The following is a 104,008-nucleotide window of genomic DNA, read 5'->3' as shown; positions in this document are numbered from 1 at the left end:
TTTTCACTTTTTTTCTATACTTTAATGGAAATTTATTGAATTTTTTTATGGTCAACCCCAAGTTATGGTGATGAGCCATATGCTAGTAGATATACGAGAAACCCCTTCAATAAGATTCAAATTTTTCTTTTTTTACTAAAGTATGTAAAATAGTTTTGTTTTGCGAATCTATAAGCTAAGATGAAAATAGAACAAAAGCTAGGGGGATATGTATGGGGAATTTATTGTGGACTAACAACCAGCAATATTTGTTACAGAAGAACATAGAACAAGTAACACCTTTTCTACGTCATTTTTCACCGGAACAAGTAAATCGTGTTGGTAAATTTCAGCGTACATATGAGAAATTTGAAAGCACACCACTACGTAGCTTAAATGCTTTTGCATCATTCGTTGGGGTACAAAGTATTGTTGTAAAAGATGAATCTTATCGATTTGGCTTAAATGCATTTAAAGTATTAGGTGGCGTGTATGCAATTGGGCAGTACGTTGCTAAAAAGTTAGATAGAAATATTGAGGAGCTATCGTTTGAGCAGCTTAAATCATCTGAAGTAAAGGAGCAGCTTGGGGACTTAACGTTTATTTCAACGACAGATGGCAATCATGGTCGTGGAGTGGCTTGGGCTGCTAGAGAGCTTGGTTTGAAAGCCCGCATTTATATGCCAGCTGGTAGTGCAGAAGAGCGCCTCCAAAATATTAAAAATGAAGGTGCATATGCTGAAATAACGACAATGAATTATGATGATACAGTTCGTTATACTTCACAACTAGCAATAGAAAATGGATGGGTCGTTATTCAAGATACGATGTGGGAAGGCTATGAGGAAATTCCTTTATGGATTATGCAAGGCTATACAACACTAATAAAAGAAGTCGCCCTGCAGTTGGAAAAAGCACCTACCCATGTATTTTTACAAGCCGGGGTCGGATCTTTTGCAGGTGCAGTTGTAGCTTTCTTACAACAATATTATGAGGAAAAGATTACATTTGTCTTAGTCGAGCCTTTCGTAGCGAATTGCTATTATGAAAGTTTTAAGGCAGGAGCTGAGCAGTTTGTAACGGTTGGTGGAGAGATGCAAACAATTATGGCTGGTCTTGCTTGTGGTGAGCCAAATCCACAAGCTTGGGAACTGTTAAAGACTTATACGAAGGTGAGTATTTGCTGTGATGAAGAAGTTGCAGCAACGGGTATGCGCATTCTAGGAAATCCGCTAGCAACAGATGCACGAATTATTGCTGGAGAATCGGGAGCTGCCCCAGTTGGATGTTTCTATGAATTGATGACGAATGAGCAATATACAGAACTGAAGGAAACAATACAAATAGATGAAAATTCGCGAGTATTGTTTATTAACACTGAAGGTGACACAGATGTAGATAACTACAGAAATATTGTGTGGCATGGGAAATATGCGAAAATTTAATTGAAGGAAAGAGCAAACTAACGGCTAAAATGTTCTAGTTTGCTTTTTTCATTATGAGACAAATTTTTTGATTTTTTTCTTGACCTTAACGTTGCGTAAAGATTTACAGTAGCTTTAGTGGAGGTGAATATTATGGAATATACAATTCAAGAGCTTGCTCAATTATCCGGGGTCAGTACAAGAACACTGCGTTATTACGATGAAATTGGATTACTGAAGCCTGCAAGAACGAATGAGGCGGGCTATCGATTTTACGGACAGTTTGAAGTTGATATGCTCCAGCAAATTTTATTTTATAGAGCATTAGATATGAAGCTAGCAACCATTAAGGAAATTATTCAAGCGCCTAATTTTCAACATACAGAGGCACTCAAAACTCACCGTGCTGCTTTACTGACACGCAAGAAGCAGCTGGAGAAGATATTACAAACAGTGGAAAAAAACATTCAATCTATTGAGGAGGAACAACCAATGACAAATGAAGAGAAATTTAATGGATTTAAAGAGAAGCTAATCGAGGAAAATGAAAAGCAATATGGTCAAGAAATTCGTTCGAAATATGGTAACAAAACTGTGGACGCATCGAATGCTAAGCTCATGAATATGACAGAGGAACAGTATGAAGCAATGCAGCAGCTAGAACAGCAATTATTTGATCGTTTAAAAGAAGCGATGGAAATCGGTGATACAAATAATGATGTGGCAATGGAGGTAGCAGAGCTTCATAAGCGTTGGCTAAGCTTTTCATGGTCACAATACTCTAAAGAGGCACATGCAGGTATAGCTCAGATGTATATAGCGGATGACCGCTTTGCAGCTTATTACGATGAACGTGTTTCTAAAGGAGCAGCACAATTTTTACATGATGCCATCATCAATTTCGCCTTGGCGTAATTGTACTGAATGAAGATAAAATATATAAAATAAGTGATTCCTCCTCATGCTTTCATGTTTTAGAAATATTAATTTAGGAAAAAATGAAGGCATGAGGAGGAGATTTTTTTGAACCCACAAGTAATGGAAAAATTAAAAAAGCAATTAGAGCAGGAATTACAGGAAATAGAACAGCAACTTGAGGAATCAGAGCGTCCACAAGCGACAGAGCTATCTAATTATGATAATCATCCAGCTGACAATGCGAGTGATTTAACAGATCAGCTAACGGAAATGGCGATTGATGAGCACCGGGGTGACGATGCTGAAGAAATAAAGGCTGCACTACAAGCGATGGAGGAAGGTACGTATGGTAAATGTACTGTATGTGGTGAAGAGATTCCTATTGGTCGCTTAGAAGCTATGCCGAAAGCATTGACATGTGTTGAGCATGCAGAGCACAAAGAAGATAATTTAAGGCCAGTAGAGGAAGATGTGTTGTCTTCTACGCCAAAATCGGATGATTTCATAGAGCTTGAGGAGTTTGGCTCTTCTGATACACCTCAAGATAAAAGTTAGTAAGCATTTTCGCTCACAGGCAGTATAATAGCTGTATGGGGTGAGGATATGGACATAATTGATTTACATTGCGATGCTCTATTGAAATTAACAACTTTAGAAGCGGCAAAATTTGAAGATGATGTACGTTTGCAAGCCAATCAACAGAGATTACAATTAGGGCGGGTGAAGGCACAAGTATTTGCTATTTTTATTAATCCTAAAATTCCACAAAGCCTGCAATTTTTAGAGGCTGTGCGGCAAATTGAAGCCTTCCATACACATGTATTACAAACTGAGGGCATGGTGCATATTACGGATTGGTCGCAATTAGATACTTTAGCTCCGCATGAAATTGGTGCAATTTTAAGCTTAGAGGGCTGTGGTCCAATCGGTGAAGATTTAGCAAAGCTTTCAGCAATATTAGATGCAGGTGTAAAGCTTGTTGGCCTAACGTGGAATGAAGAAAATGCTGTCGCTCACGGTGCTGAACAGGATGCAAGCCTTGGTTTAAAATCATTTGGTAAAGAGGTTATCAACTTGCTAAATGAGAGAGATATTATTATCGATGTTTCCCATTTAAATGAACAGAGCTTCTGGGATGTCTTGCCGCTAGCTAAGCATATTATTGCGAGCCATAGTAATGCACGTGCAATTTGTGATCATCCAAGAAATTTAACGGATGCTCAAGCAAAAGCACTTGCCGAGCATGGTGGCCATATTCATGTCGTTTATTATCCGCCTTTTATCCATGACAATGCTACGATGGATGATTTAGTAGCGCATGTGAAGCATCTGGCGAATATAGTAGGGATAGGGCACCTTGGACTAGGTTCAGACTTCGATGGAATAGATGCTACTGTGAAAGGTTTAGCACACGCAGGAGAGGCACAAAATTTGTTAGAAGCATTACGTGAACATTTTTCAATCGAAGAAGTTCGTGGTATTGCGAGTAATAATTTTCGACGCTATGTTAAAAATGCAGCAACCCGTTAAGGCTGCTGCATTTTTAATGATGTATCTTAATAAAAGAAATATTGAATTAATAAACCGATTCCTAAGAGGAAGCCGAAGAATGTATTTGTTTGCGCTGTAAATTTCATTGCAGGCATAACTTCTTTTGCTTCTTTTTTGTCGCGGAAAATTTGAATCGCACGAAGTGGTTTTGGAACGCTTAAGAAAATGATAAGAGCCCAAAAGGTAATACCATCAATTGCTACAAGAGCGATTACCCATAAGTACGAAACGATAAAAAAGCCAGACAGCACAGAAATGGCATTGTCTCGACCTACTAAAATAGCAAGCGTTCTTCGACCACCCTCTGTATCGCCCACGATATCACGGATATTGTTGGACAGCATGATAGCCCCAACTAAAATCATACTTGGTACTGAAAGCATAACAGCATCAAATGTTACTGTAAGCGTTTGAATATAAAAAGCGATTAAGACAATACCCATTCCCATAACAGCGCCAGATACAAGTTCTCCGAATGGTGAATAGGCTATTGGGTAAGGTCCTCCAGTATATAAAAAACCAATAAGCATACAAACAAGCCCAACAGCAGCAAGCCACCAAGATGTAGAAGCACATATGTAAATGCCAAGCAGCATAGCAATTGCATAAAAGCTTAAGGCAATCATCATAATTGTTTTTGGTTGAACACCGTGACGCACAATCGTACCGCCGATACCGACAGAATTTTCATTGTCTAATCCTAATTTGTAATCGTAATATTCATTGAACATATTAGTTGCTGCTTGTATAAGCATACTTGCAATGAGCATAGCAAAAAATAGTCCAAAATCAATTGTTTGTTTTTCAATTGCTAAGGCAATCGCTGTTCCTAAAAATACTGGAACGAATGAAGCGGTTAAAGTATGTGGACGTGTTAAATGCCACCAAACTTTAAAACCCCTATCAGCTTCAATGACTTTGGTCATAAGGTCTTTCTCTCCTTCAAATGTTGTAGACTATTCTTATTTTATACGAAGAATGAGAAAATGGGTAGGTTCACAGCTTATTATATACAGTTCAGATCAATTATGCCTTGGCATAATTGCGTCCGGAATCGGCTTTGTGCTTAGGCCTGCAGATGTTTTTTGTGCGAAAGCGTAGTGCTAACGCAGCGTCAGCAACAGGATGCAGGTCAGTTAGCCGTTATCGCATGGATGCGATGATTTTAGGCTAACATCCTATGTGAACTCCTTTCCGATTACGTGACATCCGCCGGAGGCTTTAGGCCAACACGATGTTGGTCACTCAGTCGTTGCCACAGGACGTGGCGATCTTAGACTGAGTTCCTCTATTTCAGCGGCTGTTTGGACACCCGCTGAAAAGTAGCTTAAATCCGCATTCATTTCACCACCTATAGAGGAGGGAGTCTTCTGCTGAAAGAAGTTAAAAAAAATGATACAATAGAACATGCATTTATGAACTGAAAACAATCATTAAGATAATAGCAACAGTACGAAGAATAGGCTAGCAAATAAAAAATGACGGCTATTTTAACAAAAAAATAAGTACAAACGCTCACTGCATTATGCAAAGTCTTGGCAATTTGTCTTAAAGAAAAGCTAAAGCAGTTGATATTTATGGCTGAAAGTGTAGAACGAGTACAAAAGATACCGTGCGTCATTCATTATGTACATTGCAACAACGGAGGTAATTTTCATGCAACAGAAGTGGTACCAAGCCACAGAGGTAGAAGTGGACTCTTTGGGCCAAAGCCTTCATTTTTATATGGAAACAATTGAAGTTAGTCGCTTATCGGCGCTCGCATTTTATGCAGCGGGCGAGGAGCATTATAAAGGTGAACGATTTTATTGGCAAAATAGAGAAAAAACAATGACATTAGTAGGGCTAGGACATGCCTATACGATTCAAAATAACGCCAAAAATGATCGCTTCGATGCAGTAGAAGCAGAATGGAAAAGTTTAACGAAAAACTGTGTGAAGGGACAAAGCGAGCTACAGCCAATTTTGTTTGGCGGATTTACATTCGATCCACAAAATAATGTAGCTGGGGAGTGGACAGACTTTCCAGAGGCTTATTTTGCGCTTGCAACCTATCAGCTTGTCATACGTGATGACAAAGCGTTTGTAAGTATTCATCTTATTTCAAAAAATGAGCAAGCAGCGTCTCAATTTGAAGCGCTACGAAAAGAGCGAGATCATTTAATTCATGCTGCTCAAGTAAAAGAAGTGAAAACGTATTCAAAGCCTGAAATTACAAGTTATTTTGAGCCATATAAGGAGCCGTATTTAGCTTCGATTGACCAAGTAACAGCATTGATTAAGCAGAAGAAGGCAGATAAAGTCGTTATTGCACGCTCTCTAGCATTGCAATTTAAAGAACAAGTTTCTTCACCACAGGTACTCTCGCAAATTATTCATGAGCAGCCAGAGAGCTATTTATTTGGTTTAGAACGTCAAGAATTATTGTTCTTTGGTGCTTCCCCTGAGCGTCTTGTAAAAGTAGAAAAGGGACGAGCCTTTTCATCTTGTGTTGCAGGATCTATTAAACGTGGTAAGACAGCAGAGGAAGATGAAGCTTATGGACAAAGCTTATTAAATGATTCGAAAAATGGTGGCGAGCATCAATATGTTGTCGATATGATTGCGGAAACATTCCGTGAAAATTGTGTAGAAATGAAAATACCGGATGGCCCTCGCTTACTAAAGATTAGAGATATACAACATTTATATACACCTGTTGAAGGTCAGTTAAATAATGAGGCAACAATATTACAACTGACAAAATCTTTGCATCCAACACCAGCTTTAGGTGGTGTGCCAAGGAAAGAGGCAATGACAGCTATACGTAAGTATGAGCCTATGAATCGTGGACTTTACGCTGCTCCAATTGGTTGGGTAGATGCTGACGGCAATGGGGAATTTGCAGTGGCCATTCGTTCGGCTGCTTTACTTAAGGATAAAGCTTATTTATATGCTGGTGGCGGTATTGTAGCAGATTCAGAGCCACAATCTGAATATGAGGAAACATTAGTGAAATTCCGTCCAATGCTTCGTGCGCTAGGAGGACAATTACATGAGTGAACGGAAAATTTTAACGGACTATGTTTATAAAATGGTAGCATCATTAGTGCAAGCTGGTGTTGAAAACGTTGTTGTCAGCCCTGGCTCACGTTCGACACCTTTAGCCTATGCATTTGCTTCAACGAAACAGCTCCATATGTATCGTCAGGTTGATGAACGATCTGCTGCCTTTTTTGCGCTAGGAATTGCAAAGGCTACAGCAAAACCTGTTGTTCTTTTATGTACATCGGGAACAGCTGCGGCAAACTATTTTCCCGCTATTGTTGAGGCAAGCTATGCCCGGGTACCGTTAATCGTCATCACAGCTGATCGTCCACATGAATTGCGAGAGGTGGGTGCACCACAGGCTATCAATCAGCCGAATTTATATGGTACGCAAGTCAAATGGAGCGTGGATTTCCCGTTGGCAGATGATGCAGCACCAACATTGCCGTTTATCGAGCGACATATTGCACGTGCAGTAGCGGTGGCAATGAGTGCACCATTTGGACCGGTGCATATTAATGTGCCGTTCAGGGAACCTTTGTTGATTGATTTTCGAGAGGAACTTCCAGAAGCGACATTTAAGCACAGTAGTATGGGCCAGTTAGTACCTTCAATGGCGACTCTACAAGAGCTATCGAAGATTTTAAGTGCAACTACAAGAGGTTTTGTTATTATTGGTGAGCTACCGCTCGGCACGGATTTAACTATTATATGGAAGTTTATTCGCCAATTAAAATGGCCGGTCATTGTCGAGAGTTTATCCAATATGCGGTCAACTGTTCCAGAGGATTGTCTACCATATATGATCACGACGTACGATGCAATTATGAAGAGTGAAGATTTTAAAGCATTAGTTGAACCAGATACGGTGCTACGTTTAGGAGCACAGCCAATTTCTAAATTTATTATGCAATTTATTACTAAATCTCAGCCAAATGCTTATATTGTTGTCGATGAAGATCCGATGTTCCGTGATTCTACTAGTGTGTCTACTCATTTTGTTCATGCAAGTATTGGTGAGTGGCTCACGCAATTAGAAATCTCTGAAACAGCCCTAGAAACTGAGTATTTAGCTGAGTGGCAGGATGCTAATGATATTGCACTTGAGTATATTGAACATTATGCTGATGGTGCGATTGATGAGGGAGCAATGGTAAGTCGATTACTAAAAATGATTCCTAATGGCAGTGATATTTTTGTTAGTAGCAGTATGCCAGTGCGTGATATTGATACGTTTTTAATGGCGACACCGAAGGATCTTCGTATTGTTGCGAATCGTGGTACAAATGGTATTGATGGCGTCGTATCAACCGCAATGGGCTTTAGTCAAGGAAATAACCGCGAAACCTACTTGCTTATTGGCGATTTAGCCTTTTTACATGACGTCAACGGTCTCATTGCTTCAAGATACCAGGAATGCAATTTGACAATAATCGTTATGAATAATGATGGCGGTGGTATTTTCTCTTATTTACCACAAGCTACAGTCGAGGCGCATTATGAAGATTTGTTCGGGACACCAACAGCCCTAGAATTTTATGATATTGCCAACATGTACGGAATGGACTATATACGCGTAGACGATATTTCAGAGCTATCAGTAAAGTTTACTACTATGAAGAAACGACCAATGCGCTTAATCGAAATTTTCACGAACCGAGAGGAAAATGTATATGCGCATCGGGCACTGTGGAACCGCATTAATGGGGGGTTAAAAGCATGGCAAAGCTAATGATTCGAGGGCTTGAAACGAACGTGGAAATCTGGAATGAAGAAGCGGAGCAAACGCTCATTGCATTGCATGGTTTTACAGGTAGTACGGCTACATGGCGGAATTTAGCGCAAGCTCTACCTAGTGTACGAGTTATTGCCATTGATTTAATGGGACATGGTCAAACCGCTATACCTCAGCAAATTAGCCGTTTCTCTATGCAAGAGCAAATCCAAGATTTAGAGGAAGTTTTTTGCCAATTAGAGCTTAAGAAATTTACGTTGCTAGGCTATTCAATGGGTGGGAGAGTTGCATTATCGTATGCGATCTCCTACCCTGAACGCATTGAAAAGCTAATTTTAGAAAGTGCTTCGCCAGGTTTACGAACTGCAGGGGAACGTTCTGAACGTTGTGTAAGGGATAACGCTTTAGCTGAAAAAATAATTAATAACGGTTTGTTATCATTTGTTAATGCATGGGAGAACATTCCTTTGTTTGAATCTCAAAAGCGTTTACCGCACAGTGTACAAGAAGCGATTCGGTTAGAGCGACTTTCTCAGAAAGAGGAAGGCTTGGCAGGTAGCTTACGAGGGATTGGTACAGGCAGTCAGCCATCGAATTGGATGTCATTGGATCAGCTTGAATTTCCTGTTCTTTTAATGACAGGCTCACTCGATGAGAAATTTTGTAAAATCGCACTAGAAATGAAAGCGTTATTAAAAAATGCCAAGCATACGACAGTAAATGACGTAGGACATGCAATTCATGTGGAAAATCCCGCTGAGTTTGCTACAATAGTAGAGGAGTATTTAACGTAATGTTATTTTTACGTTATCGCCTCGACTTTGAACGAGGCGAATTTAATTATTAGGAGGCAATTCAATGACACGTCAATGGACTAGTTTACATACTTATGAAGACATTAAGTATGAGTTCTATAACGGTATCGCAAAAATTACGATTAACCGTCCAGAAGTGCGCAACGCATTCCGACCAAAAACGGTAATGGAAATGATCGATGCTTTTTCACGTGCACGTGATGATAAAAATGTAGGGGTTATCATTTTAACTGGTGAAGGTGAGCATGCCTTCTGTTCAGGTGGAGACCAAAAAGTACGCGGTCATGGCGGCTACGTTGGTGAAGATGAGATCCCACGTCTAAACGTTCTTGATTTACAACGTTTAATCCGTGTTATTCCAAAACCTGTAGTAGCGATGGTTGCAGGTTATGCAATCGGTGGAGGACACGTATTACACGTTGTCTGTGACTTAACAATTGCTGCTGACAACGCTCGCTTTGGACAAACTGGACCAAAAGTTGGTTCATTCGATGCTGGTTATGGCTCAGGCTATCTTGCACGTATTATCGGTCATAAAAAGGCGCGTGAAATTTGGTACCTTTGCCGTCAATATGATGCACAACAAGCACTTGATATGGGATTAGTTAACACAGTTGTTCCTTATGAGCAATTAGAAGATGAAACTGTACAATGGTGTGAAGAAATGCTAGAAATGTCTCCAACTGCTCTACGCTTCTTAAAAGCAGCAATGAATGCAGATACAGACGGTTTAGCAGGTCTTCAACAAATGGCTGGCGACGCTACGCTTCTTTATTACACAACAGATGAAGCTAAAGAAGGTCGTGACGCATTCAAAGAAAAACGTCAACCAGATTTCGGTCAATTCCCAAGATTCCCTTGATTATCTGAAACGTTGAACGGCTCGTATCTTACTGAGATACGAGCTTTTTGTATATCTAAAGGAGCGAGAAGGATAGACTTGCTAGAGCGACGGAAAGTTATGGCTTAGCGGCGGAACCTCGTGCGTTAGCGGCGGAACCTCCTGCGTTAGCGGCGGAACATCGTGCTTTAGCGGCGGAAAAGCCTACTTTAGCAGCGGAACACCGTGTCAGAGCACCGAATAGACATGTCAAAGCAACGGATTACCTCGTCAAACTAACAAATAGACGGATGATGCGATAAAACGGTAAGATTAAGGCTGATTGGAGGAATTACGAGATGTATCTAAATTGGATTTTACAGCGAGCGTATTTAACACCTTTACGAAACGGTTTAACATATAATGGGCAGACTTGGACATTTCAAGAATTAAATGATTTATCTTTAAAACGTGCTCGTCAACTTACAGCACTGGATATTAAGCAAGGGGACCGTATTGCCATAATGGGGCCGAGTAAGCCTTCCCTTGTCATTATGATGTACGCGTGTATGCATTTACAATGTGAAATGGTCATGCTAAATCGTAGGCTAACACAAGATGAAATTGCCTATCAGCTAGAGGATTCAGGGGCTGTGGCGGTATTAATTGCAGATGAGGATATAGAAAAATTACCATCACATACATCTTATTTTTTATTTTCTACTATAGAAAAAAATACAGAAGCGGCTATTGATATTACGAAAGAATGGTCTTTAAACCAAACAACATCGATTATGTATACATCTGGTACGACTGGTTTTCCAAAGGGCGTTTGTCAAACTGTTGGAAATCACCAGGCAAGTGCAACGGCCTCCGTTTTAAATATAGGTTTGCATGTGGATGATACTTGGTTATGTGCTGTACCACTTTTTCATATTAGTGGCTTTTCTATTTTAGTGCGCTCACTGTTGTATGGTAATAAAGTGCATTTATATGATCAGTTTGATGCAGCAGCCATTTCCAAAAATATAATGGATGGCGAGGTTACACATATGTCAGTAGTCGCTGTCACATTGGAAAGGATTCTACATACCCTTGAACAGAAAAACGCGCAAGCTTCACCGAAATTTAAAATGATGCTAGCGGGTGGTGGACCCGTGCCAGTAGATTATTTAAAGAGAGCTCATGCATTAAATTTAGCTGTAGCTCAAACGTATGGTATGACTGAAACTTCGTCACAAACTGCAACATTAGCAAATGAAGATGCGATGCGAAAAATTGGTTCTGCGGGAAAACCATTATTTTTTAATCAAATTCGCATTGCTGAGCCGAATGACAAGGGTGAAGGAGAAATTTGCATACGTGGCCCACATGTTACACCGGGGTACATTGGTCGTTTTGCCCAAAAAGGTGCAACGATTGATGGCTGGCTCCATACTGGGGATATTGGTTATATAGATGAAGAAGGTTATTTATTTGTCATTGATCGTCGGGCGGATTTAATTATTTCAGGTGGCGAAAATATTTATCCTGCTGAAATCGAAAATGTACTACTTACACACCCGGCTGTTAAGGAAGCGGGAGTATGCGGCATTGATGATGATGCGTGGGGACAGGTACCAATCGCCTTTGTTGTATTAAAAGAAGAAGCACAGGTAGAGCAAATACAAGCATTTTGTCAAAAGAAGCTTGCGAAATATAAAATACCAAAAGAAATTATTGTTACGGACGAGCTCCCACGAAACGGCGCCAACAAGCTACTTCGTAGAAAATTAATAAAGGAATAACAAAATGATTATGAATGTTTAGGCGCTTAAATGAGAATGATTTCCGTTCCAGGCTACTCGCGTTCCTTTTGCGAGCGTCGAGTAGTCTTCCACTCCAATCAACAATAGTGTAGAACTTTTATAAAGTTGTATGCACTTCAAAACTTTCCATCTTCGAACAGAATTGACTTATATCAGTTGGGTTATTGTGCATCTACTTTTGCTGCTTCGCTTTCGAACAAAAACCTTGTTACTGAAGTTTCGTTTTTTATCACAATATATTAGAGTGATTTACTAAGTGATTTAGTTGATTGGAGTGGAGACTGGGCGACTCCTTGGGGATTAGCAAATAGAGGAACGAAGGCTAAAACCATCACGTCCTGTAATAACGCCTTCGTGACCAACATCGTGTTGGCCCGAGACCCTGCAGCGTAGCGAAGCGGCTCACCCCAGGAAGCTTTGCTCTGTGCGAAAGCGTAGTGCTAACGTAGCGGCAGCAAATGTTTTATCTGTGCGAAAGCGAAGCGACAGTAACAACAAAGCGCCCAGTCGGAACGGAAATCAACCACTTGTTTTGCCGAAGTGCAACACCAATTTCATTGAAATAATAGTTTTTTTCACCACTAGAAAGAAGCCTTCATTATAAGAAGGCTTCTTTTATTCGTTTTAAGAGTCATTTTTAGTAAACTTTTAGGATTAAATTAATCATTCATTAACATAATAAGAAATGACAGGCATAAACTAGTTAGTAAAGGAGAATGACTCATATGAGAAAATATATATATAATGTTGTCATTATATTATTTGTTCTACAAATGAGTCATGTGCAAGTATTCGCAAACTATGAACAAAAGAATATTGCAACGGCCAATTCAATAGAATCACTACAACATCTAATTCAAAAACAAGTCATGCAATTATCTACTGAATTTGACATTCGTTATACTGGTAATACATCCGCAATAAAAGATGAACTATCTGAGCTAATCAAACATGCTATTCAGGATCCATATATTTACGCCAATATTTCTAGTTTTAAATGGAAATATGACGGTTATGCCAATAATATTGTCATTACATTTGAGTTTACCTATCATATTTCACAGGAAGAGGAGGCATTTGTAGAACAAACTTTGGCGAATATTATTGCACCTATGCATGGATTAAGTGAATTGCAGAAAATACAGGCTGCACATGATTTTATCGTTCTATCTACTGAATATTCAAAGGAAACGAAAGGAAGTCAATATTCTCCCTACACATTGCTTACGGAAAACAAGGGAGTTTGTCAGGCATATGCTTTAGTGCTTTATCGAATGCTAGAGATGCTAGGCTTTGAGGTACAATATGTTCCAGGAAAAGTAGAGGAACAGCTACACGCCTGGGTCTTAGTGAAGCTTGATAATGCATGGTATCATATCGATGTTACGTGGGATGATCCATTGCCTGATCGTAAGGGTGAGGTACTTTATAATTATTTTTTAGTTTCTGATCGCCAATTAGCACAGGATCACTCTTGGGACTATACGAGTTTCCCAGCTACTACAAGCGAAGCCTATATTGATTTACAAAAAATGAGTAAGGTTGAAGTTCTTACAAAACCAATAATGGATGGTCGTTTTACCTTTGATGAAGGACTGTCCGTTTTAAGTAAAAATAAACATATAGTTAAACAATTAATAGAACAGCCTAGACTGCTTTTAAAAGGTCATAAAAGCGATAATCCTGTTCAGGTGCATCTAAATGAATGGGAACCAATCATTTTAGTAGGTAATGTAGCTGAAGTAAACGCTAATCGAAAGATAGTACAAAATACTTTGCTTAAGAAAAAAGGGCTAATAAGTGTTTATAGAACGGAAAAAAGAATGCCACAAGAAAAGTACGTCATAATAAAGGAGGTGCCCCATACGATTGTCGGGGCACCTCCTTACTCATTTATTTGTGAGCGTTTAAGGCAGTATTTAAAGTTTTAATATTTTTCTTCATAAGGGTGAAGTAAGTCTCATTATTCTTCACATCATCCGCTGTTAAAACGCTTAAATTGTGCAAGATAAGAGAGTCTGCTCCAACCTCTTTTTGGATAACCTCGGCTAATTTAGAAGAGACATTTTGCTCGAATAAAATGTAGTGAATATGCAAATCTTTTGCTTTATCAACAATCGCCGTAAGTTCTTTTTGAGAAGGCTCATTTTGTGAGTTTAAACCGGCTATTGGAACTTGCTTTAAGCCATATTGCCCTGCGATATAGCCAAATGCTGCATGTGATACGAAGAACGTCTTCTCTTGCGCTTTATCAGCCATTGTTTTAAATTCGCTGTCTAAACCTTGTAGTTCTTTTACCAATGCCTCGTAGTTAGCTGTAAATGTAGCTTCTTGTTCTGGCATTTTTTCAACTAGAGTGTTTTTAATGGAAAGTGCTAAGTCTTGACTGATAGTTGGTGATAGCCAAACATGTGGATCTACATTACCGTGATTATGATCATCGTGTCCGTCTTCATGATCATGATGTGCTTCCTCTTCATCATCATGTGCATGACCTGTGCTAACAGCCAATTTTTCATCTGAGACCTGGTCTGCAGTAGCCACCATTGTTACATTTTCATTAGCTAGAGTTTTTTTAGCATTTTCAACAAAGCCTTCGAGCCCTAAGCCGATATAGAAAAATATATTAGCATCTGCTAATTTCATCATATCCTTTTGTGTTGGCTCAAATGTGTGCTCATTGGCACCAGCAGGATAAATAGAAGAAACCTCTACAAAATCGCCACCAATACGTTGTGCAAAATAACTTAATGGATAAACAGTTGTGTAAATTGTTAATTTATCCTTTGTCTCTGACTGTTTGGATGTTGTTGATTTATTCCCACAGGCAGCAGTAAATAAGGCAAGGACTGCAACTAAAAATAACAAAAGTACTTTTTTCATCTTATAGCATACCTCTTTCAAATAGTAACCATTACGATTTATTTTTTAGAACAGTTCCTATAATAACGCACATCTGAAAAAAGTACAAGAAAAAATGACCCTCGAAAATTAATTCTTTTTCGAAGGCCATTTTTCAGGTACTGGATCAAAGCCACCTGGATGGAATGGTTGGCATTTTGATATACGTTTAATCGTTAAATAGAATCCTTTAATGGCACCGTGTTTTTGAAAAGCTTCAAGTCCATAGGAGGAGCAAGTAGGATGGAAGCGGCAAGATGGCGGAGTCATGGGTGATATAAATTTTCTGTAAAACTTAATGAGCCATATAAAGGGATATTTCATATTTGTTTATCCTTTTGTTGAGCGTTAATTTGCTTAGGCTTAGCATCGATAGTTTGTGTAAAGAAATTGCTTTTTTTCTTCAACAAAACAATGACAGAAACGCCAAACATAAGCATCATCATTGCGATCATAATGATTATTGGTAATGGTACTCCCATTGCGTTCACTCCAAATTCTATTTGATAATAATATTATAAAAGAATCTCTTAAAAAAATGTAGAAATTGAACTAGTCATCATCTTGTTGAAAGCTTTGCTGTGGTTTTTCATCAACTGTATGTTTAAAAGCATACGCACGATTGACACTAATAATAGTCGCGACCGTTACTAAAATAACAATAATCGCTGCTACAATTAAAAGCGTGATTAAACTCATGGCATTCACTCCGTTCCTTATTCATCATTACCTATTATAAATTAGATAATATTACTTAGTTGTGAAGGAAGTTTGACATTCCAGCGAATAAAACAGTACTTTTACCACCATACTATGGTAAAAGGAGTGTTTTGTAGAGATGGATCGTCAGCGTGTATATTTTTCACTTGCCAATAGAACTTATTATACAAATCCATATGCAGGACCGTGGAACTTTGAACTTAATCTAGATCGCCAAGCATTAGATGTTTTTGAAAAGATTTTTCAACAAATGCAGATGTTAGAAATTTCGAATGCATGGCGTGCGCAATTGCCATATATACAATATCATCTTGATAGAGAAAATGATGAAATTGATTTGCGATTAAAAAAAATCTATGCACTTGTTCATGAGTATGGGGATGCGGATACGAAGGCATTTGTGGAACAGCTTCCTTACTTCAATAAACGTGTGTAAAGGTAGGGTCACTGAAAAACATCAGTGACTCTTTTTTTATTGATGAAAGCTAATTTTACAAACTGAACAACTAAGAGCAACTCTTGATGGATTAACCATTGTCATAAAGAAGAGCTCACATTTTGAGCACTAGCAGCTAGCAGTGGAGAAATTCCAATTTGGTGAGCTGTTGCTGTTTGTAATCGAATAAACATAGTATTAGAAGCGGTATCACTTTCTATTAAAAAATCCTTTTTGCACCGATTAATAGGAGTTTAATATTAGTGATTTTATTTGTTGATTGTAGCTATATGATTACACTATAGTGAAATAAAAGATCATCATCGTAACGCTGAAGAACGAAAAAAGGAGTTGAAGAGCATGTTCACATTTACAGATTTAAATGGTTTAAGAGTGGACTTAAGTTTTGTTAGAGGCGAATTGGACACTGAACCTAAGCATGTACTTGTTTTATTAAAGCATGAAAAAAAGTGGTTATGTACAATTCATAAACGCCGTGGTGTAGAAGTTCCAGGTGGAAAGCAAGAACCTGGGGAAACATTAGAGCAGGCAGCAATTAGGGAAGTATTCGAGGAGACTGGTGTTCATGTAAAAAATCTTAAATGGTTTGCAGAATACGCCGTTCATGATGACATCTTATTTTGTAAAGCGGTCTTTACTGCGCAATTTGTGGGGCAGGAGGACATTGAATTTGATTTAGAAACTTCAGGGATGACTTGGCTAACGGATGAAGAATTTGCTCATCATCCAAATTTAAGCTTTCATATGAAGGATGCAGGTATGCAGAAAATGCTGGAGGAGTTGAAGCATTATGACCAATGGTAAGATCGTTGGAAAACGACCTTATCCTTCGCCTAATCCAGCTATTCGTTTAACGGAAATCACGTATATGTCACATGGTTTACGTATAAAGGGTTTACTAGCGGAGCCTAAGGCAGAAGGTACATATGATGGCTTTTTATATTTGCGGGGAGGCATGCAAAGCATTGGCATGGTTAGACCTTCGCGTGTCGCACAGTTTGCAGCTCAAGGCTTTATCGTTTTTGCCCCATATTACCGTGGCAATCGAGGTGGAGAAGGTCGAGATGAGTTTGCAGGAGCTGATCGTTATGATGCTGTATACGCAGTAGACGTACTAAAACAGTTTTGTAATGATAATATTCATGTTTTTGGGTTTTCACGTGGTGGTATTATGGCACTTTGGACGGCAATCTTACGTAGAGATATTACATCCGTTGTGACATGGGCAGGAGTATCTGACGCAACAGCTACATATTGGGAGCGGACAGATATGCGTAGGATGATGAAGCGTGTTATTGGAGGGACGCCTAATCGTGTACCAGAAGCTTATGATGCTCGAACACCACTTTTTGAGGTAGAGCACATTACAGCTCCAGTCCTTATTATTCATGGCTACCTTGATGAAAATGTAGATATTGAACATGCAAGACAGTTAGAATTTTATTTAAAGGATGCTAATAAAACATATGAAACATGGTATGATCTTCGCTATGCTCATCAGTATCCACCTGCCAAAAATAGAGGAACAGTACATGCACTTTGCGAGTGGATGAAACGTCAATAAGGTATTCAAGCATTCAAGCTGTCTTTCCATTCAACGATTCTAATGTAGAAACTCCTTTGGAATCAAAAAAACGTGGGAAGTTAATATTCCTAGAGAAAAGTATCGCTCAGGTCAGTCGGAAAACTGCTCGGGTAGACCAAAAAACCGCTCAGGTGCTTTACGGCAAGCACCTGAACGGCAGAAAAAAGGACATTTACTCTATATATTTTGCTAAAAAGTTATTAATAGTTTTCCAATAAGCGTCTCCAGCAACGTTTTCTGCACCACTATGTCCAGCACCCTCAACTATAAATTTCTCCTTCGGTACATTGGCGGCCTCATATACTTCATTTAGCATATCCGATGGAACAAATGTATCATTACTTCCATGAATGAATAGCATCGGTGTTTTCGATTTTGCTACTTGCTTGACGGTATCAGCTTCACCAAGCGTATAGTCAGCTCTTAACTTCGTGACAATTGAAGAAAAATACATAATAGGAAATTCGGGTAAATTAAAAATTGCTTGCAATTGATAAGAGAATTCATTCCAAACTGAGGAATAACCACAATCCTCAATAATAGCCTTAACATTGCCAGGTAGATCCTCTCCTGAGGCCATCATCACTGTAGCACCTCCCATGGAAACACCATATAAAACAATTTCAGCGTTTTTATCAGAACTGATAACATTGTTAATCCAAGAGACTACATCAAGTCGATCATGCCAACCCATACCAATATAGTCACCCTCACTTTTACCATGAGCCCTTGCATCAGGTACGAGAACATTGTAGCCTTTATCATAAAAATGTTTAGCATACTTTGTCATTTGTGAGCCATCAGATGAATATCCATGGAAAACAATTGCCCATTTATTTGTTTCGTTTGTATTTTTAAGCGTGTAGGCATGTAATTTCAAATCATCGAAAGACTGTAGATAAGAGTCCTTATAATTCTCTTTAAACCACTTCTCACTCTCTTCTTTTTCTTTAGCATCATTAGGACTAACAGCAATAGAATTGTGTGGAGCATTAAACACAGCTGATTTATCAGTATTAGGATTTAAGGCGAAGTTATAAAAATAATTCCCTGCAAAAAATCCAGCCACAACAAACAATACTAATAGAAGACTGACAATGGTAATAATCACTTTATATTTTCTTTTCATATATATCCCCCTAAAACTACTATTATGAATTATACACAAAGTTACTAATATGAAAAGTAGAATTCTATAAAATAGGGGAGATAAAAAAGGGAACGATTCTAATTGTTCCCTTTGCATATTGTTGAAATACATGAAATTAAGGTGTCTTAAAGTATGGCTCTTCGGCAAAACGAGGGAGTTGATTTCCGTTCCGACTGAGCGCTTTGTTGCTGCCGCTTCGCTTTCGCACAGAGCAGAGCTTCCTGGGGGCGTCCGATGAGCCGCTTCACTCGCGCTGCTCGCTCCAGGGTCTCGGGCCAACAGGATGTTGGTCACGAAGGCGTTATCACAGGACGTGATGCTTTTAGCCTTCGTTCCTCTATATCGCTGATCCCCAAGGAGTCGCTCAGTCTCCACTCCAATCAACGCGTCACTCTAATTTATAGTAATAAAACAAAACTTCAGGCAACAGTTTTTTTTTGTGAAAGTGAAGCGTCAGCAACAATGGTTTATCTATGCGAAAGCGGCCAGATGCTTGCTCTCAGGAAAGCGAGTAACATGGAACGGAAATCACCCTCATTTAAAGCTCCAAAACATTCACAAAGATTTGCTTGACCATATTTCTTCAACACAAAAAAGGGAACGACTTTGAAATCGTTCCCTTTGCTTAGTAAATTATTTTAATGGACCGCCAAGTTTAGTGATAGCTTCAGAAACATTTGAGAATTTCTCGAAGTTTTTGTTGAATAAACCAGCAAGTTCAGCAGCTTTTGCATCATAAGCAGCTTTGTCTGTCCATGCATCACGAGGATTAAGTACTTCTGTTGGGACACCTTCAATAGCAGTTGGAATGTTTAATCCGAATACTGAATCTTGAATTGTTTCAACATTAGCTAATTTGCCATCAATTGCAGCACGTACCATTGCACGAGTGTAAGAAAGCTTCATACGGCTACCAGTACCATATTCGCCACCAGTCCAACCAGTGTTCACTAAGTATACTTGTGCACCGTGCTCGTCAATTTTTTGACCTAACATTTCAGCATAAACCGTTGCTGGAAGTGGAAGGAATGGAGAACCGAAGCAAGTTGAGAATACTGGTTCTGGCTCTGTTACACCACGTTCTGTACCAGCAAGCTTAGATGTGAAACCGCTTAGGAAGTGGTACATTGCTTGCTCTTTTGTTAATTTACTGATTGGAGGTAATACACCAAATGCATCAGCTGTTAAGAAGATGATTGTTTTTGGGTGACCTGCAACAGATGGATCAACAATATTTTCAATGTATTGGATTGGATAAGCTACACGTGTATTTTCTGTTAATGAACCATTATCATAGTCACAAACTCGAGTTTCTGGATCAACAGCTACGTTTTCTAGAACAGAACCGAAGCGGATTGCGTTGTAGATTTCTGGTTCTTTTTCAGCAGAAAGGTTAATTGTTTTTGCATAGCAACCGCCCTCAATGTTGAATACACCATTATCAGACCAACCGTGTTCATCGTCACCGATAAGCTTACGGTCAGGATCAGCAGATAAAGTAGTTTTACCAGTACCAGATAAACCGAAGAATAATGCAACATCACCAGCTTCACCAACGTTTGCTGAGCAGTGCATTGAAAGGATGCCTTGTTGTGGTAATAAGTAGTTCATAATACCGAAAATAGATTTTTTAATTTCACCAGCATATTCAGTTCCACCGATTAGGATAATTTTCTTTTCAAGTGATACAATGATGAAAGTTTCAGAAGCTGTGCCATCAACAGCAGGGTCTGCTTTAAAGTTAGGAGCTGAGATAACCGTGAAGTCAGCAACATGAGAAGCTAATTCTTCTTCAGTTGGACGGATGAATAATTGATGAGCGAAAAGATTGTGCCAAGCGTACTCATTGATTACTTGGATGCTTAATTGTGAATCTTTGTCAGCACCAGCAAAGCCTTTGAATACGAATAATTCGTCACGTTCTTTTAAATATTTTACTACTTTTACATATAAGTTATCGAACACTTCAGAAGAAATTGGTTGGTTAACTTTGCCCCAGTCAATTTTATCCTTTGTGCTATCTTCTTCTACCGTATATTTATCTTTAGGTGAACGACCAGTGTATTTGCCAGTTTCTGCACGAACTGCGCCATCTACTGTTAACATAGCTTCACCACGAGAAGTAGCCTTTTCAGCTAATTGTGGTACTGAAAGTTGAACATTAATGTTGCCGCCGCTTAATAATTCCTTCAGTTCGTTTGCAATTTCTACTGAATTCATCGATTAAATACCATCCTTTTTTATAGTATTCCCTAGAGTTCAAGGGAGATTTTCTTAATTTCAAAAATAGTATAACACAATTGCTTAAATAATCTATACTAATTCAGAAATTATTTTTCAGATTTTATTACTTTTCAAGAAAACGACAAAAAGTAAATTGAGTCGTTTTGATAATGCTTTTTACCCTATTTATTAAGTGATCACACAATCACTTTCGCCACAGCAAAATTGCGTTTGGAAGCTCTTGGGTAACATGAGGTTCGCACAGGATGTGAAGTCTTAGCTGGTTTTTTATCAGTTGGAGCTTGTCGTCAACTAAAAAGAGGCTACAATCATATTCATCCACCACATGTTCTGTAGCTACAAAATGTGCTGTAAAGGGGTCACACATATGTTAACACATGATGTGAGGTGGAGAATAGGGATTATTTTGTTTCAAATTACAGCATAATCCAAATTATAAATCCCATACTTTCTTTATAAGAATACAATCAATTATGCCTCGGCATAATTGCGTCCGGTCTTACAGCGGGTGTTTGGACACCCGCTGTAAGAAGTTAAAAACATTTGACATCGTTCGACCTTTTCCGTATTATGAGATATTGAACGGATACTCTTATCCCGAGCTGGTGGAGGGTCAGGCCCTGTGAAACCCGGCAACCTGCATGAACTATTTCACGACATGCGCTGGTGCCAACCTGATGCAAGGGGAAACCCCTTGAACGATAAGAGTGAAAGGTTATGAAGTCATTATTCCTTTCCTCATGTTAAATAAACGTGAGAAAAGGATTTTTTTATTGTTAAAAACGAATGTAAAGGTAAGTATATAGTCCTTTCCTTATTAAAATGACGGATCTTTCGAAATTCTCGTGTTAAGAGCAGCAGCTGTTTTTGTGCGAAAACTTAGTGCAAACGTAGCGACAGCAACAACGGCTTGAGAGTTCAATCCTTAGGAGTGGACTTGACATGGGTAATGAGTACCGTATTAATTCGCAAATATTATTGGTAAAAGTAATAGGAGGAAAACCAAATGACAAACCGTCGATTGTTTACATCAGAGAGTGTAACAGAAGGACATCCAGACAAAATCTGTGATCAAATCTCGGATGCCATTTTAGATGCTATTTTAGCTGAAGATCCAAACGCACGTGTAGCGTGTGAAACAACAGTAACAACAGGCTTAGTTTTAGTAGCAGGAGAAATTACTACTTCTACTTATGTAGATATTAAAGGTATCGTTCGTGATACTGTAGCAGAAATCGGTTATACACGTGGAAAATATGGCTTTGATGCTGAAAACCTAGCAGTACTAGTTGCTATTGGTGAGCAATCACCTGATATTGCTCAAGGTGTTGACCAAGCATTAGAGGCGCGTGAAGGCTCTATGACAGATGCTGACATTGAAGCAATTGGTGCAGGTGACCAAGGCTTAATGTTCGGTTATGCATGTAATGAAACGCCAGAGCTTATGCCATTGCCAATTAGTTTAGCGCATAAATTGGCTCGTCGTTTAACGGAAGTACGTAAATCTGGGGAACTAGCATATTTACGTCCAGACGGAAAAACGCAAGTAACAATTGAATATGATGAAAACAATGTACCAGTTCGCGTGGATACGATTGTCATTTCAACACAGCATGACGAAGAAGCTACACTTGAGCAAATTCAAGCAGACTTAAAAGAATTCGTTATTGCTCCAGTTGTTCCAAGTGAATTACTAGATGCCAATACTAAGTATTTCATCAATCCAACTGGACGATTCGTAATTGGTGGTCCAAAAGGGGATGCTGGTCTAACTGGACGTAAAATCATCGTTGATACATACGGTGGCTATGCACGTCATGGTGGAGGTGCTTTCTCTGGTAAGGACGCAACTAAGGTAGACCGTTCAGCGGCATATGCAGCACGCTATGTGGCAAAAAATATAGTAGCAGCTGGTTTAGCAGAACGAGCTGAAGTACAACTAGCTTATGCGATTGGTGTTGCTCAACCTGTATCTATTGCTGTTGATACTTTTGGGACAGGAAAAGTTACGGAAAGTGAAATTGTAAAATGGGTACGCGAGCTATTTGATCTACGCCCAGCAGGGGTTATTAAAATGCTAAACCTTCGTCGCCCTATTTATAAGCAAACTGCGGCATATGGTCACTTCGGTCGTACAGACTTAAATGTACCTTGGGAACAAATAGACAAAGCTGACGCATTAAAAGAAAAAGCAGGCTTATAAGCTATTCAGCTAAAGTAATAAAGTAGCTGGAAAAATATTTTAAAATACTATTACAGATACTATTACAGAAAGGGGCTCAACATTCTAATGGCCCCTTTCGCTGTTTTTATCGAAAAAGAGAAGCTCCTAATCATTCTTATGGATGGCTTGGTCGTTCAAGCAAACGTGGAGCTGTTAAAATAGCTATTTATTTTCTGCTTGAAGTGTTTTATAGTATTGTCCTTTTTCTACATATTCACGTATGATGCGTTCCATATCTTCTTTATCTTCATCGTTTAATTCTCTTACAACCTTTGCAGGACGACCTAATGCTAAGCTATTTGGAGGAATGACTTTGCCAGGAGGTACAAGACTACCCGCCCCAATGAATGCACCCTCTCCAATCTCGGCTCCGTCTAATACTATAGAGCCCATACCTATTAAGGCTTTTTTACGAATCGTACAGCTATGTAAAGTTACTTGATGTCCGACTGTTACTTCATCTTCAATAATGAGCGGATATTTAGGGCTTTGATGTAAGCAACAGAGGTCTTGAATACTAACACGTTTTCCGATAATTGTTGGTGATACATCCCCTCGAATAACTGTGTTAAACCAAATTGTTGTTTCAGCACCTATTGTAACGTCACCAGTAACGGTTGCATAATCGGCAATAAAAACAGATGGATCGATATTTGGTGTTTTACCTTTAAATGGATAGATCATGAGGATCGCCTCTTTTCTTTCTATGATGTAATATTATCGTATCAAATACGCAACTTGATGGAAATATAAAATTAAAATGAGCTAGATATTCCGATATAATCATTGTGTAATTATTTTTTTAGGAGGACTTTGTGAAATGTGGAAATGGGAAGCTGATGGACAAGCAAAGGCTGTGGTTGCTATTCTTCATGGTGCATATGAAAATCACCGATGGTATGCATGGCTTATAGAAAAACTTAGAATGGAAGGCTTCCACATAGTCATGGGGGATTTACCTAACCATGGAGTAAATGTAGGATTTTCGCGTGTTCACGATGAAGATTTTAAAGAATACAACAAATATACAAGGCATTTAATGGAGAATGCTTTTTCGTATAATTTACCTGTCTTTTTAATAGGACATGGGCTTGGTGCGACACTATTACTACATACCATGCAAAAACGAAAATATGAATGCGCAGGGATTATCTTAACTTCACCTTGGCTTCATTTAAAGCTATTACCAGGTAAACTATCAAATGCTTTAACTAGTTTAAGTGCCCTGACTGCAAATGTGAAGCTGACCCATGAAATTTCTTTAGAATCATTAACGCGCAGTGTAGTAGGTAGAGATGAGATGAAGGATGAGGTTCCTTTTTCGTCAGTCGTTTCAGTGAAATGGTACCGCGAATTACAGCAAATGATGCGCAATTTAGTGTTATTGCCTAAGGCTGAATTCCCTAATATGCCTATGTTAGTTATGACAGCTGAAAAAGATAATATTACTGAAACTAAACAAACACGTAACTGGCTATATCAGATGGAATTTACAGAGTTTCAATTCAAAGAATGGGCAAACTGCTATCATAATCTATTTCATGAAGTAGAGCGTGACGAGATTTTTGTGTATATACGTGATTTTATTAATAATGCTCTTCGAAGAATTGGCTATATAATTGAATAGTGAATTACCTCTCCGATTAACTAGAAAAATTACTAACTTTCTGTTACTTGAATATAATATTGTAATTTTCTGAAAAGTGTAATACTATAATGACTTAAAGTATTATTTTTCACATTGGAGGGGTAAAATGGAAGCAATCGTTGGGAAAATTAATGAGATTTTATGGGGACCGTGGTTTATTTATGGCATTTTGCTAATTGGGCTCTTTTTTTCAATCATTACACGGTTCCTACAAGTAAGGCACATTAAAGATATGTTTGTTTTAATGTTTAAAGGCGAAAAGTCAGAAAAGGGGATTTCGTCTTTCCAAGCGATGTCTATCGCATTATCTGGTCGTGTAGGTACAGGTAATATTGCAGGTACAGCTACAGCAATCGGGATGGGGGGACCTGGTGCTGTTTTTTGGATGTGGGCAATCGCATTTATCGGTGCGGCAACTGCATACGTTGAGTCGACGTTAGCTCAAATTTATAAAGAAGAGAAAGATACAGAATATCGTGGCGGGCCAGCTTTTTACATAGAGAAAGGAATGGGGCAAAAGTGGTTTGCAGTAATTTTTGCTGTTGCCGCATTAGCTGCCATGTTAGTTTTGATGCCGGGTGTTCAGTCGAATGCAATTGCGACAGCGGTTGAAAACGCTTTCGATGTTAAGACTTGGATTACAGGACTTATTATTGTTGTATTATTAGGTACTATTATTATCGGTGGTGTTAAATGGATTGCCAATGCTGCACAGATCATTGTACCGTTTATGGCATTAGCATATATTCTGATGGCCATCATCATTATTGCAATGAATATTAAAGAAGTACCCGCTGTATTTTCATTAATTTTTTCTAGCGCATTTGGTGCGCATGAAATCTTTGGTGGTATTATTGGCTCCGCTATTGCATGGGGGGTTAAACGCGGTATTTATTCAAATGAGGCAGGTCAAGGGACAGGTGCGCATCCAGCAGCAGCAGCAGAAGTATCACACCCTGCTAAACAAGGTATCGTACAAGCAGCTTCCGTATATATTGATACTTTATTAATCTGTACAGCTACAGCATTTATGATTTTATTTACTGGTATGTATAATGTACACGATGAAAAAGCAGCAGATGGCGCTGATTCATATGTTTATGTTGGTGATTTCAATAAAGGCGGATTAACTGGAGAAGAACAAATCACATTTGCGAAAAGTATTAAAGAAGGCGCAGCATACACACAATATGCAGTCGATTCCTCACTACCAGGTTTTGGCGGACCATTCGTAGCAATTGCCTTATTCTTCTTTGCTTTTACGACAATTATGGCATACTACTATATTGCCGAAACAAACGTAGCTTATTTATTCTCAGGAGCTACAGAAAAAGTCGTCATTTGGCTGGCTAAATTTGCAATTTTAATTTCTGCATTTTACGGTACAATCCGCACTTCCGACCTTGCTTGGGCTATGGGGGATGTTGGATTGGGCTTAATGGTTTGGATTAACGTTATAGCAATTTTAATTATTATGAAGCCTGCTATAGTCGCATTAAAGGATTATGAGAAACAGAAAAAAGAAGGAAAAGATCCTGTTTTTGATCCTCGTAAACTAGGAATTAAAGGTGCAGATTTCTGGGTAGATTATAATGAAAAACGTAAAAATAAATAGATAATAACGAGAAAGCTATCTAGTAGATTAAAACATTCTATTAGATAGCTTTTTTGTTTTATAAAAAAGACTCATCGGACGCCCCCCAGGAAAGCGCCCAGTCGTAACGGAAATCAACTCCACGTTATGGTGGAAGAGCCTCAAAAAAAGCCCGAGATTTATCTTATTTCAGGCATAGAAGGATTAGCTAAAGGATAATCTTTCATTTTTTCTAAAGCAATCACAAAGGGTGGATCATTTTGTTGATTTAGAAACTCGTATTTTAATACATGTACATATTTTTGGGGAAGTTGACTGACATATTCTATCACAGCATCTCGTTCTTCCTTACCACCCTGATGACCGTGATAAATGACAAGGACAATAAGACCACCGATTTTGAGCAGCTTTAGCAAATCTTCAATTGCTTGTAACGTAGTATTTGGCTGTGTAATGATGTCGTGATTACTACCAGGCAAATAACCAAGATTAAAAATTGCAGCAGCTACTGGCTTGTGGACATAATTGGCTACTTCTTCATGCCCTCTATGTAAAACAAGTGCACGATGCTCTAAGCCATTATCTAAAAGGCGATGGAGAGTTGCATCAACAGCGCTCTTTTGAACATCAAAGGCGTACACTTGACCTTCATCGCCGACAAGCTCAGCTAGAAATAATGTGTCGTGGCCGTTTCCAGCTGTAGCATCCACTACAGTGTCGCCTTCTTTAACAGTATCTTTTATTAGCTGCTGGGCATATTGTAAAACACGTTGTAGCTTCATTTGGCATCCTCAGCTTTATAAAATTTCCCTTGCCAGCTTCCACGGCGCTCAAGCTCAGCGTCAATTCCATTTAACACTTCCCATTTATTTACACTCCACATTGGGCCAATCATTAAATCAATTGGTCCATCGCCTGTGATACGGTGAATAACCATATCTGGTGGTAGAATTTCAAGCTGATCTGCTACAAGTTTTGTATAAATGTCCTGATCTAAAAATTCTAACATGCCCTTTTCATATTGCTTCACCATTGGTGTACCTTTTAAAAGGTGCAGTAAATGAATTTTAATACCTTGTACATCAAGCTTTGCAACTTCTCGCGCAGTTTCCATCATCATGTCATAGTCTTCAAGAGGAAGGCCATTAATAATGTGTGAGCACACACGAATACCATGTTTTCGCAACTTTTCAACACCTTCCACATAGGTTGCATAATCGTGGGCGCGGTTGATAAGATTTGCTGTTTTTTCATGCACAGTTTGAAGTCCGAGCTCAATCCATAAATAGGTACGCTCGTTTAATTCAGCTAAATATTCAACTACATCATCTGGCAGACAGTCTGGGCGTGTTGCGATGGATAATCCAACAACACCTTCTTGGGCTAAGGCTGCTTCAAATTTTTCTTTTAATACTGGTAGTGGTGCATGTGTATTTGTATACGCTTGGAAGTAGGCCATGTATTTGCCGTCCTTCCATTTTTGATGCATTTTGTCACGAATTTCAGCAAATTGTACCTCGATAGGATCAACTTTATTGCCTGCAAAATCACCTGAACCGGCAGCACTACAAAATGTGCAACCTCCAAAGGCAACGGTACCATCACGATTTGGGCAGTCAAAGCCCGCGTCTAGTGCTACCTTAAAAACTTTATGACCAAATTGCTCACGTAAATAGCGATTCCATGTATAATATCTTTTTCCATCTGAAGGAAAAGGAAAGTTTGTTTCTGTCATTTATTTCACTCCTCTAACACTATATTTTATCACGTGCTAGTGCTTCCGTCATGGGGGAAGAATTTAATATTATGTTGCGAATGATGAGGGAAGCCAAGCGAAAAGTACATCGACCGGAGTAAATCATGAGGAGGAGCGAAAAAAAACTACAAAAAAAAATTTCTAAAGCCTATGTAAAAAGTGTAAATTTATTTTTCTTGTGCTTTTGTATTTTTCAACATAAACTAACTATTTAGAGTACCGAAATAACGGAGGACATTCTATGCCAAAAAGTGTTTGGTTTTTAATTATCGGAATGCTTGTGAATACGACGGGCAACTCATTTTTATGGCCATTAAACGCCATTTATATGCACGATTATTTAGGGAAGTCACTTGCGATGGCTGGCTTTGTGTTGATGTTGAATTCTGCTGCTGGCGTATTAGGAAATCTCTTAGGTGGTTATTTATTTGATAGAATAGGCGGCTATAAATCAACAATGTTAGGCATTCTTTTGACGATTGCCTCTTTAATTGCTTTAACGATTTGGCACGGCTGGCCACATTATGTGTGGATTTTAACGATTCTTGGCTTTAGTGGGGGTATTGTTTTCCCAGGGATGTTTGCTTTAGCTGGAACTGCGTGGCCTGAGGGTGGACGAAAGGCCTTTAACGCAATTTATTTAGCTCAAAATTTAGGAGTAGCAATTGGTCCTGCACTTGCCGGCGTTGTTGCTGATTACAAATTTGACTACGTCTTTAAGGTCAACTTAGCTATGTATATTTTGTTCTTTTTTATAGCGTTGTTTACTTTTAAACGATTAGAAGCGGGGAGCATTGCACCGAAGAATGTCTTGGGTGAAAGTAAGCGAATTATAAATAAAGCGCCGTTTTATGCATTATTAATTATAAGTTCTTCCTCTGTACTATGCTGGTTAGCTTATTCACAATGGAGTGCGACGATTTCTTCCTATACGCAAGATCTAGGATTAGGATTGAAACAGTACAGCTTACTTTGGACGATTAATGGTCTACTTATCGTTTTAGGGCAACCGCTAATTGCACCGCTAGTGAAACGTTGGGAACATAATTTGAAGCGTCAATTAGTATTTGGCGTGATCCTTATCGCAATATCCTTTGCAATCATTGCATTTGCAAGTGATTTTAAAATGTTTGGGGCAGCAATGGTTGTGCTGACTTTTGGTGAAATGTTTTATACGCCTGCTTTGCCTACCATCGCCAATCAGCTTGCACCAAAAGGGCGTCAGGGCTTTTATCAAGGGATTATTAATAGTGCGGCAACAACTGGTCGTATGATTGGTCCTCTATTTGGTGGTATTATGGTCGATCAGTTTGGCATGATTGTACTCGTATTAATTCTAGTAATTATAGTATTGTTTGCGATTATTCCATGTCTTATCTATGATTATCCTTTACGAAAGAATAAAACAGTGATAGATTAATAGGTTAAATTTAACAAAATTTTTCCGGAAACGAGCAAAAACTGTGTAGTAAACACGTTTTTCGCTCGTTTTTTAGTTTTTGATATTGAAAGTTAGCTTATAGTAGCGTACAATCAATCATACATATTCAAATATTTGAATATATGAAAATGAAGTTCCTTGGAGGGATTTATGTGGACGAGAGCTTGCAGCAGTTTAAGGCAGATTTTTTTAAAGCTTTAGCACATCCGTTACGAATCAGAATACTAGAATTATTAGTAGATGGTAAAAAAAACGTCAATGAAATTCAAAGCTGCTTAGAAAAAGAAGGCTCAGCTGTTTCTCAGCAATTAAGTGTATTACGAGGCAAAAATATTGTGCATGGGACGAAAGAGGGGAAAAAAGTTTACTATTCTTTAAGCGATCCGATGATTGGAGAATTACTTGGTGTTGCAAAAGATATTTTCAACAATCATTTGATAAATACAATTTCAAGATTAGAAGAAATGACTATTAATGAAAATAATGAAGAGGATATGTAAATTTTGTAGACTGAGTTCTTATGAAGCATTTACCTTGCTTATTATTTTGAAGGGAAGATTTATAGATGAAGTCGCTGTTTACAGGACGATATGAAGGATATTCTGTTCATCATTTGAAGAAAGATTTAATTTCGGGGATTATTGTCGGGATTGTGGCAATACCGCTGGCAATGTCCTTTGCCATTGCGTCAGGTGTTAAGCCTGAGTATGGAATATATACAGCTTTTATTGCTGGAATACTTATTTCTCTTTTTGGTGGTTCGAAGTATCAAATCGGAGGACCTACAGGTGCATTTGTGCCAATTTTGTTAGGGGTAGTCATATCGTACGGCTATGAAAACTTACTCGTTGCTGGATTAATGGCCGGGATTATTTTGTGTTTAATGGGTATTTTTAAACTTGGCTCATTAATAAAATTTATCCCTCGACCCGTGACGATAGGTTTTACAGCAGGAATTGCAGTTATTATTTTTACAGGCCAAATCGCCAATTTCTTAGGTTTGACTAATATTAAAAGACATGAGTATTTTATTGACAATGTAAAAGAAATCGTTATGCATATTGGTACAACAAACTTTTATAGTATTTTAACGGCAATCATTAGTCTAATCATTATTTTAATAACACCTAAAGTTTTACCCAAAGTTCCAGGGGCGTTAGCAGGCATTGTTGTTTCTACATTAGTTGCAACGTTCTTTTTTTCTGGACAAGTTGCCACAATAGCAACAGCCTATGGTCAAATTCCGAATACATTACCGAATTTCGCGATTCCAGATATCACATGGGAGCGAATTCAGCTACTTATTGGACCAGCCTTTGTGATTGCTATGCTAGGCGGAATTGAATCACTTCTATCTGCAGTAGTAGCAGATGGAATGACAAATACAAAACATAATAGTAATCGCGAACTTGTTGGTCAAGGAATTGCTAATATCGTCACTCCTTTCTTTGGAGGGATCCCTGCAACGGGGGCTATTGCTCGTACTGCGACAAATATTAAAACAGGTGCAGCATCACCAATATCAGGTATTATTCACGGTGTATTTGTATTAGTCACTTTATTATTATTAGCGCCCTTTGCTTCACATATTCCATTAGCAAGTATGGCCCCAGTTCTAATGGTCGTAGCTTGGAATATGAGTGAGCAAAAGCACTTTGCGCACATCGTTAAATTAAAATCAGGAGATTCCCTCGTTTTAATCATTACGTTTCTTCTTACCGTTTTTACAAGTTTAACATTAGCTGTAGAGGTGGGGCTTGTGTTAGCCGTTGTATTATTTGCGAAGCGTATGAGCGAAAAACTTGTAGTAACAAAGGTATTACCAGACCATTCGTTAAAGAGCGGAAAAGTGCAATCGCATGTTGTTCATCAGAAACGTGACTGTCCACAAATTAGTATTTATACAATTGAGGGTCCGCTTTTCTTTGGTGCAGCTCAAACTTTTGAGCAGGCAATTGTAGGTTCCATACATCAACAACAAAAAGTTTTGATATTACGCATGAGTAAAGTTCCTTTTATGGATTCAACTGGTGAGGCATATTTCGGTAATATCATTCGGAATTTTGAAGCACAGGGTGGCATCATTTTAGTTACAGGAGTGCAAGATGAATTGAAATTAGCACTACAAAACAATGGCTTATATGCTGAAATTGGTGAAGAGAATTTCTATCAGCATACAGGAGAAGCAATAAATAAAGCTTTAAGCTATTTAGATACAAATAAATGCATTGGATGTCAGCATTTTGCTTTTCGTGAGTGTCAGAAATTATCCCGCAGCAAGGGGCAGTAAATAGATTAACTGCCCCTAACTGCCCGATTGGTGAAGACTAATAAGCAGTGGGGATGGAGAAAATCCCCACTGCTTAAAGTTTCACTTTATCCCGCGGTAACGGGCGGTAAGTTATCTTGAAGATGAACGGCTCAAGAGGTTATTATAATCATCACCACAACTTTATTCGTTCTTATTTCTATTAGTGAAATGAGCGTCTTTAGACAAATCGTTTATTCTGTCGTAAAACGCTTACATTTTACTATAGATAATAGGAATACCCTTTCAAATGTAGCGTAATTCAGGATGGGATGATCATGGCAGAAATCTTCTTTATGAATTAATATATTTATGAAAGTGTAGATACGAATAGACTGCGAATAATATAACAGAACCTACAGGGGAGGAATAAAAATGAAAAAAATTATGAATCAACCTGAAACACTCGTTATGGAAATGTGCAATGGGATGGTTATGGCTCATCCGGAACTTGAGTTGTTAAAAAAATATAAAGTAATTAAGAAAAAAGAAATGAATGAAAATAAGGTAACTTTAATTAGCGGTGGCGGTAGTGGACATGAACCGGCACATGCGGGGTTAGTAGGAAAAGGAATGCTGGATGCTGCAGTATGCGGTGACGTCTTTGCTTCTCCTTCTCAAATACAGGTATATCAAGCAATTAAAGCAACAGCTAGTAAAAAAGGTACACTGCTCATTATTAAAAATTACAGCGGAGATATTATGAACTTTAAAAATGGTGCTTACCTAGCTACTGAGGATGGCATTCAAGTAGAGTATGTCCGCGTAGATGATGATATTGCAGTAGAAGATAGCCTTTATACTGTAGGACGCCGCGGCGTTGCAGGAGTTGTGTTAGTTCATAAAATCGCGGGTGCAGCTGTAGAAGAAGGTATGGATTTGCTGCAGGTCAAAGCAGTAGCGGAAAAAGCAGCGGCAAATGTTCGAACAATTGGTCTAGCGCTAACTTCCTGTACAGTTCCGGCTAGTGGCTCACCGACTTTCAAATTGGGTGAAGATGAGATGGAATATGGCGTCGGTATTCATGGAGAGCCAGGAAGAAAACGGGAAAAAATGATGACTGCAGATGAATTAGCCTTCCGCATGACAAATGATCTTATGAAAGATTTAGGGCTAGATGAAGATGCTGAAATTGCTGTTCTAGTAAATGGATTCGGCGGTACACCCCTTCAAGAACTTTATCTGTTTAACAATGCAGTAACTAGAGAGTTGAGTAAAAGAAATATACGAATTAATAGAACGTTTGTCGGCAATTACATGACAAGTATTGATATGGCTGGGATTTCTCTAACAGTAATGAAACTAGATGATGAGCTGAAAACATTACTATCGAAAGAATGTAATACACCTGCATTGAAAGTAGATGGACCAGTAGAGAGTGTAGAATATGTAGATATGAATGACCACGTAGAAGAGAAGCAAGTTTTCTTTGAGACGGAAACAGCAGAAGAACACGCTATCATCAAGCGTGAGGTAATCACATTAAATAATATGATTTATCTCGTAGATAAAATGAGCGAAATTATTATTAAGAATGAAGTGCCTTTCTGTGAATTGGATACCCATGCAGGCGATGGCGATTTCGGAATGAGCGTCGCTAAAGGATTTAAGCAATTAAAAAGTGGATGGAGTTCGATTCTAGATCAAGAACATTTAAATATTGGGACTTTCCTTGATGCGTGTTCTATGATCATTATGGAACATTGCGGAGGAGCTTCTGGTCCAATTTGGGGTGGGGCTTTCCGAGCGGCAGGTAAAGCTGTAGAAGGAAAAATGGAATTAACAGTCGGAGAGTTTGCTGAAATGTTGCAAGCTACGCTAAAAGGTATACAGTCTATCGGAGAGCGCTCTTTCGGAAGAGGGGCAGAGGTAGGCGATAAAACGCTTGTAGATGCGCTTGTTCCTTGTGTAAATACTTGGTCAGAAAGCGCTGCAACTGGTGCGGATTTTAAAACTGCTTTTGAAAAAGGAGCAGAGGCTGCTGTTAAAGGAGCAGAATATACAAAAGAAATCGTAGCTCGAATGGGCCGCGCCGGTACAGTAGGGGAAAGAAGCTTAGGCTATCCGGATGCTGGTGCTTATGCGCTAGGGGTTATCTTTACAGAGCTTTCTTGTAGTTTAAAATGATGGCATTTTGGTATTTGTAGACAAATAAACGGAAATCAACCACACGTTATGGTGATGGTCCTAAATTCCAATAAATAAGGAGATGAATTCCTGTCTCTGTTTTCGTATTGGGGTGTTCTCTTTGCACCTATCTTAATCCCACTAATTGTTTGGATTCTATGAAATTTATCTAAAGATCATGTTAAGCGAGCTCTATGGACACAACTTATTTCGGATATTGCTACCTTCATAGGGATTGAATTGTTCAATAATGGGTAGTCTGTAAACAAAGTCTTGTGCTTTTCAGTACTTTCCATTAGAATAAATGCAATACATGTAAAGACAGTGATGAGGAATAGTAAATTTGTGGTTCTTTTTAGAGAGCTAGCGGCTGGTGGGAGCTAGTAGGAAAGCAAATTGAACTCGCCTTCTGAGTCTGCCCGCGTGAAACAACGCGTGCCGTTCCTTCCGCGTTAAGGAAGCTTAAGTCGAGTGTGATCACTAATTTGGGTGGTACCGCGGGAGATAAAAATTTTCTCGTCCCTTTCTAATGAAGAAAGGGACGAGTTTTTTATTTTTTAAATATTTTGTCAATTCTTAAGATGAAAAGCATGACACGTTCAAAGGAGGAAAAATAATGAGTTTTAATCATCAACAAATTGAAAAAAAGTGGCAGCAATATTGGGCTGATAATAAAACTTTCAAAACTGAAAATGAAACAGAAAAACCAAAATTTTATGCGTTAGATATGTTCCCATACCCATCTGGTGCAGGCCTTCATGTAGGACATCCAGAGGGCTACACAGCGACAGACATCCTTTCACGCTTCAAGCGCATGCAAGGCTATAACGTCCTACATCCTATGGGTTGGGATGCATTCGGTTTACCAGCTGAACAATATGCACTTGATACAGGAAATGACCCGGCAGAATTTACAGCGAAAAATATTGCGACATTCAAGCGTCAAATCCAAGAGCTAGGCTTTAGCTATGATTGGGATCGTGAAATTAATACAACAGATCCAGAATATTATAAATGGACACAATGGATCTTTATCCAACTTTACAAAAAAGGTTTAGCCTATGTAGATGAAGTAGCTGTAAACTGGTGTCCAGCACTTGGTACAGTACTTGCAAACGAAGAAGTTATTGATGGAAAATCAGAGCGTGGTGGTCACCCTGTAGAACGTCGTCCGATGAAGCAATGGATGCTTAAAATTACTGCCTATGCTGATCGTTTAATCGATGACTTAGAGGAAGTTGATTGGCCAGAGTCTATTAAGGATATGCAACGTAACTGGATTGGTCGTTCGGAAGGTGCAGAAGTAACATTTAGTATAGATGGCACAAATGAATTCTTCACAGTGTTTACAACTCGTCCTGATACATTATTTGGTGCTACATACTGTGTTGTTGCACCTGAACATCAATTAGTGGAGCAAATTACAACTGCCGAACAACGTCAAGCTGTTGAAGCTTATTTAGATAAAGTAAAAATGAAGTCTGATTTAGAGCGTACAGATTTAGCGAAAGAAAAAACAGGTGTATTCACAGGTGCCTATGCAGTGAATCCGATTAACGGTAAAAAAATGCCGATTTGGATTGCAGACTACGTATTAGTATCATATGGTACAGGTGCAATCATGGCGGTTCCAGCACATGATGAGCGCGACTATGAATTTGCAACAGAATTTGGCTTAGAAATTATCCCTGTTCTTGAAGGTGGAGACATTAGTAAAGAAGCATTCACAGGAGATGGTAAGCACATTAACTCTGACTTCCTTGATGGCTTAAACAAAGAGGACGGTATTGCTAAAGCAATTGAATGGCTTGAGGAAAAAGGCGTAGGGGAGAAGAAAATCTCTTACCGTCTTCGCGATTGGTTATTCTCTCGTCAACGTTACTGGGGTGAGCCAATCCCTATGATTCATTGGGAAGATGGTACAACGACACCAGTGCCGGAATCAGAATTACCATTAATGCTACCAAAAACAGATAATATTCGTCCTTCAGGTACTGGTGAATCTCCACTAGCGAATATTTCTGAATGGGTAAATGTTGTTGACCCTGAAACAGGCAAAAAAGGTCGTCGCGAAACGAACACAATGCCACAGTGGGCAGGTTCAAGCTGGTACTTCATACGTTATATTGACCCAACAAATAAAGAAGCAATTGCGGACCCTGAGTTACTAAAACGTTGGTTACCAGTTGATATTTATATCGGTGGGGCAGAGCATGCAGTATTACACTTACTATACGCGCGCTTCTGGCACAAAGTATTATACGATTTAGGCGTTGTACACACGAAAGAGCCATTCCACAAATTATTTAACCAAGGGATGATTTTTGGTGAAGGTAATGAAAAAATGTCTAAATCAAAAGGCAATGTCGTTAACCCTGATGAAATCATTTCTTCACACGGTGCTGATACTTTACGTCTATATGAAATGTTTATGGGTCCCCTTGAAGCTTCTGTTGCATGGTCAACAAATGGCTTGGACGGGGCACGCCGCTTCTTAGATCGTATTTGGCGTTTATTTGTCAATGAAGAAGACGGTACAATCGCTGCGAAAATTCAAGCTTCAGAAGACAAAACGCTTGAAAAGTCATATCATCAAACTGTGAAAAAAGTGACAGAGGATTACGAAGGTATTCGCTTCAATACAGCTATTTCACAAATGATGGTATTCATCAATGATTGCTACAAAGCGGATGTTATCCCAACAGCATACGCTGAAGGCTTTGTGAAGATGCTAGCTCCAATGGTTCCACACGTTGCTGAAGAGTTATGGCAAATATTAGGTCATGGCGAAACACTTTCATATGCGCAATGGCCAACATATGATGAGTCTAAACTTGTTGATGATGAAGTGGAAATCGCTGTACAAGTGCTCGGCAAAGTACGTGCAAAAATCATCGTAGCGAAAGATGCTTCAAAAGAAGAAATCGAAAAAGTAGCACTTGCAGATGACAAAGTACAAGAGTATATGGCAGGCAAAGACTTAGTAAAAATAATTGTCATTCCAGGCAAGCTTGTTAATATCGTCGTTAAATAAATGAAGGAAACAACTTTTACATGCTACTATAAAAGCTAAGATTACATGTTACAGAACAGGTGAGTCTTAATAGAAGCACTTTTAATGGTTGGGTTATTTCATTAATATAAGATTAAAGGCAGAATCAAATTTTGATTCTGTCTTTTTTTACATTTTATCGAACGCCCCAGCCGGAACTGGAATTAACCACACGTTTTAGTGCTGAAACATATGTATCTGTTAATATTAGCCCTTTTACTATGAAAAAATTGTTTTTTACTGAAACCAACTGAGATTTCGATACGACTATAGTGTGAATGGGAATAGGAGGTGTTTGTTTGAGTGAGCATTTAGCAAATATTATGGATGAGCATGGTGAATATTGTCTTCGTGTAGCTTATTTATATGTTAAAGACTGGGCTATTGCAGAAGAAATTGTTCAAGATGTATTTTTCGCTTATTACCAGCAACAAGAGCGCTTTGAACAACGATCCTCACTAAAAACATATTTAGTAAAAATAACAGTACATAAAAGTCATGACTATTTACGAAGTTGGAAAAATAAGCGTCATATTTTATTTGAAAAGCTGCACATTGGAGTCAGTAAACGATCGCCTGAAACAAATTTGCTTGAAAAGGATGAGCGGAGAATTTTGACAGCCACTTTGTTTGAGCTTCCAATCACCTATCGAGAAGTAATTATTCTTTATTATTATCAGGAATTAAAGGTTCGAGAGATAGCAGAGGTTCTTGCATGTGCAGAAAATACAGTGAAAACAAGACTACGTAGAGCTAGACAAATTTTGCAGGAAAAACTGGACAAAAGTCATTGGGAGGTGCTAGAAGATGACATCTTTTAAGGATAAACTGGATAAAGAGCTTGGAGAAGCCCCGCGTTTTTCACAACAATTGCAGGAGCGAATTTTGCAAAATGTATATCAGCAAGATAAACAACCTCGTAAATGGCAATATCCAACGATTATCATTGGAGCAGTCGTGACGATCCTCTTTTTGATTGTAATTGGTCCATGGAAGCAAGTAGATACAGCTAAGCATGCTTCGATTGTTGAACTAGCCCAGCATGAGGTTAAACAGTTTACTATTGCGCAAAATTGGGAGGAAGATTCCTTTAAGGCTGGAAGAACTGGCTGGATCTTAGTGCAACAGACTTATAAAAAAGATTCGGAAACAAAGCTCATTGCTAATGCACTTCAAAAAGCAGTTATATCGAAGAAGGACAATGATTATTATGCATTTCGTGATGTATGGGTAGAGTTTGACAATGGGCAAGTTGTGCAACTAAAAGTGTTCTTAAACAATGAGCAGCTAGCTTTTAGTGATCGACATACAAATATCTTTTACAAAGTGGAAGATGGCGACACTGCTTCATCATTTATTGCTCTTATGCGAAAAGATGAAAAAGATATTAGTTTCGGTGAGATGCTTACATTTTTAATAATTGCTCTCTTTCTAAGGTGGCTTTTAGAAAAAGCAATTCGAAAAAAGTTTAGCATTCCAAAGGAGCCAAAATATATAAATACAGGCCATCAAAGTACAATATATATTGCTAATTTTATACAAGGAGCGGCTTTAATTTTATTTAATATAAATGGGTGGTTTATATATACAGCTGCAATATTCGGATTTTTTGTTATCTCCATGTTAAGCTATATTATGATTGAGTATTATTATGGTCGGGAAGAAAAAAGGCATTATGTATCGATAGGTTCATTTACTCTACTAGTGCCACTAATAATTGTATTAATCATTTATTTTTTATAAAAAGGAAAGAGATGCTCAATCTATTCAGGAGCATCTTTTTTACTTGTGTGCTATAGCAAATGTTATTGTTATAACTTATTGGTTTAGTTGCTTTTAAGTTTAGAAAGCATTTCTGGCCATAGTTTAAAAAATGTGCAGTATTTATTTTAAATGAAAAAATATATATTTGAATAATAAAAATGAGTAGGTAAGGAATATTCATTTTGAAATATACAAAATGTGTATTGGATTTATTTGATTTAATATACATCAAAAGTAAAATACGACATTTATTGTTGTTTTTCAACCCCTTTTTACGAGAAGGAAATTCATTTATTTAAGCGTTAAAATTCTCTTTTATTCTAAATATTTCTATATGATGAATCTCTTTTTAGGGTCTTTTAAAGGAATGCGAAGGAATAATGAGAGTTAGAAAAAGTGGAATATACATAGTTTGTATGTGAAAATATGCACAAAATTAATTATATCAAAATAATTTATATGGAGTCGGATAATAGAGTAGAAAAATAATATTAGCTAAAAAATGTTGTGGTTTTTGTTTAATAAACATCTATTTACTTAGAGGCAGTAAGGTTTTCGTTATAAGTTTACTAGGGTGAAAAATAAAATACTTTTTGGAGAAATAATATTTTTTGAAAAAACATCTTGCATTTGAATAATTCTAAGTGGTAAATTGATTTACAGGACGTTCATAAAACTTTCACAGGTAGCAAAAGAGGGGAGAAAAGAGAAATTATGAATAAAAATAGATGGTTAATTGCATTATCCGCAATCGCTATTCATCTTTCAATCGGTGGAGCATATGCATACAGTGTATACAAGCTACCGATTGTCACAGAAATGGGATGGAGTGAAACAAACGTAACGGTTGCCTTCACAATAATGATGGGGCTTGCTGGTTTTTCAGCAGCATTATTTGGTAACTTAGTAGAAAAAATGGGACCACGTAAATCTGCAATGATAGCAGCTGTTCTATTTGGGGCAGGACAAGCTGGGGCGGGTCTAGCGATTTCTATGGATTCCGTAACATTGTACTGGTTAACATATGGTTTACTAAGCGGATTGGGTATGGGTATTGGTTATATTTCGCCTGTATCGACATTAGTAAAATGGTTCCCGGATCGCCGCGGTTTAGCAACAGGTATGGCTGTACTTGGATTTGGTTCAGGGGCACTTATTACAGCGCCAGTCGCAGCTAACTTAATGGAGGCTGTGGGTATTTCTACAACGTACTTTATTTTAGGGGCAAGTTATTTCACGTTAATGATTTTAGGGGCTTTATATATAGTACCGCCTGCACCTGGTTATATGCCAGCTAATATGAAGGCTGCTGCAAATAATGGTAAAGAAGTAGTGAAAAAAGATTTAGCTGTCATGTCAGCACGTGAAGCTGTGAAAACTAAGCATTTCTGGATGCTTTGGTCGATGCATTTAGTAAACGTAACAGCAGGTATTATGATGATTTCTGTTGCATCTCCAATGGCTCAAGAAATTGTAGGATTATCAGTTGCGGGAGCCGCAGCAATGGTAGGAATAATGGGATTATTTAATGGTGGTGGTCGTTTAATATGGGCTGCTGTGTCTGACTATATTGGCCGTTCGAACGTCTTTGTAATTTTCTTTATCGCACAGTTAATTACATTTATCGTCTTACCGCACACAACAAACGTTATTGTTTTCCAAGCACTTATTTTCTTAGTTGTTAGTTGTTATGGTGGGGGTTTCTCGAATCTACCAGCATTTGCAAGTGATTTATTCGGTACGAAACAACTCGGAGTTATTCATGGTTATTTATTAACGACTTGGTCATTAGGTGGTATTTTTGGGCCACTTTTAGTGAGCACAATTAAAAACTCTTATGGAAGTTATATTCCAGTATTCTATGTGTTTACAGGGTTAATTGCTGCTTCGTTAATTATTTCATTAACTTTACGTGCAGATGTACGTAAACGAACAGCATTAAAACAAGCTTCTGAAAAGGTTGGAGACGTCTCCGCTACACAATAAATTATACTTTCAATTCGCACTTGAAGGTATTGGCCATATGAGTGTCATTTCGCACATGACGCTTGTATGGTCTTTTTTTGTAGTTATTGTTATATAACACTCGATTAATCTCTGTTTAATGTATAACAGCTAATGTCTGATGTCAATATCATTACGGGAAATAAAGTGATTTCGCTACCAAAAGAGAAATTTTGTAACGGGAAGCAATTGAGGGGTTCATTTTCAAGAGGGCGACCAAAAACTGATTTTTTTGTTACTCTCCCTTAAAGCTAGTCTTTTTAATGAATAGGAAAGTCACCTAATAATTCAATTGTTCGTTTTTATCACTTCTTTAATTTGATTGAATCTTTTCATATGTTAAAACGTATATAAAATAAATAAGGAGGCAATGCGATATGGGGAAATTTTCTTTAAATGAATTTATTAATAAAACACAGCAAGACGACAACGAAAATGAATATTTCGAGTTAGAAACTGAGCGTGTATTAGAGGTCAACCTAAATGGCGAGGTTTGGTCGAAAATGGGCGCGATGATTTCTTACATAGGAGATATTAAGTTTGAGCGTGAGCGTGTGTTGGAGCATGGCCTCGGTAAAATGTTTAAAAAAGCATTAACTGGCGAAGGTACACAACTTATGAAAGCGAAAGGTAAGGGGCGACTTTATTTAGCCGATCAAGGAAAAAAAATAACGGTCTTCGATTTAAAGGATGAAAGTATTTGTGTAAACGGCAATGATTTACTCGCATTTGAGCCAAGTATTGATTGGGATATTCATTTAATGCGTAAAATGGCAGGAGTCATGTCAGGTGGGCTGTTTAATGTAACCTTACAAGGAAGAGGAAAGGTAGCCATTACAACTCATTTTGAACCGTTAACCTTGTTAGTAAAGCCTGGTGAAACGGTCTATACTGATCCACATGCCACAGTAGCATGGTCAGGTAATTTGGCACCAGAGTTTAAAACAGATATTAGCTTCCGAACATTTATCGGTCGTGGTAGTGGTGAATCCATTCAAATGGCGTTTTCGGGTGAAGGATTTGTCATTATTCAACCATTTGAGGAAGTATATATGTCTAAAGATAGCTAAAAAAGCGTGTCCGCATTTCGGGACACGCTTTTTATATGATGAGAAGTAACTTGAATCGCTGATAGAACACCGAAAATCGCTGATAAAAGAGCCAGAATCGCTGATAGAACACCGAAAATCGCTGATAAAAGGGCCAGAATCGCTGATAAAACACCGAAAATCGCTGATAAAAGGGCCAGAATCGCTGATAGAACACCAAAAATCGCTGATAAAAGAGCCAGAATCGCTGATAAGTCACTGAAAATCGCTGATAAAAGACTCGAAATCACCGATAACTCCCGAAAAATCGTTGATAGAAGTCCGAGATACAGAGTATATTACAGTGCTGCGTTCATGCCTGCAATACGTCCTGTTACGAGTGCAGACGTTATATTATAGCCACCTGTGTAGCCATGAATGTCGAGGATTTCTCCGCAGAAAAATAAGCCAGCCTTTTTCTTTGAAGCCATTGTTTTTGGTTCAATCTCTTTAACAGAGACGCCACCTCCAGTGACGAATGCTTTTTCAAGGGATTGCGTACCACTAACTGTCATTGTGAAATTGACGAGTAGTCTAGCTAAGTTGCGGATTTTTTCCTGTGATAATTCAGTACCTGTCAATTGTATATCGATGTCTGCACGTTCACATAAAAATAGTAGCCAGCGTTCAGGTGCAATTCCTTTCCAAACGTTTTTTACCGCTTTTTTTGGATCTTCTTTAATGAGTCTGTTTAAATATTGTAGACAAGATTCTTCATTATAATCAACAAGTGTTTGAATACGCATTGTCACAGGCTCGTAACCTGTTTTCATTAATTCTTTTACGACAAATTGACTACAGCGTAAAACAGCAGGACCGCTTAATCCGAAATGAGTAAAGAGCATGTCCATTTGATGTGTGACGAGCACCTTGCCTTTTTTGTTTAATACAGAGACAGCAACATCTCGTAACGCAAGCCCCTGTAGCTCACGAGCTTGAATAAAATCCTCTTTCGATAGAACAGGAACCTCAGTAGGGAAAAGAGTTGTAATAGTATGGCCAGCACGCTCTGCCCAAGGATAACCATCTCCTGTTGAGCCTGTTTGTGGAACAGCTTTCCCACCAACGGCAACGACTACTGCCTCACTACGAATTTCTGAGCCATCTGTAAGACGTACTCCGAGAATTTTGTCCTCATCCATTAGCAGCTTATTAACGGGTGTGTTTAAGCGTACTTCAACATGTAGCCTCTGAAGCTGACGAATAAGTGCATCTACTACATCTTGCGCGCGGTTAGATACAGGGAACATACGCCCATGATCCTCCTCTTTTAATGCCACACCAAGTCCTTCAAAAAATGCGATAATATCTTCGTTATTGTAAACCGTGAATGGGCTGTAAAGAAAACGGCCGTTTCCGGGTATGTGCTTAACTATTTCTTCAACAGGCAAACGATTTGTGACATTACAGCGACCACCGCCTGAAATGGCCAATTTTTTGCCGAGCTTTGTCCCTTTTTCTAGTAATAATACTTTCTTTTTACGCTCTCCAGCAGCGACAGCAGCCATTAAACCAGATGGGCCTCCACCGATAACGATAACATCGTACATATATTTAAACTCACTTTCTTTTCAAATTAGGAATCTTTCCTATTATACATGAAGTCTATATAGAGGGGCTTCTTTCACATTGAAAATAAAACAAAAGTATTTTATAATGCTTTATCTTCTACTTTAAGTAGCTCGTCACCATAACATGGGGTTGATTTCCGTTCCGACTTGGCGCTTTGCCGCTGACGCTTCGCTTTCGCGCAGAGCAGAGCTTCCTGGGGGCGTCTGATGAGCCGCTTGGGCCTACACGATGTAGGTCACGAAGGCGTTATCACAGGACGTGATGTTTTTAGCCTTCGTTCCTTTATATCGCTGATCCCCAAGGAGTCGCCCAGTCTCCACTCCAATCAACTTATACACATGACATACTTTTTAACACAATGTCATCCAAAAGTTTCGGTGAAGAGCTTACATGTGTAAAGTTTTGAAGGAAAATTGAGGTATTTTCGAGAGATAAAGTGCTCGTCGATTGAACGAATAATCAGTGTAGAATAACCTCACTGATGAAAGTTTTGCTTTATCTGTATTGTCTGCATGAAATGAATGTCTTTTCATGCTATTATGGTAAAGGTTATGCACTAAATTATGAGGTGAAAAATAGAATGTGCGGATTTATAGGCTATATTAATGGAACAAATGTGATTGATCATCATCAAACGATCGAAAATATGATGAATACAATTATTCACCGTGGCCCAGACAGCGGTGGGATTCACAGTGATGATAAAGTAACGTTAGGATTCCGTCGATTAAGTATTATCGACTTATCAGACGTGGCAAATCAGCCGTTATACAGTGCGGATGGAAACATCGTTCTCGTATTTAATGGAGAGATCTTTAACTTCCAAGAGCTACGTGCTGATTTGATTGAAAAAGGTCACAACTTTAAAACACACTCTGATAGTGAAGTTATTATTTATGGTTATGTTGAATACGGAGTAGACTTTGTCAAAAAGCTTCGCGGAATGTTCGCATTCTGCATTTGGGATAAAAAGAATGATTTACAATTTATCGCTCGTGATGGCTTTGGTATTAAGCCGCTGTATTATACAGAAAATACAACAGATGGTACTTTTATTTTCGGTTCAGAAATTAAATCATTTTTACCACACCCATCATTTATTAAAGAATTAAATAAAAATGCGCTTCGTCCTTATTTGACGTTCCAATATTCTTCAATGGACGAAACGTTCTTTAAAGGTGTATACAAATTACAACCAGCACACTATATGCTTATTCAAAATGGACAAAAGCAAATTGTGCAGTATTGGGATAAAAAATTCCATGCAAAAGAAGCTCCAATTGAAAAATATGTAGAAGAAATTCGTACAACAGTAAGAGAATCAGTAGATGCGCATCAAATAAGTGATGTAAAGGTTGGTTCTTTCTTATCAGGTGGTATTGATTCAAGTTATATTACTTCATTATTACGCCCTGATAAATCCTTCTCTGTTGGTTTCTCTGACTACGAGGATATGTTTAATGAAACAAATTTAGCAAAAGATTTATCGGATACATTAAATATTCAAAATGAGCGTAAATATATTTCGGCAGATGAGTGTTTTGAAGCATTACCAAAAATTCAATGGCATATGGACGAGCCACAGTCGAACCCATCTTCTGTACCGCTTTATTTCCTTTCTGAGTTAGCGTCGAAGGATGTAACAGTAGTACTATCAGGTGAAGGTGCGGATGAAATTTTTGGTGGTTACTCATGGTACCAAAACTCTGGCAAAATGCAAAAGTATGAGAAAGTTCCATTTGGTATTCGTAAAGCGTTACGTGGCTTAGCTGAAGCGTTACCTAAAAATCAATATACACACTTCCTTGTTAAAGGTGGTCAAACAGTAGAAGAACGCTTCATTGGGGAAGCGGTTGTATGGGACGAAGAAGATGCATTAAATGTATTGAAACCAGACTATAAAAATGGTCCATCTGTAAAATCGATTACAAAACGTATTTACGATGAAGTTCCAGGTGATGATGATGTTACTAAAATGCAGTATCTTGATTTAAATCTTTGGATGCCAGGCGATATTTTATTAAAAGCAGATAAAATGAGCATGGCTCATTCTATAGAATTACGTGTACCATTTTTAGATAAAGAAGTGATGGAATTGGCGAAAAACATTCCATCAAAATATCGCGTAAATGACATTGATACGAAATATGTTCTTCGTCAAGCTGCGCATCAGGAATTACCAGAAGAATGGGCAAAACGTCCAAAGCTTGGCTTCCCGGTGCCAATTCGTCACTGGCTACGTGAAGAAAAGTATTATAAAATGGTAAAAGAAATGTTTACAACTGACTTTGCTAATGAATTCTTTGATACAAAGCAATTAGTAGGCTATCTAGATGAGCACTATGAAGAAAAAGCAAATCGTGGACGTTATATTTGGACAGCCTATGTGTTCTTAGTATGGTATAAACAATTTTTCGTAGAGATGTAATAGAGAAGTAGCTTTAATCGGTGGGGGTTTTCTTAATCTCCACCGATTATTTTGAGCCTTCTACTTTCCGTGGGGAGGACACAACCGCTATTTTTTTTATTGAGCTTCAAGAACTTTTTAATGTATTTATGCGTCTGTTTACCTATAAATATGTTAAGATTACAGTTGGTTTACTTATTTAATATTTTGCAATGATGTGCTTTTATGTTGTTTTACTGAATTTTGTTGGCGGTAGTATTATGGTTTGAACAGTAAAAGAAAGCTGTTTTTATATACAGCGTTTGAAATAATCCTGTATAGGTGCTCGGGTAGCGGAAGAAACCGCTCAGGTCCCAAGTGAAAGCGCTCGGGTAGCAGAAGAAACCGCTCAGGTCCTCAGTAAAAGTGCTCGGGTAGCAGAAGAAACCGCTCAGGTACCAAGTGAAAGTGCTCGGGTAGCGGAAGAAACCGCTCAGGTACCCAGAGAAAGTGCTCGGGTAGCAGAAGAAACCGCTCAGGTGCTCAGTAAAAGTGCCCGGGTAGCAGAAGAAACCGCTCAGGTCCCAAGTGAAAGTGCTCGGGTAGCGGAAGAAACCGCTCAGGTCCCAAGTGAAAGCGCTCGGGTAGCAGAAGAAACCGCTCAGGTCCTCAGTAAAAAAGCTCGGGTAGCAGAAGAAACCGCTCAGGTACCCAGTAAAACTGCTTAGGTAGCAGAAAGAACGGCCTAAAAAGCAGGGTAAACCTCGAATGCTTTGAAAACGCTTGCTCTGCTAGTACTAAAACAAGCACTTTTAACAGCAAATATTTTATAAGTGTTACGGTAATGAAAATTTTGATTTTACGATGAATGGATGGGTACGATGTCCAATTTAATGAAAGGTACTGCGATATTAACAATGGGAATGTTTTTATCGAAGGTGCTCGGATTAATTTATATTTTTCCTTTTTATGCGATTGTGGGTGAGGAAAATGTTGCCCTCTATCAATATGCATATATTCCCTATTCGATAATGCTAGCAATAGCCATCTCAGGTGCGCCAATTGCTGTATCCAAGTTTGTTTCTAAATACAATGCAATGGGTGATTATCAATCAGGCCGCAAGCTTTTGAAATCAGGCATACTTATTATGATGTCTACAGGGTTAGCGGCGTTTATTGTTCTCTTTATGCTAGCTACGCCAATAGCGGGGCTTGTTATTAAAAGTGATGAACAGGCATTTACGGTAGAGCAAATTGCTTCGGTTATTCGCTGGGTTAGCTTTGCGTTAATTGTCGTGCCATTTATGAGTCTCTGGCGTGGATTTTTCCAAGGCTATGACAAAATGGAGCCTACAGCGATTTCTCAGTTAGTGGAGCAAATTGTTCGTATTGTTGTGTTATTGGGTGGTTCATTCTTAGTTGTGGTAGTTTTCAATGGAAAACCAGAAACAGCTGTTTCCTTTGCAGTATTTGCTGCTTTTATTGGGGCAATTGGTGGGTTGCTAGTACTTTATTATTATTGGAGAAAATATCAACCTGAATTTGATTTACTGCGCAGTCAAAGTGTGACGTCTACACAGCTACCAATGTCCAACATATATAAAGAAGTAATTACGTATTCGATTCCAATGGTGTTTGTAGGCGTTGCTAATCCGTTATTTCAATTAGTAGATATGCTAACATTTAATGGAGCTATGATATCTATAGGCTTAGCAGAAGTAACGGATAAGTATTTATCAATGATTAACTTTACAACACAAAAGGTTGTCATTATCCCAGTAATGCTTGCTACAGGTTTTTCGTCAGCACTAGTACCGACGATTACAAAATACTTTACGCAAGGTGAATATGTATCGCTACGACATGCAATGGATAAAACATATCAGATATTAATATTTATTACATTGCCCGCGGTAGTTGGAATTTCATTGTTATCGAATGAAATTTACTTTATGCTCTATACTGAAAGTGAGATGGGGGCTATGATTTTAGCCCATTATGCACCTGTTGCTATTTTATTTGCTTTATTCCAAGTGACAGCAGCTCTTTTACAGGGCATTGACTTCCAAAAGTGGATTGTCTTAAGCTTATTAACTGGAATTTTCGTCAAGCTAGCGATTAACATTCCGTTAATTCGTTGGATGGAGGCAGATGGCGCACTTCTTGCTACAGCTATTGGCTATAGTGTTTCAATTATCATTAATATGCTTGTGCTACGAAAAACACTGAACTACAAATCAGATATGGTTATTCGTCGTGTCATGCTCATTTCTCTTTTGACAGCGGCAATGGCGGTAAGTGTACTAATCGTTCATAAACTTTTAGTGTTATTAATGGGACCAGTAAGTGGTAAATTCTCTGCATTGGTTTATTCTGTTATTTGTGCTGGAGTAGGTGTAGCAGTATATGGATATTTGTCTTTACGTCTAGGCTTAGCACAAAAGCTTCTCGGTGAACGATTGACAAGAATTACAAACAAACTGGGATTTAAATAGGAGGTACTAATGCGTTTAGATAAATTACTGTCGAATATGGGTTACGGGTCACGCAAGGAAGTTAAGCAGCTTCTAAAGCAAAAAGCAGTGACAGTAGATGGCGCATATGCAAAGGATGCAGCATTACATGTTGATCCTGACAAGCAGGAGGTCTCCGTATTTGGTGAACGTGTGAACTATACAGAATTTGTATACTTTATGATGAATAAGCCTCCTGGAGTTATTTCTGCAACGGAAGATTTACGAGATGAAACCGTCATCGAGTTGTTAGAGCCTTTACATCAACATTTCCAGCCTTTTCCTGTAGGTCGTCTTGATAAAGATACAGAGGGATTATTGCTGATAACAAATGATGGCATATTAGCACATAATTTATTGTCTCCTAAAAAACATGTGCCGAAGGTTTACTATGCACAAATAGAAGGAATTGTGACTGAGGAAGACTGTGAGAAATTTGCTCAAGGTGTGGAGCTAGACGATGGTTATGTAACAAAACCAGGAGAGCTCATCATATTAAAATCTGCTCAGCAATCAGAAATTGAGTTAACGATCCAAGAAGGTAAGTTTCATCAGGTGAAGCGTATGTTTGAAGCTGTTGGTAAACGTGTAACGTATTTAAAACGCCTATCGATGGGCAGCCTAAAGTTAGATGACAGTCTAGCATTAGGTGAATATCGAGAATTAACGGCTGAAGAGCTAGCCTGCTTACAAAATAGGGATTAAAGAATTCCTCGATGCTAACGACGATTAGTATCGAGGCATTTTTTATATACATACTTATGCTAGTAACTGTATAATTGATGTAACTTTTAGTGAAATGCCATTTAGTCTATCGTACTAATAAATCTCTAAATGTTTCAGAAAAAATGATGGTGAAAATAAGTAGAGGGTAAGTTCATGAAAAACCTAAAAATTAAATTACTAATATCTTTAATTGCCTTTGCATTAATACTCGTTTCTGTAATTTTTTGTGTTGATAGGCAAATACTTACTGAGGATATAAAAAAACAAGAAGTCATGAATCGAACATTAATTGAAAATCATATTCTGACAGATATGCAAACGGTAGATAATGCACATTTTTATTTTGATAAAACTCTCTCTGACAAAATGGAAGAAGTACTACGAAAACTAATTACTTATTATAAAGAAAATCCACATATAGCGAAGTGGGATTTGCAGAAAATAAAAAGCGAAAATGAAATGGACGTGTACATACTCGACCAATCAAATACCGTAATTTATACAACTTTTGAAAAAGATAAAGGTTTAAATTTTTCTCAATGCTGCTACCGTTTTTCTACTTTACTAGATGAACGTCGAGCAAGCGGGAAATACTACACTGATGGTATAGATATTTCAACAACTACTGGAGGATATCGAAAATTTGGCTATTTAGCAACACCTGACAAAAAATATGTATTCGAGGTAGGTATAGACTTACTTGATGATCCTGTATTCCAAACTTTTAACTTCGGAAAGACTGCTCACTATCTAACAGATAAATATGTAGATTTGTTAGAAGTACAAGCGATAAATGCCGTTGGGGTTTTCTTTGATGATTCTAAATCTCGTAAAATAACTGTAAATGATCAATCGAAAATGTTTCAAGAGCATTTTGAGCTAGCAAAAAAAACGATGAAGCCAACGGAATACCAAAAAGAGTTTGAAAATGGTTATATCGAAAAATATCGTTTTTTACCATACGAAGCTGAAGTGGTTCGGGGAGAAGCCACTAAAAGAATTATATATGTGAAATATGGTAATTTCACAGAAATAAGAGCGCTAACTAAAAATACAAAGCAGTTTCGAGTTTTGCTTTGTATTGCCTTAGTAACTTCTTTCATCATGCTATTAGTCATCAACAAACTCCTTTCCAAAACGATTCATCTTGCAACATATGATCCTTTAACAAATGTTTATAATCGTGCTACTTATAGTAGAAAAATGGACAAGTTATTAAGACAACGGAAGAAGAATCAACCTGGTTTATTGCTGTTAGACTTAGATAATTTTAAACAAGTCAATGATCGGTTTGGACATGTTGAAGGTGATAAAATCCTGATTGAAACAGCAAAAACTTTAAAGCAAGAAGTAGGGAAAAATGGCTTTGTAGTAAGATTTGGTGGAGATGAATTTGCCATTGTTTTATATGATACGAAAGATGAAAGTATGGAAAAATTAGCGAATTCCATTTTGGAGAAAATTCGTCTCTTGAAGTATGCGGATAAAGTTTCTGGTGATAGATGGTCTGTACTTTCAGTCAGTATGGGCAGTGCCATTTGCATTCATCTAGATGAGTCAGAAAGAAGCTTATTTGAGCGTGCAGATAAGGCATTATATCAATCGAAAAATGCTGGTAAAGACCAATTCACAAGTTATAAAGAGGCTGCTGCCGATGAAGGAAGCCAAAGCCACTTAAAATAATTTTATAATCATTCGCTCCATTACTATTACAGTGGATCCAAGCAAGTTTCAAATGCTTGAGATGCGCTTAGAGAAATGGAGCGGTTTTTTTGTCAGAAGTTAAACCCCGTAAATGCCCTTTTACTTACATTTTATTGGATCATCACCAAAAGTTGTGGATGACATTTGTTAAAACACACGTTATGGTGATGAGCCACTTTATTCCTGTTGCGGCTTAAGCTTTGATCTATAAAATAAACAACTGCATAAAACAAGAACAGCAATGACCGCAAACATTGCGTTCATATAATGTGATAGCAACCACCCGCCAATAATTGGTCCAATGAAGCCCCCTAAATTTTTAAATTGAGCTGCTCCTAAATAGGTTCCCTTTTGCGTATCAGGCGCAATTTCATCAATCATGACATTCATAGTCGGAAAGGCGAAAATTTCACCAATAGTGAATATAATCATAGCGATAATATATAACGGATAGTTATTTGAGAAGCCGAATAATAAAAGACCAAACGCGAAGAACAGAATCCCTACTAATAGAGTAGCTGTCGATGAAAAACGTTCTGAAAGGATACTAATCGGTAATTGTAGTAATAACACAACTACTGCATTGAGCGAGATTAGTAGAGAATAGAGCTTGGCACCATCTTCAATTTTAAGTTCAATGATTTGTGGCAATGTTGAATCAAATTGAGAGTAACCAATATTAATTAAAATTGCCCCAAAAATAAAGCTTAATAGTATACGATTCGTCAATAATATCGTGAAGGTTTGCAGTATTTTTGTTGGCGTTGAAGCTTTTGGTTGTTGCATTTCATAGCGATTTAAAACGAAAAATAAAAATACGGCATAAATAATATACATAGTCCCTGTCAGCATGAATGGAATACTTGGACTGGACAATTGAGAAATATAAACACCAATAATAGGACCAATAACAGCGGCTATATTAATGGCTGTGTAACGAAACGAAAACAATCTTTTTCGTTTGTCAGCAGGAGTAAAATCAATCATTAATGCCTGTGTCGAGGGTTCGAAGAAGGAGCGACATAAGCCATTAAGGGCGTTCAATGCTACAAAGAACCAAATTGTTTGTGCTATTGCAAAGCCAAAGAACACAATGCTCCAAACAATAATCGTAAGCAAAATGACGTTTTTTCTACCAAATCGGTCAGTTAAATAACCACCAAAGAATCCGCCTACAGTGGAGATTAACGGTGCAATACCAATCGTCAAGCCTATTTGTAAAGGGGATGCTTCAATTTCATTATGTAAGTAAATGGCTAAAAAGGGCATTGCCATAAAACTTGCAATGCGTGTAAAAATCGTTCCGCCTAAAATAATCCAAACTAGTGGATGAAACAGTTTGGGAAGTTTCATAGAATCCTCCTCTCAAAATGTAGAATGTTTCGATTTTAACGGATTGTTAATCAATTGTAAATAGTCAAAAAACATTTGAAGATAACGCTGAGAAAACGAATGTTATAAAAATACATGAATTGTTAGCAAATAAGGGGCTTTGCATAAATAAGGTTCATCATCATAACGTGTTGTTGATTTACGTTCCGACTGGGCGCTTTGTAGCTGCCGCTTCGCTTTCGCACAGATAAACAATTGTTGCTGACGCTACGCTTTCGTACAGCAACACAGCACCGAAGTTGGTCACGAAGGCGTTATCACAGGACGTGATGGTTTTAGCCTTCGTTCCTCTATATCGCTGGTCCCTAAGGAGTCGCCCAGTCGGAACGGAAATCAACTTATATACATGGCATACTTTTAAAATAATGTTATCCTCAACTTTTGATGATGAATACCATAAATAATGAATATTCATAATTAGAGGGAAATTTCACTAAAAGTAATCGCAATCTTTTGAGAGGTAATTTACTTGGAAGTTTGAGAAATTGTGAGGAATCAAAAAATAGTAGAAAACAAAAAAAGAATGACCACGACGAAAGGTCATTCTTTTCCCATACAAAATGCTTTACGTATTAAACGTAAAAACTAAGACGTCAATTTTACTTTTTTCTTCGTCGTTGTCCATTTGCCTCGACTTGGACTCATCACCAAATCGTTAAAGGCTAACACGTTCAAATCTCTTTGAACAGTGCGAGGAGTGATACTAAACTCTTCGACTAAATCCTGTGTAGACACGGTTCCTTTGTCTAAAATAAACATGTACACGTCTTTAATACGATTAAGCATTCGATCAGTAGTTGGTTTCATAAATGAACCACTCCTTCATCTTATTTCTCTTGGCAAAGACTAGCGGACGACAATATGTGCGGAGTGCACTTAGGCTAATAAGTAGCTGCCTTAGACATCCCCTTTTCTAATTTTATATTCAGAACAATAATTCTGATAACTTCATTATATAGAAAAACTAGTTGATTTTCTAGTGAATGCAAGTGAAATTTACAATTTACACAAAAAATTAAACTGTATTTTGTGGGAAAAAGTGAAGAATATGCTATACATGGTAGTGTTAGAGTTGCTTGTGAAAATAGTTGTCAGAAAGATGATTGTAATTTATGGTGTAAAGAGTAGAATAATGTTAATACACTGAAGGAGGTACATCAAATGGATTGGTTACAAGCTGCAAAGGAAAGGCAAGATGAATTGATACAAGAGTTACAGGAGCTTGTGCAAATTAATAGTGTTCACGATGAGAATACGATTACTACTGAAGTACCTTTTGGTGATGGTCCACTAAAGGCTCTTGAATGGTTATTAGCAAAGGGCCAAGTTGAAGGACTGCAAACGAAAAATATTGATAATTATGCAGGTCATATAGAGATGGGTGAAGGTGATGATTTATTAGGTATTTTATGTCATGTTGACGTAGTACCAGTTGGTGATGAATCAAATTGGACATACCCACCTTTTAGCGGCACTATAGCAGATGGTAAGCTATTTGCTCGTGGTGCAATAGATGATAAAGGCCCAACAATTGCGGCATGGATGGCCATGAAACTTGTCAAAGATGCAGGCATTAAGCTTAATAAAAGAGTACGGATGATTATCGGTACGGATGAAGAAACAGGCTTCCGCTGTGTCGACCACTATTTTAAACATGAGGAAATGCCGGCGATTGGATTTGCACCAGATGCGGATTTCCCACTCATCAATGCTGAAAAAGGCATTGCAGAGCTAGTGTTCTCTCAAAATAAAACAGGCGATGCTTCGAAAGAACAGCTATTATTATTTAATGCTGGAAAGCGACCAAATATGGTACCTGATTTTGCAAAAGCAACGGTGCAGTTTGTTTCCTCACAATTTGAACAGAATTTTCACACATTTTTAAGCAAAAATCAGCTAGAAGGCTCTTTATTAATCGAGGGTTCTCACTATATAATAACTATCAAAGGTAAGGCAGCCCATGCAATGGAGCCGGAAAAAGGTGTCAATGCAGCTGTTTATCTTGCAGCATTTTTGCAACAAGAGTTGACGACAGAGGCAAGTAAACAATTTGTCGACTTTACCGCAGATGTTTTTTATCAAGATCATTATGGTAACAAGCTTGATTTACAATTTGAGGACGAAATGTCTGGTAAAACTACATTAAATCCAGGCATTGTAACCTATGATGTGGCTAAAGGTGGCAGTATGGTAATTAGCATGCGTTATTCTGTCACTTATCCGTTTGATGAAAAAATTACGGAAGCACAACGTTTAACTGTAACAAAAGGATTTTCATTGGATATTCAAGATGACTCAAAACCTCACTATGTAAGTGAGGACGATGCATTTATCCAGACTTTAGCAGGTATTTATAGACGTCAAACGGGGGATTATGAAACACCTTTACTTTCTACAGGTGGTGGTACGTATGCACGTGTGATGAAAAAAGGTGTGGCATTTGGCATGCTATTCCCAGGTGAACCTGACGTGGCGCATCGTGCGGATGAGTTTGTCGTCATTGAAAATCTCATAAAAGCAACAGCTATTTATGCTGAAGCAATTGTTGAACTTGCAGGAAACAAATAACTTAAATATGAAAAGGATGAACGAAACATGGCATATTCATTATGGAATGATCAAATCGTTGAAGAAGGATCTATTGCAGTATCTCCAGAAGACAGAGGTTACCAATTTGGTGACGGCATTTATGAAGTAATTAAAGTTTATAACGGAAATATGTTCACAGCACAAGAACACATTGATCGTTTCTATGCGAGTGCCGAAAAAATTCGTCTTGTCATTCCTTATACTAAAGACGTATTACACAAATTATTACATGAACTTATCGAAAAAAATAATTTGGAAACGGGTCATGTTTACTTCCAAATCACACGTGGTACAATTTCTCGTAATCACATTTTCCCAGACGCAAGTGTTCCGGCTGTATTAACAGGGAATGTTAAAGTTGGCGAGCGTTCATATGAAAATTTTGAAAAAGGTGTTAAGGCTACCTTTGTAGAGGATATTCGTTGGTTACGTTGTGATATTAAATCTTTAAACTTATTAGGTGCTGTACTGGCAAAACAGGAAGCATCTGAAAAAGGTTGCTATGAAGCAATTTTACATCGCGGTGACATCGTAACAGAATGTTCATCAGCAAATGTTTACGGCATTAAAGATGGTAAGCTTTATACACACCCTGCAAATAATTTCATTTTAAACGGTATTACACGCCAAGTTATTTTGAAATGTGCGGAAGAAATTAATTTACCTGTTATTGAAGAACCAATGACAAAGGCTGATTTATTAACAATGGATGAGGTCATTGTGTCATCTGTATCTTCTGAAGTAACACCTGTTATCGATGTTGATGGAAACAAAATCGGTGCTGGAGTTCCAGGTGAATGGACTCGTAAATTACAGCAAGCATTCGAGGCAAAATTACCGCTTTCTATTACGAAATAAATGAATTTTCTAAGAGAGCTACCTTAAACTTGGGTAGTTCTCTTTTTCTATAGAACAAATTATGGATGTTTTCTCATGAAACGTCATGTAGAATAAAAAGGATAACTACAGAATAATTACTATCGGGCTTTAACTTCTTTCAGCATCCTCCAAAGAAGTTAAAGCCTCCGGCGGATGTCACGGAATCGGAAAGGAGGGCTTTGTGCAAGCGCAAAGCCGATTCCGGACGCAATTATGCCAAGGAATTGCTAGTAAAAGAGCAAATGTCGATGTAATGAATGCAAATGTCTATTTATCTATATTCAGCAACGCTTTATGTAGAGAAAGCAAAACGACAGCTACAACTGGTTTACCTTCCAAGCAATAGTGGCGAAATTAGCAAATTAGATATAGAGCGAGTAAGATTGGAGTGACCAAAACACATGGCACAATTGGTGAAAATACAAGATTATATATCACGCTATCAAATTGATTTAGCAAGATATCCAACACAATTTGTACGCTTAAAGAACAGTCAATGGGAGCGTGTTAAGCGACAGTGGGAGTTAGGGGAAGAAATTAGTGAGTGGCAACATACCGACGACGATTCAGAAAATGATTCTTTCGCAGAAAAAGAGAAATTCTCTTTATTCAAAAAGATATTTGCAGGTCGTCAGAAGGAAGAAAATGAGGACGTTGAACAAATAGCAATAACGAATGAACTAGTGAGTGATGAAGATAGCATACCAGAAGAAGAAACGACTTTAACGTTTGAACCAAAAATTGTCTACGCACCGCAATCTGTTCATGAATTAAAACGAATGTTTATCGATCAATTTTTCCATTTCCAAATGAAATGGGCAAGTTCAACATTACGTGAAAAGTCGTATGTAGATCCTCGTTTTATGCGTGACCCCTTACTACGAAATTTGTTACAAAAATTACCGGATAATTATTTGCTTTTTTATTATCCTATTTTACAAATTAGAAAAGCACCCATAGAGCTTGAAGTCGTGCTAATGTCACCGACAGAATGTATTTGTATAACAGTGCTAGGAGCGGAAAATCAAGCGGTTTATGTGGGAGGCAGCGAGCGATTCTGGATAAAAAAAGTAGGAACGAAAGATTCAAAAGTCCTTAATCCGATGATAAGTTTAAATCGTATGGAATCGGTATTAACTCAATTATTTAAGCAGGACGATATAAATATGCCAATTCGCAAGGTTATATTAACACAGAATGGCTATTTCGATTATCCAGGGTCACCATACGGAATTCAATTTATTGATCGTCGAAATTATGGAGAGTGGATGGAGCAATTAAGGAAAGCATCCTCTCCTATGAAGCATATGCAAATTCGTGCTTCTCAAACGATTTTAAACAACGTACAAACAACATCCTTTAATCGAGATATTTGGCAGCAATCTTCTCAACCAGCCGGGGATTAGTGAATGCAAGTATTATTTATTGTGAATGAAGCAGCAGGCCACGGCAAAGGTAAGAAAGTTTGGCGTCACCTTCAACAGCATTTAACAATGAACTATGAAGTTGCCTTTACAGAATATGAGGGACATGGACAGGAACTTGCAAAAAATTGGGCGCAAGATGTTCAAACAAAAAAATTAATTGTTATTGTTGGCGGTGACGGCACAATACATGAGGTAGTTAGTGGTGTTGTACATAATAAATTTATAGTGATTGGTGTAGTTCGTGCAGGCTCTGGAAATGATTTCGCACGATACTTTACTACATTTCAAAATGCTTTTCAAATTGAAAGCTATATACAAACAGAAATGGCTCACCTCCCAATGGATGTTGGTGCCGTTCAGTTTGGAGATCCACAGCATGAGATATTTGTCAATAATGCTGGTATGGGCTTTGATGCATTTGTCACAAAGCGTATTAATGAATCTCATTTGAAGTTTTACCTCAATAAAATAGGGCTTGGCAAGCTATCCTACGCTGCGGCAGTTGTAAGAGGGCTATTTAGCTTTGAACGCTTTGATGTAACTATTCGTGCAAACAATCAAGAATGGCAATTTCAGCAGGCATGGTTTGTTGCGATGAGCAATCAACCTTATTTCGGAGGGGGGATGAAAATTTCCCCGTCTTCTAAACCTGATGATGGACAAATCGAAATAACAATTCTTCACGGCATTTCACGACTAAAATTGCTGCTAGTATTTGTCACTGTGTTTTTTGAAAAACATACAAAATTTAAAGAGATTACTTTTTTGCAAGGCAATCAATTTAACATTTTCGTGCACGCAAATAACGTTGATTGTCATACGGATGGTAACTATATTGGAGAAATTAGAGAGGGAACGAGAATTCATTGCACAGTGCAACATAATGCTTGGCAGATTATATCAAAGGAACAATAAAAAATAGCCCCTTACTAAAATATCATTTCGCAATAATTTCATGCGAATTTTATAGTTATACGTTATACTATAAAAAATCAATAATTTCATGAGAAAGAAATGAGGAAAAAAATTGAGATTAAGAAATAAGCCTTGGGCGGAGGAAATGATTACGAGTCATCCAGAGGTGATTGTTCCAAATCCTGAAGACTTTCAAGGGAATTGGCAGGCTGTTTTCGGAAATGACAACCCATTACATATTGAAGTAGGTACTGGGAAAGGTCAATTTGTCACAGGTATGGCCTTGCAAAATCCGGATATAAATTATATTGGCATTGAGCTTTATGACAGTGTAATTGTTTGTGCATTGGAAAAAATTATAGAGGCTAAATCTCCAGCGAATTTACGACTATTAAAAGTAAATGGCGCAGATTTAAATAAATTTTTTGCAAAAAATGATGTAGATCGTGTGTATCTGAATTTCTCAGATCCTTGGCCAAAAACGCGCCATGCTAAGCGACGTTTAACGCACGGGGATTTTTTGAAATTATATGAGTCGATTTTAGTGGATGAGGGGGAAATCCATTTTAAAACGGACAACCGTGGTTTGTTTGAGTATTCATTAACTAGTATTTCTGAATATGGTATGTTACTTAAGTATGTATCACTCGACCTACATGCGAATATGCCTGAGGATAATGTTATGACTGAATATGAGCAGAAATTTTCTGCTAAAGGACAGCCAATTTATCGTCTAGAATCGCAATTCATTACTAAATAGGGGGAGTATGGATGGATCAGTTAAAGTTTCACAATATGTCATTATCATGGCTAAACGGGGGTGTCACTTGCCTTGATGGCGGTGCAATGTTTGGCGTTGTACCAAAACCACTTTGGTCACGCAAATATCCAGTTAACGAAAAAAATCAAATCGAGTTACCAACTGAGCCGATATTAATTCAATATGAAGGTAAAAACTATATTGTTGATACAGGCGTTGGCTTTAACAAATTAAATGAAAAACAGCTACGTAACTTTGGGGTAACTGAGGAATCAACATTAGCGGCTAGCTTACAGGAGCTAGGATTAACAACAGCTGATATTGATGTAGTATTAATGACGCATTTACATTTTGACCATGCTGGAGGTTTAACGCAATGGGAAGATGATGTACTTGTACCAACATTCCCAAATGCAAAAATCTTTGTAACGAAAATTGAGTGGGATGAAATGCGTGAGCCAAATATTCGCTCGAAAAATACGTATTGGAAAGAAAACTGGGAGCCAGTCCAGCACTTAATCGAAACGTATGAAGGTACGTTAGAGGTAGTTCCGGGTATTGAAATGATTCATACTGGTGGTCATAGTGATGGACATGCCGTTATAAAATTGACTCAAAATGGCGAGGTATTATTGCATATGGCAGATATTATGCCAACACATGCACATCAAAATCCATTATGGGTTTTAGCGTATGACGATTATCCAATGGCAAGTGTTTTTGCAAAGGAACGTATAATGAAAGAAGCACTTGCGAATGGCTACGGTTTTATCTTCTACCATGATGCGTATTACCGCATGATTAAATGGGATGAAACAGGTAAAGAAATTGTAGATAAACTAGAACGCAGCAGACAAGCTGTTATTACATTCTAATTAATAGAACGTGCGAACCTTATGTGTTCGCACGTTTTTTTATCGTGTTGAAAATTATTGTGTCAATAAAATTAAAGTAATTAAATAAAGTATCGCTCTTTGGCAAAACTAGGGTTTGATTTCCGTTCCGANAGAGCTTCCTGGGGGCGTCCGATGAGCCGCTTCACTCGCGTTGCTCGCTCCAGGGTCTCATCTGTGACGCTAATCCCCGAGGAGTCGCCCAGTCTCCACTTCAATCAAACACTTCACATAGTATGTATCTCTGGTATGTCACTCTAATTTATAGTGATCAAAACGGAACTTCACTTATTGTTTTATGCAAACGTAAGCTATGTGATAAAAATTATTGTAGTTGTATAGTAGGAACAGAGATCAACTTAACGTTATGAAGATATGCTTAATTGTCTATACCCCATTTTTTTGACACTTTTTTCGTGAACATCTTGGAAAATATGATACACTAAAAGCTACACTAAAACACAAAAGAGAGTTGAAATAACATGGCAACTGAGCAACCATTTTTACCAGTATTACTAGGATCAGATATGAATGCATATGGTATGGCACGTGCATTTTATGAAGCATATGGTATTAAACCACTTGTATTAGGACGTTCACATTTAACGGCAACGCAAGACAGTCATATTATAAATTTCCAAGAGATTGATCGCTTAAATGAACAGGATGTATTTGCACCTGCACTTGCAAAGGTCGCAAAAAAATATTCTGATAAAAAACTACTGTTGTTAGCTTGTGGAGATGATTATGCAAAGCTTATTATCAAAAATAAGCCAGCATTGCAGGAACATTTTACAGTACCATACATTGATGAATCACTTATGGATGAAATTTTATTAAAAGAAAATTTCTATAAAATGTGTGATAAGTATGATTTTAAATATCCAGGTACGACGACTGTAACGGCAGACAATTACGAAAACTTTACACCACCTTTTGATTACCCAATTATTTTAAAGGCATCGAACTCGGTGGAATACTGGGCATGTTCATTCCCAGGTAAGAAAAAAGTATTCGTTGCACATGATGAAGCGGAAAAAACAGCTATTTTAAAAGCGATTTATAGCTCAACTTATCAGGATACAATGATTATTCAAGAATTCATTCCAGGTGATGATTCTTATATGCGTGTATTAAATGCGTATGTAGGGAAAGATGGCAAAGTGAAGCTAATGTGTCTAGGAAACCCAATCTTAGAGGAGCACTCGCCTGAAGGGATCGGTAGTTATGCAGCTATTATTACAACATACGATAAAGAGTTAATGGACCAAGTACGTGTCTTCTTAGAGGATATCGGTTATACAGGCTTTGCTAACTTCGATATGAAATACGATATGCGTGACAAACAGTATAAGTTGTTTGAAATTAACTTACGTAATGGCCGCTCTAGCTATTATGTAACAGCAAGTGGTCATAATTTAATGAAGTATGTAGCTGATGATCATATGTTAAATATTGAACAGGAAGTAACTTATGTTCAGGACAAGCATTTATGGATGATCATTCCTAAGGGTGTATTATTCAAATATGCATCAAATGAAAAGCTTAAACTAGAAGCTAAAAAATTAATTCGTGAAGGGAAATATACAAACTCTCTTTACTTTAATCAAGATATGAATGCGAAACGTTGGGTGAAACTAACGTTAAATAATTTAAATTATTATCGAAAATATAAAAAATACTTCAACAATAAAGGATTGTCTGAGTAAAACAAAGAAGCCATCTCAAATGAGATGGCTTCTTCAAGTTGTTGAAAAACTATAGACCCTATTAAATAAAGTATGGCTCTTCGGCAAAGCGAGAGGTTGATTTCCGTTCCGACTGGGCGCTTTCCTGGGGGCGTCCGATGAGCCGCTTCACTCGCGATGCTCGCTCCAGGGTCTCATCTGTGACGCTGATCCCCAAGGAGTCGCCCAGTCTCCACTCCAATCAACCACATTACTTAGCATGTATATAACTCTGTACAAAGAAACCATCTCAAATAAATGAGATGGCTTCTTTTGTAGGGTTCTATAATATTTGTTCGTGTATTACTGTGTAAGATTATACTTCTTGTAGTTCTACTACAACACCTGAGCGTGCGTCAGCAGCAAATTCAAATGTTTGCATTTCGCCCTCATGTAAACGAGAGATACCTCCACGGTAAACTGGAATAGTCATAATGCCGTTTGAGAAATTGTCTGTTTTCATAAAAATCCAAGAACCGTCAATCGGTGAATCCTTTTTAAATTCCTTTTTTATGTTTTCGAGTACTTGTCCTGCAGGTACATACGGAGAAACCTTTTCACTTGCTTCTTTAACAATGACTGCGGCAGCTAGGCCAGTAGCAACACCAATTAAAAAATCGCGTAATTTCATGCCTTTTTCCTCCTTTTTCTATAGCTTCATTTTAACATAGCATACGGAGTGAATGCACGTTCACACTTTAACACTTTTTAGGAAATGTATCAATATTTCGAATTTGAAAATCGATTTCGCCTAGATAAATATTTCAGAAAAATTGGGACAACCTAAGAAGATGAACTGCACTCTCTTTTATCTCACTACGTATTGAAAAATGGGAGTCTTCTGCTGAATATAGATAAATATGTTACAATGGGCAAGGAAGAATATTCTACTTCGTGGGGAGAGAGTCATCATGAAAGAGGAAACATTACAATTATTCAAAACATTAACGGAATTACCAGGCGCTCCGGGTAATGAACATGCAGTACGTGCGTTCATGCGTTCTGAGTTGGAAAAGTACTCAGATGAGATCGTTCAGGATAATTTAGGGGGTATTTTCGGTGTGAGGCATAGTGAAGTTGCTGATGCACCAAAAGTGTTAGTTGCTGGCCATATGGATGAAGTGGCATTTATGGTTACTTCTATTACCGATAACGGGATGATCCGCTTCCAAACATTAGGTGGTTGGTGGAACCAAGTTATGCTAGCGCAACGTGTTGAAGTATTTACTAAAAATGGTGCGATTCCTGGTGTAATTTCATCAATACCACCACATTTATTAACAGATGCTGAACGTTCAAAACCGATGGATATTAAAAATATGCTAATAGATGTTGGCGCAGACAATAAAGAAGATGCTATTGCACTTGGCGTTCGTCCGGGTCAATCTATTATCCCTGTCTGCCCATTTACACCAATGGCCAATCCGAAAAAAATTATGGCCAAAGCTTGGGATAACCGCTATGGCTGTGGATTGGCAATTGAATTGATGAAAGAAGTAAAAGGTGAAAAGCTAGCCTCGCATTTATATTCAGGTGCCAATGTAATGGAAGAAGTTGGTCTGCGTGGTGCTCAAGTATCCGCAAATATGATTAAACCGGATTTATTCTTTGCTCTAGATGCTTCACCTGCGAATGATATGTCAGGAGAAAAAAATCAATTTGGTCAACTTGGAAAAGGGACATTATTACGTATTCTTGACCGTACGATGGTTACACATAGAGGTATGCGTGAATTCATCTTAGATACTGCTGAAACGAATAATATCCCTTATCAATATTTTGTATCACAAGGTGGTACGGATGCAGGTCGTGTGCACACAGCAAATGACGGTGTTCCTAGTGCAGTAATTGGTGTTTGCTCACGCTATATTCATACATCTGCTTCAATCATTCATATTGATGACTATGCAGCTGCAAAAGCTTTAATTGTGGAACTAGTGAAGAAAGCAGATCGTTCGACATTAGCAACGATTCGCGCTAATGTGTAAAGTAACACCCGAAAGAAGTTAGAAGGTGCCTTTAGGGGCATCTTTTTCTATGCAAAGAAAGAGGGATTTGAAAAATGAACATAGCTATTGGGACAACAAATAAAGCAAAAACAGAGGCAGTTGAAGTGATAGCTAAAAAATATTTTGATAAACCGAATTTCACCTACGTTAAGGCTGCTTCACAAGTTTCTGAGCAACCGATGACTCATGACGAAACACGATTGGGAGCAATTAACCGTTCGCAAAACGCAATCAAAGAGACGGGTGCGCAATTATCGTTTGGATTAGAGGGTGGAGTGACTGAAATTGATGGTGTAATGTACGTTTGTAACTGGGGAGCACTTACAATATCAGATGGCACAACTTATACAGCTGCTGGAGCACAAATTATATTACCAGAAGAAATTGCCCAGGAAATAAGAGCTGGGAAGGAACTTGGGCCTGTAATGGAACACTATACACAACGCCGAGATATCCGACAAGGTGCGGGAGCTGTAGGTGTCTTCACACAAGGGTTAGTAAGTCGTCAGATGATGTTCGAGCATATAGTCTCGCTTCTTCTTGGTCAATATTTATTTACATTAGCCCATGAGTAGTATCTTTTGAAGTTGCAACTTTAAAATATTTAAGGATAGTATTTTTGACATTGCAGTTGTTTCGAAAAACGATCATGAAAATGAATTTGAGCTTATTGTAAGTAGCGGTGATGTAAAAATGACGACCATTTCTCAGGCAAAACATATTAATAATAATTTACACAAGATGACGAAAATCGTTCATTCGGTTAAGATTAAATAATTGGATAGTTTTGAACAGGACGGTTCACAAACATGTGAGCCGTTTTCTCTTCATTCCATAAATATTAAGCTACAATTGACTCCTACCTCTATAGTTGATGAGTTAAATAAGGATGTAATTCATTTTCGAAAGATACCCAAATAGGCTGTAATAGAGGAACTCAGTTTATAAAAGTCACATCCTGTGACAATTTATCTGCGCGACAGCGGGTTTTACGCCAAAATTAAATTGATTATGAAGAAAGGATGTGAGCTAGGTGAAACAAATTAAATCAGAACAACTTGTGTCCCTATTAAAACAACAATTGAATGAGGAAAAGTTTGATTTTGAATTTGATAAAAAGTACGATAAATTACGCTTAAACCATAAAAAAATTGGTAAAGGGATGGAACTATCTCTACCAGGTATTTTAGCAAAATATAATGATAAGCAAGGCGCTGCAATCGATGAAGTCGTTTATACAATCGAGCAAACATTTAATGCTATGGAGCAAGAGATGGAACAAGGATTCCAAACTACCAGACAAATATATCCAGTTATTCGCGCAACATCCTACCCTCAAGCCTCGAAGGAGGGACATGCATTCATCACTACTGAGCATACAGCAGAAACACGTATTTTTTATGCGCTTGATTTAGGAAAAACTTATCGTTTTATTGATGAATCCATGTTAGAGGTACTACAATTAACAGTAGAGCAAATTCGTGAAATGGCACGATTTTCTGTTAAGCAACTACCAACTGTTTATAAGAAAGATGAAGTCGCAGGGAATATTTTCTATTTCGTTAATGCTAATGATGGCTACGATGCAAGTCGCATTTTAAATGAAAACTTTTTGAAAGAGATGCAGACTAACATTGAGGGTGACATGACGTTGTCTGTGCCGCATCAGGATGTTTTAATAGTAGGTGATATTCGTAATGAAACAGGGTATGATGTATTAGCGCAGATGACGATGCATTTCTTCACTGTCGGTACAGTACCGATTACGTCATTATCTTTTATTTATGAAGATGGGGAGCTAGAACCGATCTTTATATTAGCAAAAAACAGAGTTAAAAAGGAGCAAGAGAAACAATGAATGTATTTTACAACAAAGAGCATGTAGGAGATGTATTGCTAGTACAATTAGCTACAGAATCAATCGTGAAAACAGAGGTAGAACGTGCAGGTGATATCGCTATTTTAAAGGAAGCACAGACTGGAGAAATTAAAGCATTTAATTTATTTAATGCTAGTAACTATATTCAAACTGATGCAAAAGGCCTGGTTGAAGTTACTCCAGAATTAGTAGCACAGCTAGAGGCAGCTATTGCAAAAAATGGAGCTGTAATCAGCCTTAATGTAGATTTTTCTCCAAAATTTGTCGTAGGCTATGTAGAAACAAAGGACAAGCATCCAAATGCTGATAAACTAAGCATTTGTTCTGTAAACGTAGGTGAAGAAACATTACAAATTGTATGTGGAGCACCGAATGTGGAAGCAGGTCAAAAGGTTGTCGTAGCCAAAATTGGTGCAGTAATGCCTTCTGGAATGCTTATTAAAGAGGGTAATTTGCGAGGTGTTGATTCATACGGAATGCTATGTTCAGCACGCGAATTAGCAATACCAAATGCACCTTCTGAAAAAGGAATTTTAGTATTACCAGAAGATGCGATAACTGGTAGTGCGTTTGAAACGCCAACTAGATAAAGCCTTCGGAAGCACTGTTTAGCTGTGCGAAAGCGAAGCGGCAGCAACAAGTGCTTTCTGTGCGATAGCACAATTAATGCCAAGACAAAATTGATTATATGTACTTAAAATCGTTATGCTACTAATATGCTAGTAACATAACGATTTTTTTGTCTAGAATGAGCCTCTAAATGCAAGTTTCTATTACATTTTTATGGTATGCTTTTTGTTATAGACATTTAACTTCTTTCAGCAATTATTTTCTGTACCGAAAGCGTAGCGACAGGTACAGATGTTTTGTGTAACGTAAGTGAAACGGCAGTTACAGATGTTTTGTGTAACGTAAGTGAAACGATAGTTACAGATGTTTTGTGTAACGTAAGTGAAACGGCAGTTATAGAAGTCTCCTACCTCTATAGGTGGTGAGATGAATGCAGTTTTATGCTACTTTTCAGCGGGTGTCCAAATACTCGTTGAAATAGAGGAACTCAGGCTAAAATCATCGCATCCTTGCGATAACGGAACTGACATGTATCATGTTGTTGCTGTCGATTCGCTTGCGCACAAAAAACATCTGCAGGCCTAACCACAAAGCTGATTCCAGACGCAATTATGCCGAGGCATAATTGATTTAGTTAATGCTATAAATGAAGTGTAAGAGAAATGAGTGAACAATGTGAATTGGTTAAAAAAACAAATGGATAAATTTATAAATAGAGATAACAATGATTACGAATATGAAGAGTTTTATGAAGACTATGACGAAGAACAATCTGAGCAGCAGCATTCATTTAAAGAAACAACTGCAAAGCACAAAACCTTTCGTTTTCCGTTAATTGAGGATGAGGAATTTTCAGCTCCACCATCAACACCATCATCAAAAGAAGCATTCAATCAAAAGGACGATGCATACTCCGGACAAATTGAAGATTTATCGCTACCGAGGCATTTAAATAATCATATTGTGGATTCGAGTGTTTATGATATTGAGGTTTCAGGCATTCGAGAACTATTAGCAAATCGAACGAAGAGAACCGGTAGAACGACGATTACACGAAGTCAGCCTGAACAGGAGAATCGTTCAAAAGCAAGACTTGTTTTTCGAGATGCGCAAAACGAGCTACCGACTTCGCATAAAGCTTCGAATTATCAAGTAGAAAAGACAGATGAAAGTGGTTTACCTGAAAATCGCAAGCGTTTTGTACCAACTGATGTTCCGTCACCAGTCTATGGTTTTGCTAAGCCGAGCCCAATTGAACAGTTATTAGAGAAACGGCAGGAAGTGCACGACAAAAAAGAGTTAGAAATATCTACTGCATCTAAGTCTTTAAAAGAAGCGACAACAAATGAGGCTATTGAAAATATACTAGAAGAAAGAGAGCCTATTTGCGCAGTTCAGAAAGATGGACCTGAACAGCTTGAAATTCCTAAATCAATTGAAGCATCAGCAAAGCAACCGATTACTTTTGATGATCAATTAATGGACGAAACAGATCATCCTAGTGATAAAACGAAGTCGGAATTACCTGTGCTGGAAACAACTTCTTTCGCCGTAGAATTTGAAAACCAAGTGAAAGAAGCCGTTCAACATGAGCTGAATGTTGAACAACTTTCAGCTGATCAATCAGAAATCCGTGTAAAAGAAGTAGTTGTAGAACAATTGCAAATCGAAAATTCTACCATCCACATTGGTGAAGTTACAGTAGTCCAGCCTTCAATGAATGAAGACGATGTGCAAGGTTTATTGCAAGAACAATCTTCACAATCTTTAGAACAACAACCTATTGAAAAGAAAGAAAAAAGTGGCATTCCATTTAATGTTTTAATGCTAAAAACTGATAAAGAAAAATGGAGAGTCCAACAAAAGCAATTTAAAAATACAAAGTCGACACCAACAAATGTTGAAAAAGGTCAAGAGGAACAGGAGCCTTCTTCTGAGCTTATTAATTTGGAGGCAGACCATCAATTAGTGCAATCCGATAAAGAATTTCAACAATCAATAGATTTAGAGATTAGTGAGTTAGAGACGGACAATAAAATAGCACCACAATCGACGGAGGAAAACGAGGGTTCTGATCAAAATATTGCCCCATTCAATGCTGCAACAGAGAGTATATCAGTCATTACGATGGCACCAGTAACATCGATGTCCAACGTTTCGACATTAGAAAAGACAGTAATTGATATCGAGAGTTTCGACGAAATTTCAGCAACTACCGAAATGGAAGTAGAAACAACTACTGAACAGGAGCTTACTACCGAAAACGAACATGTAGTTATTCCCGAGAAGTCTGTTGACACAGGAGAATATCCAGAGCAATCTCCCGTATTAGAAGAAACATTGGTGGAAGAACAAGTAATGGAAATACCTCGAAAACCTGTTCATGTGTATCAAAAGCCAGATGATGAGTTTTTAGAGCCACCTGAGGAAAAAACACAAGATACTGAGTGGATGGAGCAACAGGGAGATACATTGGTCGAAGCTTTGTCTTATTTCCAAGTCTCAGCTCAAATAGAATCCATTATGCAAGGACCTGCCGTGACACAATTTGAAATAACAGTGAGTCATGGTACGAAGGTTAGCAAAATCCGCAATCTAGCAGATGATTTGAAACTTGCACTGGCAGCGAAAGACATCCGCATCCAAGCTCCGATTCCTGGGAAGAGCTCAATTGGCATTGAGATACCGAACCGTGTATCTCGCGCTGTTCGATTATCAGAAGTGACAAATAGTCCTTCTTTCCTCGAGTCAGATTCACCGTTAGAAGCAGCATTGGGTCTGGATTTAACAGGGAAGCCAGTAACCATTGATTTACGAAAAATGCCACATGGCTTAATTGCCGGAGCTACAGGTTCTGGTAAATCGGTTTGTATCAATTCGATTTTGGTTAGTTTATTATATAAAGCTGCACCACATGAATTAAAGCTGATGCTTATCGATCCTAAAATGGTAGAATTAGCACCGTTTAATCATATTCCACATTTAGTTAGCCCAGTCATTACAGATGTGAAGGCTGCTACAGCCGCACTGAAATGGGCAGTGGAGGAAATGGAGCGTCGTTATCAGTTATTTGCGCATGCAGGTGCACGTGATATTACACGTTATAATGCAATTGCGGATAAAAATAATGAACATAGCTTAAAATTACCGTATATTTTAATTGTCATTGATGAATTGGCAGATTTAATGATGATGTCTCCTGCCGATGTTGAGGAGGCAATTTGTCGTATTGCGCAAAAGGCACGTGCTTGTGGTATCCATTTAATTGTTGCAACTCAAAGACCGTCTGTTGACGTTATTACAGGCCTTATTAAATCAAATATTCCTACACGTATTGCTTTTGCGGTATCTTCACAAATCGATTCACGTACAATTTTAGATGCGCAAGGTGCAGAAAGATTGCTTGGACGAGGCGATATGTTATATTTAGGTAATGGTATGTCTGCTCCGGTGCGTTTGCAGGGAACATTTGTGACAGATGATGAAATTGAAGCGATCATTGAGCATGTTCGTGAGCAAGGAGAGCCTGATTATATATTCGATCAAGAGGAACTTTTAAAGAAGACGGAGGTTTCCGCGGAGCAAGATGAACTGTTCGAGGATGTATGTCGATTTGTCTATGAGCAGGGAGGAGCCTCTACTTCCTTAATTCAGCGCAAATACCATATTGGCTATAATCGTGCTGCTCGTTTAATCGATATGTTGGAATCGCATGGCTTTGTGTCTGAGGCACGTGGCAGTAAACCACGAGAAAGTTACATTACAGAAGAAGATTTAATTGCTATGTTTGAATAAGAATTACATTGTTTTCGTATAGATTATCTTATTCACGTCAAAATTAGTATTTTTAGAAAAGTTACACATTTATCCTTGTGCATAAATAGTGCTATAATAGACGTTATATGATGATTAGTACGTATTTTTTAGTACTTGCAAAGGTATTAATACCTAATAATTAGTGGAAAATACGATACACCTAATAGATGATAGAAGGGATATTGAATTCCCGGGGGGTTTAATTAATGACAGTTTTTCATTTCACAGGCATTAAAGGTTCTGGCATGAGTTCACTTGCACAAATCTTATTTGATGCTGGTGAACAAGTACAGGGCTCAGATGTTGAAAAATATTTCTTCACGGAACAGCCGTTACGTGAGCGTAATATTCCAATTTTTACATTTAATGCAGATAATATTAAAGAAGGTATGACAGTTATTGCAGGGAATGCATTTCCTGATGACCATCCTGAATTAGAGCGTGCTCGTGAAATCGGTGTAGAAGTTATTCGCTACCATAAATTTTTAGGTGAATATATCGGTAATTATACGTCGATTGCCATTACGGGTGCGCATGGTAAAACATCTACGACAGGCTTAATGGCTCATGTTGTAGGAGGTTATAAACCAACTTCTTATTTAATTGGAGATGGAACAGGAGCTGGACATGAAAGTGCTGACTTCTTTGTGATGGAAGCATGTGAATACCGTCGACACTTTTTAGCTTATAATCCTGATTACGCGGTAATGACTAATATTGATTTTGACCATCCAGACTACTTTGCAAACATAGAGGATGTTTATTCAGCCTTTCAATCATTAGCATTACAAGTTAAAAAAGCAATTATTGCTTGCGGTGATGATGAACATCTACAACGTATTCAAGCGAAAGTACCTGTTGTTTATTATGGATTTGGAGCTGAAAATGATTTTGAGGCTCGTAATGTTGAAAAAACAACAAAGGGTACAAAATTTGATGTATTTGTCCGCAATGAATTTTATAGTACTTTCTTTATCCCATTGTTTGGAGATCATGCGGTATTAAATACTTTAGCTGTTATTACACTTTGCCAATATGAAGGTATTTCACCAGACATCGTTCAAGAACGTTTAAACACATACAAAGGTGTAAAAAGACGTTTTACAGAAACGGATATTGGGAATAATGTTTTAATAGATGACTACGCACACCATCCAACTGAAATCCGTGCAACGATTCAATCGGCACGACAAAAATTTCCGGATCGTGAGTTAGTAGCTATTTTCCAACCACATACATTTACACGTACACAAGCTTTTTTACAGGATTTTGCGGATAGTCTAAGTCTTGCAGATACAGCATACTTATGTGATATTTTTGGTTCTGCAAGGGAAACACAAGGCGCACTTTCAATCCAAGATTTAGCAACTTTAATTGAAGGCAGTGCAGTGATTACCACTGAAGGAATTGAAGTGTTAACAAAGCATAAGAGCGCAGTATTTTTATTTATGGGCGCAGGCGATGTTCATAAATTCCAAGATGCTTTTGAAGACGTGCTAAAAAACAACGAAACAGCTTAGTCCGTAAGGAATAAGCTGTTTTTTCTCAAAATGAGAAGGAATTCAGTTTTTTTTGTCGAAAATAAGGAAAGTAATAGTAAAGAGAATTTTTACTTGCAGGAGGTCTAGTTATGGAAGTTATTTTGTATATTGCAGCAATCATTGCAGCAATCGGTTTTTTAATTTTTTGTGTGAGCGTTGGCATGACATTATTTTCGCTCAAACCAATCCTTAACAGTTTAGCAAAAACATTATCGGGTATTGAAGGACAAATGGAAGGGATAACACGTGAAACGACTTCTTTACTTTCCAAAACAAATAGCTTGGCAGAGGATATTCAAGAAAAATCCGAACAGTTAAATTCTGTTGTTCATGCAGTCAAAGGAATTGGCGACTCTGTAAATGGTTTAAATACATCTGTACAGCAAATTACTTCTTCAATTTCAAATAGTGTGGAACAAAATGAAGAAAAAATTGCACAAGTTGTTCAATGGAGCAATGTCGCAATGGGTATTGCAGATAAGTGGAAGAAACGCAAAATTATCGATCAGGCCAATGAGGTGGTTCAAGAAGATGTTTATTCTTCTGAATCAGAGCAGTCGGAAAAGTCGAAAAGAAAATGGGGCCGAAAAAAATAATTATTGTTCGGTAGACATTAAATGTCAACGGAATAAATATAAAGTCTTAGGCATATGTTGAAGAATGCATCCGCGAAAGCAGATGGACAACCAATCTAAGCAAATTAGATAATAAGATGGGGAGGAATTGTTGCATGACAACTCAAAAGCCAAATTATAATGAAGTGAAGGAACAACAACTAGAAAGTTCATTGCCACAGCTTTATCAACCGCAAGAATCGATCTATGAAGAGGAGCGAGTGAACATGAAGGATTTTGTTATTGGCGCATTAGTTGGGGGTATAGTAGGTGCAGCAGCAGGTTTATTACTAGCTCCAAAATCAGGGAAAGATTTACGTAGTGATGTAGCAGTACAAGCTGTTAACTTAAAAGATAAGAGTGCAGATTTCTCGACAACTGCAAAAGATAAAACGGTTCAATTATCTAAACAAATTCAAGAACAATCTACACAATTAGTAGAGAAAGTAAAAACATTAAAATCAGCAAAAGCACCAACTGTTTTTGACGATGGTACTGTTTCTTTTGAGGGTGAAGAGCCACTGGAGGATTTCATCCCTAGTGAGGAGCCTAAAGCAGAGGATGCTAGTGAAAAAAAGGAACAAGCTGAAGAAAAAAGTGAAGAAGTTCGCGCATAATAGATAAAAGGGATACGCTACATCTTATCATAGATGTAACGTATCCCTTTTTTTATTGTTAAGGAAACTATGGATTTTTTGCCTGTGGATAAACTAGAGCAAAGTCGTCGTCTAGGCTAAAACGCTACATCCTCGAGGTCGCTTCGATCCCTCGGGCAAAAGTGGTGGAGCGTTTACTTTTGCTTCGGGCTCTCCAGCGCTTGTCGGATGTAAACGAGCGCTTTAGCGCATTTGTTCAGATATAGGCGCTATTTCTAGTAAAATCTCTAATTTATCCCCGCCGAAAATCTCCATATCGAAGCTTGCCGGTTGACCATTTCGTAAAATTGTAAAATTACCTTTAAATGTAGTAGGTAGTTGCCAATTAGAGAAGCGGAACACATCTTGATATATCCAACGACTTCGGTCTTTTTCTTTAAATGAAATTATTGCTCCATTTGGAACGGTTGAAAGAGGTGAAACTACTACATGATTAACGAGAACTTCGTTGGCCATCTTCTTCAGCTCTAACACTTCGTTTTGAAAGTGTATGATGATTTTATCCTCAAGTAAAACATTCATTTGGTCAGCAATCCGTTGAACAGTAGGAAATGATTGTTGCTGAAACGTAATAACATCACTATCTTGTACAGCATATGACATTTTTGATGGTTTACCATTCATCATTAAATGGGCTGAAAACTCTGGTAAATAAAGTGGCTTTCCGTCCACTTGAATATAAAAGGACTCAAATTGTTTTAATAACTCCCAATTATTTGTGAGCTTAAATACATCCTCGACTGTTTCGGCTATTTCAAACATCACAACATCTCGATCATTTAAAGCACTATCGAGTGATGCAGGGGAACCACTAACAGTTATTTGTGGTTCAATTACATATTTTGTATGTTGAATTGTAATGGTTTTAATCGAAGCATCATCTACAATATCTCTCACTGTAGCAATCGCTGGCTGACCGTCTTGGCCTTCAATTAACTGGATGGCATCGCCTGTTTTAATCATTGTTTTTGTGGATGCCTGATGACCATTCACTAAAATTTCCGCCGGTTGACCGTGACCACCAGGGATGAAAATATCTTGTCCATTGACATTCACTGATAATCCATGTCCTGGTTTTCCATATAACTGCTTTGCTCGAATATTGGCTGCTAAAAATGCATCGGCAACGGTCATTTCCTTTAATTCAAAAAGGCGAACGACTTGTTCATTGACTGTTAGGCTCATATATTGAATAGGCATTTTTTTTGCTGCGATGGCAATACCGATTGGGGTCACCAATTCAGGAGATGCTTTAATATGATCTTCCTTCGTTAAGTTTTGAATGGCGTCAATCCCTCGAACGGCAATGCGATTGGCAGGTAAATCTAGTACTAACCCAAGTTCGGTTGTAAGATTTGGTGTTAAGCTACCTCCACCAACAAGCATTACCGCCTTAGGAGCTATGCGATTATTAAGACGCAAAATTTCTTCCCCAATGGCTTTTGCCAGTTGCTTAACAGCAGGATCAATTGCTTGAAGAACATCTTCTTTCGGATAAAATTGATCAAAGCCTAAAATATCTTGAATTAAAATTTCTTCTTCTGTTTGCAGTTGACGTTTCGCTTTTTCGGCAACTGGGAAGTCGAGTAAGTAGTGGTCACTTAAAGCCTCTGTTATTTCATCACCAGCTGTTGGTACCATACCATATGCGACAACAGTACTTTTATCAGTAATGGCAATATCAGATGTACCAGCACCAATATCAACAAGCGCCACATTTAAACGACGCATTGTTGGGGGGATAAGTACATTAATAGCTGCAATAGGTTCTAATGTTAGTGCATCCATTTCTAAATCCGCGCGTTTAAGAGCCGCTATAAGTGATTCTACGACAACTCGTGGCAAGAACGTAGCAATAACTTCAATTTGTGCTTCATCTCCTTGCTGATCGAGTAGGCTACCAATTTCTTCGCCATCTAAACGGTAGTATAAAACAGAATAACCAACACAATAATAGTGACTTATTTTAGCGTCTTCTTTGTGTTGAAGGAGCTGTTGCTGTGCCTGTTGAACAGCTTGCAGTTCTAAACGACTTATATCTTCTTCCGTAAAAATAGGTCGATTACGTATATTGATCGCCACGCTTGCTTGTTCTGTTTTCAATGAGCGACCAGCCGCAGCGACACTCACTTTAGTTAAAGGACCATGCTTCTCTTCAAGTTCATGTTTAATTTCATTGATTAAATCTGCCACATACATGACATTATGTATTTGACCATCAACCATGGCGCGTTCTTTATGTTCTTTTACTAAGATGTCCTCCACGTGAAAGCGGTCATTATCTTCAGCTAAAATAATGCCTACTACAGAACGTGTACCGATATCAAGTGCAAATAATTTTGAACTCAATGTACTCGCTTCCTTTCTCGTAATATGTTAATATAGTTGTATAGTTTAGCGAGTTGAAGCGCTAAATTAAAAATGCGTGACATTCTGTGCAACATTGATTATAATGTTGCTAATATCTAAAAATGTAACATACATTTCAGAGTTCTGGAAGTGTCTGTCATGAGGAGAGGAGCAAGAAAGCATGAGCCAAAAAGATTTAGAAAGCTTACGTAGTCAAATTGACGGTTTAAACTTAGAAATTCTTCGTCTAATTAACGAACGTGCAGAAGTAGTTGATGAAATCGGTAAGATTAAAGAAAAACAAGGTGTGAATCGCTATGATCCATTACGTGAACGACACATGCTTGATCTTATTAAAGAACACAATCAAGGTCCATTAAACCAAATGACGGTTGATTATATATTTAAGCAAATTTTTAAAACAGCTTTAAAACAACTTGAAGCGGATAAGAAAAAAGAATTACTTGTATCTCGTAAGAAAAAGTCAGAAGATACTGTCATTAATGTAAATGGTGAACTGATTGGCCAAGGAAAACCATCTTTCGTATTTGGACCTTGTGCTGTAGAATCATACGAGCAAGTAGCAGCAGTAGCAGCATCTATTAAAGCAAAAGGTGAAAAGTTAATTCGTGGCGGTGCATATAAACCACGTACTTCTCCATATGACTTCCAAGGTCTTGGATTAGAAGGGCTTAAAATCTTAAAACGTGTGTCTGAGGAATTCGGTTTAGGCGTTATTACGGAAATTGTTACACCAGGTCATTTAGAGGAAGCATTAGATTACATCGATGTCATCCAAATCGGTGCACGTAATATGCAAAACTTCGAATTATTAAAAGCAGCGGGTGCAACAAATAAACCTGTCCTTTTAAAACGAGGCTTAGCAGCGACAATTGATGAATTCATTCACGCAGCAGAATACATTATGTCTAAAGGAAATGAGAACATCATTCTTTGTGAGCGTGGTATTCGTACTTACGAAAAAGCAACGCGTAACACATTAGATATTTCTGCTGTACCAATTTTAAAACAAGAAACGCATTTACCAGTATTTGTAGACGTAACGCATTCAACAGGTCGTCGTGATTTACTATTACCATGTGCTAAGGCAGCAATTGCTATTGGAGCTGATGGCGTCATGGCAGAGGTGCATCCAGATCCATCTGTAGCACTTTCTGATTCACAACAACAAATGGATATTCCAACATTTGATGCTTTCTACCAAACACTACAAAATTTCATGAAGAGCCATGAAATCAATGCATAATTGTTTAATAAACACCGCTTGCTTTAATCGGCAGGCGGTGTTTACTATATAGTGACAAAATAATGACTAGAAAAGTACTATTAGTACTAGGTTTTTCTTTTCATGTACATACTGCTTCTTGAAAAGAATATAAAAATTATCGTATGATAAGGCTATAAAAGGAAAAAAGGGAGGCACGTACGATGACTGTTACAATTTATGATGTTGCAAGAGAAGCAAATGTTTCTATGGCAACGGTCTCTCGTGTAGTCAATGGTAATCAAAACGTAAAACCGGCAACACGAAAAAAAGTATTAGACGTAATTGAACGATTAGAGTATCGTCCAAACGCAGTAGCGCGTGGATTAGCAAGTAAGAAAACAACAACAGTTGGCGTGATTATCCCGGATATTGCAAACAATGTTTATGCGGAGCTAGCACGTGGTGTAGAGGATATTGCAACAATGTATCGTTACAATATTATTTTAGCCAACTCTGACCAACATGAAGATAAAGAGCTTCAGTTACTGGATACAATGCTAGGAAAACAGGTTGACGGCATTGTTATGATGAGTGATGAAGTAACTGAAAAAATGCAACAAACTATGGATCATTCACCTGTACCAATTGTGCTTGCGGGTTCAGTAGATGAATCGCAAACAATTGCGACTGTTAACATTGATTATTACCAAGCAGCATATGAGGCGATTACATTACTCATTCAAAATGGCCATAAGAGAATCGCTTTCGTAACAGGTCCGCTTACGTATACTATTAATGGAAAATTCAAACTTGAAGCATATAAAAAAGCCTTACAAGACGCAGGTTTACCTATAGATGTATCACTAATCGCTGCAGAGGAATCAAGCTATGATATGGGCTTAGAGGCTTGGGAAACATTATCCTCACTTGAAAATCCTCCAACTGCTTATTTTGCAGGTAGTGATGAATTAGCAATTGGATTGATTCATGGTGCGCAGGATGCAGGCAAAGATGTACCTGAGGATATCGAAGTGATCAGTTTTGAAAATTCAAAATTAGCACGCATGGTTCGTCCACAGCTAACGAGTGTCGCGTTACCACTGTACGATATCGGTGCTGTTGCAATGCGCTTGTTGACAAAATTGATGAACAAAGAGCCTGTTGAGGACGAAGCGGTTATTTTACCTCATCGTATTGAACATCGACAATCTGTCAAAAGTAAATAACAGTTATAACACGTAAATCTGATAATGGATTTGCGTGTTTTTTTATAGACGGATAGAATGCCAAGAATGACTGATAGAGGACTAAGGTAAAAAAAGCCTCACAATTGTCGTGAGGCATAGAGTTAGACGTGTTTTTCATTGCGAATAATATGAAGCGCTTTGGTTAGCATTTGTGCGTTTTTTTCTTCAATCTCAGCCTTTCGAGGGATTGGCTCATACAATGGATTTGGATCCTCCCAAGTTGGAATAAAAGGCACGGGTGCTTCAGGCTGCCAACGATCTAACCATGCTTGAGGTAGGGGTCCTGTTGATAATTGCTGATCTGTCATTTCAAGCCATAGCATAGACCATGCGCGAGGCACAACACGCCAAATATCATAGCCTCCACCGCCAACGGCAATCCATTTGCCCCCACAATATTCATGTGCTAATTTATGAGCAAGCTTTGGAATTTCTCTATAAATGTTCATTGTTCCATATAAATGTGTTAATGGATCAAAAAAATGTGCATCTGCGCCGTTTTGCGTTAGCACAACATCCGGCTTGAAAAATTCAAAGACTTCTCGCATAGCCTTTTCATATATTTCTAGGAAACTCTCATCTTCTGTAAAAGCATCAATTGGGAAATTGAAAGAAGTGCCGTAGCCCTGTCCATTTCCGCGTTCGGTAATATTACCAGTTCCGGGGAAAAGATAGCGCCCTGTTTCATGAATAGACAATGTACAAACATCTGGATCTTCATAAAAACTCCATTGCACCCCATCCCCATGATGGGCATCGGTATCTACATAAAGTACACGAGCGTTGTATTTTTCCTGCAAATAGCGAATGGCTACTGTACTATCGTTATAAATACAAAAACCTGATGCACGGCCACGGAAGCCATGATGTAGCCCTCCACCTAGATTGAGGGCGTGCTCGGCTTTTCCTTCCATAACATAATCGACAGCAGTTAATGTTCCACCGACAAGCTGTGCACTTGCTTCGTGCATATTTTCAAAAATAGGTGTATCTTCGGTGCCTATGCCGTAGCTTTCACATTGTGCCTCAGAAAGCTCACCATGTCCTGCTTTTTTAACGATTTCAATATATTTTGGATCATGTGCAAGTAAAAGCTCATCCTCTGTAGCAACACGAGCTGGAACAATATCTAAATCATCAAGAGCGTCTATATTTTTTAACAAATCCATTGTAAGCGTCAAGCGTTTATGATTGAAAGGATGGGTATCTGAAAATTTATATCCGAGTTGCTCTGGCGAGTAAACAAATACTGCTTTTTTCATTGTAACGAAACACCTGGTAAATTAGGCCATAAAACATCAAAGCCTTCTTTACGTAGATTTTCAATCATAGCTAGTGGATTCAATGTTTTTACCCGGATACTTAAAATTTTGTTTTGAGTATTTTCAGAATCAGGATAAACTAAGACGCTTTGGACATTTACATGATGTTCATGAAAGATCTTTGTAATCTCAAATAATATTCCTGGCGTATCGGATACACGGATTTCAATTTTTGAGCCAGGTTCAGTGGCACCAGTTAACTCTATATATGTATAGAGTAAATCTGTGGTAGTGACAATTCCAACTAATTTTCCTCCAGAGACAATTGGTAAGCAGCCTACTTTGGATTCATAAAAAGTAAGAGCTACTTCTTCTACAAAATCAAGTGGATGACCGACAAGTGGTTTTTTAATCATAATTTCTTCCACTTTTGCATTAAAAACTGGAGAATTAGGTTCATCCCGTAACGAGGAAGGCAAGGCCTCTTTAATATTTCGTTCAGTGATAACCCCAAGAACGTGATGCTCCTCATCTACAACTGGCACATGACGTACTTTTTTCTCACGCATTAACTTCAGCGCTTCAAACACTGTATTTGTCGGAGCCAGCGTGTAGGGCTCATCATTCATAATTTCTTCTACGATCATATACTCAATCCCCTTTGTGTTGGTTTAATACATGAAGCGATTTCTAAAACGAAGTCTATCAAATCTTTCTATTGTCTCAGGAGGGACGCGCTTGCCTTCACGTGCCATCAGGCAGTTAGCAGGATGTGATGTGATCTCAGGGTCATCTGTTGCAAAATATTCGAAGTTGGCAGAGCCCATCATTTTCTCCATCATTTTGCGATAATCCCAAACATTTAAACCAGTCCCTTTTAAATCCCAATGCCAATAATATTCGGTAGTGATAACAAGATAGTCTTCCATTTCATCTCCCATAAAAGACACAGCTAGTAGTGCCTTACCAGCACCTGTACCACGATAGTCTGGAATGACTTCAATAGCACCTAGCTCAATCATGTTATCAATTCGATCTTCCGCCCATCGTTCGAGTGGATCGGGATATAAATAAGTGACGTAGCCTACAATAATGTTTTCATTTCGAATAATAATAATTCGTCCTTCAGGAAGTCCTGCAATTTCTATAATGGCTTGCTGCTGTTGCTTTGGAGGTCTAAAAGCAACCAAGCCTTCGTGGAATGAATATGTAGCTAATTTTTCTGGAGGAACAGGTCCTTCCACATACACAGTACCATGCTTAGTTTCCTTTGTGACAGAAAAAAAAGTTTTTTTATGTTCCATAATTACACCACCTGAGTTTAATAATTCCATTATAGCTGATTTCCTGCGGAAAAACGCTATCTTTTGCAAAATATACCTGTGTTTTTAGAAAAATAAAAATATTAAGACATTCTCAGTGAATTCGTGTAAAATATATTTATCTGCATCTGTTATTCAACAGATGAATGTAGTGTAAATAAGCATTCGTTAATTTTACACTATCTAAACTGTTGTATAACAATTGCTACGAAACGTAATTGTCTTTGGAGAAGGTGGCGGATTTTGAAGGGGGAAAATAATGAAATTTACAATTTGAAATTTGCTTACTAATGTACTAAAGCGATAGCAAAGAAAGGGGTAGTTTCATGGGGATGAAAATGTTGGAGAAGTTGAATGCTTTACCGAGGCAATATAATTTGCCTAATTATGAGGGAGCTGCAGCAACACATGATTGGGCAGAGACAGAAAAGGGATTTAGTTGGTATGAAACAGGTCTTGTGAATATGGCGTATGAGGCAATTGACCGTCATACAGAAACGCATCGAAAAAACAAAGTTGCACTTTATTTTAATGATGGTAAGCGTAAAGAAGCTTATTCTTTCAATGAAATGAAAAAGCTGACAAATAAAGCGGCAAATGTTTTTAAGGCAGCAACAAATTTAGAGAAAGGTGATCGATTATTTATTTTCATGCCACGTTCACCTGAACTTTATTTTTCATTATTAGGCGCTTTGAAAATGGGTGTTATTGTAGGTCCATTATTTGAGGCATTTATGGAGGGTGCTGTTTATGACAGACTTGTAGATAGTGAAGCTAAAGTGTTAGTGACAACACCAGAGTTACTTGAACGTGTACCTTTAGAAAAGCTACCACATTTGCAGCATGTCTTTTTAGTAGGAACTGATATAGAAGAAACAACACAAATTTTAGATTTTAATAGACGCTTGAAAGAAGCATCTTCTCAATTCGACATTGAATGGGTGGATAGAGAGGATGGCATGATTCTTCATTATACTTCTGGGTCAACTGGAGCTCCAAAGGGCGTATTGCATGTTCATAACGCAATGCTTCAACAATATCAATCAACGCAATGGGTACTAGATTTGCGTGAAGATGATATTTACTGGTGTACCGCAGATCCAGGATGGGTAACAGGAACAGCATATGGAATTTTTGGTCCATGGTTAAATGGTGCCACAATGCTAATTGTTGGTGGAAGATTCTCACCACAAGCTTGGTATCAAGCAATTGAGGATTATAGTGTAACAGTTTGGTATAGTGCACCGACCGCTTTTAGAATGTTAATGGGTGCTGGTAGTGGTATGCTTGCGAATTATGATCTATCTTCGTTACGTCACGTGTTATCTGTTGGTGAGCCGTTAAATCCAGAGGTAATTCGTTGGGGTATTGATGAGCTAGGACACCGTATTCATGATACGTGGTGGATGACAGAAACTGGTGCCCATATGATTTGTAACTATCCTTCTATGGATATTAAGCCAGGGTCGATGGGAAAACCATTACCAGGAATTCATGCGACGATAGTTGATGATGCTGGCAATGAAGTACCACCTTTTACAATGGGAAATTTAGCAGTTCGACGTGGTTGGCCTGCAATGATGCGTCAAATTTGGGGAAATCCTGAGCGTTATGAATCTTATTTCTTAAAAGGTGAATGGTATGTGTCTGGAGACTCTGCCTATATGGATGATGATGGTTACTTCTGGTTCCAAGGGCGTGTAGATGATGTAATTATGACAGCTGGTGAGCGAGTAGGCCCTTTCGAAGTAGAAAGTAAACTACTAGAGCATCCTGATATAGTAGAGGCAGGGGTAATCGGAAAGCCGGATCCTGTACGAGGTGAAATTATTAAAGCCTTTGTATCATTACGTGAGGGTGTTGAACCTTCAGATGCATTGATTGAGGATATTCGTAATTTTGTTAAAAAGGGCTTATCTGCACACGCAGCACCACGTGAAATCGAATTTAAGGATAAGCTACCAAAAACACGTAGTGGTAAGATTATGCGTCGTGTGTTAAAGGCGTGGGAGTTAAATTTACCAACTGGTGATCTATCAACGATGGAAGATTAATTATAAGAAGCAGGAATTTATTCGGTTGACGAAAAATTCCTGCTTTCTTTTTTGAAAAAAGTAAAACTTCATTCAACATAGTTTTTGCGGGTTAGGATCAGCCCTCTAAAAGCGCCTTATATAATATTTGTTTACCATCTATTTCGACAATAATCGTGTAAGTGTCATGATTATTTGTAGCGAAAATTTCAGATCCAATTGGCAATTTAGTAGCATAAAAGTCTTTGAAAAATAAAGTGGATGTCGTCGTTTTTTTTATTACTCCGATTTTGTCTCCTCTTATAAAATTATTCTTTATTAGAGATTCTTGATCGGCTGCTTTTATATAGATTAAATGATCAAATTGTAAAATATCTGCTTGGGCATCTTCTTTAAGAATAGTTTTTGCTGTTGGATTGTCTGGTATAACTGAAGAACATCCTGTTAGTACTAATAGAAATAGGAAAGAATATACTAATATTTTTTGCATAATAATACATCTCCTTTCAAATAGAAAGAACGTCTTACTCTAAGTTTTTAGAGAAATTGGTTTCCTCACTTTATACCTCCTAGAAAAAAACGTATTAATATTATTTCAGGTGTGTTGATTAACCATTTTTATACATCCAAAGAGGCTGATTTCCGCTACGGGCTACTCGCTTTCCTGCGGGCGAGCGTCGAGCCGCTTCCTCCGCTTCGCTCCGTGCAGGGTCTCGTCTGTCTCGCTTTCCCGCGGGAGTCGAGTAGCCCTACGCTACAATCAGTTAAAATGGAAATATATTGGCAAAGTGGTAACGAAAAAATCCTTTTATCGCTCAATAATAAACTTATTTTTTCCTAATCAACACGCCTGATATTATTTAATACAATAATATTAAAAAGATAAGTAAGTAAATATAACTATTTTATTTACTTAGAGCTTATCATCAAAAGTTGGAGATGACATTTGTTAAATCGTATGCCATGTATATTAGTTGATTGGAGTGGAGACTGGACGCCCTCAGGAAGCTTTGCTCTGTGCGAAAGCAAAGCGACAGCAACAAATGTTTTAACTGTGCGAAAGCAAAGCGACAGCAACAAATGTTTTAACTATGCGAAAGCGAAGCGACAGCAACAAATGTTTTAACTGTGCGAAAGCGAAGCGACAGCAACAAATGTTTTAACTGTGCGAAAGCGAAGCGACAGCAACAAAGCGCCCGGTTGGAACGGAAATCAACCCCGCGTTATGATGATGATCAATAAAGCTTGCAAAAAATTCAAATATAAATAAAAATTCAGTTGACTTAATAAATATGCAGACGTATACTAATTTTAACTTATTTCAGAGGTGAGTGCATTGAAAGTAGGAATTGTTGGTGCAACCGGATATGGTGGCTTAGAGCTTATTCGATTTTTACATAATCATAAAGCGGTGGAGCGGATTGATTTATTCACATCTTCGGAAGAGGGAGTCATTTTTTCTTCTAAGTTTGGTCATCTCGTTCATATTGCCGATACACCTTTACAAAAAATTGATTATGGGGCTTTAGAGAAATTTGATGTTGTCTTTACAAGTACGCCTTCAGGGGTAACGAGTGAGTTATTACCTCCGTTGGTAGGTAAAGGTCCTAAATTAATAGACTTGTCTGGTGACTTCCGTTTACAAGACCCAGCGAGCTATGAAGCATGGTACGGTAAAAAAGCGGCGCCATTGGAAATCATTCAACAAAGTGTATATGGCTTAACTGAATGGAATACAGAAAATGTTCAACGTGCTCCTCTTATCGCAAATCCAGGGTGCTATCCGACAGCGGTTTTACTGTCGTTGTTACCATTGCTAAAAGAACGATTGATTGATTCGAGCTTTTTAGTGATTGATGCGAAAAGTGGAATTTCAGGGGCTGGAAATAAGCCATCACAAACAACGCATTTTAGTGAGGTAAATGAAAGCTTTTCAATTTATAAAACGAATACACATCAGCATATACCAGAAATCGAGCAGGCCATTTCAATGTTTGCAGGGATTGATACAACCATTTCTTTTAATACTCATTTAGTGCCAATGACTAGAGGGATTTTATCTACCTCATATGCACCTGTTATGTCTGGTGTTACAGAGCAGCAGCTAGTAGCTTGTTTACAGAGTGCCTATGAAAAGCATCCGTTTGTGCGGATTATTACAGATGTAAATAGTCTAGGAACAAATCGCGTTAAAGGTTCAAACTATTGCGATATTTTTGTGAAGGTAGATACCCGTACGAATCGTGCCACAATTGTTGGCGTTATCGATAATTTAGTCAAAGGGGCTGCAGGGCAAGCCATTCAAAATATGAATGTTCAATTTGATTTACCACAAACGACAGGATTAGATGTCGTTCCATTCTTTCTGTAACGTATATTAGCGAATCTTTTATGTAGCGAAAGCAGAGCGTGAACTACTCTTGTATGCCAAGGAAAATTGATTAACCAAGGAGGAAAGATTTTATGACATTATTAGCATCCGCAAGTATTATGAAAAAATTATCAAGTAAAAATATTGTTTCGCCAAAGGGCTTTAAAGCTGCAGGTTTACATTGTGGTTTAAAGCATAAGAAAAAGGATTTAGCTGTATTAGTCAGTGAAGTACCAGCGAGTGTAGCAGGTGTTTTTACAACGAATGCTGTGCAGGCAGCACCATTGAAAGTAACGCAAGCGGTTGTCTACGCAACGAAGAAAATGCAAGCGATGATTGTCAACTCTGGAAATGCTAATGCATGTACAGGGAAGCAAGGGGCGAAGGATGCACAAACAATGCAGGCCCTAATGGCAGAAAAGCTTGGTATAGAGGCAAATTTAGTAGGTGTGTGCTCAACGGGTGTTATCGGTGAAATTATGAATATGGAGCCAGTGGCAAATGGGATAAATCAATTAGAGCCAAAAGGTAGTTTAGAAAGTGCTATTGATTTTGCACAAGCGATTATGACAACAGATACGGTTATGAAAAACACTAGCTACAGCACTATTGTTGATGGTAAAGAGGTTATTATCGCTGGGGTAGCAAAAGGTTCAGGTATGATTGAACCAAATATGGCAACGATGCTAGGTTTTATTACAACGGATGCACATATTGAATCAGATGTCCTACAGGCTACATTATCTGATATAACAAATTTGACTTTTAATGCAATTACTGTAGATGGGGATACGTCTACAAATGACACAGTAGTTGTGATGGCAAACGGCTTAGCGGGTAATGAAGCTTTAACTCCTAATCATCCAGATTGGCAAAACTTCTACTATACATTGAAAACAGTAGCTCAAGACTTAGCGAAAATGATAGCCAAAGATGGTGAGGGTGCAACAAAGCTGATTGAGGCTGAAGTTGAAGGGGCAATTTCGGATGAAGAGGCGCGTAAAATTGCTAAAACAGTAGTTGGTTCACCGCTTGTGAAAACGGCAGTATTTGGCTGTGATGCAAACTGGGGACGTATTATTGCCGCTGTAGGCTATAGTGGCGCAACGGTTGATCCAGAAAGAATCACGATTCAAATTGGTGGTGTAACAATGGTTGAAAACGGTGAGCCAGTTCCATTTTCAGAGGATGAGTTAATTCGAATTTTAAAAATGCATGAAGTGAAAATTTATGTGTCACTTGGTATTGGGGAAGGCAAGGGACATGCTTGGGGATGTGACCTAACTTATGACTACGTTCAAATCAATGCCTCATACCGCTCGTAAACGAATGGTCATTAAGCTGGGTGGTAGTACGCTAGAAGGCTTAAATGAATCGTTTTTTGAGAATTTTAAAAAACTCCAAGAGAGCGGTGTAGAGCTTATTATTACCCATGGCGGTGGCCCGGCTATTAACCGTGAACTAGCGGTGCGCGGTATAGAATCACATGCTTTAAACGGTATTCGTGTCACGAGTGAAGCTGCAATTGATATTGTACAGTCAACGTTAATAGGAAAGGTCAATCCTGCGCTTGTTCATGAATTAACAACGGCTGGTATTGCTGCAATTGGTTTAAACGGCTTTGATGGTCAGCTAATTGTAGCAGACTATCTAGACAAAGATGTATACGGTTTTGTTGGTGAAGTAAAAACCGTCAATACATCTTTGCTAGAAGCATTAATTAGTGTAGGGGTTGTACCGGTTATTGCTTGTGTTGGTGCAAATGAACATGGTCAGGCATTAAATATTAATGGGGATACGGTAGCAAGTGAAATAGCACTAGCTATAGATGCAGATAGTTTATTACTTGTAACGGACGTAAGTGGTATTCGCATTAACGATGAATATCAATCGCAAGCAACACCTTCCTTCATCAATCAATGGATTGAGGAGGGGCATATTTATGGTGGTATGATACCAAAAGTCCAAGGAGCTCTCGAATGCTTAAGTGCAGGTATTCCATCAGTGCAAATTGTTGGGGAATCGCTTGTAGGTACGACGATTTTATCCGGGGGATGAAGAAAACCTGAATGAATAAAGTTTCCCTTCATCCCCGCTCAGTAACAGTCATTCTTCTTCATAGATAAGGTGACCGTTCTAATGGCATAGAAGTCGCAATATAGTTGTTTAGAGAAGATGATTGTTAGAGAAAAATTAGTAGGAGTTGATAAAATGAGTGCTTTATTTGGAAACTATGGCAAACGCCGCGCCCAAATTGTCAAAGGGCAAGGAACTGTTGTTGAAGATTCTGCTGGAAAAAAATATTTAGATTTTACAAGCGGGATTGCTGTAGTGAGTCTTGGTCATGCACATCCTGCGATTGTAAAGGCTATTCATGATCAAAGTCAAAAGCTTTGGCATATTTCAAATTTATTTGATATTCCTGGTCAGGAAAAGGTTGCGCAAAAGTTAATAGCCAATACACATTTTTCTTATGCATTTTTCTGTAATAGTGGTGCGGAAGCGAATGAAGCGGCCATCAAGCTTGCACGTAAGCATACAGGGAAAAATCATATTATAACTTTTGAGAAATCCTTTCATGGGCGAACTTTTGGAGCGATGTCCGCAACAGGTCAGGGCAAGATACATAATGGCTTCGGACCACTTGTTGAAAAATTTACGATTCTTCCTTTTAATGATGTGGCAGCACTTGAAGCAACGATTGATGATTCTGTCGCAGCAATTATGCTGGAAATGATTCAAGGTGAGGGTGGTGTTAACAGCGTATCACCAGAATTCGCAGCAGCAATCGCAAAAGCTTGTGACGACAAAGGAATATTACTAATTATCGATGAAGTTCAAACAGGTATTGGACGAACAGGAACAAGATATGCCTATGAGCAGACGGTTTTAAAACCAAATATCGTGACATTGGCAAAAGGTCTAGGTGGTGGTTTCCCAGTCGGTGGGATGCTTGGAACAGCCGAACTATTTGATACATTTAGTCCTGGCACACATGGAACAACATTCGGTGGGAATCCGCTTGCGATGAGTGTTGCTGAAACTGTGCTTGATCATGTCTTTGAAACTGCATTTTTACAAAATGTACAGGAGCTATCTACGTATTTTGTTAAGCAATTGAAAGCGAATCTACCTTCTACGTATACGGTACAGGGCCAGGGCTTACTTCTTGGCATTGGCTGTGGCGATACTGAGGTAGCCTCGTATATAGCTGCGGCGGAGGAAAACGGCTTATTATTAGTAGGTGCAGGGCCAAACGTTATTCGTCTATTACCTCCATTAACCGTTTCAAAAGTAGAAATCGATGAAGCAGTTGCAATATTAAAAACGATACTGTTATAGTATCTGGACAATTAAATACGATGAAAATGAATCTGCTAGACTTTCTTTAGAGAAGTCTAGCAGATTTTTAATGGCCTAGCCTATTGTAGCTCTTTTACTAATGTTTTCACTAGAGTAGGGAGCCAATCATGAAGTTGACTAAATGTAAAGCCTGCCGCTTCTGCTTTTGTAGTTGACATATACCAATCTGCTGAAACCCCATATGGTGATTGAGACTTTTCATCGCCACCTACTAGAGAAATTTTTGCATGCTTTCCGGTTGTTTCTTCAATAAGCCCGAGCAAATCTTTTACCGAAATTGCACCTGCAGCTGTTGCATTATAAGGTCCTTCAATTGGTGTAATACCAGCAAAATACAAAAATGCAGCTGCTTCGTCATCCGTAATAAAGCTCATCTTCGCTTCGATATTTGGTAATGAAATAGGTTGTTCCTGTAAAACTCGTTCAACATGAAAATGTAAACGGCGTGTATAGTCGTTCTCACCCATAACAATCGGGAAACGTACAGCGACAACAGGGAACGTAGCCTTTTTGAAAAGTACTGCCTCTGCTTGACGCTTACCCTCACTATATGAAAAATCTTCACGGTTCCCCATCCGAACTTCATAATCATATGGATTAAAATCTTCTTCTGTTTTGACAATGCCATCTATTTCGTAGGTGGATAGGGTAGATGTAAAAATAAGCTTTTTCGTTTTATCTTCTAAAATTTCACATATTTTAAGAGCTTCGTTAGGTGAGTAGCAAATATTATCATAGACAATATCCCATGTTGTACTTGATAGTGCCTGTGACAACGAATCGGCATCATCTCGATTAACAATTAGCTGCTTCACCTTTGTACCAAAAGGATTTCCACTTTGTCCACGTGTTAAAATAGTTACACTATGCCCATTTTGAAGACAGCGTTCAACAAGCTTTTTACCAAAAAAGCGAGTGCCTCCTAAAACTAAAATGTTCAATTATTTCCACCCCTTCAAATTTGTAGTCTCCTTTATCATGACAAAAAAACAGGCATACTACAATTAATTTTTAATCGTAGTATGCCATGCTTGTTTATTGTTTTTTAGGTGGATCAGGCGGTGGAGTTGTATTTCCGTTGTTTCCTCCATTAGAGCCATTCCCGTTATTTCCGGAACCATTACCATTATTAGAGCCATTTCCAGTATTTCCGGAACCGCTGCCGTTATTGGAGCCATTTCCAGTGTTTCCGGAACCGCTGCCGTTATTAGAACCATTTCCAGTGTTTCCGGAACCGTTCCCGTTATTGGAGCCATTTTCGGTGTTTCCAGAACCGTTACCGCTATTGGAGCCATTCCCGTTATTACCATCAGACCCACCGCCATTTTCTGAGCCGTTTCCATTTTGGTTCGAGTCATTATCGTCAGTAGGTGGTGTAGTTGGTGGGACCTCTTTTTGCTTGTCTTTTTCAGGCTCTTTTTTAGTTGCGCTACCACCCGTAGAAACGGTATTGGATTGCGATGAAGTTAAACCTGTAATATCAACAGCGACAACAACATAGGCTTGCCCACTTGCTACAGTCATGCTTTGTGATGATTCATGCACTGATCCGACAAGAGTTCTACCACCGTTTGTAACTTTATATATTCGATAACCGACTACATCATTTGAAGAGCCTGTCCAAGATAATCTATTGCCATTAATTGAAGCAGTTACTGCTGCTGGCGAATTATTATCTACAGGGAAATCAACAGATGATACCGATGAATTCGATAATGTCGAATTTTTTGGTAATAGGCTGGCTGGGTTACCGCCAAGTCTGCCTAGCATTCGTTTAATAAATGCTTGATTAATACCTGCGCCACCTGGTTTTACAAATTCGGGTGGTGTGTTACGAAGTGCATTATAGGTTTTACCTTTAATCGTAACAACGCTTGAGGAAGCTAAGCTATCATCAGGCTGTGAAGGTAAAAATACTTTCGCGTTAAACAAGTCAGAGCGCACGAGACCAGCATTAGCACATGCTGCAGAAGGCGCTAAACCAGAAATACCACAGAATGATGCATTGACAACGTTTTTCGGTTGCTTAAATCTAGTTTTAGGGGCAATTAATTGTGGATCGACATCATACACAGAATTCATTAATGTTCCCCATAGCTTGTTAATTCGCACACTAGGCTTCTGATACGTATTATTAAATGTATACAGTGATTGATTGTTATCATAACCCATCCATACACCAAGAGAAACATTCGGGTTATAGCCAACTAGCCAAACGTCTTTATAATTTTGTGAAGTACCTGTTTTGGCAGCAAAGTCAGCAGAGAATTTAAGTGAATTTTTTGCAACTGTACCTGTTCCTTTTGTTAACACATCTCGTAACATATCTGTCACGATATAAGAAGTTTCAGGACTAAACACTTGTTCAGGTTTAACTTCGTGTTTATAGATGATATTTCCATTTTGGTCTTCAATTTTATCAATCATATAAGCGTCAATGAATTGTCCGCCGTTAGCGAAGGTTGCATAGGCATTAGTGTTCTCTTCAACAGTAATACCATCTTTTACTCCCCCAATTCCGGCTGCAAGGTTTGTGAAGTCATCAGGCTGTAAAGTTGTGATCCCCATTTTTTCTAAATAATCGGCAGGACGTCTGTTAAGAATATCATAATATAGACGTAAAGCAGATAAGTTTTGTGAATCAGCTAATGCTTCACGTGCAGGTATAAGTCCTCGTTCATCATTAGTAATATAGTTGCTCGGACTCCAACTGCCAACAGAGAATTTTACGTCAACTAATGGGCTACCTGCACCGATTACACCGTATTCTATTGCAGGTGCATATACGAGTAAAGGCTTCATTGTTGAGCCATTTGAGCGTTTTGCCTGTGTAGCGTAGTTATAACTTTTTAATTCAAAATCACGACCACCGACAAAGCTTAAAATACGTCCAGTATTATTTTCAATTAAAATACTGCCAACCTGTACAGGCATTTCAACATCAACTTCTTCACCTGTTGCAGGATCCTTGTCTTTAACGGTGTAAGTATGACCGTAATTTTTAAAGTTTTCCGCTGCTTTTTGCATCGAATCGTACATATCCTTATTAATAGTTGAATAGATACGATAACCTTTTGAGCGGACATCACGATCTGCTAGAATCATATACTTGTCTTTTAATTTTTTTTCATTTTTTAAGCGTTCTGGATCAATACCATCTTCTACTGCTAGTTTTTCAGCAATAATTTCTGTCGCGCGACTTTCAAGCTCATACGTTAGCCATGGGTAGCGATCCTCCGTGCGCATCTCTGGTGAACGGAAGTCAGCAGTAATATCATAAGCGAGTGCTTCTTTATATTGAGCTTCGTTAATGTAACCTGCGTCTTTCATACGATAAAGTACAATTTTCATACGATCAATACCCAGTTGAAGTGCTTCTTTACTTTTAAGTACACCTGAATTTGTAAAAGGTGTGTAAGTAAAAGGTGATTGAGGAATACCAGCTATATACGCTGCTTGAGGAAGCGATAAATCCTTTGCTTTTACATTGAAAATACCTTCAGCAGCTGTTTCAACTCCTGCAATGTTTCGACCGGAAGAGTTACGACCATAAGGAACTATGTTTAAATAGGCCTCTAAAATTTCTTCCTTTGACATAAAGTGTTCTATACGCATAGCAAGTAAAAGTTCTTTGGCTTTTCGTTCATAAGATACTTCGTTTGTTAACACTTGGTTTTTAATAAGCTGCTGTGTTAATGTAGAACCACCAGTTTGAGTGGAAGAGTTTGTTACGTCTTGAAGTAGCCCGCGGATGACAGCCTTCGGAACTATTCCGTTATGTTCACGGAAATACTCATCCTCTGTCGCTAATACCGCATTAACAACATCAGGTGCGACCTCGTTTAATGTTGTTACTCGACGGTCTAAATCTGTACGTAATTTTCCGATATAAATATCGTTGGCAAAATAAATCTCACTTGTTGAATCGTAGTTAAAAATTTCATTTCGTAATTCTTGCTTTGACCGTAGTGGCTCTTCTTTTACAAGTGACGCAAAATAGCCAGCGCCAACTGAACCGGCAAATACAGTACCTACCAATGCAAAGACTAAAAATAGTAAAAATAAGTTCCAGGTAACACTTCCTGAAATACGTAATTTCTTCATCCATTTTTGTTGAATTAATTCATCGATCTTTGCATTGATTTTCTCAATCCAATCTTTCAATGTATCGACCTCCTAAAATCTTGTCTATTATAGCACATATTGATTTAGGTCGAACATAGTTATTGACAATGAAAAAGATTCGTATAGAATAATGCTTATAGTTTTCTAGTGATGAAGAGCTTGCAGTAGTGTCTATTATTCCCTGTTTAGAGAGCCAGCGGTTGGTGAAAGCTGGTCATAATGTAGAGACGAATTACGTGCTTGGAGCTTAGACGTGCGCGCCTGCGATAAAGGCGATTGAATGAAGAGGAAGATGGATGACATCTTCAAGCCGGGTGGTACCGCGTTAGTGATTAACGTCCCTGCATGCAATGTTTTTGCGTGTAGGGACTTTTTTTGTTTCTAAAATAATTCTCCCTACACGAAATATTAAACACTTAGGAGGAATAAAAATGACAAATGAATTATTACAAGACTTAGAATGGCGCGGATTGTTATACCAACAAACTGATGCTGAAGGTATGACCAAATTATTAGATGAACAATCCGTATCTTTATACTGTGGTGTTGATCCAACTGCGGATTCTATGCATATTGGACATATTGTGCCTCTTTTAACGTTACGTCGATTCCAAAAAGCGGGCCACCGTCCAATTTTATTAGTTGGTGGTGCGACAGGGATGATTGGAGATCCATCTGGACGCTCTGAAGAACGCCAATTACAAACTGTTGAGCAAATTGATAAAAATGTTCAAGGTATCCGTAGTCAATTAGAGCGTATTTTTGATTTTGCAGAAGATGGTAATGGTGCTCAGTTAGTGAATAACCGTGACTGGATTGGTAATATCAATACGATTGAGTTTTTACGTGACTATGGGAAATTAATTAACGTGAACTACATGTTAGCAAAGGATACAATTGCATCACGCCTTGATACAGGGATTTCATTTACTGAGTTTGCGTATACTTTAATTCAAGGTATTGATTACAATCATTTATACAACCATTACAACTGTCGCATTCAAGTTGGTGGCTCTGATCAGTGGGGGAATATTACAACTGGTTTAGAAGTTATTCGCAAAACACATGAGGAAGAGACAAAAGCTTTTGGTATCACAATTCCTTTAGTAACGAAAGCAGACGGTACGAAATTTGGTAAAACAGCAGGTGGCGCTGTATGGTTAGATAGTAAGAAAACATCTCCATACGAGTTCTACCAATTCTGGATTAACGCTTCGGATGCTGACGTTGTAAAATACTTAAAAATCTTCACATTCCTTTCTCGTGAAGAAATCGAAGCTTTAGCAGTATCTGTAGAAGAGGAACCACATTTACGTAAGGCACAAAAAGCACTAGCTGAAGAAATGACTCGCTTAATTCATGGTCAAGAAGCATTAGACCAAGCAATCCGTATTACAGCAGCTTTATTCTCTGGTGACTTAAAAGCACTTTCTGCTGATGAAATGAAGGATGCATTTAAAGATGTTCCTTCTATTGAAATGGCGAAAGAAGATAAAAATATCGTGGATTTACTAGTGGAAGCGGGTATTTCACCTTCAAAACGTCAAGCTCGTGAAGACGTAACGAATGGTGCGATTAGCGTGAATGGTGAAAAGGTCACTGAATTAGAATATGTCATCGACGGCAAAGATCGTTTAGAAGATGCATTTAGCATTGTACGTCGTGGCAAGAAAAAATACCATATGGTGAAGTTTGTTTAATCCGAACAAACATGTCAAACATCCCCTCGATATTTGAGGGGATGTTTCTTTTGGTTGAAAAATGGTCAAGGAAATCTTTATGCGCTCTCCTATGGGCGAACGTTTAGCTGCTACCTTAGCTTTGCATGCGCTGATGCTGCGTTTTATCACTATAAATAAGTAACATGCCAGAAAATACACGCTAAATAAATTGGTTGATTGGAGTGGAGGCTGGGCGACTCCTTGGGGATTAGCGATATAGAGGAACGAAGGCTAAAAGCATCACGTCCTGTGATAACACCTTCGTGACCAACATCCTGTTGGCCCGAGACCCTGCAGCGAAGCGGCTCATCGGACGCCCCCAGGAAAGCGCCCAGCCGGAACGGAAATCAACCCCTCGCTTTGCTGAACAGCCACACTTAATTTAGTACGACAATGCTACTGACATATTGTTTCGTTTTACCTATTCAAAAAACTAGGACGCTTTACGTGCTTATATTCTTCGGGGTGAAGCAAATTAGCCAGCTTTAATGCACCCTCTATAAGGCGTGGTGATGGGCGACAATAAAGCCATTCCTCCATTACGTGAAGCTGATTCATTTTAACGGCTTGTAGCTCCTGCGCGTGTGCACGTTTTAATAAGTTAGCCGGTTGAATACGTTCAAAGGCAACTCCTACCCAAGCCATCATAATATAGTCTGGGTCGCGCCTTACTACATCTGCCCAATCACTTTGTACGCTTGCTAATTCTACATCTTGAAACAGATTTTCCCCACCAGCAATGGCACTTATTTCAGTTAGCCAATTAATTTTACCAGGCGTAAAGATAGGGTTTGGCCACCACTCCCAATAGAGAGTAGGTTTTTTAGGAATCTTTTGAGCAACTGAGCGAAGACGATCGATACATTGTAAATATTCCTCTGAAATTTCTTTTGCACGCCCTTCAACTCCACATGCTTTACCCAAAGTATGGAGATCTTGTGAGATTTCCTCTAATGAATTAGCATTAAAAATAATATGCGGAATATTTCTAGCTTGTAATGCTTCAATATTTTTTTCCATGCCAGGGACACTTAAGGATGCGAGTACAAGATCAGGCTGCAATGCCTCTAAAGCATCCATATCGATTGATAAATCTGGGCCAAGCTGAGGTAAGTCTTTTACTGCTAATGGCCAATCCGAAAAATCATCGACACCAACAAGCTGATCAGTCAAGCCTAAATAGGCAACAAGCTCGGTATTACTAGGACAAATCGAGATTAAACGCATCTTCTTATCTCCAATTCTTTTTAAGAAAAGTATAGCGAGTGTTGAAGTCACATACAATAACCGAATTCTGTCCTCAATAAAAAAAGGCATGCCAAGAGACATGCCTTCTGATTACTTATTAAGAAAGTGCGATAGCTTCGAGTGATTCTTCTTTTTTCGCTACAGGGCCCATCGCATTTGTAATAATTTGTTTAATGTCTTCTAAAGTTGCTTTACGTGGGTTTGTTGCAGCGCATACATCTAACATTGCATTTTTCGCTAAGATTTCAATATCCTCATCCTTCGCACCTAATTCGCGGAAGCCACTTGGAATGTTCAAATCTTTAGAAAGATTTTCAATTGCTACAATTGCTCTCTCAGCAGCATCACGTTTACTTAATCCTTCAACGTTTTCACCTAACAATTCAGCAATTATTGCAAAACGCTCAGTACGTGCTGTTAAGTTGAAGCGGCAAACGTGAGGCAATAAAATAGCATTACATACACCATGTGGTAGATTATAGAAGCCACCTAATTGATGAGCAATTGCATGTACATAGCCAAGTGATGCATTATTAAACGCCATGCCTGCTAAAAATTGTGCGTAAACCATTTGCTCACGTGCTTCTAAATCTGCACCGTTTGCATAGGCACGTGGTAAATATTCAGGAACTAATTGAAGTACCTTTTCAGCGCAAGCATCAGTAATTGGTGTTGCGTTTGTCGATACATATGATTCAATTGCATGTGTTAATGCATCTAAACCAGTTGCCGCAGTAAGAGCTGGAGGTAAGCCAATCATGAGCTCTGGGTCATTAATCGATAGTAGTGGGGTAACATGTTTGTCCACAATGGCCATCTTCACTTTACGAGCTGTATCCGTGATAATTGTGAAGCGAGTCATTTCACTTGCTGTACCAGCAGTTGTGTTAATAGCGATTAATGGCACCAATGGGTTTTGTGATTTGTCAACGCCCTCGTAATCATGAATGCGTCCACCATTCGAAGCAATAAGTCCGATACCTTTTGCTGCATCGTGTGCGCTACCTCCTCCAAGAGAAACGATCGAATCACAGTTTTCAGCATGATACACTGTAATGCCATCTTCAATGTTTTGATCTGTTGGATTTGGTTCTGCTTTCGGGAAAATTGCTACATCTATTCCAGCAGCTATAATGATGTTAGCAATTTGTTCAGAGAGACCTAGTTTGTGTAAGCCCTCATCTGTTACGATTAATGTCTTTTTCACTTCTAAATCATTTAAGCGTTTACCAACTTCTTGAATTGCTCCAGGTCCAAATAAGTTTGTTTTCGGCATAACAAATTGCTTTAGAACGTCTGACATATTTCCAACCCCTTTAAAATAATTGTTATTGCTTGAATGATGGCGAACCACCTTTCGAAATTCATAGTATTCTATTTTTTGTAAAAGTTCAACTCGTATTTTTATTAAAATTGTTAATTTTAATCATGTTATTATTTTACAAAAAAGTTAGATGGTTTTTTGATATGATGAAAGATTGAATTGTCTAGGATTATTGATTTGAAAACGTTTTGAAAATTGTTTTCCTATGAAAGTAAAATATATTTTTTGGAAATGTGTTCTATTTTAAAGAAGTGTTGAATAGTAAATAACTGATAATTTGTTTTTACTGTAATAGTAGTGATTAAGTTGTTTTTAACTGTGTAATTACTATTTTAAAGTACGTAAATAGTTGTAATTTACAGAATATTAAGTCTTCACTCTTTTTGAGATGTTTAAGGAAAGCCAGAATCCCACCAGTCACACTGTAAGGTTTAGGGCGAATGATATATTTATCTCGCTCCTAGTCTATCTTGTTATCACTTCTATAGTTTTGTTATTAAATATTTTTGGGTGGATTATTCGAATTTTAATTTAGGTGTATTGGTTTTATATAATCATAACGAGGGTATTGTTTTAAAGTACCCTGTTAAAATGAAAAAATGCATTTTTTCTCCCATCTGGTCAGTATATTGGGGATAAAATTTGCCTAGGGCTATTTACTTTATATTATTTTTTAGGTGACTCTGAACTACGTTTAGGTATGGAATGAAAAAAACAAGAAAAACATGTGGAGGTGCTCTTATGTGTATACGAATTAAACGATTCACTTACGGAAAAAATCAGTTGCAGTTTGGGGATCTCCGTCTCCCAGAAGGAGAGGGTCCTTATCCTGTCGCGATTGTTATTCATGGAGGATTTTGGAAAAATGTTTGGAACCTTGATATTATAGAACCTCTAGCAAAAGATTTGGCGTCAAGGGGAATAGCTACTTGGAACATTGAATTTCGTCGTGTTGGAGATGAGGGTGGAGGATGGCCGGGTACATTTATTGATGTTGCAAATGCAGCTGATTATTTACAACAATTAGCAGAAGAATATCATCTTGATTTAAATAGGGTCATTGCTATTGGGCATTCTGCAGGAGGGCATCTAGCTTTATGGTTAGCAGGTCGTAAAAACCTACCAGAAAATAGTGTTTTAAGAACAGCTGTTGAACCACTTTCTCTTAAAGGATCGATAAGCTTAGCAGGGGTTAACGATCTTGCACTCATGGATGATGTTCATCATTTACGTCTATCAGAAATTGGTTTAGCAAATAACTATCCTGTATCTGATTTGGTAGGTGGGTCATTCAAAGAGGTTCCGGAGCGTTATGAGCAAGCATCTCCGATTCAGTTATTACCCCTTCAGGTTCCACAAGTTCTTATTCACGGTTCGCTCGACATTAATGTGCCAATTGGAATTAGTTATAACTACAAACGTGTAGCGGATGCTTCTGGGGATCAGGTAAAAATGGTGGAAATCCCATCCGCTGAGCACTTTAAAGTGATTGACCCCGATGCCGAGGAATGGTCATATGTTATCACGGAAGTTACTAATTTATTGGATATCGTACTTTAGTAAAATATCACGGGGGTGCTATAGGCAATTATTATTCCTTTTTCAAACAACGCAGCATTTTATGGGGGGATGGGCATTACAATAGCTATTCAGGATGGTGTGATAATAGGGTACTCAGTAAATTTTCTAGAAAATGAATTAATTTTAGATATCGAAACGGTGGCAGATGAAATCGTAACTGTTACATTCGAGAATTATTTAGCACATGATTTTCATTCATGTAATGGCGGGAAGTATTTTATTTGATATTGATGAAGCTGATTTGAATACATGTTTTGTAGAGAACAGAGAACAATTTGAGAACTATAATTTATATGCTTGGCCGATTTGGTGTTGTAATACGAATGAACTCGAACAAGACTTACAAAAAGATAAGTATAAATGCTATGTTATTAGTGCGTCACTAGGATTAACAGGTTATGTATTCGCTAAAGCACTTAAAATCAAAAGGAAATGATAAGTTTAGGTGAGACTTACTAAAGTTTGTGAGGTATTCTACTTAAACTCCCCGAAAGAACGTAATCATCTTTCATTTTCTGTGGTGTAGAGCTAATTTTACACGCAATGGATGGCTAACGGGTGGTTTAGTTAAATAATCCATAATAAGACCACTTCGTGATGGGTGATTTTTGATATTAATTGTGTATTTTACTTAATCAGAGCAGCTACAAAAAGTATGGCTGCTTTCTATTTTGTGAGGATGTTAAATTTTATTACCATTATCTGTAAAGAAGAAACTCCGTAATAATTAATAGTGCCATGCTTTAAATCGATATTTTTCCACCTTAAAGCTAACGTTTCACCACGTCTAATGCCAGTAAAAGCAATAGTTCTAATTATGGCATAAGAGGTTCATTGCGAACATTATAGGGAATGACTGCGCCCATTTGATCCCCTTGTAATTGACGGTAAATGGGCTCATAATCATGCCCTGCGTCTAAAATTGCGGTCGTGAAATGCTCTGGAAATTGATCTTCTACTTTCTTTAAAAGAGGAGTCGCTACCTTACTATCTGACAAATTAGCAGATGTCATAAGGCGAGAGGTGATATATTGACTCTTTGTGGTTACCGCGAGATGACCTTTAAAGCCAAACCAAAACCAAAACGTATTTTTACCGTCACTGTTCTTTTTGATGCCCCAATTCGGTTCGATGGGCGCATCTTGCCACAATGTCTCCAGTGGTATATCGAGCTGGTCCTTGATTTCTTTTTCATAAGTTGATTGATGAGCTTGTATTTCTGCTTGTTCCATAAGCCAAGCGTCTCGTTCTTCTTTTAATTTTCTAGGCTCATTTGTTTTACAATAGTCATAGGGCCTTCACCACATTCAGTATGGTTTAGTTTCGTTGCTACCATTATACCGAATTTGGGGAGGTGCCCGTTTTTTATTGTTTCGGAACCCTTGATGCTAAAGGGAATAGAATTATGAAATTAACTCGAATAAAACCTATTAAAGTTTTTATTTTCAGGACACTTTTCAGGCATATTTGCAATTTTATTGAATTTTATTGAATACTATTTCAATGAAAATATTTTCAATAAAAGGGTGAGGCAAATGTCGATTAGACATGAACAGAAGGAGCAACGAAGAGCTTTAATTTTACAATCTGCATTAGATTTGTTTATTCGGAAGGGGTATGGTGAAACGAAAGTTGCTGATATTGCTAAAGCTGCTGATATGAGCATGGGGTTGCTTTTTCATTATTTTGACTCTAAGGAAAAGCTTTATGAAGAGTTAATTCGCATAGGGTGTGAAAGACTCAAGATGGATTTTAATTTTATGAATGAATCGCCATTGGCAATTTTTACAGCGGCTGCTGAGGATTTGTTTGACATGATCCGTACAAACCCGTCTGCTGCAAAAATGTTTGTGCTAATGGAAAATGCACAACATCTTGATTCCTTGTCGGAAGATTTAAAAGAAATGCTTACAGAAGCTGATAAATTAATAAAAAAGAGTATTTCATTAATAGAGAAGGGGCAATTACTAGGTGAAATTAAACAGGGAAATGCTGAAGCACTTGCGGTAGCATTTTGGTGTTCTATACAAGGAATCGCCCAATACATTGCACTGCATCCCGAAACTCCTTGTCCCAATTCAATGTGGGTTATTTCAATCCTTGAAAACAGGGAGGTGGAATGAAAGTGAAAACTAAACGGAACTTAATAATCTTTATAGTTGTTGTTTTGCTATGTGGTTGGCTTGGCGTTTTTGTAGATCGTTTCATCCCTGAACAGCCTAAAGGTGACACGCTTGGGATGGGCATTTGGCTAGTATTTCCGTTGCTGACGACTATACTGTTACGTGTCTTTGCAGGAGATGGTTGGCGAGATATAAGCTTATTACCTAATTTGAAAGGTAACATAAAATGGTATATTGTCTCGCTCCTAGTCTATCCTGTCATCACTTCTGCAGTTATGTTAGTAAGTTATTTATTTGGCTGGATGGATTTTTCAGATTTTAATTTAGATGCAATAGTTTCAGTTTTCGTTGGTGGTTTACTGATTCAATTTGTTAAAAACTTTTTTGAGGAATCCGTTTGGAGAGGTTATTTGACAAATAAACTTTCAACGTTAAAAATAAATGATTTTTGGTTGTATTTTATTGTTGGTGGCGTTTGGGGAGCTTGGCATATTCCGTATTTTTTAGTGTTCTTATCAGAAAGTGATATTTTCAGTGTACTTCCTGTAAATCGGTGGCTATTTGCGTTAATAGGTATTGTGACGATGATTTGCTGGACAGTAATGTATACAGAAATTTATTTAATGACGAAAAGTATTTGGCCACTTGTCCTTATGCATATGACAGAAGATGCACTTGTGAATCCACTTATTCTTGATGGCTATATCAAAATTGCTCAAGGGAAAGAATTCTTTGTTTCTCCAACGGCAGGCATTATTACTACAATTCTTTACCTAATGGTAGGCCTTTTATTGCGAACTAAACGAAAAAAGCTGGAGAGGGAAAATGTATCAAAATCAACTACAATAGCTATCGTGAAAGTTTAGCACACGATAATAAACGAAAAGCACATGATGGACTATTCATGTGCTTTTTTGAAAAAGTTATAAAGTTGATAAAAAAGTAGATGTAGTATACGAGCACAATTAAAATTATTCCTAAAGATTTAACGTTAATAGCTATGAACAGTAGCAAGATATACGAATAAAAAGCAGTACCGCCGCAATAAAATCGTTGGCACTGTTCTGCCTTTTATTCAGTTGAAAGTGCTTTGTTAATTAAAATGCACTTGCTACTTTAACATTCTTTTCAAGCCCTATTTAGGTCGATATCCCAATAATGGAAATGGACTTGAATTAATAATGTATAATCCCAATGACTTTTCCAATTGAAATGAAAGTGAAACACCATAAAAAAGCACCAATCGCAGCAAACGTTATATATGTTTTTAATTCCATTTTGCCGATTCCCGCAAAGTAACAGGTTACATGTCTGAAACCGGGAATGAAGTATCCGAAAACAAGTGAGTACGGCCCGTATTTTTTCATCCACTTTTCTACTTTCATCATTCGCTTTTCTTTCAGTCCGATCCATTTTCCATATTTGATGATTAAAGGACGACCAGCTTTTCTTCCGACTAGATAACTGATCATCATCCCTATAAGCGCTCCTGCAAAACTAATGAAAATAGCAAGTTCATAATTCAACAAATGAATATTTGTAAAATAACCGACAATTGTCATTAGAACTTCATCAGGTATGGGCAATCCAACAATACCAAGAAGCAACATTAAAAAAATCGCTAGATAGCCATAAGATGTAATTAAATCCTGAATTAATTGCATCTTTCCACCTCTGAATTTTCAACCGTAAGTCTTTTAAAATGTGGAAACTTAATTTTGCTCACCATCAAATATGAAAGCACACATGTGCCTAAAGCTAATACGATTGAGTTATTCATGAAACTTAATATAACAAGACATATTCCTGCTAATGGAATCGGCATTCCAATGAATGTCGGAGACTTGCTTTGATGAACATTAAATCTAGAAAGGCGAATCGCTCCACAAGTGCCATATGCCAGCGTACACAAAGTCCCGATAAACGGAATACTATACAACGCTACATTGTAAGCGAGCATAGCCGGAGCCACACCAAACGTAATCAAATCAGCAAAAGAATCAAGTTCTTTCCCAATATCCGAAACGGCATTTAGCTTACGTGCGGCCATGCCGTCGAAAAAGTCAAGAAACATACCAACGAAAATGAAGGTCACTGCTGAATAGATATCATGAAATAGCAAAGAGTGAACGGCAAGAAGTCCGCAAATAAAATTTCCTATTGTAATCATACAGGGTATATGCTTCAAAGTATAAAAACCTCCATTTCATTCAAATCAACACAATGGATAGAAAAACAGTCTTATAGAGAAATGGTCACGTTTTATTTTTGATTTTCTCAACAAACTGCAATTATATTGTGAAAGGTATTTGAGTAAACGATAATACTAGGCACAACTTTTCGAGTTGAGAATTGTCTAGCTTCACAAAGAGGGGTGAGTTCATTCCAGTAATAAATTCTTGCTCTTTCCCGGCAGCTTTTGATAAAAATATCGCCGGGAAAGAGTAAGTCAAATGTGAGGAGTTATCGCCAACACTGCCCAAAAGCCATGTCATCTCTCTGAAGATTACTCTTTTCATCGTAGATCTTTTAATTTCTTAAAGAGCTGCTAACAAAAGAACCGCTTGCTGAACCATCTGTAATTACTCCATAGCTTCTTTTGTTAGTATTTTTAAAGTTTTTTCAAATTGTTCCATTTCCTCTGCGGTACATCTTTTTTTCAAATTTGAAATTATATTATTTATATAATTATCATTAAGACAGTAATAATCCATGAATTTATCTGTTACTTGAAGGTAATAGACGCGTTTATCTTTTTCATCATTGAATTTTGTAAGATATCCTTTTTTAATCAATTTGTTGATTCTATACGTTGCATTTGGCTGTGATATATTAAAAAACTCTGCAAGTTCGCTATATGTAGGTTTGTTTAAGAAATATACAACTTCAAGGCATGCCATTTCTACAGCACTAATATTTTCAATCTCTACTGTTTGACCGTGAGCTGCCTTTTTATAAAAATTCATAGCAAGTTTCATATACAAATCTTCAAAGAGCTCATTTAACACATTTTTTCTCCTTTCTACAATAAACTTAAAATATTTTAATTAAAATATTTTAAGTTTATGTTAAATCAAATAATCTTCATTGTCAAATGCTATAAAAAATCTAATTCAATACTGTAAAATGGTTGATTGAAACGATATGAAATGAGATTTAGGTAGTGCAATGAGGATAGATAAAAATGAGCAAGTATTACATGAATGATGGTGAGGTGTATTTCATTTAGACAAAATAGCCGGAACTCTAAGTTCTGTTTTAGCAGATAATACTTTGAAGGACTAAAAATATTCATTGCGCAACGGAGTGAGTAAACAATTCCTTGTTCTTTAATTAGAAAAATAGGTTGTAATTAAAAGTACGCTAGAAATACAATTAGTTTCATAATTCTAACTAATAATTCCATATCTATCACACAAACCCCCTTAATTTCTAGGGGGTTTGATTTATCAATAATTGTATACTAAATTGAACTTTTATAAGCCTTCATTGTTGCGCTGAACTTAGTATTTTTTAAACCTTTTTGCAAATTATACATCCCTAATGACCCTAATTCATTTGATTTAGGATTTAAAAGACCACTTCTAGCAGCAGTTTTGAGTGTTTCAATTTGTTTAGCAGATAGTTTTGAGGTTTTGCTTTCTTCGAGTATCTTATTTACATTTTTTATCGCTTCTTGATCCTTTTTAGAAGTACGGTTAATATTACTGTCCTTTTGTTCAGTAAAACTATTGTTCTTATACGTTCCTCGAATCCTTAAATATGGCATGACTGAATTCCTTGTAGATATCATAATTAATTTTCACCATCCTATTAGAATTTTTTAGTATTTATCATACTTATTCTAGTATCGTACTGAATTAAGAATAAATAAGCTTTTTTATTAAAAAATACCATCTTACCCAATATAATGTTTTATAAAAATTCTCACTAGCGTCGCATTAAAATAATTCCACGCTAATATTTAAACTGAATTTTCTGTAATATATTCCAGGCACGAAAA

At 37.9% G+C, this 104,008-nt stretch carries 89 protein-coding genes, 1 riboswitch and 2 other annotated features; of the genes, 59 read left to right on the top strand and 30 right to left on the bottom strand.

All coding sequences use genetic code 11. From position 1 onward, the window contains the following. The first annotated feature begins 212 nt into the window (after positions 1–212). The 4 genes from AMS59_RS17910 (at position 213) to AMS59_RS17895 (ending at position 3,851) form a co-directional block, all read left to right on the top strand. Positions 213–1,424: a diaminopropionate ammonia-lyase gene (locus tag AMS59_RS17910; protein ID WP_053485086.1), complete on the top strand. Its 1,212-nt coding sequence runs from the start codon at positions 213–215 to the stop codon at positions 1,422–1,424. Positions 1,425–1,556: 132 nt separating this feature from the next. Next, positions 1,557–2,318, top strand: coding sequence for a MerR family transcriptional regulator (locus AMS59_RS17905; protein WP_053485085.1), 762 nt, complete (start codon positions 1,557–1,559; stop codon positions 2,316–2,318). Positions 2,319–2,426: 108 nt separating this feature from the next. Beyond that, a complete protein-coding gene (locus AMS59_RS17900) occupies positions 2,427–2,876 on the top strand; it encodes a TraR/DksA C4-type zinc finger protein (protein ID WP_053485084.1) in 450 nt (149 codons plus the stop codon). A gap of 48 nt (positions 2,877–2,924) precedes the next feature. Then, entirely contained in the window at positions 2,925–3,851 is a 927-nt protein-coding gene (locus tag AMS59_RS17895; protein ID WP_053485083.1) for a dipeptidase, read from the top strand. Between the two features lie 26 nt (positions 3,852–3,877). Here AMS59_RS17895 and AMS59_RS17890 read toward each other — a convergent pair whose 3' ends face one another. Continuing rightward, positions 3,878–4,798 carry a 1,4-dihydroxy-2-naphthoate polyprenyltransferase gene (locus AMS59_RS17890; RefSeq protein WP_053485082.1) on the bottom strand — a complete coding sequence of 307 codons (921 nt, stop codon included), beginning with the start codon at positions 4,796–4,798 and terminating at the stop codon, positions 3,878–3,880. A gap of 730 nt (positions 4,799–5,528) precedes the next feature. Between AMS59_RS17890 and AMS59_RS17885 the strand changes: the two genes are divergently transcribed. The 6 genes from AMS59_RS17885 (at position 5,529) to AMS59_RS17860 (ending at position 14,008) form a co-directional block, all read left to right on the top strand. Continuing rightward, the gene (locus AMS59_RS17885) at positions 5,529–6,914 is read left to right on the top strand and encodes an isochorismate synthase MenF (RefSeq protein ID WP_053485081.1); all 1,386 of its coding nucleotides are present in this window, start codon (positions 5,529–5,531) and stop codon (positions 6,912–6,914) included. Continuing rightward, on the top strand, positions 6,907–8,631 hold the full coding sequence (gene menD / locus AMS59_RS17880) for a 2-succinyl-5-enolpyruvyl-6-hydroxy-3-cyclohexene-1-carboxylic-acid synthase (RefSeq protein WP_053485080.1): 1,725 nt from the start codon (positions 6,907–6,909) through the stop codon (positions 8,629–8,631). Before AMS59_RS17885 ends, menD begins: the two co-directional genes overlap by 8 nt. Further along, a complete protein-coding gene (gene menH, locus AMS59_RS17875) occupies positions 8,619–9,428 on the top strand; it encodes a 2-succinyl-6-hydroxy-2,4-cyclohexadiene-1-carboxylate synthase (protein ID WP_053485079.1) in 810 nt (269 codons plus the stop codon). The genes menD and menH overlap by 13 nt, the downstream gene beginning before the upstream one ends. Positions 9,429–9,492: 64 nt before the next feature. Next, on the top strand, positions 9,493–10,311 hold the full coding sequence (gene menB / locus AMS59_RS17870; RefSeq protein WP_053485078.1) for a 1,4-dihydroxy-2-naphthoyl-CoA synthase: 819 nt from the start codon (positions 9,493–9,495) through the stop codon (positions 10,309–10,311). A gap of 317 nt (positions 10,312–10,628) precedes the next feature. Continuing rightward, positions 10,629–12,056, top strand: coding sequence for an o-succinylbenzoate--CoA ligase (locus tag AMS59_RS17865; protein WP_053485077.1), 1,428 nt, complete (start codon positions 10,629–10,631; stop codon positions 12,054–12,056). A gap of 746 nt (positions 12,057–12,802) precedes the next feature. Beyond that, positions 12,803–14,008, top strand: a complete 1,206-nt coding sequence (locus AMS59_RS17860) for a transglutaminase domain-containing protein (RefSeq protein ID WP_082337563.1) — start codon at positions 12,803–12,805, stop codon at positions 14,006–14,008. Here AMS59_RS17860 and AMS59_RS17855 read toward each other — a convergent pair. From AMS59_RS17855 to ytzI, 4 genes are all read right to left on the bottom strand, one after another. Continuing rightward, on the bottom strand, positions 13,971–14,960 hold the full coding sequence (locus AMS59_RS17855) for a metal ABC transporter solute-binding protein, Zn/Mn family (protein ID WP_053485075.1): 990 nt from the start codon (positions 14,958–14,960) through the stop codon (positions 13,971–13,973). The two genes, AMS59_RS17860 and AMS59_RS17855, sit on opposite strands and share 38 nt — an antisense overlap. A 108-nt stretch (positions 14,961–15,068) precedes the next feature. Beyond that, positions 15,069–15,302, bottom strand: a complete 234-nt coding sequence (gene yidD, locus AMS59_RS17850; protein ID WP_053485074.1) for a membrane protein insertion efficiency factor YidD — start codon at positions 15,300–15,302, stop codon at positions 15,069–15,071. Then, the gene (locus AMS59_RS25940; protein WP_199777783.1) at positions 15,299–15,460 is read right to left on the bottom strand and encodes a hypothetical protein; all 162 of its coding nucleotides are present in this window, start codon (positions 15,458–15,460) and stop codon (positions 15,299–15,301) included. The genes yidD and AMS59_RS25940 overlap by 4 nt, the downstream gene beginning before the upstream one ends. Positions 15,461–15,530: 70 nt before the next feature. Continuing rightward, the gene (gene ytzI / locus AMS59_RS25440; protein WP_156304710.1) at positions 15,531–15,677 is read right to left on the bottom strand and encodes a YtzI protein; all 147 of its coding nucleotides are present in this window, start codon (positions 15,675–15,677) and stop codon (positions 15,531–15,533) included. Positions 15,678–15,816: 139 nt separating this feature from the next. On the opposite strand from ytzI, the gene AMS59_RS17845 reads away from it, so the two are divergent. After that, positions 15,817–16,134, top strand: coding sequence for a hypothetical protein (locus AMS59_RS17845; protein WP_053485073.1), 318 nt, complete (start codon positions 15,817–15,819; stop codon positions 16,132–16,134). Positions 16,135–16,235: 101 nt separating this feature from the next. On the opposite strand, the gene AMS59_RS26415 is transcribed toward AMS59_RS17845, so the two are convergent. Continuing rightward, positions 16,236–16,328: a hypothetical protein gene (locus AMS59_RS26415; protein WP_234007837.1), complete on the bottom strand. Its 93-nt coding sequence runs from the start codon at positions 16,326–16,328 to the stop codon at positions 16,236–16,238. A 166-nt stretch (positions 16,329–16,494) separates the two neighbouring features. Here AMS59_RS26415 and AMS59_RS17840 point away from each other — a divergent pair, with 166 nt between their 5' ends. Together AMS59_RS17840 and AMS59_RS17835 are read left to right on the top strand one after the other, a co-directional pair. After that, positions 16,495–16,959, top strand: a complete 465-nt coding sequence (locus AMS59_RS17840; RefSeq protein ID WP_053485072.1) for an NUDIX domain-containing protein — start codon at positions 16,495–16,497, stop codon at positions 16,957–16,959. Beyond that, entirely contained in the window at positions 16,943–17,719 is a 777-nt protein-coding gene (locus AMS59_RS17835) for a S9 family peptidase (RefSeq protein ID WP_156304709.1), read from the top strand. The genes AMS59_RS17840 and AMS59_RS17835 overlap by 17 nt, the downstream gene beginning before the upstream one ends. A 193-nt stretch (positions 17,720–17,912) precedes the next feature. Here AMS59_RS17835 and AMS59_RS17830 read toward each other — a convergent pair whose 3' ends face one another. Next, entirely contained in the window at positions 17,913–18,869 is a 957-nt protein-coding gene (locus AMS59_RS17830; RefSeq protein WP_053485070.1) for an alpha/beta hydrolase, read from the bottom strand. A 255-nt stretch (positions 18,870–19,124) separates the two neighbouring features. On the opposite strand from AMS59_RS17830, the gene AMS59_RS17825 reads away from it, so the two are divergent. Beyond that, on the top strand, positions 19,125–19,463 hold the full coding sequence (locus AMS59_RS17825) for a hypothetical protein (protein WP_053485069.1): 339 nt from the start codon (positions 19,125–19,127) through the stop codon (positions 19,461–19,463). A gap of 60 nt (positions 19,464–19,523) precedes the next feature. Here AMS59_RS17825 and pckA read toward each other — a convergent pair whose 3' ends face one another. After that, positions 19,524–21,110 (bottom strand): phosphoenolpyruvate carboxykinase (ATP), encoded by a 1,587-nt coding sequence (pckA, locus tag AMS59_RS17820; protein WP_053485068.1) that lies wholly within the window; start codon positions 21,108–21,110, stop codon positions 19,524–19,526. Between the two features lie 613 nt (positions 21,111–21,723). Further along, a riboswitch (SAM riboswitch) is annotated at positions 21,724–21,842 on the top strand. Positions 21,843–22,140: 298 nt separating this feature from the next. On the opposite strand from pckA, the gene metK reads away from it, so the two are divergent. Beyond that, on the top strand, positions 22,141–23,337 hold the full coding sequence (gene metK / locus AMS59_RS17815) for a methionine adenosyltransferase (RefSeq protein ID WP_053485067.1): 1,197 nt from the start codon (positions 22,141–22,143) through the stop codon (positions 23,335–23,337). Between the two features lie 183 nt (positions 23,338–23,520). Here metK and AMS59_RS17810 read toward each other — a convergent pair whose 3' ends face one another. Beyond that, positions 23,521–24,042, bottom strand: coding sequence for a gamma carbonic anhydrase family protein (locus AMS59_RS17810; protein WP_053485066.1), 522 nt, complete (start codon positions 24,040–24,042; stop codon positions 23,521–23,523). A 136-nt stretch (positions 24,043–24,178) separates the two neighbouring features. Here AMS59_RS17810 and AMS59_RS17805 point away from each other — a divergent pair, with 136 nt between their 5' ends. Continuing rightward, positions 24,179–24,985 carry an alpha/beta hydrolase gene (locus AMS59_RS17805; protein ID WP_053485065.1) on the top strand — a complete coding sequence of 269 codons (807 nt, stop codon included), beginning with the start codon at positions 24,179–24,181 and terminating at the stop codon, positions 24,983–24,985. Between the two features lie 127 nt (positions 24,986–25,112). Beyond that, the gene (locus AMS59_RS17800) at positions 25,113–26,621 is read left to right on the top strand and encodes a sodium:alanine symporter family protein (RefSeq protein WP_053485064.1); all 1,509 of its coding nucleotides are present in this window, start codon (positions 25,113–25,115) and stop codon (positions 26,619–26,621) included. Positions 26,622–26,779: 158 nt separating this feature from the next. On the opposite strand, the gene AMS59_RS17795 is transcribed toward AMS59_RS17800, so the two are convergent. Together AMS59_RS17795 and AMS59_RS17790 are read right to left on the bottom strand one after the other, a co-directional pair. Next, positions 26,780–27,382 (bottom strand): class I SAM-dependent methyltransferase, encoded by a 603-nt coding sequence (locus tag AMS59_RS17795; RefSeq protein WP_053485063.1) that lies wholly within the window; start codon positions 27,380–27,382, stop codon positions 26,780–26,782. Continuing rightward, on the bottom strand, positions 27,379–28,335 hold the full coding sequence (locus tag AMS59_RS17790; protein WP_053485062.1) for a TIGR01212 family radical SAM protein: 957 nt from the start codon (positions 28,333–28,335) through the stop codon (positions 27,379–27,381). Before AMS59_RS17790 ends, AMS59_RS17795 begins: the two co-directional genes overlap by 4 nt. Positions 28,336–28,597: 262 nt before the next feature. On the opposite strand from AMS59_RS17790, the gene AMS59_RS17785 reads away from it, so the two are divergent. The 9 genes from AMS59_RS17785 (at position 28,598) to AMS59_RS17745 (ending at position 42,122) form a co-directional block, all read left to right on the top strand. Further along, positions 28,598–29,776: an MFS transporter gene (locus AMS59_RS17785; protein ID WP_053485061.1), complete on the top strand. Its 1,179-nt coding sequence runs from the start codon at positions 28,598–28,600 to the stop codon at positions 29,774–29,776. Between the two features lie 173 nt (positions 29,777–29,949). Further along, entirely contained in the window at positions 29,950–30,297 is a 348-nt protein-coding gene (locus tag AMS59_RS17780; RefSeq protein ID WP_053485060.1) for a helix-turn-helix transcriptional regulator, read from the top strand. A gap of 65 nt (positions 30,298–30,362) precedes the next feature. Next, positions 30,363–32,087: a SulP family inorganic anion transporter gene (locus tag AMS59_RS17775; RefSeq protein WP_053485059.1), complete on the top strand. Its 1,725-nt coding sequence runs from the start codon at positions 30,363–30,365 to the stop codon at positions 32,085–32,087. Between the two features lie 393 nt (positions 32,088–32,480). Beyond that, a complete protein-coding gene (gene dhaK / locus AMS59_RS24460) occupies positions 32,481–34,232 on the top strand; it encodes a dihydroxyacetone kinase subunit DhaK (RefSeq protein WP_082337562.1) in 1,752 nt (583 codons plus the stop codon). A gap of 315 nt (positions 34,233–34,547) precedes the next feature. Further along, positions 34,548–34,759 (top strand) — a binding site (T-box leader). Between the two features lie 89 nt (positions 34,760–34,848). Then, positions 34,849–37,266, top strand: coding sequence for a leucine--tRNA ligase (leuS, locus tag AMS59_RS17765; protein ID WP_053485058.1), 2,418 nt, complete (start codon positions 34,849–34,851; stop codon positions 37,264–37,266). A 317-nt stretch (positions 37,267–37,583) separates the two neighbouring features. Then, positions 37,584–38,105 (top strand): sigma-70 family RNA polymerase sigma factor, encoded by a 522-nt coding sequence (locus AMS59_RS17760; RefSeq protein ID WP_053485057.1) that lies wholly within the window; start codon positions 37,584–37,586, stop codon positions 38,103–38,105. After that, positions 38,092–39,027 (top strand): hypothetical protein, encoded by a 936-nt coding sequence (locus AMS59_RS17755; protein ID WP_053485056.1) that lies wholly within the window; start codon positions 38,092–38,094, stop codon positions 39,025–39,027. The genes AMS59_RS17760 and AMS59_RS17755 overlap by 14 nt, the downstream gene beginning before the upstream one ends. Positions 39,028–39,762: 735 nt before the next feature. Next, positions 39,763–41,034 (top strand): OFA family MFS transporter, encoded by a 1,272-nt coding sequence (locus AMS59_RS17750; protein ID WP_053485055.1) that lies wholly within the window; start codon positions 39,763–39,765, stop codon positions 41,032–41,034. 395 nt (positions 41,035–41,429) lie between these two features. Continuing rightward, positions 41,430–42,122, top strand: coding sequence for an AIM24 family protein (locus AMS59_RS17745; RefSeq protein ID WP_053485054.1), 693 nt, complete (start codon positions 41,430–41,432; stop codon positions 42,120–42,122). Here the strand turns inward: AMS59_RS17745 and AMS59_RS17740 are convergent. Both AMS59_RS17740 and AMS59_RS17735 read right to left on the bottom strand, forming a co-directional pair. Continuing rightward, on the bottom strand, positions 42,119–42,391 hold the full coding sequence (locus tag AMS59_RS17740; RefSeq protein ID WP_053485053.1) for a hypothetical protein: 273 nt from the start codon (positions 42,389–42,391) through the stop codon (positions 42,119–42,121). The two genes, AMS59_RS17745 and AMS59_RS17740, sit on opposite strands and share 4 nt — an antisense overlap. 48 nt (positions 42,392–42,439) lie before the next feature. Further along, positions 42,440–43,690, bottom strand: coding sequence for an NAD(P)/FAD-dependent oxidoreductase (locus tag AMS59_RS17735; protein WP_053485052.1), 1,251 nt, complete (start codon positions 43,688–43,690; stop codon positions 42,440–42,442). A gap of 602 nt (positions 43,691–44,292) precedes the next feature. On the opposite strand from AMS59_RS17735, the gene asnB reads away from it, so the two are divergent. The 4 genes from asnB (at position 44,293) to AMS59_RS17710 (ending at position 51,020) form a co-directional block, all read left to right on the top strand. Continuing rightward, positions 44,293–46,140, top strand: a complete 1,848-nt coding sequence (gene asnB, locus AMS59_RS17730) for an asparagine synthase (glutamine-hydrolyzing) (protein WP_053485051.1) — start codon at positions 44,293–44,295, stop codon at positions 46,138–46,140. Between the two features lie 839 nt (positions 46,141–46,979). After that, positions 46,980–48,593 carry a polysaccharide biosynthesis protein gene (locus AMS59_RS17720; protein WP_053485049.1) on the top strand — a complete coding sequence of 538 codons (1,614 nt, stop codon included), beginning with the start codon at positions 46,980–46,982 and terminating at the stop codon, positions 48,591–48,593. A gap of 9 nt (positions 48,594–48,602) precedes the next feature. Beyond that, complete coding sequence (locus AMS59_RS17715) at positions 48,603–49,316, top strand: pseudouridine synthase (protein ID WP_053485048.1); 714 nt, start codon at positions 48,603–48,605, stop codon at positions 49,314–49,316. Between the two features lie 174 nt (positions 49,317–49,490). After that, a complete protein-coding gene (locus AMS59_RS17710) occupies positions 49,491–51,020 on the top strand; it encodes a GGDEF domain-containing protein (RefSeq protein ID WP_053485047.1) in 1,530 nt (509 codons plus the stop codon). Positions 51,021–51,218: 198 nt separating this feature from the next. Here AMS59_RS17710 and AMS59_RS17705 read toward each other — a convergent pair whose 3' ends face one another. Both AMS59_RS17705 and AMS59_RS17700 read right to left on the bottom strand, forming a co-directional pair. Next, positions 51,219–52,394, bottom strand: coding sequence for an MFS transporter (locus AMS59_RS17705; RefSeq protein ID WP_053485046.1), 1,176 nt, complete (start codon positions 52,392–52,394; stop codon positions 51,219–51,221). Between the two features lie 624 nt (positions 52,395–53,018). Continuing rightward, a complete protein-coding gene (locus AMS59_RS17700; protein ID WP_049667439.1) occupies positions 53,019–53,240 on the bottom strand; it encodes a DeoR family transcriptional regulator in 222 nt (73 codons plus the stop codon). Between the two features lie 354 nt (positions 53,241–53,594). On the opposite strand from AMS59_RS17700, the gene pepV reads away from it, so the two are divergent. The 8 genes from pepV to AMS59_RS17665 all read left to right on the top strand — a co-directional run bounded on the left by pepV (position 53,595) and on the right by AMS59_RS17665 (position 61,605). Then, positions 53,595–55,001: a dipeptidase PepV gene (gene pepV, locus AMS59_RS17695; RefSeq protein ID WP_053485045.1), complete on the top strand. Its 1,407-nt coding sequence runs from the start codon at positions 53,595–53,597 to the stop codon at positions 54,999–55,001. A gap of 27 nt (positions 55,002–55,028) precedes the next feature. Next, a complete protein-coding gene (gene dat, locus AMS59_RS17690) occupies positions 55,029–55,880 on the top strand; it encodes a D-amino-acid transaminase (protein WP_053485044.1) in 852 nt (283 codons plus the stop codon). Positions 55,881–56,082: 202 nt separating this feature from the next. Beyond that, positions 56,083–56,247 (top strand): hypothetical protein, encoded by a 165-nt coding sequence (locus AMS59_RS25430; RefSeq protein WP_156304708.1) that lies wholly within the window; start codon positions 56,083–56,085, stop codon positions 56,245–56,247. Positions 56,248–56,302: 55 nt separating this feature from the next. Beyond that, the gene (locus AMS59_RS17685) at positions 56,303–57,307 is read left to right on the top strand and encodes a hypothetical protein (RefSeq protein ID WP_053485043.1); all 1,005 of its coding nucleotides are present in this window, start codon (positions 56,303–56,305) and stop codon (positions 57,305–57,307) included. A 3-nt stretch (positions 57,308–57,310) separates the two neighbouring features. After that, positions 57,311–58,243 carry a diacylglycerol kinase family protein gene (locus tag AMS59_RS17680; RefSeq protein ID WP_053485042.1) on the top strand — a complete coding sequence of 311 codons (933 nt, stop codon included), beginning with the start codon at positions 57,311–57,313 and terminating at the stop codon, positions 58,241–58,243. A gap of 112 nt (positions 58,244–58,355) precedes the next feature. After that, entirely contained in the window at positions 58,356–59,003 is a 648-nt protein-coding gene (gene trmB / locus AMS59_RS17675) for a tRNA (guanosine(46)-N7)-methyltransferase TrmB (protein WP_053485041.1), read from the top strand. Positions 59,004–59,014: 11 nt separating this feature from the next. Further along, the gene (locus tag AMS59_RS17670) at positions 59,015–59,878 is read left to right on the top strand and encodes an MBL fold metallo-hydrolase (protein WP_053485040.1); all 864 of its coding nucleotides are present in this window, start codon (positions 59,015–59,017) and stop codon (positions 59,876–59,878) included. Between the two features lie 500 nt (positions 59,879–60,378). Further along, positions 60,379–61,605, top strand: a complete 1,227-nt coding sequence (locus AMS59_RS17665; RefSeq protein ID WP_053485039.1) for a hypothetical protein — start codon at positions 60,379–60,381, stop codon at positions 61,603–61,605. Between the two features lie 334 nt (positions 61,606–61,939). Here AMS59_RS17665 and AMS59_RS17660 read toward each other — a convergent pair whose 3' ends face one another. Continuing rightward, on the bottom strand, positions 61,940–62,254 hold the full coding sequence (locus AMS59_RS17660) for a peptidase M4 (RefSeq protein ID WP_053485038.1): 315 nt from the start codon (positions 62,252–62,254) through the stop codon (positions 61,940–61,942). A 280-nt stretch (positions 62,255–62,534) separates the two neighbouring features. Between AMS59_RS17660 and AMS59_RS17655 the strand changes: the two genes are divergently transcribed. The 8 genes from AMS59_RS17655 (at position 62,535) to AMS59_RS17620 (ending at position 72,669) form a co-directional block, all read left to right on the top strand. After that, complete coding sequence (locus AMS59_RS17655) at positions 62,535–63,611, top strand: M42 family metallopeptidase (protein ID WP_053485037.1); 1,077 nt, start codon at positions 62,535–62,537, stop codon at positions 63,609–63,611. Between the two features lie 74 nt (positions 63,612–63,685). Beyond that, positions 63,686–64,207, top strand: coding sequence for a DUF84 family protein (locus AMS59_RS17650; RefSeq protein ID WP_053485036.1), 522 nt, complete (start codon positions 63,686–63,688; stop codon positions 64,205–64,207). A gap of 458 nt (positions 64,208–64,665) precedes the next feature. Further along, positions 64,666–65,490: a DUF1444 domain-containing protein gene (locus AMS59_RS17645; RefSeq protein WP_082337561.1), complete on the top strand. Its 825-nt coding sequence runs from the start codon at positions 64,666–64,668 to the stop codon at positions 65,488–65,490. After that, positions 65,487–66,101 (top strand): YtpR family tRNA-binding protein, encoded by a 615-nt coding sequence (gene ytpR, locus AMS59_RS17640; protein ID WP_053485035.1) that lies wholly within the window; start codon positions 65,487–65,489, stop codon positions 66,099–66,101. The genes AMS59_RS17645 and ytpR overlap by 4 nt, the downstream gene beginning before the upstream one ends. 655 nt (positions 66,102–66,756) lie before the next feature. Further along, positions 66,757–69,876: a DNA translocase FtsK gene (locus tag AMS59_RS17635; RefSeq protein ID WP_053485123.1), complete on the top strand. Its 3,120-nt coding sequence runs from the start codon at positions 66,757–66,759 to the stop codon at positions 69,874–69,876. Positions 69,877–70,103: 227 nt separating this feature from the next. Further along, positions 70,104–71,417 (top strand): UDP-N-acetylmuramate--L-alanine ligase, encoded by a 1,314-nt coding sequence (gene murC / locus AMS59_RS17630; protein ID WP_053485034.1) that lies wholly within the window; start codon positions 70,104–70,106, stop codon positions 71,415–71,417. A 110-nt stretch (positions 71,418–71,527) separates the two neighbouring features. Continuing rightward, positions 71,528–72,034: a DUF948 domain-containing protein gene (locus AMS59_RS17625; RefSeq protein WP_053485033.1), complete on the top strand. Its 507-nt coding sequence runs from the start codon at positions 71,528–71,530 to the stop codon at positions 72,032–72,034. A gap of 134 nt (positions 72,035–72,168) precedes the next feature. After that, the gene (locus AMS59_RS17620) at positions 72,169–72,669 is read left to right on the top strand and encodes a YtxH domain-containing protein (protein ID WP_053485032.1); all 501 of its coding nucleotides are present in this window, start codon (positions 72,169–72,171) and stop codon (positions 72,667–72,669) included. A gap of 222 nt (positions 72,670–72,891) precedes the next feature. On the opposite strand, the gene AMS59_RS17615 is transcribed toward AMS59_RS17620, so the two are convergent. Then, a complete protein-coding gene (locus tag AMS59_RS17615) occupies positions 72,892–75,057 on the bottom strand; it encodes a cell division FtsA domain-containing protein (RefSeq protein ID WP_053485031.1) in 2,166 nt (721 codons plus the stop codon). Positions 75,058–75,238: 181 nt separating this feature from the next. Between AMS59_RS17615 and AMS59_RS17610 the strand changes: the two genes are divergently transcribed. After that, positions 75,239–76,324: a bifunctional 3-deoxy-7-phosphoheptulonate synthase/chorismate mutase gene (locus AMS59_RS17610; protein WP_053485030.1), complete on the top strand. Its 1,086-nt coding sequence runs from the start codon at positions 75,239–75,241 to the stop codon at positions 76,322–76,324. A 182-nt stretch (positions 76,325–76,506) separates the two neighbouring features. Continuing rightward, the gene (ccpA, locus tag AMS59_RS17605; protein ID WP_053485029.1) at positions 76,507–77,511 is read left to right on the top strand and encodes a catabolite control protein A; all 1,005 of its coding nucleotides are present in this window, start codon (positions 76,507–76,509) and stop codon (positions 77,509–77,511) included. Between the two features lie 122 nt (positions 77,512–77,633). On the opposite strand, the gene AMS59_RS17600 is transcribed toward ccpA, so the two are convergent. From AMS59_RS17600 to AMS59_RS17590, 3 genes are read right to left on the bottom strand one after another with little or no spacing between them, the layout of a single operon-like run. Then, positions 77,634–78,794, bottom strand: coding sequence for an acetoin utilization protein AcuC (locus AMS59_RS17600; protein ID WP_053485028.1), 1,161 nt, complete (start codon positions 78,792–78,794; stop codon positions 77,634–77,636). Beyond that, a complete protein-coding gene (locus tag AMS59_RS17595) occupies positions 78,791–79,441 on the bottom strand; it encodes an acetoin utilization AcuB family protein (RefSeq protein ID WP_053485027.1) in 651 nt (216 codons plus the stop codon). Before AMS59_RS17595 ends, AMS59_RS17600 begins: the two co-directional genes overlap by 4 nt. Before the next feature lie 24 nt (positions 79,442–79,465). Then, the gene (locus AMS59_RS17590) at positions 79,466–80,098 is read right to left on the bottom strand and encodes a GNAT family N-acetyltransferase (RefSeq protein ID WP_053485122.1); all 633 of its coding nucleotides are present in this window, start codon (positions 80,096–80,098) and stop codon (positions 79,466–79,468) included. Positions 80,099–80,442: 344 nt separating this feature from the next. Here AMS59_RS17590 and acsA point away from each other — a divergent pair, with 344 nt between their 5' ends. Beyond that, positions 80,443–82,170, top strand: a complete 1,728-nt coding sequence (gene acsA, locus AMS59_RS17585; RefSeq protein WP_369814336.1) for an acetate--CoA ligase — start codon at positions 80,443–80,445, stop codon at positions 82,168–82,170. Positions 82,171–82,267: 97 nt separating this feature from the next. Here the strand turns inward: acsA and AMS59_RS17580 are convergent, their stop codons facing one another. Then, positions 82,268–82,639, bottom strand: coding sequence for a hypothetical protein (locus AMS59_RS17580; RefSeq protein ID WP_053485026.1), 372 nt, complete (start codon positions 82,637–82,639; stop codon positions 82,268–82,270). A gap of 846 nt (positions 82,640–83,485) precedes the next feature. Between AMS59_RS17580 and argC the strand changes: the two genes are divergently transcribed. The 4 genes from argC (at position 83,486) to AMS59_RS17555 (ending at position 87,862) form a co-directional block, all read left to right on the top strand. Beyond that, positions 83,486–84,520 carry an N-acetyl-gamma-glutamyl-phosphate reductase gene (gene argC / locus AMS59_RS17570; RefSeq protein WP_053485024.1) on the top strand — a complete coding sequence of 345 codons (1,035 nt, stop codon included), beginning with the start codon at positions 83,486–83,488 and terminating at the stop codon, positions 84,518–84,520. 92 nt (positions 84,521–84,612) lie between these two features. Then, complete coding sequence (argJ, locus tag AMS59_RS17565; RefSeq protein WP_053485023.1) at positions 84,613–85,845, top strand: bifunctional glutamate N-acetyltransferase/amino-acid acetyltransferase ArgJ; 1,233 nt, start codon at positions 84,613–84,615, stop codon at positions 85,843–85,845. After that, positions 85,808–86,578, top strand: coding sequence for an acetylglutamate kinase (argB, locus tag AMS59_RS17560; RefSeq protein WP_053485022.1), 771 nt, complete (start codon positions 85,808–85,810; stop codon positions 86,576–86,578). Before argJ ends, argB begins: the two co-directional genes overlap by 38 nt. Before the next feature lie 153 nt (positions 86,579–86,731). After that, positions 86,732–87,862, top strand: a complete 1,131-nt coding sequence (locus tag AMS59_RS17555; RefSeq protein ID WP_053485021.1) for an acetylornithine transaminase — start codon at positions 86,732–86,734, stop codon at positions 87,860–87,862. Between the two features lie 80 nt (positions 87,863–87,942). Here AMS59_RS17555 and AMS59_RS17550 read toward each other — a convergent pair whose 3' ends face one another. Beyond that, positions 87,943–88,824, bottom strand: a complete 882-nt coding sequence (locus AMS59_RS17550; protein WP_053485020.1) for an NAD-dependent epimerase/dehydratase family protein — start codon at positions 88,822–88,824, stop codon at positions 87,943–87,945. Positions 88,825–88,918: 94 nt separating this feature from the next. After that, entirely contained in the window at positions 88,919–92,047 is a 3,129-nt protein-coding gene (locus tag AMS59_RS17545; protein WP_053485019.1) for a transglycosylase domain-containing protein, read from the bottom strand. Positions 92,048–92,149: 102 nt separating this feature from the next. Further along, positions 92,150–92,354: a binding site (T-box leader), on the top strand. Positions 92,355–92,439: 85 nt separating this feature from the next. Between AMS59_RS17545 and tyrS the strand changes: the two genes are divergently transcribed. Further along, on the top strand, positions 92,440–93,708 hold the full coding sequence (tyrS, locus tag AMS59_RS17540) for a tyrosine--tRNA ligase (protein WP_053485018.1): 1,269 nt from the start codon (positions 92,440–92,442) through the stop codon (positions 93,706–93,708). Between the two features lie 438 nt (positions 93,709–94,146). Here tyrS and AMS59_RS17535 read toward each other — a convergent pair whose 3' ends face one another. Both AMS59_RS17535 and AMS59_RS17530 read right to left on the bottom strand, forming a co-directional pair. Continuing rightward, positions 94,147–94,956 carry a cobalamin-binding protein gene (locus tag AMS59_RS17535; RefSeq protein ID WP_053485017.1) on the bottom strand — a complete coding sequence of 270 codons (810 nt, stop codon included), beginning with the start codon at positions 94,954–94,956 and terminating at the stop codon, positions 94,147–94,149. A gap of 118 nt (positions 94,957–95,074) precedes the next feature. Next, the gene (locus AMS59_RS17530) at positions 95,075–96,280 is read right to left on the bottom strand and encodes an iron-containing alcohol dehydrogenase (protein ID WP_053485016.1); all 1,206 of its coding nucleotides are present in this window, start codon (positions 96,278–96,280) and stop codon (positions 95,075–95,077) included. Between the two features lie 762 nt (positions 96,281–97,042). Here AMS59_RS17530 and AMS59_RS17525 point away from each other — a divergent pair. The 3 genes from AMS59_RS17525 to AMS59_RS17520 all read left to right on the top strand — a co-directional run bounded on the left by AMS59_RS17525 (position 97,043) and on the right by AMS59_RS17520 (position 98,318). Next, on the top strand, positions 97,043–97,861 hold the full coding sequence (locus tag AMS59_RS17525; protein ID WP_053485015.1) for a S9 family peptidase: 819 nt from the start codon (positions 97,043–97,045) through the stop codon (positions 97,859–97,861). A gap of 69 nt (positions 97,862–97,930) precedes the next feature. Continuing rightward, a complete protein-coding gene (locus AMS59_RS25425) occupies positions 97,931–98,107 on the top strand; it encodes a hypothetical protein (RefSeq protein WP_156304707.1) in 177 nt (58 codons plus the stop codon). Further along, positions 98,067–98,318: a hypothetical protein gene (locus AMS59_RS17520; RefSeq protein WP_199777782.1), complete on the top strand. Its 252-nt coding sequence runs from the start codon at positions 98,067–98,069 to the stop codon at positions 98,316–98,318. Before AMS59_RS25425 ends, AMS59_RS17520 begins: the two co-directional genes overlap by 41 nt. A gap of 379 nt (positions 98,319–98,697) precedes the next feature. On the opposite strand, the gene AMS59_RS17515 is transcribed toward AMS59_RS17520, so the two are convergent. Then, entirely contained in the window at positions 98,698–99,114 is a 417-nt protein-coding gene (locus AMS59_RS17515) for a transposase (protein WP_053485013.1), read from the bottom strand. A 303-nt stretch (positions 99,115–99,417) separates the two neighbouring features. Here AMS59_RS17515 and AMS59_RS17510 point away from each other — a divergent pair, with 303 nt between their 5' ends. Together AMS59_RS17510 and AMS59_RS17505 are read left to right on the top strand one after the other, a co-directional pair. Next, positions 99,418–100,005, top strand: coding sequence for a TetR/AcrR family transcriptional regulator (locus AMS59_RS17510; RefSeq protein WP_053485012.1), 588 nt, complete (start codon positions 99,418–99,420; stop codon positions 100,003–100,005). A 2-nt stretch (positions 100,006–100,007) separates the two neighbouring features. Continuing rightward, positions 100,008–100,871: a CPBP family intramembrane glutamic endopeptidase gene (locus AMS59_RS17505; RefSeq protein WP_199777780.1), complete on the top strand. Its 864-nt coding sequence runs from the start codon at positions 100,008–100,010 to the stop codon at positions 100,869–100,871. Between the two features lie 309 nt (positions 100,872–101,180). On the opposite strand, the gene AMS59_RS17500 is transcribed toward AMS59_RS17505, so the two are convergent. The 4 genes from AMS59_RS17500 to AMS59_RS17485 all read right to left on the bottom strand — a co-directional run bounded on the left by AMS59_RS17500 (position 101,181) and on the right by AMS59_RS17485 (position 103,774). After that, entirely contained in the window at positions 101,181–101,669 is a 489-nt protein-coding gene (locus AMS59_RS17500; RefSeq protein WP_053485010.1) for a DedA family protein, read from the bottom strand. After that, positions 101,660–102,193, bottom strand: coding sequence for a CDP-diacylglycerol--serine O-phosphatidyltransferase (pssA, locus tag AMS59_RS17495; RefSeq protein ID WP_053485009.1), 534 nt, complete (start codon positions 102,191–102,193; stop codon positions 101,660–101,662). Before pssA ends, AMS59_RS17500 begins: the two co-directional genes overlap by 10 nt. Positions 102,194–102,587: 394 nt before the next feature. Continuing rightward, positions 102,588–103,013, bottom strand: coding sequence for a MarR family transcriptional regulator (locus AMS59_RS17490; protein WP_082337559.1), 426 nt, complete (start codon positions 103,011–103,013; stop codon positions 102,588–102,590). Between the two features lie 455 nt (positions 103,014–103,468). Further along, a complete protein-coding gene (locus AMS59_RS17485; protein WP_234007836.1) occupies positions 103,469–103,774 on the bottom strand; it encodes a hypothetical protein in 306 nt (101 codons plus the stop codon). Positions 103,775–104,008: the final 234 nt, after the last annotated feature.

Origin of the sequence: Lysinibacillus sp. FJAT-14745 (assembly GCF_001275675.1) — a bacterium.
Lineage (GTDB): Bacteria > Bacillota > Bacilli > Bacillales_A > Planococcaceae > Lysinibacillus.
Note: the sequence above shows the minus strand (reverse complement) of the source record. Positions and strands in the feature narration are given on the sequence as shown.

Excerpts from the sequence above, each read along its gene's own strand:
- pckA (WP_053485068.1), bottom strand. The coding sequence starts at position 21,110 with ATGAATTCAGTAGAAATTGCAAACGAACTGAAGGAATTATTAAGCGGC.
- AMS59_RS17595 (WP_053485027.1), bottom strand. The coding sequence starts at position 79,441 with ATGATCGTAGAAGAAATTATGAATGATGAGCCCTACACGCTGGCTCCG.
- AMS59_RS17680 (WP_053485042.1), top strand. The coding sequence starts at position 57,311 with ATGCAAGTATTATTTATTGTGAATGAAGCAGCAGGCCACGGCAAAGGT.
- AMS59_RS17805 (WP_053485065.1), top strand. The coding sequence starts at position 24,179 with ATGTGGAAATGGGAAGCTGATGGACAAGCAAAGGCTGTGGTTGCTATT.
- AMS59_RS17625 (WP_053485033.1), top strand. The coding sequence starts at position 71,528 with ATGGAAGTTATTTTGTATATTGCAGCAATCATTGCAGCAATCGGTTTT.
- AMS59_RS17895 (WP_053485083.1), top strand. The coding sequence starts at position 2,925 with ATGGACATAATTGATTTACATTGCGATGCTCTATTGAAATTAACAACT.
- AMS59_RS17600 (WP_053485028.1), bottom strand. The coding sequence starts at position 78,794 with ATGAAAAAAGCAGTATTTGTTTACTCGCCAGAGCAACTCGGATATAAA.
- AMS59_RS17700 (WP_049667439.1), bottom strand. The coding sequence starts at position 53,240 with ATGAAACCAACTACTGATCGAATGCTTAATCGTATTAAAGACGTGTAC.
- AMS59_RS17885 (WP_053485081.1), top strand. The coding sequence starts at position 5,529 with ATGCAACAGAAGTGGTACCAAGCCACAGAGGTAGAAGTGGACTCTTTG.
- yidD (WP_053485074.1), bottom strand. The coding sequence starts at position 15,302 with ATGAAATATCCCTTTATATGGCTCATTAAGTTTTACAGAAAATTTATA.
- AMS59_RS17840 (WP_053485072.1), top strand. The coding sequence starts at position 16,495 with ATGTTCACATTTACAGATTTAAATGGTTTAAGAGTGGACTTAAGTTTT.
- AMS59_RS17750 (WP_053485055.1), top strand. The coding sequence starts at position 39,763 with ATGAATAAAAATAGATGGTTAATTGCATTATCCGCAATCGCTATTCAT.
- AMS59_RS17665 (WP_053485039.1), top strand. The coding sequence starts at position 60,379 with ATGGCAACTGAGCAACCATTTTTACCAGTATTACTAGGATCAGATATG.
- AMS59_RS17810 (WP_053485066.1), bottom strand. The coding sequence starts at position 24,042 with ATGATCTATCCATTTAAAGGTAAAACACCAAATATCGATCCATCTGTT.
- menD (WP_053485080.1), top strand. The coding sequence starts at position 6,907 with ATGAGTGAACGGAAAATTTTAACGGACTATGTTTATAAAATGGTAGCA.
- AMS59_RS17555 (WP_053485021.1), top strand. The coding sequence starts at position 86,732 with ATGAGTGCTTTATTTGGAAACTATGGCAAACGCCGCGCCCAAATTGTC.
- AMS59_RS17795 (WP_053485063.1), bottom strand. The coding sequence starts at position 27,382 with ATGAAGCTACAACGTGTTTTACAATATGCCCAGCAGCTAATAAAAGAT.
- AMS59_RS17705 (WP_053485046.1), bottom strand. The coding sequence starts at position 52,394 with ATGAAACTTCCCAAACTGTTTCATCCACTAGTTTGGATTATTTTAGGC.
- metK (WP_053485067.1), top strand. The coding sequence starts at position 22,141 with ATGACAAACCGTCGATTGTTTACATCAGAGAGTGTAACAGAAGGACAT.
- AMS59_RS17655 (WP_053485037.1), top strand. The coding sequence starts at position 62,535 with ATGAAAGAGGAAACATTACAATTATTCAAAACATTAACGGAATTACCA.
- AMS59_RS17855 (WP_053485075.1), bottom strand. The coding sequence starts at position 14,960 with ATGAAAAAAGTACTTTTGTTATTTTTAGTTGCAGTCCTTGCCTTATTT.
- AMS59_RS17860 (WP_082337563.1), top strand. The coding sequence starts at position 12,803 with ATGAGAAAATATATATATAATGTTGTCATTATATTATTTGTTCTACAA.
- menB (WP_053485078.1), top strand. The coding sequence starts at position 9,493 with ATGACACGTCAATGGACTAGTTTACATACTTATGAAGACATTAAGTAT.
- acsA (WP_369814336.1), top strand. The coding sequence starts at position 80,443 with ATGGGGATGAAAATGTTGGAGAAGTTGAATGCTTTACCGAGGCAATAT.
- argJ (WP_053485023.1), top strand. The coding sequence starts at position 84,613 with ATGACATTATTAGCATCCGCAAGTATTATGAAAAAATTATCAAGTAAA.
- AMS59_RS17530 (WP_053485016.1), bottom strand. The coding sequence starts at position 96,280 with ATGTCAGACGTTCTAAAGCAATTTGTTATGCCGAAAACAAACTTATTT.
- argB (WP_053485022.1), top strand. The coding sequence starts at position 85,808 with ATGACTACGTTCAAATCAATGCCTCATACCGCTCGTAAACGAATGGTC.
- AMS59_RS17590 (WP_053485122.1), bottom strand. The coding sequence starts at position 80,098 with ATGGAACATAAAAAAACTTTTTTTTCTGTCACAAAGGAAACTAAGCAT.
- leuS (WP_053485058.1), top strand. The coding sequence starts at position 34,849 with ATGAGTTTTAATCATCAACAAATTGAAAAAAAGTGGCAGCAATATTGG.
- AMS59_RS26415 (WP_234007837.1), bottom strand. The coding sequence starts at position 16,328 with ATGTTTATTCGATTACAAACAGCAACAGCTCACCAAATTGGAATTTCT.
- AMS59_RS17735 (WP_053485052.1), bottom strand. The coding sequence starts at position 43,690 with ATGTACGATGTTATCGTTATCGGTGGAGGCCCATCTGGTTTAATGGCT.
- AMS59_RS17715 (WP_053485048.1), top strand. The coding sequence starts at position 48,603 with ATGCGTTTAGATAAATTACTGTCGAATATGGGTTACGGGTCACGCAAG.
- AMS59_RS17790 (WP_053485062.1), bottom strand. The coding sequence starts at position 28,335 with ATGACAGAAACAAACTTTCCTTTTCCTTCAGATGGAAAAAGATATTAT.
- AMS59_RS17830 (WP_053485070.1), bottom strand. The coding sequence starts at position 18,869 with ATGAAAAGAAAATATAAAGTGATTATTACCATTGTCAGTCTTCTATTA.
- AMS59_RS17785 (WP_053485061.1), top strand. The coding sequence starts at position 28,598 with ATGCCAAAAAGTGTTTGGTTTTTAATTATCGGAATGCTTGTGAATACG.
- AMS59_RS17520 (WP_199777782.1), top strand. The coding sequence starts at position 98,067 with ATGATTTTCATTCATGTAATGGCGGGAAGTATTTTATTTGATATTGAT.
- menH (WP_053485079.1), top strand. The coding sequence starts at position 8,619 with ATGGCAAAGCTAATGATTCGAGGGCTTGAAACGAACGTGGAAATCTGG.
- AMS59_RS17755 (WP_053485056.1), top strand. The coding sequence starts at position 38,092 with ATGACATCTTTTAAGGATAAACTGGATAAAGAGCTTGGAGAAGCCCCG.
- AMS59_RS17720 (WP_053485049.1), top strand. The coding sequence starts at position 46,980 with ATGTCCAATTTAATGAAAGGTACTGCGATATTAACAATGGGAATGTTT.
- ytzI (WP_156304710.1), bottom strand. The coding sequence starts at position 15,677 with ATGAGTTTAATCACGCTTTTAATTGTAGCAGCGATTATTGTTATTTTA.
- ytpR (WP_053485035.1), top strand. The coding sequence starts at position 65,487 with ATGAATGTATTTTACAACAAAGAGCATGTAGGAGATGTATTGCTAGTA.
- AMS59_RS17865 (WP_053485077.1), top strand. The coding sequence starts at position 10,629 with ATGTATCTAAATTGGATTTTACAGCGAGCGTATTTAACACCTTTACGA.
- murC (WP_053485034.1), top strand. The coding sequence starts at position 70,104 with ATGACAGTTTTTCATTTCACAGGCATTAAAGGTTCTGGCATGAGTTCA.
- pepV (WP_053485045.1), top strand. The coding sequence starts at position 53,595 with ATGGATTGGTTACAAGCTGCAAAGGAAAGGCAAGATGAATTGATACAA.
- AMS59_RS17745 (WP_053485054.1), top strand. The coding sequence starts at position 41,430 with ATGGGGAAATTTTCTTTAAATGAATTTATTAATAAAACACAGCAAGAC.
- AMS59_RS17670 (WP_053485040.1), top strand. The coding sequence starts at position 59,015 with ATGGATCAGTTAAAGTTTCACAATATGTCATTATCATGGCTAAACGGG.
- AMS59_RS17620 (WP_053485032.1), top strand. The coding sequence starts at position 72,169 with ATGACAACTCAAAAGCCAAATTATAATGAAGTGAAGGAACAACAACTA.
- AMS59_RS17610 (WP_053485030.1), top strand. The coding sequence starts at position 75,239 with ATGAGCCAAAAAGATTTAGAAAGCTTACGTAGTCAAATTGACGGTTTA.
- AMS59_RS17660 (WP_053485038.1), bottom strand. The coding sequence starts at position 62,254 with ATGAAATTACGCGATTTTTTAATTGGTGTTGCTACTGGCCTAGCTGCC.
- AMS59_RS17710 (WP_053485047.1), top strand. The coding sequence starts at position 49,491 with ATGAAAAACCTAAAAATTAAATTACTAATATCTTTAATTGCCTTTGCA.
- AMS59_RS25940 (WP_199777783.1), bottom strand. The coding sequence starts at position 15,460 with ATGGGAGTACCATTACCAATAATCATTATGATCGCAATGATGATGCTT.
- AMS59_RS17685 (WP_053485043.1), top strand. The coding sequence starts at position 56,303 with ATGGCACAATTGGTGAAAATACAAGATTATATATCACGCTATCAAATT.
- AMS59_RS17890 (WP_053485082.1), bottom strand. The coding sequence starts at position 4,798 with ATGACCAAAGTCATTGAAGCTGATAGGGGTTTTAAAGTTTGGTGGCAT.
- AMS59_RS17825 (WP_053485069.1), top strand. The coding sequence starts at position 19,125 with ATGAGCCGCTTCACTCGCGCTGCTCGCTCCAGGGTCTCGGGCCAACAG.
- AMS59_RS17910 (WP_053485086.1), top strand. The coding sequence starts at position 213 with ATGGGGAATTTATTGTGGACTAACAACCAGCAATATTTGTTACAGAAG.
- AMS59_RS17515 (WP_053485013.1), bottom strand. The coding sequence starts at position 99,114 with ATGGAACAAGCAGAAATACAAGCTCATCAATCAACTTATGAAAAAGAA.
- AMS59_RS17775 (WP_053485059.1), top strand. The coding sequence starts at position 30,363 with ATGAAGTCGCTGTTTACAGGACGATATGAAGGATATTCTGTTCATCAT.
- AMS59_RS17500 (WP_053485010.1), bottom strand. The coding sequence starts at position 101,669 with ATGCAATTAATTCAGGATTTAATTACATCTTATGGCTATCTAGCGATT.
- dat (WP_053485044.1), top strand. The coding sequence starts at position 55,029 with ATGGCATATTCATTATGGAATGATCAAATCGTTGAAGAAGGATCTATT.
- dhaK (WP_082337562.1), top strand. The coding sequence starts at position 32,481 with ATGAAAAAAATTATGAATCAACCTGAAACACTCGTTATGGAAATGTGC.
- AMS59_RS17905 (WP_053485085.1), top strand. The coding sequence starts at position 1,557 with ATGGAATATACAATTCAAGAGCTTGCTCAATTATCCGGGGTCAGTACA.
- AMS59_RS17525 (WP_053485015.1), top strand. The coding sequence starts at position 97,043 with ATGTGTATACGAATTAAACGATTCACTTACGGAAAAAATCAGTTGCAG.
- AMS59_RS17510 (WP_053485012.1), top strand. The coding sequence starts at position 99,418 with ATGTCGATTAGACATGAACAGAAGGAGCAACGAAGAGCTTTAATTTTA.
- AMS59_RS17535 (WP_053485017.1), bottom strand. The coding sequence starts at position 94,956 with ATGCGTTTAATCTCGATTTGTCCTAGTAATACCGAGCTTGTTGCCTAT.
- AMS59_RS25425 (WP_156304707.1), top strand. The coding sequence starts at position 97,931 with ATGGGCATTACAATAGCTATTCAGGATGGTGTGATAATAGGGTACTCA.
- AMS59_RS17845 (WP_053485073.1), top strand. The coding sequence starts at position 15,817 with ATGGATCGTCAGCGTGTATATTTTTCACTTGCCAATAGAACTTATTAT.
- AMS59_RS17485 (WP_234007836.1), bottom strand. The coding sequence starts at position 103,774 with ATGCCATATTTAAGGATTCGAGGAACGTATAAGAACAATAGTTTTACT.
- AMS59_RS17800 (WP_053485064.1), top strand. The coding sequence starts at position 25,113 with ATGGAAGCAATCGTTGGGAAAATTAATGAGATTTTATGGGGACCGTGG.
- asnB (WP_053485051.1), top strand. The coding sequence starts at position 44,293 with ATGTGCGGATTTATAGGCTATATTAATGGAACAAATGTGATTGATCAT.
- ccpA (WP_053485029.1), top strand. The coding sequence starts at position 76,507 with ATGACTGTTACAATTTATGATGTTGCAAGAGAAGCAAATGTTTCTATG.
- AMS59_RS17580 (WP_053485026.1), bottom strand. The coding sequence starts at position 82,639 with ATGCAAAAAATATTAGTATATTCTTTCCTATTTCTATTAGTACTAACA.
- tyrS (WP_053485018.1), top strand. The coding sequence starts at position 92,440 with ATGACAAATGAATTATTACAAGACTTAGAATGGCGCGGATTGTTATAC.
- AMS59_RS17650 (WP_053485036.1), top strand. The coding sequence starts at position 63,686 with ATGAACATAGCTATTGGGACAACAAATAAAGCAAAAACAGAGGCAGTT.